133 protein-coding genes, 3 tRNA genes and 1 pseudogene (1 of these 137 cut by a window edge) are annotated in these 115343 nt (G+C 30.9%); 14 read left to right on the top strand and 123 right to left on the bottom strand.

Annotated elements, in window-relative coordinates:
• Positions 1–241: 241 nt before the first annotated feature.
• From CLCY_RS13920 to CLCY_RS10060, 38 genes are all read right to left on the bottom strand, one after another.
• Positions 242–379, bottom strand: a complete 138-nt coding sequence (locus CLCY_RS13920) for a hypothetical protein (protein ID WP_200899974.1) — start codon at positions 377–379, stop codon at positions 242–244.
• Positions 380–667: a hypothetical protein gene (locus CLCY_RS10235; protein WP_048571027.1), complete on the bottom strand. Its 288-nt coding sequence runs from the start codon at positions 665–667 to the stop codon at positions 380–382.
• A gap of 16 nt (positions 668–683) precedes the next feature.
• Positions 684–1079, bottom strand: a complete 396-nt coding sequence (locus CLCY_RS10230; RefSeq protein ID WP_048571026.1) for a gp53-like domain-containing protein — start codon at positions 1077–1079, stop codon at positions 684–686.
• Between the two features lie 12 nt (positions 1080–1091).
• Positions 1092–2393 (bottom strand): siphovirus ReqiPepy6 Gp37-like family protein, encoded by a 1302-nt coding sequence (locus CLCY_RS10225; RefSeq protein ID WP_048571025.1) that lies wholly within the window; start codon positions 2391–2393, stop codon positions 1092–1094.
• Positions 2375–2998 (bottom strand): hypothetical protein, encoded by a 624-nt coding sequence (locus CLCY_RS10220; RefSeq protein WP_048571024.1) that lies wholly within the window; start codon positions 2996–2998, stop codon positions 2375–2377. The genes CLCY_RS10225 and CLCY_RS10220 overlap by 19 nt, the downstream gene beginning before the upstream one ends.
• 11 nt (positions 2999–3009) lie before the next feature.
• Positions 3010–3897 carry a phage distal tail protein gene (locus tag CLCY_RS10215; RefSeq protein WP_048571023.1) on the bottom strand — a complete coding sequence of 296 codons (888 nt, stop codon included), beginning with the start codon at positions 3895–3897 and terminating at the stop codon, positions 3010–3012.
• A gap of 17 nt (positions 3898–3914) precedes the next feature.
• Entirely contained in the window at positions 3915–5873 is a 1959-nt protein-coding gene (locus CLCY_RS10210; RefSeq protein WP_048571022.1) for a phage tail tape measure protein, read from the bottom strand.
• Positions 5874–5876: 3 nt separating this feature from the next.
• On the bottom strand, positions 5877–6182 hold the full coding sequence (locus CLCY_RS10205) for a hypothetical protein (RefSeq protein ID WP_242844968.1): 306 nt from the start codon (positions 6180–6182) through the stop codon (positions 5877–5879).
• Between the two features lie 2 nt (positions 6183–6184).
• Positions 6185–6472, bottom strand: a complete 288-nt coding sequence (locus CLCY_RS10200; protein ID WP_048571021.1) for a hypothetical protein — start codon at positions 6470–6472, stop codon at positions 6185–6187.
• A 10-nt stretch (positions 6473–6482) separates the two neighbouring features.
• Positions 6483–7025 (bottom strand): hypothetical protein, encoded by a 543-nt coding sequence (locus CLCY_RS10195; RefSeq protein ID WP_242844967.1) that lies wholly within the window; start codon positions 7023–7025, stop codon positions 6483–6485.
• Positions 7025–7387, bottom strand: coding sequence for a hypothetical protein (locus tag CLCY_RS10190; protein ID WP_048571019.1), 363 nt, complete (start codon positions 7385–7387; stop codon positions 7025–7027). Before CLCY_RS10190 ends, CLCY_RS10195 begins: the two co-directional genes overlap by 1 nt.
• A 2-nt stretch (positions 7388–7389) precedes the next feature.
• Complete coding sequence (locus tag CLCY_RS10185) at positions 7390–7800, bottom strand: HK97-gp10 family putative phage morphogenesis protein (RefSeq protein ID WP_048571018.1); 411 nt, start codon at positions 7798–7800, stop codon at positions 7390–7392.
• The gene (locus tag CLCY_RS10180; protein ID WP_048571017.1) at positions 7793–8107 is read right to left on the bottom strand and encodes a hypothetical protein; all 315 of its coding nucleotides are present in this window, start codon (positions 8105–8107) and stop codon (positions 7793–7795) included. The genes CLCY_RS10185 and CLCY_RS10180 overlap by 8 nt, the downstream gene beginning before the upstream one ends.
• A gap of 1 nt (position 8108) precedes the next feature.
• Entirely contained in the window at positions 8109–8429 is a 321-nt protein-coding gene (locus tag CLCY_RS10175; protein WP_048571016.1) for a phage head-tail connector protein, read from the bottom strand.
• Positions 8430–8504: 75 nt separating this feature from the next.
• On the bottom strand, positions 8505–8729 hold the full coding sequence (locus CLCY_RS10170; protein ID WP_048571015.1) for a helix-turn-helix transcriptional regulator: 225 nt from the start codon (positions 8727–8729) through the stop codon (positions 8505–8507).
• Positions 8722–9135: a hypothetical protein gene (locus tag CLCY_RS10165; RefSeq protein ID WP_048571014.1), complete on the bottom strand. Its 414-nt coding sequence runs from the start codon at positions 9133–9135 to the stop codon at positions 8722–8724. The genes CLCY_RS10170 and CLCY_RS10165 overlap by 8 nt, the downstream gene beginning before the upstream one ends.
• A 633-nt stretch (positions 9136–9768) precedes the next feature.
• Positions 9769–9948, bottom strand: a complete 180-nt coding sequence (locus CLCY_RS10160; protein WP_048571013.1) for a hypothetical protein — start codon at positions 9946–9948, stop codon at positions 9769–9771.
• Between the two features lie 164 nt (positions 9949–10112).
• Positions 10113–10310 carry a hypothetical protein gene (locus CLCY_RS10155; RefSeq protein WP_048571012.1) on the bottom strand — a complete coding sequence of 66 codons (198 nt, stop codon included), beginning with the start codon at positions 10308–10310 and terminating at the stop codon, positions 10113–10115.
• Positions 10311–10527: 217 nt separating this feature from the next.
• Positions 10528–10932, bottom strand: coding sequence for a hypothetical protein (locus tag CLCY_RS10150; protein WP_048571011.1), 405 nt, complete (start codon positions 10930–10932; stop codon positions 10528–10530).
• 62 nt (positions 10933–10994) lie between these two features.
• On the bottom strand, positions 10995–11882 hold the full coding sequence (locus tag CLCY_RS10145; protein WP_048571010.1) for a phage capsid protein: 888 nt from the start codon (positions 11880–11882) through the stop codon (positions 10995–10997).
• Between the two features lie 17 nt (positions 11883–11899).
• Entirely contained in the window at positions 11900–12508 is a 609-nt protein-coding gene (locus tag CLCY_RS10140; protein ID WP_048571009.1) for a phage scaffolding protein, read from the bottom strand.
• Between the two features lie 128 nt (positions 12509–12636).
• The gene (locus tag CLCY_RS10135; RefSeq protein ID WP_048571008.1) at positions 12637–13404 is read right to left on the bottom strand and encodes a minor capsid protein; all 768 of its coding nucleotides are present in this window, start codon (positions 13402–13404) and stop codon (positions 12637–12639) included.
• Complete coding sequence (locus CLCY_RS10130; protein WP_053083309.1) at positions 13397–14860, bottom strand: phage portal protein; 1464 nt, start codon at positions 14858–14860, stop codon at positions 13397–13399. The genes CLCY_RS10135 and CLCY_RS10130 overlap by 8 nt, the downstream gene beginning before the upstream one ends.
• A gap of 32 nt (positions 14861–14892) precedes the next feature.
• Entirely contained in the window at positions 14893–16128 is a 1236-nt protein-coding gene (locus CLCY_RS10125; protein WP_242844966.1) for a PBSX family phage terminase large subunit, read from the bottom strand.
• Positions 16112–16552, bottom strand: a complete 441-nt coding sequence (locus CLCY_RS10120; protein WP_048571006.1) for a terminase small subunit — start codon at positions 16550–16552, stop codon at positions 16112–16114. The genes CLCY_RS10125 and CLCY_RS10120 overlap by 17 nt, the downstream gene beginning before the upstream one ends.
• Before the next feature lie 64 nt (positions 16553–16616).
• The gene (locus CLCY_RS10115; protein ID WP_152668150.1) at positions 16617–17309 is read right to left on the bottom strand and encodes a hypothetical protein; all 693 of its coding nucleotides are present in this window, start codon (positions 17307–17309) and stop codon (positions 16617–16619) included.
• Between the two features lie 226 nt (positions 17310–17535).
• Positions 17536–18306, bottom strand: coding sequence for a GIY-YIG nuclease family protein (locus CLCY_RS10110; RefSeq protein ID WP_048571004.1), 771 nt, complete (start codon positions 18304–18306; stop codon positions 17536–17538).
• Between the two features lie 274 nt (positions 18307–18580).
• Positions 18581–19090, bottom strand: coding sequence for a hypothetical protein (locus CLCY_RS10105; RefSeq protein WP_048571003.1), 510 nt, complete (start codon positions 19088–19090; stop codon positions 18581–18583).
• Positions 19091–19176: 86 nt separating this feature from the next.
• Positions 19177–19368: a hypothetical protein gene (locus CLCY_RS10100; protein ID WP_048571002.1), complete on the bottom strand. Its 192-nt coding sequence runs from the start codon at positions 19366–19368 to the stop codon at positions 19177–19179.
• Between the two features lie 228 nt (positions 19369–19596).
• On the bottom strand, positions 19597–19746 hold the full coding sequence (locus CLCY_RS13800; protein ID WP_161797123.1) for a hypothetical protein: 150 nt from the start codon (positions 19744–19746) through the stop codon (positions 19597–19599).
• A gap of 14 nt (positions 19747–19760) precedes the next feature.
• Positions 19761–20258 carry a Holliday junction resolvase RecU gene (locus CLCY_RS10095; protein WP_048571001.1) on the bottom strand — a complete coding sequence of 166 codons (498 nt, stop codon included), beginning with the start codon at positions 20256–20258 and terminating at the stop codon, positions 19761–19763.
• 20 nt (positions 20259–20278) lie between these two features.
• The gene (locus tag CLCY_RS13375) at positions 20279–21052 is read right to left on the bottom strand and encodes a hypothetical protein (protein WP_053083307.1); all 774 of its coding nucleotides are present in this window, start codon (positions 21050–21052) and stop codon (positions 20279–20281) included.
• 10 nt (positions 21053–21062) lie between these two features.
• Positions 21063–21980 (bottom strand): recombinase RecT, encoded by a 918-nt coding sequence (locus CLCY_RS10085; protein ID WP_048571000.1) that lies wholly within the window; start codon positions 21978–21980, stop codon positions 21063–21065.
• Positions 21980–22930, bottom strand: coding sequence for a YqaJ viral recombinase family nuclease (locus tag CLCY_RS10080; protein WP_048570999.1), 951 nt, complete (start codon positions 22928–22930; stop codon positions 21980–21982). Before CLCY_RS10080 ends, CLCY_RS10085 begins: the two co-directional genes overlap by 1 nt.
• On the bottom strand, positions 22930–23130 hold the full coding sequence (locus CLCY_RS10075; RefSeq protein WP_048570998.1) for a hypothetical protein: 201 nt from the start codon (positions 23128–23130) through the stop codon (positions 22930–22932). The genes CLCY_RS10080 and CLCY_RS10075 overlap by 1 nt, the downstream gene beginning before the upstream one ends.
• Positions 23131–23206: 76 nt before the next feature.
• On the bottom strand, positions 23207–23431 hold the full coding sequence (locus CLCY_RS10070; RefSeq protein ID WP_048570997.1) for a hypothetical protein: 225 nt from the start codon (positions 23429–23431) through the stop codon (positions 23207–23209).
• A gap of 38 nt (positions 23432–23469) precedes the next feature.
• Positions 23470–23754 (bottom strand): helix-turn-helix domain-containing protein, encoded by a 285-nt coding sequence (locus CLCY_RS10065; RefSeq protein WP_048570996.1) that lies wholly within the window; start codon positions 23752–23754, stop codon positions 23470–23472.
• Positions 23755–23766: 12 nt separating this feature from the next.
• Positions 23767–23967 carry a helix-turn-helix transcriptional regulator gene (locus CLCY_RS10060; protein ID WP_048570995.1) on the bottom strand — a complete coding sequence of 67 codons (201 nt, stop codon included), beginning with the start codon at positions 23965–23967 and terminating at the stop codon, positions 23767–23769.
• 212 nt (positions 23968–24179) lie between these two features.
• On the opposite strand from CLCY_RS10060, the gene CLCY_RS13370 reads away from it, so the two are divergent.
• From CLCY_RS13370 to CLCY_RS14165, 4 genes and pseudogenes are all read left to right on the top strand, one after another.
• Positions 24180–24605: a helix-turn-helix domain-containing protein gene (locus CLCY_RS13370; protein WP_053083305.1), complete on the top strand. Its 426-nt coding sequence runs from the start codon at positions 24180–24182 to the stop codon at positions 24603–24605.
• Positions 24606–24633: 28 nt separating this feature from the next.
• Entirely contained in the window at positions 24634–25068 is a 435-nt protein-coding gene (locus CLCY_RS10050; RefSeq protein ID WP_048570994.1) for an ImmA/IrrE family metallo-endopeptidase, read from the top strand.
• A gap of 55 nt (positions 25069–25123) precedes the next feature.
• Positions 25124–25471, top strand: a pseudogene (locus CLCY_RS14170) (Arm DNA-binding domain-containing protein); the annotation flags it as partial.
• A 66-nt stretch (positions 25472–25537) separates the two neighbouring features.
• Positions 25538–26245, top strand: a complete 708-nt coding sequence (locus tag CLCY_RS14165; RefSeq protein WP_242844965.1) for a site-specific integrase — start codon at positions 25538–25540, stop codon at positions 26243–26245.
• Positions 26246–26376: 131 nt separating this feature from the next.
• On the opposite strand, the gene CLCY_RS13645 is transcribed toward CLCY_RS14165, so the two are convergent.
• The 5 genes from CLCY_RS13645 to CLCY_RS10025 all read right to left on the bottom strand — a co-directional run bounded on the left by CLCY_RS13645 (position 26377) and on the right by CLCY_RS10025 (position 31690).
• Positions 26377–26473, bottom strand: a tRNA-Sec gene (locus CLCY_RS13645).
• Positions 26474–26541: 68 nt separating this feature from the next.
• A complete protein-coding gene (gene selB, locus CLCY_RS10040; protein WP_048570992.1) occupies positions 26542–28449 on the bottom strand; it encodes a selenocysteine-specific translation elongation factor in 1908 nt (635 codons plus the stop codon).
• 9 nt (positions 28450–28458) lie between these two features.
• On the bottom strand, positions 28459–29847 hold the full coding sequence (selA, locus tag CLCY_RS10035) for an L-seryl-tRNA(Sec) selenium transferase (protein WP_048570991.1): 1389 nt from the start codon (positions 29845–29847) through the stop codon (positions 28459–28461).
• Positions 29848–29862: 15 nt separating this feature from the next.
• Entirely contained in the window at positions 29863–30900 is a 1038-nt protein-coding gene (gene selD, locus CLCY_RS10030; protein ID WP_082141790.1) for a selenide, water dikinase SelD, read from the bottom strand.
• 103 nt (positions 30901–31003) lie between these two features.
• Positions 31004–31690 (bottom strand): ComEA family DNA-binding protein, encoded by a 687-nt coding sequence (locus CLCY_RS10025; RefSeq protein WP_048570989.1) that lies wholly within the window; start codon positions 31688–31690, stop codon positions 31004–31006.
• 104 nt (positions 31691–31794) lie between these two features.
• On the opposite strand from CLCY_RS10025, the gene CLCY_RS10020 reads away from it, so the two are divergent.
• Entirely contained in the window at positions 31795–33030 is a 1236-nt protein-coding gene (locus tag CLCY_RS10020; protein ID WP_048570988.1) for a D-alanyl-D-alanine carboxypeptidase family protein, read from the top strand.
• Positions 33031–33088: 58 nt separating this feature from the next.
• On the opposite strand, the gene CLCY_RS10015 is transcribed toward CLCY_RS10020, so the two are convergent.
• The 31 genes from CLCY_RS10015 to CLCY_RS09865 form a co-directional block, all read right to left on the bottom strand.
• Complete coding sequence (locus CLCY_RS10015) at positions 33089–33304, bottom strand: heavy-metal-associated domain-containing protein (protein ID WP_048570987.1); 216 nt, start codon at positions 33302–33304, stop codon at positions 33089–33091.
• Between the two features lie 217 nt (positions 33305–33521).
• Positions 33522–33905, bottom strand: coding sequence for a RidA family protein (locus CLCY_RS10010; RefSeq protein ID WP_048570986.1), 384 nt, complete (start codon positions 33903–33905; stop codon positions 33522–33524).
• A 132-nt stretch (positions 33906–34037) separates the two neighbouring features.
• Positions 34038–34379: a ribosome silencing factor gene (gene rsfS, locus CLCY_RS10005; RefSeq protein ID WP_479723119.1), complete on the bottom strand. Its 342-nt coding sequence runs from the start codon at positions 34377–34379 to the stop codon at positions 34038–34040.
• A gap of 35 nt (positions 34380–34414) precedes the next feature.
• Positions 34415–36010, bottom strand: a complete 1596-nt coding sequence (locus CLCY_RS10000; RefSeq protein ID WP_048570985.1) for an LCP family protein — start codon at positions 36008–36010, stop codon at positions 34415–34417.
• Positions 36003–36581, bottom strand: coding sequence for a bis(5'-nucleosyl)-tetraphosphatase (symmetrical) YqeK (gene yqeK, locus CLCY_RS09995; protein ID WP_048570984.1), 579 nt, complete (start codon positions 36579–36581; stop codon positions 36003–36005). Before yqeK ends, CLCY_RS10000 begins: the two co-directional genes overlap by 8 nt.
• Positions 36581–37192 (bottom strand): nicotinate-nucleotide adenylyltransferase, encoded by a 612-nt coding sequence (gene nadD, locus CLCY_RS09990; RefSeq protein WP_048570983.1) that lies wholly within the window; start codon positions 37190–37192, stop codon positions 36581–36583. The genes yqeK and nadD overlap by 1 nt, the downstream gene beginning before the upstream one ends.
• Positions 37193–37327: 135 nt before the next feature.
• Positions 37328–37642: a ribosome assembly RNA-binding protein YhbY gene (gene yhbY / locus CLCY_RS09985; protein WP_048570982.1), complete on the bottom strand. Its 315-nt coding sequence runs from the start codon at positions 37640–37642 to the stop codon at positions 37328–37330.
• A gap of 14 nt (positions 37643–37656) precedes the next feature.
• On the bottom strand, positions 37657–38928 hold the full coding sequence (obgE, locus tag CLCY_RS09980) for a GTPase ObgE (protein ID WP_048570981.1): 1272 nt from the start codon (positions 38926–38928) through the stop codon (positions 37657–37659).
• A gap of 135 nt (positions 38929–39063) precedes the next feature.
• Positions 39064–39327: a 50S ribosomal protein L27 gene (gene rpmA, locus CLCY_RS09975; protein ID WP_048570980.1), complete on the bottom strand. Its 264-nt coding sequence runs from the start codon at positions 39325–39327 to the stop codon at positions 39064–39066.
• A gap of 41 nt (positions 39328–39368) precedes the next feature.
• Positions 39369–39680, bottom strand: a complete 312-nt coding sequence (gene rplU / locus CLCY_RS09970) for a 50S ribosomal protein L21 (RefSeq protein WP_048570979.1) — start codon at positions 39678–39680, stop codon at positions 39369–39371.
• A 155-nt stretch (positions 39681–39835) separates the two neighbouring features.
• A complete protein-coding gene (locus CLCY_RS09965) occupies positions 39836–41317 on the bottom strand; it encodes a ribonuclease E/G (protein WP_048570978.1) in 1482 nt (493 codons plus the stop codon).
• Between the two features lie 12 nt (positions 41318–41329).
• Entirely contained in the window at positions 41330–42028 is a 699-nt protein-coding gene (locus CLCY_RS09960; protein ID WP_048570977.1) for a TIGR03936 family radical SAM-associated protein, read from the bottom strand.
• On the bottom strand, positions 42000–43868 hold the full coding sequence (locus CLCY_RS09955) for a TIGR03960 family B12-binding radical SAM protein (RefSeq protein WP_048570976.1): 1869 nt from the start codon (positions 43866–43868) through the stop codon (positions 42000–42002). The genes CLCY_RS09960 and CLCY_RS09955 overlap by 29 nt, the downstream gene beginning before the upstream one ends.
• Positions 43869–43884: 16 nt before the next feature.
• The gene (locus CLCY_RS13640; protein WP_152668149.1) at positions 43885–44385 is read right to left on the bottom strand and encodes a zinc metalloprotease; all 501 of its coding nucleotides are present in this window, start codon (positions 44383–44385) and stop codon (positions 43885–43887) included.
• 340 nt (positions 44386–44725) lie between these two features.
• Positions 44726–45010, bottom strand: a complete 285-nt coding sequence (locus tag CLCY_RS09945; RefSeq protein WP_048570974.1) for a hypothetical protein — start codon at positions 45008–45010, stop codon at positions 44726–44728.
• Positions 45011–45137: 127 nt separating this feature from the next.
• Positions 45138–46247 (bottom strand): rod shape-determining protein RodA, encoded by a 1110-nt coding sequence (gene rodA / locus CLCY_RS09940; protein ID WP_048570973.1) that lies wholly within the window; start codon positions 46245–46247, stop codon positions 45138–45140.
• Positions 46248–46360: 113 nt separating this feature from the next.
• Positions 46361–46633: a cell division topological specificity factor MinE gene (minE, locus tag CLCY_RS09935; protein WP_048570972.1), complete on the bottom strand. Its 273-nt coding sequence runs from the start codon at positions 46631–46633 to the stop codon at positions 46361–46363.
• A 12-nt stretch (positions 46634–46645) separates the two neighbouring features.
• The gene (minD, locus tag CLCY_RS09930) at positions 46646–47443 is read right to left on the bottom strand and encodes a septum site-determining protein MinD (protein ID WP_048570971.1); all 798 of its coding nucleotides are present in this window, start codon (positions 47441–47443) and stop codon (positions 46646–46648) included.
• A gap of 28 nt (positions 47444–47471) precedes the next feature.
• Positions 47472–48101: a septum site-determining protein MinC gene (gene minC / locus CLCY_RS09925; protein WP_048570970.1), complete on the bottom strand. Its 630-nt coding sequence runs from the start codon at positions 48099–48101 to the stop codon at positions 47472–47474.
• Between the two features lie 254 nt (positions 48102–48355).
• Positions 48356–50872 (bottom strand): penicillin-binding transpeptidase domain-containing protein, encoded by a 2517-nt coding sequence (locus CLCY_RS09920; protein WP_048570969.1) that lies wholly within the window; start codon positions 50870–50872, stop codon positions 48356–48358.
• Positions 50873–51097: 225 nt separating this feature from the next.
• Entirely contained in the window at positions 51098–53656 is a 2559-nt protein-coding gene (locus CLCY_RS09915) for a penicillin-binding transpeptidase domain-containing protein (protein WP_048570968.1), read from the bottom strand.
• Between the two features lie 29 nt (positions 53657–53685).
• Entirely contained in the window at positions 53686–54195 is a 510-nt protein-coding gene (gene mreD, locus CLCY_RS09910; RefSeq protein WP_048570967.1) for a rod shape-determining protein MreD, read from the bottom strand.
• Positions 54196–54210: 15 nt separating this feature from the next.
• Positions 54211–55044 carry a rod shape-determining protein MreC gene (gene mreC, locus CLCY_RS09905; RefSeq protein ID WP_048570966.1) on the bottom strand — a complete coding sequence of 278 codons (834 nt, stop codon included), beginning with the start codon at positions 55042–55044 and terminating at the stop codon, positions 54211–54213.
• Between the two features lie 31 nt (positions 55045–55075).
• Positions 55076–56077, bottom strand: a complete 1002-nt coding sequence (locus CLCY_RS09900; protein ID WP_048570965.1) for a rod shape-determining protein — start codon at positions 56075–56077, stop codon at positions 55076–55078.
• 46 nt (positions 56078–56123) lie between these two features.
• A complete protein-coding gene (gene radC / locus CLCY_RS09895; RefSeq protein ID WP_048570964.1) occupies positions 56124–56813 on the bottom strand; it encodes a RadC family protein in 690 nt (229 codons plus the stop codon).
• 1 nt (position 56814) lies between these two features.
• Complete coding sequence (locus CLCY_RS09890) at positions 56815–57396, bottom strand: Maf family protein (protein WP_048570963.1); 582 nt, start codon at positions 57394–57396, stop codon at positions 56815–56817.
• A gap of 4 nt (positions 57397–57400) precedes the next feature.
• Positions 57401–57667 (bottom strand): DUF4321 domain-containing protein, encoded by a 267-nt coding sequence (locus CLCY_RS09885; RefSeq protein ID WP_048570962.1) that lies wholly within the window; start codon positions 57665–57667, stop codon positions 57401–57403.
• 182 nt (positions 57668–57849) lie between these two features.
• Positions 57850–58509, bottom strand: coding sequence for a hypothetical protein (locus CLCY_RS09880; RefSeq protein ID WP_048570961.1), 660 nt, complete (start codon positions 58507–58509; stop codon positions 57850–57852).
• A 99-nt stretch (positions 58510–58608) separates the two neighbouring features.
• Positions 58609–59250, bottom strand: coding sequence for a lactate utilization protein (locus tag CLCY_RS09875; RefSeq protein ID WP_048570960.1), 642 nt, complete (start codon positions 59248–59250; stop codon positions 58609–58611).
• Complete coding sequence (locus CLCY_RS09870; RefSeq protein WP_082141789.1) at positions 59234–59773, bottom strand: GNAT family N-acetyltransferase; 540 nt, start codon at positions 59771–59773, stop codon at positions 59234–59236. Before CLCY_RS09870 ends, CLCY_RS09875 begins: the two co-directional genes overlap by 17 nt.
• A 142-nt stretch (positions 59774–59915) precedes the next feature.
• Positions 59916–60095 carry a MarR family transcriptional regulator gene (locus tag CLCY_RS09865; protein ID WP_048570958.1) on the bottom strand — a complete coding sequence of 60 codons (180 nt, stop codon included), beginning with the start codon at positions 60093–60095 and terminating at the stop codon, positions 59916–59918.
• 188 nt (positions 60096–60283) lie between these two features.
• Here CLCY_RS09865 and CLCY_RS09860 point away from each other — a divergent pair, with 188 nt between their 5' ends.
• Positions 60284–60838 (top strand): biotin transporter BioY, encoded by a 555-nt coding sequence (locus CLCY_RS09860; RefSeq protein ID WP_048570957.1) that lies wholly within the window; start codon positions 60284–60286, stop codon positions 60836–60838.
• A gap of 70 nt (positions 60839–60908) precedes the next feature.
• Here CLCY_RS09860 and CLCY_RS09855 read toward each other — a convergent pair.
• The 4 genes from CLCY_RS09855 to polA form a co-directional block, all read right to left on the bottom strand.
• A tRNA-Leu gene (locus CLCY_RS09855) sits at positions 60909–60993 on the bottom strand.
• 48 nt (positions 60994–61041) lie between these two features.
• Positions 61042–61590, bottom strand: a complete 549-nt coding sequence (locus CLCY_RS09850) for a lytic transglycosylase domain-containing protein (protein WP_048570956.1) — start codon at positions 61588–61590, stop codon at positions 61042–61044.
• Position 61591: 1 nt separating this feature from the next.
• Positions 61592–62188, bottom strand: a complete 597-nt coding sequence (gene coaE, locus CLCY_RS09845) for a dephospho-CoA kinase (protein ID WP_048570955.1) — start codon at positions 62186–62188, stop codon at positions 61592–61594.
• 8 nt (positions 62189–62196) lie between these two features.
• A complete protein-coding gene (polA, locus tag CLCY_RS09840; protein WP_048570954.1) occupies positions 62197–64764 on the bottom strand; it encodes a DNA polymerase I in 2568 nt (855 codons plus the stop codon).
• A 157-nt stretch (positions 64765–64921) separates the two neighbouring features.
• Here polA and CLCY_RS09835 point away from each other — a divergent pair, with 157 nt between their 5' ends.
• Positions 64922–65248 carry a hypothetical protein gene (locus CLCY_RS09835; protein WP_048570953.1) on the top strand — a complete coding sequence of 109 codons (327 nt, stop codon included), beginning with the start codon at positions 64922–64924 and terminating at the stop codon, positions 65246–65248.
• 49 nt (positions 65249–65297) lie between these two features.
• Here CLCY_RS09835 and CLCY_RS09830 read toward each other — a convergent pair whose 3' ends face one another.
• From CLCY_RS09830 to CLCY_RS09820, 3 genes are all read right to left on the bottom strand, one after another.
• A complete protein-coding gene (locus CLCY_RS09830; protein WP_048570952.1) occupies positions 65298–66062 on the bottom strand; it encodes an exodeoxyribonuclease III in 765 nt (254 codons plus the stop codon).
• 146 nt (positions 66063–66208) lie between these two features.
• Positions 66209–68134: an aconitate hydratase gene (locus CLCY_RS09825; RefSeq protein ID WP_048570951.1), complete on the bottom strand. Its 1926-nt coding sequence runs from the start codon at positions 68132–68134 to the stop codon at positions 66209–66211.
• Between the two features lie 25 nt (positions 68135–68159).
• Positions 68160–69596 (bottom strand): beta/alpha barrel domain-containing protein, encoded by a 1437-nt coding sequence (locus CLCY_RS09820; protein ID WP_242844971.1) that lies wholly within the window; start codon positions 69594–69596, stop codon positions 68160–68162.
• 365 nt (positions 69597–69961) lie between these two features.
• Between CLCY_RS09820 and proB the strand changes: the two genes are divergently transcribed.
• From proB to CLCY_RS09800, 4 genes are all read left to right on the top strand, one after another.
• On the top strand, positions 69962–71095 hold the full coding sequence (proB, locus tag CLCY_RS09815; RefSeq protein ID WP_048570950.1) for a glutamate 5-kinase: 1134 nt from the start codon (positions 69962–69964) through the stop codon (positions 71093–71095).
• Positions 71096–71122: 27 nt separating this feature from the next.
• On the top strand, positions 71123–72379 hold the full coding sequence (locus CLCY_RS09810; RefSeq protein ID WP_048570949.1) for a glutamate-5-semialdehyde dehydrogenase: 1257 nt from the start codon (positions 71123–71125) through the stop codon (positions 72377–72379).
• 250 nt (positions 72380–72629) lie between these two features.
• Positions 72630–73580, top strand: coding sequence for a tyrosine-type recombinase/integrase (locus tag CLCY_RS09805; protein WP_082141787.1), 951 nt, complete (start codon positions 72630–72632; stop codon positions 73578–73580).
• 1 nt (position 73581) lies between these two features.
• Complete coding sequence (locus tag CLCY_RS09800; protein WP_048570948.1) at positions 73582–74181, top strand: helix-turn-helix domain-containing protein; 600 nt, start codon at positions 73582–73584, stop codon at positions 74179–74181.
• A gap of 363 nt (positions 74182–74544) precedes the next feature.
• On the opposite strand, the gene CLCY_RS09795 is transcribed toward CLCY_RS09800, so the two are convergent.
• From CLCY_RS09795 to CLCY_RS09710, 19 genes are all read right to left on the bottom strand, one after another.
• On the bottom strand, positions 74545–75771 hold the full coding sequence (locus CLCY_RS09795; protein ID WP_048570947.1) for an Ig-like domain-containing protein: 1227 nt from the start codon (positions 75769–75771) through the stop codon (positions 74545–74547).
• A gap of 1 nt (position 75772) precedes the next feature.
• Positions 75773–76117 carry a hypothetical protein gene (locus tag CLCY_RS09790; RefSeq protein WP_048570946.1) on the bottom strand — a complete coding sequence of 115 codons (345 nt, stop codon included), beginning with the start codon at positions 76115–76117 and terminating at the stop codon, positions 75773–75775.
• Positions 76118–76243: 126 nt separating this feature from the next.
• The gene (locus CLCY_RS13915; RefSeq protein WP_048570945.1) at positions 76244–76957 is read right to left on the bottom strand and encodes a zinc ribbon domain-containing protein; all 714 of its coding nucleotides are present in this window, start codon (positions 76955–76957) and stop codon (positions 76244–76246) included.
• A gap of 12 nt (positions 76958–76969) precedes the next feature.
• Complete coding sequence (locus CLCY_RS09780; RefSeq protein ID WP_048570944.1) at positions 76970–77962, bottom strand: SHOCT domain-containing protein; 993 nt, start codon at positions 77960–77962, stop codon at positions 76970–76972.
• Positions 77963–78014: 52 nt separating this feature from the next.
• Positions 78015–78356: a hypothetical protein gene (locus tag CLCY_RS09775; RefSeq protein ID WP_048570943.1), complete on the bottom strand. Its 342-nt coding sequence runs from the start codon at positions 78354–78356 to the stop codon at positions 78015–78017.
• Between the two features lie 922 nt (positions 78357–79278).
• Positions 79279–80610 carry a phage portal protein gene (locus tag CLCY_RS09770; protein ID WP_048570942.1) on the bottom strand — a complete coding sequence of 444 codons (1332 nt, stop codon included), beginning with the start codon at positions 80608–80610 and terminating at the stop codon, positions 79279–79281.
• Positions 80611–80863: 253 nt separating this feature from the next.
• Positions 80864–81064 carry a BhlA/UviB family holin-like peptide gene (locus CLCY_RS09765; RefSeq protein WP_048570941.1) on the bottom strand — a complete coding sequence of 67 codons (201 nt, stop codon included), beginning with the start codon at positions 81062–81064 and terminating at the stop codon, positions 80864–80866.
• Positions 81065–81182: 118 nt separating this feature from the next.
• On the bottom strand, positions 81183–81668 hold the full coding sequence (locus CLCY_RS09760; RefSeq protein WP_048570940.1) for a hypothetical protein: 486 nt from the start codon (positions 81666–81668) through the stop codon (positions 81183–81185).
• A 107-nt stretch (positions 81669–81775) separates the two neighbouring features.
• Entirely contained in the window at positions 81776–83335 is a 1560-nt protein-coding gene (locus CLCY_RS09755) for a phage terminase large subunit family protein (RefSeq protein WP_048570939.1), read from the bottom strand.
• Between the two features lie 2 nt (positions 83336–83337).
• A complete protein-coding gene (locus CLCY_RS09750) occupies positions 83338–83718 on the bottom strand; it encodes a hypothetical protein (protein ID WP_048570938.1) in 381 nt (126 codons plus the stop codon).
• A gap of 1208 nt (positions 83719–84926) precedes the next feature.
• Positions 84927–85844 (bottom strand): hypothetical protein, encoded by a 918-nt coding sequence (locus tag CLCY_RS09745; RefSeq protein ID WP_048570937.1) that lies wholly within the window; start codon positions 85842–85844, stop codon positions 84927–84929.
• Between the two features lie 152 nt (positions 85845–85996).
• Positions 85997–86239: a hypothetical protein gene (locus CLCY_RS09740; RefSeq protein WP_048570936.1), complete on the bottom strand. Its 243-nt coding sequence runs from the start codon at positions 86237–86239 to the stop codon at positions 85997–85999.
• A gap of 43 nt (positions 86240–86282) precedes the next feature.
• Positions 86283–87143 (bottom strand): hypothetical protein, encoded by an 861-nt coding sequence (locus tag CLCY_RS09735; RefSeq protein ID WP_152668148.1) that lies wholly within the window; start codon positions 87141–87143, stop codon positions 86283–86285.
• Positions 87144–87438: 295 nt separating this feature from the next.
• Complete coding sequence (locus CLCY_RS13795; RefSeq protein ID WP_161797122.1) at positions 87439–87582, bottom strand: hypothetical protein; 144 nt, start codon at positions 87580–87582, stop codon at positions 87439–87441.
• 62 nt (positions 87583–87644) lie between these two features.
• Entirely contained in the window at positions 87645–87923 is a 279-nt protein-coding gene (locus tag CLCY_RS09730; RefSeq protein WP_048570934.1) for a helix-turn-helix domain-containing protein, read from the bottom strand.
• Between the two features lie 79 nt (positions 87924–88002).
• Complete coding sequence (locus tag CLCY_RS09725) at positions 88003–88851, bottom strand: major capsid protein (RefSeq protein WP_048570933.1); 849 nt, start codon at positions 88849–88851, stop codon at positions 88003–88005.
• Positions 88852–88928: 77 nt separating this feature from the next.
• Positions 88929–89510, bottom strand: a complete 582-nt coding sequence (locus CLCY_RS09720; protein ID WP_048570932.1) for a hypothetical protein — start codon at positions 89508–89510, stop codon at positions 88929–88931.
• A 576-nt stretch (positions 89511–90086) separates the two neighbouring features.
• Positions 90087–90866: a hypothetical protein gene (locus CLCY_RS09715; protein WP_048570931.1), complete on the bottom strand. Its 780-nt coding sequence runs from the start codon at positions 90864–90866 to the stop codon at positions 90087–90089.
• 85 nt (positions 90867–90951) lie between these two features.
• Complete coding sequence (locus tag CLCY_RS09710; protein ID WP_152668147.1) at positions 90952–92238, bottom strand: hypothetical protein; 1287 nt, start codon at positions 92236–92238, stop codon at positions 90952–90954.
• A 636-nt stretch (positions 92239–92874) separates the two neighbouring features.
• On the opposite strand from CLCY_RS09710, the gene CLCY_RS09705 reads away from it, so the two are divergent.
• Positions 92875–92956: transfer RNA gene (locus CLCY_RS09705), tRNA-Leu, on the top strand.
• A 120-nt stretch (positions 92957–93076) separates the two neighbouring features.
• On the opposite strand, the gene CLCY_RS09700 is transcribed toward CLCY_RS09705, so the two are convergent.
• The 3 genes from CLCY_RS09700 to CLCY_RS09690 all read right to left on the bottom strand — a co-directional run bounded on the left by CLCY_RS09700 (position 93077) and on the right by CLCY_RS09690 (position 97879).
• Entirely contained in the window at positions 93077–95734 is a 2658-nt protein-coding gene (locus CLCY_RS09700) for a helicase-related protein (protein ID WP_048570929.1), read from the bottom strand.
• Between the two features lie 196 nt (positions 95735–95930).
• A complete protein-coding gene (locus tag CLCY_RS13365) occupies positions 95931–96842 on the bottom strand; it encodes an N-acetylmuramoyl-L-alanine amidase (protein ID WP_053083303.1) in 912 nt (303 codons plus the stop codon).
• A 119-nt stretch (positions 96843–96961) separates the two neighbouring features.
• Positions 96962–97879: a hypothetical protein gene (locus CLCY_RS09690; protein ID WP_048570928.1), complete on the bottom strand. Its 918-nt coding sequence runs from the start codon at positions 97877–97879 to the stop codon at positions 96962–96964.
• Positions 97880–98069: 190 nt separating this feature from the next.
• Between CLCY_RS09690 and CLCY_RS13910 the strand changes: the two genes are divergently transcribed.
• Positions 98070–98741 carry a peptidoglycan-binding protein gene (locus CLCY_RS13910; protein ID WP_152668146.1) on the top strand — a complete coding sequence of 224 codons (672 nt, stop codon included), beginning with the start codon at positions 98070–98072 and terminating at the stop codon, positions 98739–98741.
• A gap of 15 nt (positions 98742–98756) precedes the next feature.
• Positions 98757–98990, top strand: coding sequence for a holin (locus CLCY_RS09680; protein WP_048570926.1), 234 nt, complete (start codon positions 98757–98759; stop codon positions 98988–98990).
• Positions 98991–99253: 263 nt separating this feature from the next.
• On the opposite strand, the gene CLCY_RS09675 is transcribed toward CLCY_RS09680, so the two are convergent.
• The 20 genes from CLCY_RS09675 to CLCY_RS09580 form a co-directional block, all read right to left on the bottom strand.
• Positions 99254–99610 carry a YraN family protein gene (locus tag CLCY_RS09675; protein ID WP_048570925.1) on the bottom strand — a complete coding sequence of 119 codons (357 nt, stop codon included), beginning with the start codon at positions 99608–99610 and terminating at the stop codon, positions 99254–99256.
• 2 nt (positions 99611–99612) lie between these two features.
• A complete protein-coding gene (locus tag CLCY_RS09670) occupies positions 99613–100380 on the bottom strand; it encodes a ribonuclease HII (RefSeq protein ID WP_048570924.1) in 768 nt (255 codons plus the stop codon).
• 2 nt (positions 100381–100382) lie between these two features.
• On the bottom strand, positions 100383–101249 hold the full coding sequence (gene ylqF, locus CLCY_RS09665; protein ID WP_048570923.1) for a ribosome biogenesis GTPase YlqF: 867 nt from the start codon (positions 101247–101249) through the stop codon (positions 100383–100385).
• A 76-nt stretch (positions 101250–101325) separates the two neighbouring features.
• On the bottom strand, positions 101326–101670 hold the full coding sequence (gene rplS, locus CLCY_RS09660) for a 50S ribosomal protein L19 (RefSeq protein WP_048570922.1): 345 nt from the start codon (positions 101668–101670) through the stop codon (positions 101326–101328).
• A gap of 104 nt (positions 101671–101774) precedes the next feature.
• Positions 101775–102506 carry a tRNA (guanosine(37)-N1)-methyltransferase TrmD gene (gene trmD / locus CLCY_RS09655; RefSeq protein WP_048570921.1) on the bottom strand — a complete coding sequence of 244 codons (732 nt, stop codon included), beginning with the start codon at positions 102504–102506 and terminating at the stop codon, positions 101775–101777.
• A gap of 1 nt (position 102507) precedes the next feature.
• On the bottom strand, positions 102508–103020 hold the full coding sequence (rimM, locus tag CLCY_RS09650) for a ribosome maturation factor RimM (RefSeq protein WP_048570920.1): 513 nt from the start codon (positions 103018–103020) through the stop codon (positions 102508–102510).
• A gap of 53 nt (positions 103021–103073) precedes the next feature.
• Positions 103074–103301, bottom strand: a complete 228-nt coding sequence (locus CLCY_RS09645; RefSeq protein ID WP_048570919.1) for a KH domain-containing protein — start codon at positions 103299–103301, stop codon at positions 103074–103076.
• Between the two features lie 16 nt (positions 103302–103317).
• Positions 103318–103563: a 30S ribosomal protein S16 gene (gene rpsP, locus CLCY_RS09640; protein ID WP_048570918.1), complete on the bottom strand. Its 246-nt coding sequence runs from the start codon at positions 103561–103563 to the stop codon at positions 103318–103320.
• Positions 103564–103594: 31 nt separating this feature from the next.
• On the bottom strand, positions 103595–104935 hold the full coding sequence (ffh, locus tag CLCY_RS09635; protein ID WP_048570917.1) for a signal recognition particle protein: 1341 nt from the start codon (positions 104933–104935) through the stop codon (positions 103595–103597).
• 12 nt (positions 104936–104947) lie between these two features.
• Positions 104948–105280: a YlxM family DNA-binding protein gene (ylxM, locus tag CLCY_RS09630; RefSeq protein WP_048570916.1), complete on the bottom strand. Its 333-nt coding sequence runs from the start codon at positions 105278–105280 to the stop codon at positions 104948–104950.
• Positions 105281–105367: 87 nt separating this feature from the next.
• Positions 105368–106276, bottom strand: coding sequence for a signal recognition particle-docking protein FtsY (ftsY, locus tag CLCY_RS09625; RefSeq protein WP_048570915.1), 909 nt, complete (start codon positions 106274–106276; stop codon positions 105368–105370).
• 1 nt (position 106277) lies between these two features.
• Complete coding sequence (smc, locus tag CLCY_RS09620) at positions 106278–109826, bottom strand: chromosome segregation protein SMC (RefSeq protein ID WP_048570914.1); 3549 nt, start codon at positions 109824–109826, stop codon at positions 106278–106280.
• Between the two features lie 157 nt (positions 109827–109983).
• Complete coding sequence (locus CLCY_RS09615; protein WP_048570913.1) at positions 109984–110244, bottom strand: stage V sporulation protein S; 261 nt, start codon at positions 110242–110244, stop codon at positions 109984–109986.
• 41 nt (positions 110245–110285) lie between these two features.
• Positions 110286–111386: an elongator complex protein 3 gene (locus tag CLCY_RS09610; RefSeq protein ID WP_048570912.1), complete on the bottom strand. Its 1101-nt coding sequence runs from the start codon at positions 111384–111386 to the stop codon at positions 110286–110288.
• Positions 111379–112098: a ribonuclease III gene (gene rnc, locus CLCY_RS09605; RefSeq protein ID WP_152668144.1), complete on the bottom strand. Its 720-nt coding sequence runs from the start codon at positions 112096–112098 to the stop codon at positions 111379–111381. Before rnc ends, CLCY_RS09610 begins: the two co-directional genes overlap by 8 nt.
• 100 nt (positions 112099–112198) lie before the next feature.
• On the bottom strand, positions 112199–112432 hold the full coding sequence (gene acpP / locus CLCY_RS09600; protein ID WP_048570911.1) for an acyl carrier protein: 234 nt from the start codon (positions 112430–112432) through the stop codon (positions 112199–112201).
• 151 nt (positions 112433–112583) lie between these two features.
• Positions 112584–113573, bottom strand: a complete 990-nt coding sequence (gene plsX, locus CLCY_RS09595) for a phosphate acyltransferase PlsX (protein WP_048570910.1) — start codon at positions 113571–113573, stop codon at positions 112584–112586.
• A gap of 163 nt (positions 113574–113736) precedes the next feature.
• Positions 113737–113913 (bottom strand): 50S ribosomal protein L32, encoded by a 177-nt coding sequence (gene rpmF, locus CLCY_RS09590; RefSeq protein ID WP_048570909.1) that lies wholly within the window; start codon positions 113911–113913, stop codon positions 113737–113739.
• A gap of 12 nt (positions 113914–113925) precedes the next feature.
• Positions 113926–114423 carry a YceD family protein gene (locus CLCY_RS09585; protein WP_048570908.1) on the bottom strand — a complete coding sequence of 166 codons (498 nt, stop codon included), beginning with the start codon at positions 114421–114423 and terminating at the stop codon, positions 113926–113928.
• A 119-nt stretch (positions 114424–114542) separates the two neighbouring features.
• Positions 114543–115343, bottom strand: the 3' portion of a protein-coding gene (locus tag CLCY_RS09580; RefSeq protein WP_048570907.1) for an acetate/propionate family kinase. 396 nt of this gene lie beyond the right edge of the window; the window shows 801 of its 1197 coding nt (coding positions 397–1197); the start codon falls outside the window, past its right edge; its stop codon occupies positions 114543–114545.

The following is a 115343-nucleotide window of genomic DNA, read 5'->3' as shown; positions in this document are numbered from 1 at the left end:
AACTTACATGATTATTATTATGTAAATTATACACGTATTAACAATAAATTACAAAATTTTTCTATTATAAAAAAGCATACTTTTAGATATCCCTAGTTACATTTTATAGTATATCCTAATTCCTTTTATAGTATATCCTAATTCCGAATATGTGCTAGAGATATCTTTCACCTCCCTGAATCCTATGTTTGTGTAAACATATCTTAAATTTAAGTAACATCTAACCTTACATCATCAACTCTTATAATCTCTTAATTACTTCATTCTTATATTCAGCTACTTTGATATCTTCAACTCTAAATGCTAACCCTGTAACTGGATTAATTTCCCCTATTTCGATTTTCCTAACTAGCATCTCTACAAGTGATTGTATTATCATCTATATCACTCCTTGTATTTGAAGTATTATATTTTCTAATGCTATTACTCTTTCCTCTATAGTATTTATACCATCAACTCTAGGTATCTCAGCTTTAACTTCTTCAAATATATCATTGAATGTACTTCCTAATTGTTTTTTTATCTTATATATTTTACCTATACACTGATTTTGAAAAAAAGTATTATATGTTTCATCAGTAATACTTATATCTGTAGGTAAAATTTCATTAATCCTATCATCTTTAAAATAATATTCTCTATCTGTTACAATACTTAAATATTTCATATCATTATTCCTCCTCCTAATACCCAACAGCTATCCAATTATAGTTCATATTTGCTCCTGTCCTACTTGTAAATTTAAAGCTAGCCCCAATTTCAGCATTACTATTATAACTATATGCTGCATTGAAACTAGCATATAGATTTAAAGGTGAACCAATTGCACATACCCTTTTATTAGGAAAAGCAATAGGAAATAATACATTAGATTCTGCTATATATGTTCCTCCTGAATTAATAAAATTAGCTGTAGCAGTACCCCATTGTATTATTAATCCACTAGGAAGTTTTCTATATCCTGTCGGACTTAAATCTTGTATTGCACCCGTTATGAGATCCTCTGTTGTTTCAAAATGTATAGTATCAAAATCAGTACCGTTACTAACCTTGTATATTGCTTTTTTAGTTGTTCCCATTCTTCACCCCTCCTATATAGTCTGTATCCACACATCACCACTTATAATTGATGTAGGTTCTGTGCTTTGTGTAAATATTTTTGTTCCTCCTTCACCTGCTGGCCCTTGTGGTCCTGTGTCTCCTTTAGGACCTTTAATATTCATACTTGTAGGCGTATCTGTCGCTAAGGAATATTTCCATGTTAGGTTTCCATTAACATCAACCACTGGCTTCCATACGTTAGGATTAACAGAACTAACTCCTCCAGTAGCCCCTACGCTAGTTCCTATATCATTTACCTTATTATTTATCTCATCTATAAGAGATGTTAGTATTGAACCTAAAGTTATATCTATCTTTCTATAACCCTCATAGACTTCTGTAACCTCTACAACTCTTAAGCTATCTATGCTTTTTTCTGTTTTTTTGATAACTATGTCACCTACATCCCAATCCTTTTCATATATAAAGTTATCATTTGCAATAGTTGATTCAGTAGATTCTATTCTCTCATACTCAGATAACTTTATCTTTGCCCTATCTTCTAGATCTTCATCTTCATTTATATCTCTAGCATCTATATATAGCTCTTTTCTATTTAATCCAGTGTCATTACTTTTAAAAACTTGCTTAATATTTCTGTCTACTCCTTCACCTTGTCCAGCTACATATGCCATAGACCTTTGATTTAATGTATTAACAGTAGTTATAGTGTTATATAAGTTATCAAAGTCACTTGAAAACATTACTCTATTGTTAACAGTAAGATCTTTCCCCTCATAAACATCAAATACAAACCTTTTATTAACTAAATCAAGCTCTATATTAAATCCTAATCCTGTGGCAGTTGCTATTGTTTCAGTTTCAACTAATAAATCCTTTAGCCTAGTTTGATAACTAATTATTTCTCCTCTATGTTTATTTTCAGCTATAACTAACTGATTAATATTTCTTTTAGGGTCAATGGCAGTTATGGCATTAGCATTTATATAATGCTTAATAACCGTTTCTGCATCTCCTTTAATATAATCATAATCAAGTCCAGTTGGTGGAATAGTAACCCTTCTATTAAGAATACTTTTTAGGTCCCTACCCTTTGCTGTAACTGTATTCTTTTCCTCATCAATAGTTACCTCCTCAATAAACCCTGCTTTTTTAGGATCAATGAATATAATATGTCCATTCTTCAATATATCCTGATATTTCATAGAAGCTACAAGTTGAAAATCCCTCGACTTGTTGTAATTCCTTCTATAAAAAAAAGAGATATAATCCTCTATATCTCCTAGAAACTCAAAGCTATCCGTTATAATTTTTATATTGTATTTATCCATATATCACCTATTACAGCTACAGGTTGTGTGTTTTGAATGTAAATTCCCCTTATACTCTTACCTTGAAGGCTATTAAACCACTGATCCCATACAGTATTTTTATCAGATATATTTTTATTAAATAAATTCCACATCTCCTGTATATCAACTATCCCTGTGAATCCCATAAAGCCACATACATTAACATCTGACCTTTCATCTATTATCGTAAAATCTAAGCCTGTTATATTAACTTTTGCTAATGATAACTCATATATACTATTGTTACGTTCAAGAGTTGGTGCAATTGTTTCTGATCCTTGCTTAACATGTATTTCTAATGTCCTATTAACTAAATCTAACCTTAATACTATCCTATCAATTCTAGTTATACCAGTACTTATACCTTTTATTAAAGTTGAATCATTAAGATACAAATACCCATTAATGACCGCTGAACCTGATGCTATTTCTATTTGTGTATTATTCTTCTTAAATACCTTTAATGAGTCCTTTGCACTACTTACTCCATTAGTAATAAAGCTTTTAAAGTACTTAGCAAAGTCCTCTGACTTATATTTTCTATCTCCATTAACACTGTTAAAGAATCCAGCAAACTCAGCCATAAAATCACCTCCTATAAACTCAAGTACTGATTCTTATATTTTATAAAAACATTTTGAGGCACACTGTTATCCTCTGTGCTATATGTTATTTTGTTATAACCTTCTTTTAAATTAAAAAAGCTACTAAAAATGTCTATGTAATTGTAGGCATTTTCAATAGCTCCATCTGCTTTAGTAATTTCTACTCGCTTATTTCCATAAGCAGTAGATATATAAAGCATTTCTTGATCTAATATGTTCTTATTCACTTTTATAAACTCATTATCACTAAGTGTAACTTTTGGATTTAAAGCTGGTCCTATAAATACTACTTCTAGTGCTGCATCAACATCTCCATTATTAATAAATTCTATTTCATTAGGTCCCTTTGTTCCAAACTCTATTCCAGCAGTGTCATCTAGCATAAAAGGAAACTCGAATTTATCTAACCATGTTCCTATATTGACTATAGTTTTTTCTGTATCCTGCCAAAATGGAGAATAACAATCAAAGGATACTTTAAATCCTAATAAACATTCACTATTTAGCTTATAGTTACTATCAAACATTGGCACTGATGAAGCTCTTGCCTGTATCTCCTTGTTTATATTATCATCTGTATACTTTATGACTATATCATCTAGTGGATTAAGTGTTGCAATTAAATCTCTTTTAATTATCTCTATTTCTTTTCTATTATTAGCAATTATAACTCCCTGCATATCAATGTCTCTATTACCTAAAGTTGTGGTAGTTATAGTTGTTCCATATTGATTAATTCCTTTAACTGTACTTACCTCACCTTTAAGTTGATTATCTTCAAAGGATGTTAATACAATACCTGTATCACCTTTAAGATATGTATTAATAGTCACATAATTTTTCTTAATTTCATTAATTATAGCTATAGTCGTGTACATTATGTATTAACCTCCTTCTATGCAAAATTTAATCCTACTAAACTTCTTCTAGTAGCTTTTGCTATTTCATAAGGGCTTTCTGTTTTTCCATAGAAATTATTGTATACTTCTATAGTAGAACCTCTACCAATTCCTTGTGAATACTCTCTATTTTCTGCTGCTGTTAAAACTCTTTCTCCTTTATGAAGCCTAGCTGTATAACCATCAAAGGGTACATAGGACAATCCATTATAATGTGAACCATTTACTTTGCTTGCAGCCATTTTATCTGATTCCTTATCCCAAAACTTAACCTTATCAACTAGCCAATTTACTTTGTCTGATACCCAGTTTTTAATGCTTGTCCATATTGATTTTATACCGTCCCATAGATGGTTAAATAAATCTTTCCCTGCACTATACATACTGCTACCTATACTTTTAATAGTCCCTATAGGATCTTTTATAGCTTTACTAAACCATTCTTTAATTTTACTCCATATAAAACTAAAACCTTCTTTGATTCTATTAAAAGTAGTCTTAGCCGCTGCATATAAACTAACTCCTATACTTAATAGCGTATCTACAATAAGATTTAGAAATATGGCGAAAAGTTTCTTTATACCTTCCCAAATTATAGAAGATACATTTTTAATACTTTCCCATGCACCTTTCCAATCTCCCTTAAAGATCTTAACAAATATATCAAAATACCCTTTTATCACATTAAATGCGGTAGAAAATACTACTTTAATAGCTTCCCAAATACCCGTAATAAATGTCTTGATACCCATAAAGTCAGTATTCCATATATACATTATTCTTTCTAATATCGTTTTTATTATAGTCATAATTGAACTCATAACAGATGATATAGTTTCCCTTATTCCACAAAAATCAGTCATAACCGCAGCCACTAATAGTCCAATGACACCAATAGCTATACCTATGGGATTAGAAAGTAATGCAATAGCACCACCGGCACTTGTTACAACAGTACTTACTGCGGTAAAGCCTGTAATAATTGCACCTATATTTGTAATGAGAGAACCTAAAATTGTAATTATAGGTCCTACTATTAGTAATATTCCACTTAAAGCAGTAACAATGGTTAATATTGTCCTAACCACCTCTGGATTCTTATCTGCCCATTCACTAAACCTTTCTACCATTTCTTTTAACTTTACTAAAAAAGGCTCTAGCACTGGTAATAAAGTTTCTCCAAGTTTTCCAAGTAGTTCTGAAATCTGCTGTTTTACAAGCTTTAATTGCATACCAAATCCACCTGCTTCTTGTGCAGCAAGTCCAGTAGCACTTGACCCTTGTCTTTGGATTTCATTGTAAACCGCCATCATTTTTTCATTCTCTGAAAGTTGGTTCCAAGTCTTGCCTAATGACTTAACATATTTACTATTCTCAAGCATATTGGCGGATATATTTATACTAAAGGCATCTAAGGCCTCATAGTTGCCCATTAACCCTGACTTAAATCTTCCCATAGCCTCATCAAAGGGCATATCGGTAACTGCTGCAAGGTCTGCTACTAGATTCATAGTTTCTCCTGATAGTTTTGAAGTTTCTTTAGCAGTAAACCCCATATTAGTATAGTATGTAGCCATAGTTGTAGCTGCATCTTTATATTGTTGCTCTGTTAAAGCTATTGTTTCTGCATTTGCCATATTGCTTTTTATTGTTTGTTGAACCGATTTATCAAGGTTTTTATAAAGAAACTCTGTTCCTGCAACCTGTGCATTCCATTCAGCTCCTTTTTTAACAAGTCCAGCAATGGCAGTAACTCCTGCTGCTCCCATTATAGTAAGCTTAGTTCCTACAGACTGTAGTCTTTCACCACTATTTTGTAGCCCCTGAAACTTTTTTTGCATTTCTTCTACCTTTGTATTTGCAATTGCTTTGGCCTTATCCATTTCTGATTTAAAGCTATTTAGTTTAACTTTTATTTCTGTTAACAAAGGTGCTAATGTTATTCCTCCTACCACATCCTACCCCCTCCTTTCATTAAATTTTCTTATAGCGTTTATATCAGCTTTGGTTTGTCTTAACCTATATAAAGTTTTAAGAAATTCTTGTCCATTTTCACTTTGCTTTAAGTTGAATACCCAAGCGTCTTTTTTAAAGAGTAAGTATTCTACATAAGTTAAGGACTCAATCTCCTTAAAATTGAGTCCTGTGTAATCACTAATAGCCTTTAATTCACCTGTACTACAAAATATGTTATTTTCCCATTCCTCTGATGGAAAGTACTTTTCTAAAATAGCCTCTCCAGCTATTCCTTTAGGAATGGGCAATACTAGTTTGGGTTGTTATCTGCTTCTTTGATGTTGTTTGTAATAGCTTCAAGTATTGCCATGAGTGCAGGCTGATTTAATTCCTCTATATCAGATTTTTCTAGCTTTATATTAGAAGAATTGTTATTCAATATTTCTGTTATAACCTCTATTTGTTTATCTATATCTGCATCTTTTTCTATTGCAGCGAACTTCTTTATCATCTTTAATGTAGGTTGTTGAACCCTAATAAGCTTACCTTTTAAGGTAAAGTCAATTGTTTTTTCCATTAGAACATCTAAGTTTATCATGTTTTACCTCCTAAATTACTGGTGTTACTTCTTCTTCGATTTCTGCTAAAAAGTTCTTAATATATTGAATTGCTGTTAATTCTGCATCAACAACAGTTTCCTTTTCACCTGAAAAATCCATTGTAAATCCATTACCTGCTGTTGCAATCATAGTAAGTCTTATTTTCTTACCATCATCTTTAGTATGAACAAATCTAACAAGAATGTTTTTAAGTGATCCTCCACCTTTGAATGTTAGCTTTTTTAAATTCTTAGTTGAGTCTGTAGTTAACTCTGCTGTACTAAGAAGTTTTATCTTTTCTAAATCCCAAGTTAGTATTCCACTCTTAAATGTACATTCTTCCTTTGTAATAACTGACTTTACAGCATTACCGTAACTATTTATTACATCATACTTTTCAGGCTTATATTCAAAACTAGCACCACCTGATGTATGCCCAACATTGTTTACATCTGTTTCTATAGTTGCATGATCAGGTATTGTATCTCCACTAAATTCCTGTAAATAAAGCTCACCAGCTCCCATTACAATTTCATTTACATCCTTAGCCACTATATGCACCTCCATCTAATTATGAAGTACAGCGTATCCTCATACATCTGTAAATCATCTCTAAATAAAATACCTCCACCACTTAGGCTACTTCTAAAATAAGTAGATCCATAAGTAATAGAGGCTTCATCTTCTTCTATATCTAAAATATCTATTATTTGCTTTTCTATAATCTTAACTTCATCATAATCAAGTCCAATTATCTTAAATTCTAGTTGAGTTTCCTTTATATGTCCTCCACTTAATGGTTTAAAAGAAAATACCCCTGTTGTCTTATCAGCTTCAACTGTGAACAAAGGATATAGATTGTCTTTTAAACTAGGTACACAGGATTCTATATACTCAATAATATCTATTTCCACAGCTATTTACCTCCTAATAACTTTAAGATCTTATCCCTATTCTTATCTCTAGCTTTTTCTAAGAAAGGATTGGGCTTTTGCCCTACAGTAAAATGATATCCTTTATATTTACCTGACTTAACAACATAACCCCAAGGTGTTTTTCTACCTGTTCCATCTTTAGCATATATACCTGTTCCATTATGAACATATGGTGCATAACTAGAATTGTTAGTTATAAACCCTATTAGTTCATTGCTTTCTATCTTCACGTTTGAAAACATTGAAGCTCTCAAATAACCCATATCTACAGGACAGTTTTTCTTTGCATCTGCTTCAACAAGAAGGCATGCTTTTCTTAAATTTTTACTAACCTCTTGAATTATTTTAAAAGTTGCATTGTCTATGCTTTGATTAAATTCTTTATTAGACATCTGTATCTACCACCTTCAAAAGTAATGTAGTTAACCTTCCTCTTGTTTTACATGAAAGTATGGTATATATTACTTCTCCTTTTCTTATCCTATTTCTACCCTCTTTAATCTCCTTATAATTAGTAAGTCCTGTATGGGTACTACTATTGAACCTAACGCTTTGAGTATTGATCCTATCATCATTTTCATATATAGCAACGTCAATAGATTTAATCTCTATCCAAACCTCTTTTAAAAATTTACTAGGTGTTCTATACGTTACCTTTTCTTCAAGTATATAAGGCTGCATATCTCTTATAATAGCCATATCAATAACCTCTAGGAAGCTTCCTATATCTATTAAGTCTTCTTTTAATGTCCTTTGGAATATCATCTAAATAACTCTGGCTTATTCCACCATAACTTTCACTTTGTAATCCCTCAGAGCCCTGTTTATTATACTTAATAACTACTAAGTCTTTTACTATACTTTCACATCCTAAAGGCATTAAATCTCCTTCTGAAAAGTTTATATACTCTTTGACTTCCTCAACAGTATCTTTAATTAGATCATTAATTAAGGATTCATTTATGTTATTTATTCTTAATCTTAAAGATTCTAAAATTCTTTGTTCTATGTTAATCACCACCTAAAAAATAAAAAACCAACAATATACTTGCTGGTTTTTGAATATATTATTAAAAACGTATTAAAATATGGTCGTTTACTTAGATTCTAAATTATCCTCTTCATAAAATTCAAATAATTTTTCAATCGTAACTCCAAATACTTTGGCAATATCATATGCAAGTTTTAGAGATGGATTATATAGTCCCTTTTCTAATCGTGATATAGTTTCACGTCGAACACCTACTAGCTCTGCCAATTCATCCTGTTGCATATTTTTTTCTTTTCGATATACAGATATATATGTTCTTAATTTACTCATAATCATCCACCAACTGCTTTTTTTCATAGTGTTCAAAAAATATATATTCAAATATCTGAAATAAACCCAATCCAATAAATGCTACTCCAGAATTAACTGTTAAAGAAAAGCTTCTTCCAAACACAAGATAAATTACCATGAGAACAAAAATTGTATCATATATCAAAGATTTTGCTTTTAATTTATTTAAAGTAGCCAACTCATCTTCTGGTTCAACTTTTTCCTTTCTTCTAAAAAAACTTATTGCTATTACTATTATAAACATAATCCAACATACAATATTTATAATAGTTTCTATTGTTGAATTTGTAGTTTGATTCATTATAATCTTTGCTATCCCAGTAATTATAAACAAAATACCCCATAATACCTTGGTCAATAAATATCTACTTTTCAAACTTATCATTGTAAATCCTCCTTGTGATATATTTATAACTTATGTGATAAATATATCACTTATATGCAAACTAGTCAAGGTATTTGTGATAAATACATCACTTTTTATTTGCCTATGAGCATTCATAACCTTTAATTTTATTACACAATTCTAAGAGAAATAAAAAAGGAGCATTTCTATTCCTAGTATTTCAAAATATAAAAATGTACCGCTATAACATCCTTATTTTATGACATAAAAAATACCCTAAAATTCAAACCTGAATAATACGGTATTTTTACAAAGCATTCACTTTATCTTTAAGTCGTAAAATAAACATATTGCGTAGTACTTAGTTATTATCTTTTTTTAAAAATGTAACATCAAAAAAAGAGATGCCAAAAGCTAAAGCCAACGCTCTAGAAAGTTCTTCAAATAAATTTATTTTTGACGGTCTTAGTACATAGTCACAAATATAATTTAAAAAGCTAAACAAAATAAATAAAATTATTAGCTTTAACTGTCTATATCTTTATAAACAATAAAAAGTGAAATTATAGCTACAATTATAAATATTCCATAAAGAATTCTTGTAAAGAATAATTGCTTGTTTTGTTTTATTTCAATACCTCTTTCATTTAAAGTACCAGCCTTATATAGATTTTATTTTAAAAGTCTTGATACCAATACAATTAAAAGTCCTATAATAATACCAACATCCTTTGAAATATTTCTATCACTTTTACTCTTTTTAATTATAGTTACTATTTTCCCTACTATAACTAAAGTAAGTGCTGTACTAATAATTAATTTACTCCAAAATGAACTGAAGGTAATTTCCATAGCTAAAACTATGAATATAGAGATGAAAATCAATAATCCAGAAATTGTATATAAGATGAAGCTAAATCTGTTAGTTTTAATATTAAGTCCCCCTTTATAGTAGTTAGTAGTTACCTATGAGTTTCTGTTAATACGTAATCTACAACTGTTATGTTATAACATCCTTATTTTACGAACACCCTTATTATTTGTTCTTTATAATCCAATTGAACAAATTCTACAATTTTGCTCATAAACATATTTCCAACTTTTATATGGTCGCCTTTTCTCGGTACAACAGATATTCCGCTATGAAATTCTTGCTGACCCAAAACTTCATAATTACCATATCCTGCACCTTGTACTATCATAGTTATAAACATATTTAGAATATTTCCCCTTTCACAATATAAAACTACTACGATATGAATCTTTGAATATAGCATACCACCTTTCCAAAACATGTCCAAATAAATTCATAAATTTTAAGAACATATTATAAAAAGTTCTGCTATTAAATGAAACAATATCTATATTAGGCTATTCTCATACTAAAACATACCTAGCAATTTAATTATCTAAAATGCTAGGCATACTTTTTTATATCCTTTTTCTCATTAAGTTATATATGTATACTATTACTGCAAGGCTTATACTTATTAAGGTTACATAGAATCCATAATGTGTATTTTCAATACTAATTCTTAAATTCATACTTCCTGTAATTGTTTCTACATGCCATGTGAGGAATTCATATATGCATGATATTATTATTAAAATCATACATAGAAAGTTTAACATTTCTATGTCTACTGAACCCTTTTTCATAAATATCATGGCACTTGATACTAATGATCCTACATATCCAATTATCATACAAATATTCATCCATGACCATCCATTACTGTAATCTTCCGTTCTACTAAAGAAAAACCACGGTAAAAATAGTCCTACAATACTTATTATTAAAAGTATTGTAATTGCTATTCTTGAGGGTAGCCTCATAATTTTATCTATCAACTCCTTTAATAATAATTACCAATATTATACTATAGCACTTACATTAATTAAACTCCTGTTACTTCTTTAGTGTTTACTGGGTTTGATGTTGTATTAGTTATTTCAACCTTAGTTGCTGGAATATCATCAATAGTCCCTACAGTATAGTGTAAAACAGCTATAGCTTCTTCTCTTAGAACCTTAGACCCATACATACAAAGTCCTCTTATCCCATCTGCAAAAGCTGATTGTAATCTCATAGCTTCTACCTCATCTATTTGCTTTGCAGCTCCTATAGCTGACTTATGATGAGCAACGATTTTATTTACTGGTAGTTCCTGAGATTGAACAACTTGCATTCCATTTATTCTTTGACCTTCTACTACACCATTTTCGAGCACATTTGGATTAGATGTAAATCTAGGGTCCTTTGATAGGAGTCCTAATACATCAGCTGATACAGTTACAAACCTATCTTTTGAAGGAACTTTGTTATTCGCAAGCACTGTTCCAAGGTCTACAATGTAATCATACGCATTTCTTGGTGTCAGTTGCTTTTTATTTGAGGTTGAACCTATTGAATTACCCGCTTTAACTCCTGCTATTAATGTTGTAAAGAAATCTGTATCATAGGTCTCCGCTAAAACTGCTGCATGTTCTGCAGTAGTAACTGCCATTACATCTGCTTTAAGTTGTACCTTATCACAATCATCAAGTGAAAAAGCAAAGTACTTCTTCTTATCAAATGTCATTTCTATTGGTGTTGTAGCTATACTGTCCCATGATATAGTTCCTGTATAATCTTTTACTTGCCCTGCTCCAACTCTATTAAATGTTACCGTTTTTCCCTTTATATCACTTGGTTTAGTTGAAAGAGCATCTGCTTTTGATACTGAATGAAAGTTTGCAATTAATGCTCCTTCCCATAATGTTGGTTTAAAATTATCCACTGCCACTTATATTACCTTCTTTCCTATTTATTTAATTTACTAAATTGTTCTGCCACTTCCTCAGCTGTCATATTATCAGCATTGTTTAATAATGCTTCATATGTGTTATTACTAAATCCACTTGTATCTGGATTAGCTGGCTTTTTACCGCCTAAAGATACCTGGAATAAATCCTTATATGTTTCTTTCATACCTTTAAACTGCTCCTCTAAGCCTTCTATTGAACCATCTTCTTTTATAACTAACTTATCTCTATCAAACTTACCTAAAAGTAAATCTGAATGTTTAGCATTGTTTTTCAGAAGTAAATTATTAATAGCACTATCTAAAGTTATATTTCTTATTTTAGCTTCGCTATCTTTTTTAAGTGTTTCAATAGTAGCTTCATGATCTTTTATTGTCTTTTGTAAAGCTTCATTATCAGCATTATTCTTTTTAAGTTCTTTAATAGTTGAATTCGCTGTATCTAATTGACCTTGTATGTCTTCCTTTTGTCCTTTCAGCTTTTGGTATCTTTCATCTGCATTTTCTAGAGATGTAGTATAAATTTTGTTATACTTCATATCTCTCAAAACACCTGTAATCTGCTCATCTGAAAGACCTTGAGCCTTTAATAGTTCTTCAAATTTCATGCTTCTATCCTCCTATATTTACGATTTTTACGAGTTCTCTTCTCAAATATAGTTACTATAGTTGTTCTTTTACGTCTGCTCCTATAGAAAAAAGACAAAACTAAAAGCACCTACTTCTAAGTAAGTGCTTAGTCTACAATTGGTATATATGTACACCTGCAATTTGAATGTAAAGGTAGAATAGGAGACTTATCTACAAAATATATTTTTCCATGTTTCTTACCACACACTTTGCAAGTTCTTTCATCCTTAGCAGCCCATACCTGCACCTTTTCTATTCCTGCGTCTTCATATGCTCTATGGCTACTTTGATTTAAATAATGCATTGCCTCTGTTCTAACTAGCCTATGGGTAACATTAAATCCTTGCTGCATTAAATTACCTAACCCTATACTTATTTCAGCTATTGTTTTACCTTGTATAAGTCCTTGAGTTAAAAACTCATTTAAGTTACTGGCCAGTATAGATGTGTTTTTCCAAAGCCTTTTACTAAAGAAACTACCTTGCCAAGGCTTTTCTAGTAACTCTTCCATTAAAGCTTGATTTACTTCTGCAAAATCTCCAAGATCAAGTGATTTCATTATATTCTTGTAGTTATCAGAAAATGCTTTGAACATAGCCTCCTTTGTTAAGCTCTCTACATTATCTACTAATTCTTCTATAATGTCCTCAAACTTTTTCTTAAGTAGTGATAATCTATTATGTTTATGCATATCTGTAAGATTAGGTTTTCCTCCATTTATTTTCTCAGCAACCCTATATAACTCCTCTGATAAGTGATAGTACGCTTCCTGATACATTTCAAGAATAGCTTTATTTTTTTCTTCTAAGCTGTTGTATATACTCCAAGTATTATTAGCAATTCTACTTTCCCAGTACTTACTATTTTTACTCATCAACCTCACCAACTTCTGCTAATGGCACCTTATCCTTAAATGGTAGACTCTCTTGTTTTTGACTTTCAAGCTCTTTCTTTTCTAACTCTATGTCTTTAACCCAAGGGTGATTAGCGAGAATAGTTTTATCTGAAATAACTCCTTTAGACTTTTGACAATTATCTATTGTCTCACTTTCATTTATCTCAATATCCCTATTAAAAATAATATCTACATCAATGTTCTCATATGTACCTTCGCCTATTTCACTTAGATAAATATTTATAAAATACAATAACATTTCAAATCCCATTTTAAACTGTGTTTCAAGTGCATTACATTTAAGGTCCAATCCACTATACATAAACTTTAATGCTACTCCTGAAGGTGCTGATCCAAATTTATCTAAGTCCTTATTAACACTTTGTCCATCTTCAATAATATCTCTTTTAAGTTGTTCATAGTGTTCTTTAAGTGCTGTAATGTCCATAGTTGGAGTTAATGTATCTACACCACCCTCTTGAGGATCATCTACTAATACAGCCCTATATTCATTAAGCTTTCTCATAAAATCATCTATATCTTCTCCACCATATCCTTTTAAGACAAATATAAGATTCTTAACTTCTTCAACATAGTTTGCAGCTTCACTTCTAGATAAATCATAGCTATCAAGTAAGGTCTTCACAAACTTTATATCTGGCATCTCAATGTGATTGTTTTTGAAAGGAATAAAGGGTACTTTTCCCCAAGCATACCACTCATTATCCTTATTAAAATGTGATACTTTTGTATTCTCATAGTTATTATTGTTGTAGTCATAAACAAGGTAATTATTATCAAGGATATAATATGTAACATCTTCAGGTGTCCAGTATTCAACGTGTATAATTATTTTGGCTTTGCTATATTCCCATACTTCTTCGTCATATACCCTTATTAAAGCTTTTAACTCTGTATGTGTCTTATCTTCCCATATAGGGATGCATTGCTCACTAGGTATTACTATAGTCTTAAATTTGTTATCCTCTAAATAAAAATGAAGCCATGCTATTCCTTTATTGCTGGCTTCATAACCTAATTCACTAAGGTTATAGTGAAAATGTTTACCTAATATGCTCTTGATCTTGTTAATATAATCAGTATTATTACATTTTAGGGAATAGTCCCTTGCTAATAAATAGTTAATCTTTTCATCTACCAAATTCTTATACTTTGCATGTGCTATCCTATTATTTGCCTTGTATGTTTCTTCAACTCTTTTACCATTTACAACTTTAAATAGCCTCCTGCTTTTTATGTCATTTTCAACTTTATAGTATCTATCACCTTTTAGCATAAGATCAACCTTTTGTGAGCTTCTATGAGCATTAATAGTACTTATAAGGTATTCATTATTAATTTTATTTTCCTTCATTGCAATAACACCAGCCCTAACCCCTCTCCTTAATTTATTCCATATATCTTTTAACCCCACTGTATCACCTCTTTTAGGCATAAAAATAAGACCTAGAATGTTCTAAGTCCTTTCTTATCAATATCTTCAGTTGCATATCTTAATGCATCCATTAAGTGATTGTATTCATCAATAGGCTTATTACTAACTTGTCCTTCCTTAGTACTCCAAACATAGTTACTTAGCTCTATTAATGTATTTTCACACCTAGGATGTACATATATTTTATAGTTTTGTATCCTTTGAATTCCAAATAAGATACTATCCTTACCTTTTCTTGCAGCCTTAATCCTTCTTATACCAAAGTGCCTTATTTCATCTATTGATTTAGGTTCTGCACAGTCAGCTTTAATTCTTTCTTTACCATAACCTTTATACTTGATCATATCAGCTATATCCTTATTAGTCATAGCCTTTTGGTAAAACTCATCAAAAATATAGATTTCACTATTTTTCTTATCAACTAATGCTGCTATAAAAGCTGTAGGATCATTGGTATAGCCAAAGTCTAGTCCAAAAACTGATACTGTATCTGGTCTTTTACTTATATCAGATACATCAAAATCCATAGACTCAAAGTTATTAAATACAAGCCCCTCAGCTATTCCCCATTCCCCAAGGCCCTCTATCTTAAATCTTCTTGGATTCTTTACTTTCATTTCATTAAATATAGCTATATCATCTTCTCCAAGAAACTCATTACACATATAATTAGTAGTAAGTGCTAATACATTATTACTTTTACAATCAAAGAACCTCATTTTAAGCCAATGTTTTTCACTCCAAGGATTAAATGTAAGTGTTAATTGCTTAAAATATCCCTGTGGAAGCTCTCCTCTTATTGACATATCTATCTTGTTAAAGTCATCTTCATTCATAACTTGGAAAGCTTCTTCAAACCAACACCAACAAAGATGTCCAACTTCAACAGTTATAGAGGTTATGCTCATAGGATCATCAAGACCTCTAAATAATATCTTTTGTCCTGTAGGTATATATGTAGCTTCTAAAGGAGACTTACTAAAATGCCATAAATGGCTTACACATAAGTTATTACAAGCCCATTTTAGCTGGGTATATGTGCTATCTTTGTGAGTATTAAATACTCTTCTAATAACTAAAGTGTTTGCCAATGGATATTTCATCATGTTGTAAATTATCCATTGAGCTGTGGTAGTAGACTTCTTACTCCCTCTCCCACCTTTAACTACCCTATATCTACCTTTATAGTTCCAAAAGGTCCTATAACCTTTCCCTATCTTTTCAGATATATTAATCTTCAAGCTCATCTTCACCTTCAAATATAACTGTTTGATTAACATCTGCTTCAACTTTATCTACGAATAGTCTATATCTTTTTCCTAAAAGCTCAGCAGCTTTATTTCTATCTTTGGCTCCTACTTGCTTTTTTACTATTCTAGCTTCACTCATAGAGTCTCCAATGTTCTCTATAACAACTACTTCCTCAGTTTCTTCTCCTCTCATAACCTTAGTTAGATACTTAAGGACTTCCTCTTGCCTTGCTATAGCCTTTTCATCTAGCTCTCTCATTCTTTGGTCTATGTAACTTTTTATATTAGGTTTTATTAAGTTTTCAGCTCCTATTACTGTAGCTGTTTTTTTACTATATCCTGCTTTAACAGCAGCTTCAGTGGCATTGCCTAACTCAATATAATAGTCAGCAAATGCCTTCTGTTTTGGTGTTAATTTCACAATGCCACCTCCTCTATAAAAAGAAAAAGAACTCTTACATAGAGTTCCAAGATAAATTATTAAGTTATTCCTTTAAAAAATTTTTAAGCTTCTCATCTAGTGAAGTCATTTTTATGTATTCTTTTTCAGTAAGCTGATTAATATCCTTATTCCTACTTAATATATAGAATAAAGAATATAAATCTATAACTTCTTCTACAATGTTTAATTCATAGTATTTAATTAATTCATACTTTATTTTATTATAATCGTAAAATTTTAACTCCTCATTAAAGTTATATCCATATTGTGTACCATAACCTTTATCTAAGTACTGAAAAAAATGAGTATTATATATTAAAATTGCATTATGTTGAACTTCTTCTTTTATAAGCTTAGCTATAGTGTTTGTTAAAACCTTTTTATTTTTTTCTTCTATCTTTTCTTGGTTTTCTTTTTCAACTTGAAATTGTCTTTCCATATTTTCTGTTGCTTTATTTCCTCCATATACAGCACCAAAATAAACAGCTATGAATCCTATGATAGCTGTGATGAGTGCTGAAAATGATGTAGAAAACAAATTATAGATGACCTCTTTCTCATTAGGAAAATATTTAGGAACAATCCATATCATAAACTTGCCAAATGATATAACTAAAAAAATAAAGTAAGTAAACATAAATAAAACTACAGCTATTTTAGTAATATCCTTATATACACTTTTTATTGTAAATAAAATAATATCTATAGTTAACATTAATATTAATGTTAAACTCATGAAAACACCTACATAATAATTTATAAAATTCTGTACTAATAAACTTATAAAAAATAATAATGATAATATAATAGTAATTTTCTTAAAATTTATTTTATCGAGCAATTTTTTAATTTTATTTTTCATTTTACATAGCTCCTTTAAAATATTAAACAAAATATATTCTAAATTACTTTTTAACCTTCTACATAAATTCAATCTTATTTTAAATATTAATATTACTTATTTACAATACTAACTTCTTCTCAAAATAATTAACATTAATCATTTCACCATATGTATTTAAAATATCAGCTTTACTATAAAACTTAAACGCTTTATCGAAACTTATTCCAGTATTTAAAACCATCATCCTAACTGCATGTAAATCATTTTCATATCTCTCATATGTAGGATTTTGTGATAACTCTCTTAGTGTACACCTAGAAACAATCGGATTTAATCCAAAATCGTTAAAAGCCTTGATAATACTATAATTTCCTATAGTAGCTACACTCTGCCCATCTAAAGATCCTCCTATAATATTCCATTTAGGATAACTACCATTTACTTTTCTATATGACTCTATCAGAATACCTTCCACTTCTTTTATATGTTGTTGTCCCAACTGTCCAACATAGTCCTCTCTTGAAAAATTTTCACCTAATATCTTTCTATAACTTCTTTCATTTCTGTGTACAATTGGTTGTGATAACACTGATTGTACAAATATTGAATAGCCTAACTTTTCTTTATTACTAAAATACTTTTCAATTTGTTTCAACTTACAAGAATTGTCATCTACTTTTATAATACCATTATGTTGTTTAAATCTCTCGCATAAATCTACAGCCAACCCAATATACAGTACTTCCTTTGTATAATAATCCCAAAAACAATATACTCCTGCTGATGCCCACCCATAATAATCATTTGGAGAACACAAGTCTTCTAAAGCATATGCTATTTCATTTGCTTCATCTTTTTTATATGCATCAATAATTACAGTCCCAAACATAAAATCCCCTCCATTACCAAATACAATTTTATGTAAAATAATCACAAGAGTTATTTCTATATTTTAGGACAATTTTCCTCCTTTTCCACGAAAATTATGAAAATAATAACATTTTTTCTGCGTATAAAAGCACCTATGAAACTAATCATAGATGCTTTAACTCGTAACCCCTGTTGTATCCCTTACAAGGATCTTCATAGTATTATAATAACACTTTTAATATACTGCTATCTCCCAAATTTATACCAAAACTGTACCATTTTTGTACCTCAAATTAACACCATTGAGCTATATCTGATATAAGCTCTTCTCGCTTTCTATAAGCTGTTGTTCTTCCCATATTCAACATATCTGCTATTTCAGGAATACTTCTTTTATCCCCATACTTAAGTTCTATAAATCTTTTATTCTCTTCACTTAGCATTTCTATATTATTTTTCAGAGTTAGTATGGATCTTTCTATCTCCCTTATCTTTTCATGTTTCTTAATTAACTTTCTTCTAACATATCTCCATTCATTTTCAAGCCTTGTGATAGCTGCTATTAGCTCCCTATCCATGTAACTATCACCATTATGTGATGTTTGAACATTAATAGAGCTATAATCTATTCCTAAATACATTTCAGCTTCTATACTTATATTAGATCTCTTTATATCCTTCATTATCATATCAGCATGCTCTTGAAGACTTTCACATTCTCTCTTTAGACAGTTTATCATCTTTATTTTCTTATACATATCATAAAGTCTAGCTTCTACCTTTCTAAATAATTCATTATTCATAAGTTACACCCCCTATGGTATAATCAAAATGTAATAGATTCATTTTAGGGAGTATAACTATTAGGGTTATTCTCCTATTTTTATATCTAATACTTTAACCTAGCTTTCCTTTTATCCTCTAATAATTCCATCATCTGAGCCTTCGTAAATCTAGTTAATACAAAATCATTTTCATCTTTAACCTCATACTTAAAACCTGTACTTGTAAAAAGACAGCCTCTTTCACAAAAATAAAGTCTATTATATCTATCCGCATATACTTTTCCATCGATAAACATAAATTCTCCCCCATTTACACTAGTTCTTATTAATCATTCAGTAAGGCTTCTTTTGCTTTTATAATTAGTTCCTTAAAATTAAAACCTTTATGATAAAGCCCTTCTATATACTCCGAACATATTAATGCTATCTCTTTATTCATATAACACACCTTCCCAAAACAATGATTATCAATTGATAATAGCATGATGCATAAGTTCACTATTTGCTGAATCCTAGCTATACTATCAAACTCTAATTACTGGTTTTATTTCAACTTCTATAGGCCTAATATCCCCCTTTTTTATTTTCTTTAGCTTTTCAGCATCTACTATATTTCTAAACCCTCTTTCCTTAACTCCACCATCTTCTTTATAACTAACTACATATACCTTCATATAATCTTTCCTTTCTAAATTAAATAATCTAATACAGCTCCTCTACCACTAGTGACTTCCTTACAGTTATTAATAAAATACTCATATGGTATGCTACACATTCCTTTTATTCCTGGATTAGATTTATATAGTTTCCAGTATGGTTGTATTTGCTGGAACTCTATTTTAAATACTTTTCCATGTGCCTTAAAGTTTACTAATAGAAATGCTATTCCTCCATGTTTTTCCCATTCACTCATAAAATCTATTTGATGCTCTTTAATGTTCTTAAGAGGTAAGTTATTTTTATTGCTCGTTTCTTTAGCATCGAATGCTATAGCTTGTCCATTGCATGTACCAATGTAGTCAAGTGTACTCTTCTCCTCATAATAAGCTCCTATAATCTTTGATCCTGCCCTTTTAGGCTTCATTGGTGTAGCTATCTTTTGAACTATAGCAATACCTTTATTTTTATATACTTTATTAGAATGATTAATTATCTCTTCAAATATGTCACCTCTATGTACTCCCAATCTTCTAACCTCTCCTACGCTTAATTTATTCCTAACAGTTGTTTTCTGATCTCCTTCATATCATATGCATACTCATCTTTAGGTCTAGGTCCTAACTCTAGTTTAGAGATTTCTTTATCCTTATCTTCTTTAATCCATCTTTGAATAGTTGCATAATGACTTTTGTATCTTTTGCCTTCACTCTCCATGTAAAGACTTAATTTTTCTATATACTTATCTGTAATAGCTCTAGTGTGTGTGCTTATTAACTTTTCATATTCCTCTTCTTTTAATAAAACATTCTTAAATTCTCCTAAACACACTACATTATTCTCATTGTTATCATTATTTACATTATTATCATTATTGTTTGTTTCCGTTTGTGTTCTGCCCATGTACTGATTATGTTCCGCTTGTGTTCTGTTTATGTTCCGGGAACCTTCTGCACCTCTTGATATATCTATCTTAGAAGCGTTCCGATTTTGATACTGCTCATAGCTTACTATTGTAATTGTTGTTTTCTTTTTATCAGCTTCAAATATAATCATTCCATCACTTTGTAAAAGCTTCAAAAACTCTCTTGTTTTCCCTGCTCCCCACCCCCACCTTTCCATAAGCTTTCTTTGAGATGTTATAAAGCTACCTTTTTTTACTTCAATCAATTCATTACCTAAAAGAAATTTATTATCTTGATGATTGGCTAACAAGAGAAGGTCTATCCATGCTCTAGCTTTATCAAAAGGCTTCTCCTGCCATAACCAGTGGTCCTGTATACTTCTATATAAGCTTATCCAGCCTTTACCTTCTCCTGCCATTGCCTACCTCCTATTCTTCAAAAGGTGTCCCTTCAAAACTGACTTGCTCTTCTACAACTTCATTACCCTCTATCTCGTCATCAACTTCTTCAGAGTCCGATACTACAAACTCAGGCTCTATAAAACTATCTCCAAACCCTATGCTATCCTTTGGCGTTTTAATTGTCATTGTTGTATTATCTCTTTGAAATCCTTCTAATATTGTTTGATTTTCATGCTGTTCAATTGATATTGGCATATACTTAATAAGTTTTAGAATTACTGTTTTAAGTCCCATACTTACGTAATGATCTTTCCAAGGTCCGGTTATTTGCCCTTTGAATTTTGACTTTGTGAACTTATCTCTATGTTTGTCCATTTGTTGCTTACTCATTACAACAAACCCATTCCCCCCATCTTTTAGCTTATAACATGCATAAAAGTGGGTTATCTTATCTTCACTATCTTCTCCACATGGTATATGCACCAACCTCTCATCAAGTCCGTATGCATACTCAAATTTATCTCCTTCATAAACCTCATGGGCTGATATGGTACTTACTGCTCCAGTTCTTCTAACTAAATCAAGTGCTCCTTTGTAGCCAATCTGAAACTGAGCCTCCATTCTGCCAGTCTTATTATTTTTAAAAGGAACTATATATGCATGCCCTAATAAATTAGGTTCTAATCCTAAAGATGCACAGTTTACTATACTTCCTATGATTGTTTCAGGTGTACAGTTCATTAGCTGAGGATTTCTACTTACTGCATTAAGACCTATTCTGCAAAGCCTTTCAGGCGTTACATGTTTTGGCACTAAGCTTTGTATAGCTTTAAACTGTGTACTTAACTGTGAGGTTAGTACACCTTGAAAACTCTCAATAGGAGATACAGCCTTTTTCTCTTGTTGCTTTACCAATTTATTTTTTACACTTTCATTTGTAGCCATTACTTTGCCTCCTTAACTTTATTTATGAACAATCTTCTTGTACTGCCTTGTTTTAAATATTGCTTGTATAGATTTGGGCAATTCTCTTTAAATGATTTTGAATCAAATCTACTTGTTATACTATTGCTCCATGTCACCCTAAAATCTCCTGCTATAGCTTTAGAATGTTCTCCCATTGAACTCTTAATTTGGTTGTCTATTTCATTAATCTTCTCTTTTATATGTTCCTCTTGCTCTTTCAGCTCAATCCTTTTATTAATAAGTTTACTAATATCCTTATCTAATACTATTTCTTCATCACTTTTAGCTTCAGGATATAGCATACTAATAACCTTACTTGATGCCTCAGAGCCATCTATTTTAGGTGGCTCTCTCTTTTCCACATGATTAACCCAAAATTCCTTCTCCATTTCTATTAGGTACTCAATGATTTCATTATCTCTTTCTATTGTTTTATGTATAAATTTCTGTCCTCCAATCAAGCACGCTATGTATGCTGTTTTATATCCTGTAACTGCTAAATAATGTTGAACTTGCAATATGTATGCAGCAGGTACTTCCTCTCCATCCCATTCCTTTGCTAAAAATGAATTAGCAGTTTTACACTCTAAAATTGCTCTTTCTCCAACTACTACCCTATCTAGGTTAGCTAGCATCCAGGGGTAATCTTTATGTTGTAAAATAACATTTCTACTTCTTACTTTTTTGCCTGTCCTTTTGGTGAATTCTTTAGCAACTATTTCTTCAAGCCTGTTACCCCAATAAGCAGCTTCACTTTGTTCCTGCCCTTGAACTTCTCTCTCAACTTTCTCTAAATAAACCCCTATAGGCGATTTGTATTTATTTAGTCCACATATAGCACTTACATCTGAACCACCTATGCCATTTTTTCTAGCCTTTAACCATTCTATGTGTTCCATATTTAAAGTCCTAGCTAACACTAACGTCATTAGCACTCACCCCTTATTAAATAACGCTTTGAAGCAAATTCTATTAAACAATCCTCACAAACTGTAAATCCTTCTATTTCATAATGATCCTCATATATGTAAATTTCATTTCCACATTCATAACAAATAGCTTCTATTCTCGGATATTCCTTATCATCTTCTAGCCATTCATCATGAAGTCTATCTAAAATAGCTTCCATTAAAAATCTCTCCTTTGATTTTTATTCAAAACTCATATAAAATGAAAATAGTAATTAATTTAATTTATTTTTTTCTTTATACAGTCTTAGGACTGTCTTTTTTTATTTCTTCACATAACATTCTCTCAACTATTGAAACACTTTCGATAAGCTTAACCATTACATAATCAATCTTTGTTACCCTTGATAAAAAATCAATACTATGAAATTTAATATCCTGTGTAGTCATATCTGATGCTAGCTTGAAAGTTTCTTTATCAACCTTTCTTCCTATAGCATCCTCTAACATTTCTCTAAGCATGATTCTCCATTCCTTTCCTTAGTGGCTAACTATTCATCTTAAAATATGCCTAGTGTTAAATCTTCCTTAAACCTATCTATTGCCAAGGTAATAATTCTTATTTTTTCTTTTAGCTGTTTATTTTCTTTTTCTAGTTGCACTTCATATTCTGTCTTAAAATTATTTTTAACTAGCTTCATGTAATCTGCTAAAGCTTCCTCTGAAATTCTCCATTCTGATCCTACTTTAAAAGCTCTTAATCTTCCCCTTTCAATTTCTCTTTTTATAGTTTGATGATCAGCATCTAGCATTGCAGCTGCTGCTTTAACTTTATAAGCTCTCACTTCTCTAACCTCCTATTTACATTTATTATTTGGAAAAATATCATCAACTGAAACACCTAATGAAACTGCTATTTTTCTAGCATTAATTAAACTAGGTACTGAATTACCATTCATTATTTCATAAAAAGATGACCTAGAAATTCCGCTTTTCTCTATAACATACGATGTCTTTATTCCCTTTTCATTAATTGTCTTCTTGATGTTGTTCTCCATTCTTTCACCTCCTTCGAAAACTATAATTTAATTTTACAATCGAAATTCCGGATATTCAAATTATATTATCCGGAATTTCGATGATTATAATTGATATCCTCCTATAACCTTTTACTTCCTCCGTTTTTCTGAATTTTTTTATTTACTTTACCGGATACATATGATATTATTATCCTGTAAACCGGATTGTAAGATAAAGGAGTTAAATTGATATGAACATTGGTGAGAAATTGAAACATGCACGAGAAGAAAAAAAGTTAACACTTAAATCTTTAGCAGATATAAGTGGTGTAGGCCAAAGTACTATTTCAGATATAGAAAATGGTTTATCTAAAAATCCAAGAAGGGATACATTAAATAAACTTGCTAATGCTTTAGATGTTTCAATAAGTGACTTATTCAGCGATACTACATCTAATAAAAATGAAGATACAAGTTCAAAAAAGGCTTATTTAAATATAGATATAGTACCTGAAGAATTCACCGATGCAAATCTTGCTAGGCAATATGTTAACAAACATCAAATTTTTGGGTCACATGGTTTTGATCCTGATAAACTTGACGACTCTGAAATACTAGAGTTTGCTAATGAACTTTTAAAACAAATGGAAATGGTTAGTTTCAAATACAGAAAATAAACAAATTTAGCATTGTAGGTGATTTTATTTGAAATGGATTGACACAATAGTAACAGGATTAAGTGAATTATATGGATCAACTGATCCTTATGATTTATGTGATGCTCTAAATATAAAAATCATTAGAATAAATAAAACCTCATTCATTTTAAGAAATGAAGCCGCAATATACATAAGAGATTTTAATAACAACGAAACCATATTTTTAAGGGATGATTTATCCTATAAAGAAGAATCTTTTTACTTGGCACATGAAATTGGTCACGCAGTACTTCATCCTGAGATAAGAAATTCTTTTAATAAAAATTTGATTAATACTGATAAGCTTGAAAAGCAAGCTGACTACTTTGCTTTAAAGCTTATCAATATAACAATAGATGAAATAGAGATGTATGGAATGACTATATCTCAAATAGCTTGCTCTTTAGAGCTCCCAGAGAGAGCTTTAAAACAACTTATTTGATTTATATATTTTTTAACTACCAAAAGAACATAAGTTCTAAAAGGAGGTATGACTTATTAAAGGATCAGTTGAAAAAAGAAATAATTCTTGGCGCTTTAGAGTTGATATCGGTGTTGATCCCGAGACAGGAAAGAGAAAGCAAAAATCCAAATCAGGATTTAAAACCAAAAAAGAAGCTCAAATTGCACTTGCAGAGTTTATATCTAAGTATGAAAATGGTGAATACTTTGAGTCTCAAAAACTAAGCTTAAGAGAATACTTAAAGTATTGGCTTGAAACATATGCTAAATCAAATGTTTCTGCCTCTTCTTATATTAGATATAAGCAGTTTGCTACACAAATAACATCTAAACTTGGTGGACTTGAAATAGCTAATATAAAACCAATGCATATTCAAAAATTTTATAGTGACTTACAAAAGACTAATTTATCTAACTCAACAATATTAAAGGTTCATAGAATGTTATCTATGGCTTTGAAACATGCTGTTGGATGGCAGATGTTAAATTATAATCCTGCAAGTGCTGTTAAGCCTCCAAGACCTGAGCATATTGAAATGAATATATGGGACTCTGATACTATAAATGAAGTTCTTAAAGAATTAAAAGAAAGTAATAGTAATCTTTATATTCCTATTCTTATAGGTGTGACTACTGGAATGAGACAAGGTGAAATAGCAGCTTTAAGGTGGAGAAATATCGATTTTACAAATGGGTTTATTTCTGTAACCCATAACTTTCAAAAGATAGACAATAGCAATAACTATGCTCTTACTTCGCCTAAAACTAATAAATCAAATAGAAGTATTGCTATGATGGATTTAACTATAAAGGAACTTAAAGCTCATAAAAAGAAACAAAATGAATTAATTATGTTAAATAGAGATTTTTATAATAATCAAGACTTTGTATGTGCTTTTGAAGACGGTTCTCCATTCAAGCCTGTTTATATAGGTGAGCTTTTTAGAAAATTTATTAGAAGATCTAATTATCCTAAGATAAGGTTCCATGATCTAAGACATAGTCATGCAACTTTACTATTAAAGCAAGGGGTTAACCCTAAAATAGTATCAGAAAGACTAGGACATGCAAACATATCAATAACACTTGATACTTACTCTCACGTTTTACCTAATATGCAAAAGGAAGCTATATCAAAGCTAAATGAAATGTTTTAATGAGTATATTTTTATATGTATGTGTACACTTTGAAACATTCGTGACCAAATTGTGACCAAACTGGCTTTTAATATATATTTATCTCAAAATATAAAAAAGGGCTACATCTCTGTAACCCTGTGTTATCAATTGGCGGGAATGTGTGAGAATCGAACTCACCCATGACGCTACTAACGCCACAAGCCGGTTTTGAAGACCGGTAGACACACCAGCACCTATCCACTCCCTTGAGTAATTACAATCTTAGCATAGTATTATTTTTTTTTCAATAATCAATGATTAACATAGATATAATCTATAGCAATATTCTCCTATCTTCAACTCTCTTGGTAACTTTTTCTCCATCAAAATATTCAAGTATAGGTACTGCATATTTTCTACTTGCTGAAATCAAATCTCTAAATTGTGCAGCTGTAATTTCACCATTTTCCTTTAAGAAATCAACTATTTTCTCTCTAGCTAAATCTAAGTATTCTTTATACAAATATATATCATCTGCTACTTTTACTAAAACATTAGACTCAACTAAAGAGTCAAATACTATTTTCCCTGTCCTTTCTTCTTTACCGTAGGACTTCAATAAATCAGCTATCTTAGGTGGCTGATACATTGATTCTTTCATTTCCTTTAGAATTTGGGTTCTTATTTCTTCTTGTCTTTTATCAAGCTTTATTTCAAAGTCTTTTTTAGCAACAAATGCTGTTCCTAACTTTAGTGTACCCTCTTCTAAAATTTTTATAATCTCATCATATAATCTTTGTTTTATTTTTTTTCCTACAAGTTTGTTTTTAAATTCTTCCTTAGACATACCTGCTTTAAGGGGATTTAGCTTATGATACTCACCTAGTATTTCATTTGACTTTTCTATAAGAGAAAATATATATGAAACATGAAGATAAACATCACCATCAGTTTGAGGAAGTCTTCGAACTCTACCTTTTTCAACTAATGCTTCTACTATAGAATCAAGACCTGCTATTCCTTTTCCTGCTGATTTTATAAGATCATCTACTTTTGGATATAAATTACTAGTTGCTTTTATTGCTTGTTCAACTATCTCTTCAGGGGATCCCTTTTCCTTAAGCTCTAATTCTGCAATAACATTTTTGTCTCCTGATTTATGCTTTTTAGGATTAGGATCTAATATAGTTCCTCCTCCGATAGTTATCATAGGTGAATAGCTTCTTATTACATATTTGTCACCTCTTCTAACAGCAATTTTATCCTCAAGTCTTATTTGTATAAAGGCACTTTCTGAAGGTTCTACTGTTTCTTTATCAAGTATTACTACTCTTCCTAAAACCTCAGTAGTTCCATGGTAAACCCTTACTCTATCTCTATTTTTTAATGGTCTTGCTGCATCTTTAAGGTATTTAAGTCTACAATCTATCATCATCGTATTCTCCATGATACCTACCTTGCCTATGCAGTCCCCTCTTTTAACTTCTGTCTTCTTTATATTAGCAAGATTTATTGCAACTCTTTGACCTGCAAATGCTTCCTTTACGCTACTTTCATGTACTTGTATACCTCTAACCCTTGTTTCAAACCCCTCTGGGTAAACTGTACATTCATCTCCCTCTTTTATAGTTCCAGAAATAAGTGTACCTGTAACAACTGTTCCAAATCCACTAACTGAAAATACTCTATCAACTGGCAATCTAAATTCTGTATGTAAATCCTTATCCTCTACTTCATCAGTCATCTTATCTATAAGTTCTATAAGGTCATTAATACCTTCCTTCATAATTGATGAAACATCGACTATAGGAGCATCCTTTAAGAAAGTTGATGATACTTCCTCCTTAATATCCGCTTTTATCATTTCAAGCCACTCTTCATCAACCATATCTTTTTTTGTTAAAACAACTATACCTTTTTTAATGTCTAATAATTCTAATATATTAAGATGCTCTCTTGTTTGAGGCATTATACCTTCATCAGCTGCGATAACTAGTAAGACTATATCTATTCCGCTAATACCAGCTAGCATATTTTTAATGAATTTTTCATGTCCTGGAACATCAACAATACCTGCCCTTTTGCCACTTTTAAAATCAAAATAAGTAAATCCAAGATTTATAGAAATACCTCTTTCCTTTTCTTCAGATAGAGTATCTGTATTTCTTCCTGTTAAAGCTTTTATTAGGCTTGTTTTGCCGTGATCAATGTGTCCTGCTGTTCCTACTATGATGTGTTGCATATTTTCCTCCTAAATTATATTAGATAATGTTTCTGATATAATTTTGTAATCATCTTTAAATAAAGTTCTAACATCTATAATTATGGTATCTTTATAAAGTCTAGTAACAATCGGTATATCTGCTTGTCTCAGTTCTTTCTCAACTTCCTGTGGCTTTTTAAATCTTGGGCTTATTGCTACAACATAAGTATCTATACTTTCAAGTGGCATAGCCCCTCCACCTACTTGTGAATGGTCCTCACAAATCTTAACCTCTGCTCTATCCTTTACCTTACTTCTTATACTTTTAGAAAGTCTAAGTGCATCTTTCTTTAAAATATCCTTGCTTTTAGTAAGCATGTTAAGGCAAGGTATTTCTCTTAATGCAACTTCCTCATCTAAATATAGCCTAAGTGTAGCTTCAAGTGCCGCAAGTGTCATTTTATCTATTCTAAGTGCCCTGGTTAACTGGTTTTTTTTCATTTTTTCAATGTATTCTTTTTTACCAGCTATAATCCCAGCCTGTGGTCCTCCTAGAATTTTATCTCCACTAAATGTTACTATATCTACACCTTTTCTAATACTTTCTTGAACTGTTGGCTCATAGGTTAACCCATATTTTGAAATGTCTATAAATATCCCACTGCCTATATCTTCAATTATAGGTATACCTGTTTTTTTACCAATAGCTACAAAATCCCCTACTTCAAGTTCTTCTGTGAAGCCAAGGATTTTATAATTACTTTGATGTACTTTAAGAATACAACCTGTATTATCATTAATTGCATTTTCATAATCGTATACGTGGGTTCTATTTGTAGCTCCAACTTCAACAAGTTTAGCTCCACTTTGTTCCATTACAGAAGGAATTCTAAAGGACCCTCCTACTTCAACCAATTGCCCTCTAGAAACTATTGCTTCTTTTCCATTGCAAAGAGTTGAAAGTACAAGCATAACAGCCGCAGCATTATTATTAACAACAAGTGCAGCTTCAGCTCCTGTTATCTTACACACAATATCCTCAACATGACTATATCTAGAACCTCTTATTCCTTCATCAAGGTCATATTCTAAGTTATTATATCCCCTTGAAATATTAAGAACAGCATTTACTGCACTTTCAGCAATTACAGCTCTTCCAAGGTTTGTATGTAATACAGTTCCAGTAGCATTTATTACCCTTTTCAAATGCATTGAGGATTTCTTTTGGATTAAAGACATAATATATTTAAAAATATCTTCTGTATTATATTCTTTAATTCTTTCTTCTAATATATTATTTCTATAAACATCTATACCTTCTCTAAGTGACTCTAATATAATACTTCTTGGTACACCTTCTATAGACTTTATTTCTTCTCTTTCAAGTAATACATCAATTTTAGGAAGAGACTTTAAAAGTTCTTTTTTTTCAGCCATTTCTTATCCCCCTGATTATTTTATATATACATACTTTTCTTTTTTCTCCTCAACGAAGCCTATAATATTCGCGATAATATTGTTTTCCTTTAATTCATCTGCTAATTTAATTGCTTCTTCTTCTTTAAGTGTATATAATAGTCCTCCTGATGTTTGAGGGTCAAACATTAAATCTTCTATGTATGCATCTTTGACTAAAGACTCATAGTTTTTACCTACATGGTTCCTATTATTATATGTTCCTGCAGGTATCATTGCCATTTTCGCATATTCCTCAGCACCATTCATAAATGGGACCTTATCACTTTCTATAGTAATAGATAAATTTCCTCCTTTAGCCATTTCATATACGTGGCCTGCAAGTCCAAATCCTGTTATATCAGTACAAGAACTAATGTTATATTTTCTTGCTATATCAGATGCATATTTATTAAGAGTTGACATATACTTCATAGCCTCATCAATATGCTCTTTTGAAGCAATTTCCCCTTTTATAGCAGTATTTATAACTCCAGTTCCTATAGGCTTTGTTATAATTAATACTTCACCTGGCTTTGCATTTGAATTAGCAAATACTTTCTCAGGATGAACAAGTCCCATAACTGAAAGACCGTACTTTGGTTCATTATCACTTACTGTATGTCCACCAACTATAATAGCTCCAGCTTCTTTAACTTTATCCGCTCCACCTCTTAATATTTCTCCTAGTATTTCTATATCTAAACAATTTGGAAAACAAACTATATTAAGCGCAAGTGTTGGAGTCCCACCCATTGCATATATATCACTTAGTGAATTAGTTGCGGCAATTTGACCAAACATATATGGGTCATCTACTATAGGGGTAAAAAAGTCTAAGGTTTGTATCACAGCTGTTTCATCATTTATTTTATAAACAGCAGCATCATCTGATGTATCTATTCCTACTAATAAATTTTCATCACTTACTTTTGGTAATTTACACAAAACTTGTGCAAGGACATCTGGTCCAATTTTAGCAGCTCATCCTGCTGATTCTGTCATATGTGTTAACTTAACATCCTTTATTGACATAAACTCATCCTCCTAACACCCAAAATATAATATATATATACATAATTCGAGCTTTACAATAATATACACTTATTGTATATCATATAACAAAGAATATTCAACACTATTCTACTGTTATTTTATCTTTAAGGTTTTCAAACATTTTATCGCCAATTCCACCAACTTCTTTTATATCCTCAATAGTCTTAAAACCACCTTCTGTTTCTCTAAAGTCAATAATTCTTTGAGATAATGCATCTCCAATCCTTGGAAGATTCTTAAGTTCTTCCTTAGATGCCTTATTAATATTAATTTTTTCACTATCTTCTTTTTGCTTACTATTACTATCTCCACTTTTAGTAGTTCCTACTCCCAACCCTTGGCTATCTACCTGCTGTTCTACTGCTTTATCTTTAGTTTCCTTTGCACTTAATATTTTAAAATAATCCTGATCTTTTATTTCATATGCAAGATTTATACCCTCGGGATCAGCTTCTTTAGTAAATCCACCAGCAAGTTTAACTAAATCATCTAGCCTATCTCCTTCTTTTAATGCATAAACCCCAGGATTTACTACATATCCACATATATATGCTTTTATCGACTTGAAAGTTGAAGAAGTATATTCCTTATTTTGCTTTACTGTTTCATCTTTATCCTTCATTTCTTCTACCAAGACTCGATTCTTTTTTATTTCATCCTTAGGAATAGATGTTTTATTCTTAATATAGATAAATGAAGTTATTCCAAATATTATAAATAAAAACACTATTATTCCTACTCTTTGTTTTTTAGTAATTTTAATATCCATTTAAATCACCTCTATATAAATCATTTCCATTTTTCTTCAATTTAGTCTGTATTTATTGCATTTTTCTGTTATAATATAGAAAGCTTTTATTTTAGGAGGACATTATGATAAAAAAAACATTATTGAGTATAACTTTAATGTTAGGCTTTTTACTGAGTTTTCCCTACGGTGTTAAAGCAAAAGCACCTATTCCAAATAACATAACTTCAGAAGGATATGTTTTAATGGATATGGACTCAGGGAAAATTCTAGCTTCTAAAAATGAAAATACTAAATATGAACCTGCTAGTATAACTAAAATTCTTACAGCTTTAATAGTTATAGAAAAAGGAAATTTAAAAGATAAAATTACTATTAAACATTCCCCTACCTTAGAGGAAGGAAGTAGTCTATATCTAAAAGAGGGAGAAGTTGTAACTGTAGAACAGCTTCTATATGGATTGATGTTAAAATCCGGTAATGATGCTGCCACTGCCCTTGCAGAGTATATCTCAGGCTCTAAGGAAAACTTTGCTAAAGAAATGAATAAAAGAGCAAAGGAATTAGGTGCTGTAAATTCTCACTTTAGTAATCCACATGGTCTAAATGATAATAATCATTATACTACTCCAAGGGATTATTCGCTTATAGCTAAAGGTGCAATGAACAATCCTACTTTTAGAAAGATAGTTGGTACTGCAACCTATACAATAGCTCCAACGCCTCAATTTCCTCAAGCTAGACTCCTTGTTAATCATAACAAGCTTATATCATCTCAAAAATACAAATATGATGGTGCAAACGGTGTGAAAACAGGGTTTACCAAAAGGTCTTTACATACATTTGTCGGATCTGCTACAAAGGGACATACTAATCTATTAGTTGTATGTATGAAAAATTCAACTCAGTGTTATGTTGATACTAAGACTCTTTTTGATTATGGCTTTACAAACTATGAAAGTAAAAAGATTACTGAAAAAGGCAAAGTTATAGGCAATATGGCTGCAAAGAACAAAAAAGATATTAACCTTATAGTATCACAAGATACTTCTTATCCATTTGATAAAAGTAATCCTGAGAAAGTATCAACTGATATTAAATACTTAGATATTAAAAAGTTCCATGCTGGCGACGTAGTGGCAAAGCTTGAAATTAAAATAAATGGAGCACCTTATAAAACAGTAGATTTAAAGGCTTCAAAGGAGTACATTCCTAAAATTGATAAAACTTTAGAAAAATACGGAATAACTGATTCAAATAAAAATATAATCGCTTTTTCTGCCTCTTTAATTACACTATTTGCATTATTAATAGTATTTAATATACGTGTAAAAAGAAACAGAAACAATATTTTTAAATAAAAAAGTGCTTTTAAAGTAGAAATCTTATCTACTTTAAAAGCACTTTTATTTAAATAATTTACATTTCCTCAATAGATACAACACTATATCCTAATCTATATATCTTATCTATAATAGATTCATTATCTATTTTACTACTTGCATGTATTATAGCTGACTTTTCCTCAAGGTCTATCTCCGAAAACATTACTGAATCAAACTCTTCTAGTGCTTCTTTTACATGCATAGAGCATTTATTACAGGTCATCCCCTCAATAAATATTTTCTTTTTCAATACTTATCTCTCCTTATAGATGTATTTTCTACAAACTCTTTTATATTTACCATAACCTTATCGGATAATGTTAGTATTCCTTTAAATTTTATATTTTAACTTACCTACTTCATAATTATCTAATCTTTTATAGTTTTATCAAAGGAAAATGCTCCCTACAACAAATGGTATATATAACCATATTCTAAGGAGCATTAAATCTTAGTTTATGTAAAAATTATTCAGCAAGTGCAATAGCTTCTATTTCAACAAATGAATCCTTTGGAAGCTTAGCTACTTGAACCGCTGATCTCGCTGGCATTTTTACTGTAAAGTATTCAGCATATATTTCGTTAACAGCTACAAAATCATCCATATTCTTTAGGAATACTGTTGTTTTGATTACATTTTCAAGACTACTTCCGCCTGCTTCTAGAACAGCTTTAAGATTATCTAAAACTCTTCTTGTAGCCTCCTCAATATTTGAGTTTATTAAATCTCCTGTAGCAGGATCTAGTGGTATTTGTCCTGAAGTAAATAGCATATTTCCAACCTTAATAGCTTGTGAGTATGGACCTATTGCTGCAGGTGCATTACTAGTATTTATTATTTCTTTTGACATTAAACTGCCCCCTTTATTAAACTATAAAATATAATGATATAGTATCATAATTATTATAAAAAAACATTAATTTTTTTAAGAATTCTTTTTATAAAAAAGAGGACAAATTGTCCTCTTTAAAATCTTTAGGCTTTAGAAAACTATTTCCTGTGCATCTGCCCAAAGTCTCTCTATTCCATAAAATTCTCTTTCTTCCTCATAAAATATATGAGCTATAACATTGCCATAATCTAAAAGAATCCATTTTCCAAACTGATGTCCCTCTTTATGTGTAACTTGTATACCCTCTTCTTCCATTTTATGTTCTATTTCCTCTGCAATCGCTTTAACTTGTACGTCAGATCCTCCTGAACAAACAACAAAGTAATCTGCTATAGATGAAAGTCCATCTACGTTTAATATTCTTATATCTTTTGCCTTTTTATCTGCAGCTGCATTAGCTACAAGATAGGCCATATTTGATGATGTTTTCAAATCTACACCTCCTAAAGTGCTTAGTTTAATATATTTTAGTCTATAACATCTGCTCCTAAAACTACGATTATATCTGCTGATTTGTCATTAGAACTAATTATTTTACCAGTTCCAAGACCACTTGCTACCTCTGTTGCAAAGTTATTATCATCTTTATATCTTATTTCTGTTTGACGCAGTTCACCATTATAATTCCCTATTTCCACAACTTTATATCCCTGTCTTTCTAGCTTTTCTTTATACCTTGCAGCAAGACCAGATTTAGGTGTAGAATTTAGAATCTTAATACTTTTAGATTTTTTTATTGATTCATCACTTTTTGATTCAGTAAAAATATCCGAGGATGTAGAAGAACCTACTAGTATTCCGCCATTTAAGGCATCATTACCTAGAATAATCTTTATGTCTTTTATATTATCTCCATTATCCTTTATGTAGTTTACATCATTAAGATAATTCTTAAGACCACTTATAGTGTAATCTTCTCCATTATATCTTACTTCAGTCTTTTTCTTCTTTGTGCTTTGTGTGCTTATATTAGTAATATTAAATCCAAGACTTTCTAACCTCTCTTTGTATTGTGCAGCAAGGCCTGAAACACCTGTAGAGTTAATAATGCTAATGTTTAAGTTTTCATTATTTAATGGAGTACTATCATTTCCTGCTGAGGATGCACCACTTGCATCTCTAAAATTTGAAAGGTATGGTTCTGCCTTAACCTTATCATATAGATAGTACCAGGTTCCAACTTCATTATCATGATAAGCCTCCCCAGCTAAAACCTCTTTTTGAACTGAGGATGGGTCAACATTCATTAGTTCTTTTCCATACTCCATTATTGTTGACATGTCCATATTAGTGTCAGCGTAATTTGTAACCGTATTAAGAAGTGGTATCAGTTTAGATATACCCTCAGGAGACTTTAGTTTTTCAAGGAAATTAACCATAAACACTTGTTGTGTTTCTGCTCTTCCTACATCTCCAGTAGGATATCCGCCTCCATTATTATTTTTTCTCCATCTAACAAACTGTTCAGCTTTTTCACCATTCAGAAGAACTGTTTCACCTTTTTTGAAATTTATTTTTATATCACTTGCCTTATAGTGCATGTCACGTGGAACAACTACCTTAACGCCACCAATAGCATCTACACAGGCTTTAAATCCTTCATAGTTGATTCTACCATAATAATTAACATCTACATTAAGTAAATCTTCTACTGTCTTTATGGTTAGATCTGGTCCTCCAATAGCATGTGCTGCATTTATCTTCTGGGTTTTACCATTAATCTTAACTTTAGTGTCTCTAGGTATTGATAACATATAAATCTTATCAGTTTTTGGAATATACCTTACGAGCATCATTGTATCAGACCTTTGGTGCTCCTCTTTACCGTTATAATCACCTGCATCTACTCCAAGAAGAAGAAAATTCATAGGTTCACCTTTTTCTACCTTCTTAGCCTCAGATTGAGATTTACTTGTAACTTTATCTCCTAATGACTTTAGATAGTATGCAAATACTCCACCAGAACCAATAAATAAAATTAATAGAGTTATAAGAAAAATTTTTAAAGGACTACGCTTTTTCTTTTTTACTTTTCTTCTCCCCTGTCTTGTTTCATTACTCACACTTATTACCTCCAGATAGAATTAAACTATTTCTAAGCTCTACCGTAGATGGATGTATAATTTGGCCCTTTAACATTACATAAGACATAGTAGTATTACACCCCATAATTAGTGCCTTGTCAAGGTTTTTAAATGCCTCTTTTCTTATTTCCTCAACACCTTTAAAGTCTCTTCCTTCTTCAATAAGGTCAGCTATGTATATTATTTTCTCAAGGGTAGACATACCCTTTCTACCTGTTGTATGGTATGCTATTGAATTTAGTATATCCTCATCATTTATGTTAAATTTCTCCTTTAACCTTAATGCTCCAACAGGACCATGTAAAAGATAAGGAACATTCATTTGTATTTCATCTATACACTCATTATGCTTTTTCATATATGATAGCATTTTATCACCTGAAAAAAATTTTGCACAATCATGAGCTATAGCAGCTATTTTCGTTTTTTCTTCATCTATTCCATATACCTTTGAAAGTTTTATTGCCATTTTCTCAACCCTTACACAATGGTTAAACTTTTTTTCATTTAGAGATTCCCTTGTAAAGGCTCTTATTTTGTCATAAAGCATTATATTAAATCACCTCTGTATAGATTATTCTCTACAATATAGTCATGTACAGGCTTTGTTACCATATAAGTAGCATTTTTCCCCTTTGCTATCCTCTTTCTAACTTCTGTGGATGATATATCTATGTTAGGAATGTTTAATATACCAATATTCCCTCCATAGTTTAACTTAAAACTCTCTAAATATTTAAGAATAACGCTATTTTCTGAGTTTCTATTAACCACAACAAAATTAGCTAAGATCATCACTTCTTGTAGATTATGCCAATTTTTCATATCTAAAAGAGTATCATATCCAACAATAAAGTTAATCTCTACATCTTCATAAGTATTATGTATTTCAGTTAATGTATCATAGGTATAGGTAATTCCCTGTCTTTTAATTTCCATATCACTAAAGGTAAAGTCCTTATTATACCCTATAGCCTTCTTTATCATATTTAATCTATGAGTACCACTTTCTATACTCTTCAAACTCTTATGTGGAGGATTCCCCGTTGGAATAAAAATTACTCTATCAAGTTCTAATTCCTCTAAAACATATTGTGCAATTATAAGATGTCCTACATGAATCGGGTTAAATGTTCCACCTAGTACTCCTAATCTTAACATATATTTCACCTTTTATTTCTCTTAATATTTAAAGATATATTTTTATAACTATACTATTATATCAAATTTTTTGTAATTCTAATAGTTATATACTAAATTATTTATATTTAGGTTTATATAAAAAAAGATGCCTATTTAGGCATCTCTTCTTTTCTTTGCTTTTGGTAGTTCTATTTTTGACTTTTCTTTAGACTTTCTATATATAACAAATTTACTTCCTATAACTTGAACAGGATCTGCTCCTATCGCATCACATATTTCATGGCAAGCTTCCCTAGCATCCATTAAACAGTTTTTAAGAACTGAAATCTTAATAAGTTCTCTAGCCTCTAGCGCATCTGAGATTTCTTTAAGGTTATCTTCATGTACACCTTCTTTTCCTACTTGAAATATCGGATCTAGTGTATTTGCAAGTGATCTTAAAAAGCTTCTTTCTTTACTTGTTAGCATTATCTCACCCCTTATTAGTCTAAGAATTCAAACTCAAAGTCATCCATTCTTACTAAATCATTATCTTGTATTCCCATTTCCTTAAGTTTCGCAATAATCCCTCTTCTTTCAAGAGTTCTATGGAAGTACTTAATTGATTCACTATCATAAATATTAACTTGAAGAAGTAATCTATCAACAAGAGAACCTGAAACGACATATACTCCCTCTTCATCTATTTCTACGTCGTAAGTAAACTTTCTTTCCTCTGGAACGAACATTTCATCCTCTGTATACTCTTCTTCCACCTCAATTGTATTAAGTATACTTCCTACATATAGCATAAGTTCACGAAGCCCTGTATTAGTAGCTGCAGAAATTTTGAATATTTTCATACCCTTTTCTTCAACGTACTCTTTAAGCTTTTCATAGTTTTCTTCATTTTCTGCTATATCAGTTTTATTAGCAACAACTATTTGAGGTTTCTTTGAAAGCTTTTCGTTATATAGCTTAAGTTCGTCATTTATCTTTTCAAAGTCATCAATCGGATCTCTTCCTTCAACTCCAGATACATCTATAACATGTATAAGAAGTCTTGTTCTTTCTACATGTCTTAAAAAGTCTATCCCAAGTCCAACTCCTTCATGTGCACCTTCTATAAGTCCTGGAATATCTGCTAAAACAAAACTCTCTATCCCCTTAATATCTACAACTCCAAGGTTAGGTGTTAATGTAGTAAAGTGGTAGTTTGCTATTTTAGGTTTTGCTCCTGTAACCATTGATAGCATAGTAGACTTACCAACATTAGGGAATCCTACAAGTCCAACATCCGCTAAAAGTTTAAGTTCAAGGACTACATTTCTCTCTTCACCTGGAAGTCCTGGTTGAGCAAAATTAGGTGCCTGTCTTGTGGAAGTTGCAAACTTCGCATTTCCCTTTCCACCTCTTCCACCTCTTGCAACAACTGCCTGTTCTCCATCTTCCTTCAAGTCAGCTATTATCTTTCCTGATTCAGCTTCCTTAATTACTGTTCCAGGTGGAACCTTTATAACAAGGTCTTTTCCAGCTCTACCATACATCTTTTGAGATGCTCCATCTTCTCCTCTTTCAGCAACATGCTTTCTTTTATACTTAAAGTCTAGAAGTGTTCTAAGGCCTGGATCTACCTTAAAAATTACACTTCCTCCATCACCACCATCTCCACCGTCTGGTCCTCCTAGTGGCACATACTTCTCTCTTCTAAATGATGCAGAACCGTGTCCTCCATCTCCTGCTTTTATGTATATCTTGGCTATATCTATAAACATAGCATCACCTCATTCACAAATTTGATTACTTATATATCTTTGGCAAGAAGTTCTTATTTTATAACCCTTATTACTTACATTTTAAGGAAGTGTCATATAAAAAATATAAAAAGCACCCTTTTGGGTGCCTTTTTACTATTGAGCTGCTCTTGGATATATACTTACTTTTTTCTTGTCTCTTCCAAGTCTTTCGAATCTAACGATTCCGTCGATAGTAGCAAATAAAGTATCGTCCTTGCCCTTACCAACGTTTGTACCTGGGTGAATCTTAGTTCCTCTTTGTCTTACAAGAATGTTTCCAGCAAGAACAAATTGTCCGTCTGCTCTCTTCGCGCCTAGACGTTTGGATTCACTATCTCTACCGTTCTTGGAGCTACCCACACCTTTCTTATGTGCCATGTATGCCACCTCCTTAATAAGGGATTTTATATTTCAATTAATTAAGCTTCGATTTTTTCGATCTTAATTTGAGTGTATGGTTGTCTGTGTCCTTGTTTCTTTCTATAGTCCTTCTTTCTCTTGAACTTGAAAACAATAACCTTCTTAGCTTTTCCATGTTTTACAACACTAGCTACAACCTTAGCACCCTCAACTTTTGGTGATCCAACAGTTAGCTTACCGTCCTTTGAAACAGCAAGTACTTCTGTTAATTCAACGTTTGAATCAACATCAGCAACTAGCTTTTCAACGAATAGCGTATCGCCTTCTTGAACTCTATATTGCTTACCACCAGTTTGAATGATTGCGTACATCTGACATACACCTCCTCTTGCCAGTCTCGCCTAATGCAAGGCAGATTAAGAAAATCTTTAAAGCCTGCTTCGTGCGGTTCACGACTTAAATTGTAACATACATAAATATTACTGTCAACAAAAGAAAGCCTAAGTAAAAATTACTTGGTATAATTCTATTTTTTCTTAATTACCTTAATAGAAAAAGATGTATCATCCTCGTTAAAACTTTCAATTTTTCCAACTAAAGTTCTTTTTCCATAGCTTATTCTGGCGAAATCAACATCAAGATTTTCTCCTATATAATAACCATTAAAGTCTCTAATTTTTTTAGTCTCAATTTTAACAGAATATACTTTTTTCATAACATCTATAAAATCTACTATATTTATAGCTTCATAAATATCCTCAGATACAAAAACGTTAAATGATGTCTTTGAATTTTTATAAATCATATTTAAAATATCATTTTCTAAATTCTTTACACTATAAAAGGGATTTAGAAAATTCGGATTATCTTTTCTATAAACAACATCTCTTAAAACCCTAGATTTTTTCGCTTTAGATACTTCAAGTAGACCAAGCTTTGTAAATCCATGAATTTTAGCTTTTAAACCATACTTTTTAAAGCACCTTTCAACTTCACCCTCTAGTACTTTCTTAGATTCCTCTTTCTTCATATTAATAAAATCTATTAATATGATTCCAGAACTACTTTTTAGAGATATTACTTGCGAAATCTTCTCAACAGCTTTTATGTTAGCATCAAGTAAACACTTCTCAAGGTCTTTACTTTTATTAGTAGATGCAAAATTAACATCAATTATAGTTAAAGCCTCTGTTTCATCAATTACAATATTAACTTCATCGCTAGCATCAAAATTTCTTTTTACAGAATACTCTATGTAGCCTTTTAAAAGATTTAGCTTATCTATGCTTTCCTCAATTGATAATACTTTAGCCTCAAAACTATTTTCCTTAACAAATCTTTTAATTTCATCACTTTCATCTTCTCTATTAATATATATTTTTTCAATAGATGAAGTTATATATTCTCTCTTAATATAATCTATAAAATTATTAGCCTCAAATAAAAGACTTTCCCCTTTTATATACTTCCATGATGAATTTATCTTATCCCATGTTTTCTTGGTATAAAGATATTCATTTATAATTTCTTCATCATGAATATTAATACAAGAGGTTCTAAATATAATCCCTAAAGCCTCTTCACCTTTAGTTAGCCTTTTTCCAAGACTCAACAACTCACTTCTTCTTTTAGAATCAGTAATATTTCTCGAAATATTTATATCATTACAATCCACAAGTAAAACTGAATTCTTAGATGGTAAAGTAAGTTTCATAGAAAGGCGAGCCCCCTTATTACCTGAGGGCTCTCTTATTACCTGCACTAATAACTCTTCACCTTTTTTTATAGTATGAGTACACTCATCAAAATGAAGCATTCCTGTTTTGCTTTCTCCAATATTTACAAATGCACAACCAAGTGACTCAGTTATATTTTCAACTCTTCCCTTATATATATTTCCTGAAATATTCTTTGATGAATAGTCTTCTGTATAAATACTTACAGGCTTTTCTTTCCTAAGAAGTAGTGCACGACTTTGTGCTATTCCAATATCTATAATAAGATTCAAATTAATCACTTCCTACTTATAAAATGTAAGAAGGTCAACCCATTTATCTGATACCTTTGTATAAATATTACGTCTCTTAGAAGCCGGGAATCCAGATATAGTTCCATTAGAGAAATCCTTCAAAATACCCCATAATAAATCCATTGATAAACTTCCATTGCTACCTGCCATTACAAAGGCTTCTATCTCTACTTCTTCTTCATTAAATTCGCTTACAGAAAGGTCAATAATTAAAGGTCTAACATTCACTTCCTTTAATCCCTTTTTTGTCTTCTTTTCTTTTAATATTTCATCAGATTCTAATATATTTTCAATGTATTTTTCACACTCTGATCTACTAGTAGCACTATGAGTCATTCTTAAGGTATACTTTGCACCTTGTACAGCTGCCATTGCAGCAGGCTTTTTATCTTTTATATATACAACATTTAAAACTCTCATTCCAAGTGGAAGATTTTCATTAAGCTCTTCTTTTACTATTTTTTCATCTACAAAGCTATCAAAATCCACATCAATATACTCACCTATACTTGATATGCCAAGTGATAAAGGTGCTGCAACTGATATTGATGGATGTGGATTAAACCCCTTTGAGTAAGATACAGGAAGGCCAGCTCTTCTTAATGCTCTGTGAAAAGTCCTCATAGTGTCAAGGTGAGATATAAATTTAGTTTCATCATTTTTAGTTATTTTGATTAAAAGTCGCTCCATTAAAACATTTCCCTCCCTTTAAGAATGTCGTCATTCCACAGCCTGTGCATCCTAATCTACAATCCTGTGTTAAAGTTGCTTCCTTAGCCTTTTTAAGTTCATTAATTAAATAAGCTTTTGTTACACCTATGTCAATAAAATCCCATGGAAGAACTTCATCTAGTTCTCTTCTTCTATTTGCATAAAAATGTGGGTCTACATTGCAATCTTCAAAAGCCTTCATCCACTTATCATAGTCAAAGCATTCACCCCAACCGTCAAATCTACATCCAAGTTCAAATGCTCTAATAATAACCTCTGATATTCTTCTATCACCTCTTGCTACAACTCCTTCTAGGAAGCTTACAGGTGAGTCATGCCAATTATAACTTATATTTCTATTTCTAATTTTACTCTTTAGGAAGTTTTGCTTTTCTACAAGCTCTTCTCTTCTATTTTGTGGTTCCCATTGGAAAGGAGTAAAAGGCTTTGGTACAAGGGATGATGTACTTACAGTAACAGTAAGTCTTCCCTTCTTTCTCTTCTCCTTTGGAACTGAATAATATGCATCAACAACCTTTAAAGCAAGATCTGCAATTCCTTCAATATCCTCCATCTCTTCAAATGGAAGACCTATCATAAAGTATAACTTAATAGTACTCCAACCAAGTTCAAAAGCACTTGTTACAGATTCTATAAGATCATTCTCTGTTACACCTTTATTTATAATGTCCCTCATTCTTTGGCTTCCCGCCTCAGGTGCAAATGTTAATCCTGTTTTTCTAACCTTTTGAATCTCATTAATTAGGTCCACAGAAAATGAATCTATTCTAAGAGATGGAAGTGAAACTCCAACCTTTTCATCCTTATATTTATCAACAAGTTTCATAACAAGATTCTTTATATCTGAATAATCACAAATACTTAATGATGTTAAAGATAATTCATCATATCCTGTCCCCTTAATAAGCTTATCAGCAAGTTCTATTAATGTATCTGTCTTTCTTTCTCTAACCGGTCTATATATCATACCTGCTTGGCAGAACCTACAACCTCTAGTACACCCTCTAAAAGTCTCAAGCATTACTCTATCATGAACAATTTCTGTTAAAGGTACTATCATCTTATCAGGATATATTGTCTCATCTAAGTTCTCCATGATTCTCTTTGTAATCTTTTTAGGATAAATATCTTTTTTAGGGATCATTTCCTTTATAGTACCGTCTTCCTTATATGTTACATCATAAAATGCAGGAACATATATCCCTTGGATCTTAGAAATTTCTTCTAGATATTCAAGTTTTGTCTTTCCCTCTTCCTTAAACTTAACATAAATGTCTAGAATGTCATTCATCATCTCTTCACCTTCTCCAAGTTGGAAAAAGTCAGCAACCAAAGCTAAAGGCTCTGGATTATATGCACATGGACCACCACAAACAATAAGAGGATACTCTTCTCCTCTATCCTCAGCTCTTACAGGTATTCCTGATAAATCAAGCATATTTAGTATGTTTGTATAACTCATTTCATATTGAAGAGTAAAGCCTAGAAAATCAAAATTCTTTAAAGGCTCTTTCATTTCTAATGAATACAAAGGAATTTCCTTTTCCCTCATTATCTTCTCCATATCTATCCATGGAGCGAAGGCTCTCTCACAGTAGCTATCTTCTCTTTGGTTTATTACATGATAAAGTATTTTAAGCCCTAAATGTGACATTCCAACTTCATATACATCTGGAAAGCACATTGCAAATCTAGCTTTAACTTTTTCTAGATTTTTTCTTACCATGTTTACTTCTCCACCTGTATATCTTGCAGGCTTTTCAACACTTAAAAGCAATTCATCTTTTATATTCAACATGTGTATTCCTCCTATGTTAATCAAAACATTCTCTAAGGGTAATATTTCCCTTAGTAAAATAAAATTTTATTATTTCCTTATCACTAATGGTATTTTCCTTATTCTTATCAATTCCTATTACATAGTTTATATTAAAACTAAAATTTTTCATTATGTCAAAAATCTTAGTATCTTCACTATAGAATTTTACTTTTTCTTTATTATTGAGGAAATTTTTATTAAATTTCTTATAAAGAGCTTCTTGAATTATACTCATTTTAATCCATTTAATTTGAAGAATAGAATTTGCTATAAGGCTTAGTGATATTAATATAAGAATTATACTATTAATTGCCCACCCCATATAGATGGGTAACATTAATATTATACAACCAAATATAATTCCATTCAAATTTATAATAAGATTAGCTAGATAAAAGCTAATAAACATCGATAAAACTTCCTTCAAAATTCTTCCACCATCTAAAAATCCTACTGGAATAATATTAAAAACAAAAAGAACAATATTTATATTCATTAAACCTACTATAATATTTGATGATGAGATAAAAGAAATAATATAGAAAAGCACAAAAAAAATAAGGTTAGTTAATGGTCCAAAGAGAGATATTATAATATTATCTCTAGGCTTTATAAAAACCTCTTTAAAGCATAAACTAAACCCAAAGGGTAATAGAGAAAGTTTCTTGATCTTATATCCAAGAATAACACCACATATTAAATGTCCTAATTCATGTAATGCGATAAAAATAAAATATAAATAACTTTTAGATATAAGAAAAATTAAAATTAACCCGTAAATCGCCCTAACAAAAAATTCTGTTTTACTATTATGTCCCATATACTCTCCTTAAAAATTACTTCTCTACATTTTTTACAAAAGTTTCAACAACTTCTTTAACTTCTGGAGAGTACTTTTCAAATGCCTTAGTAGCCACTGTACTATAGTCTTTATAGAAATTATTCTTTACAAACTGATTAACATTTTCACCTATTCCTGTTTTTGTATACTTAAAAAGCATTAGCACGAGTATTATGACTAGTACTCCTGTTAGTTGCCTTGAGAGTTTACCTATGTAGCTAACCTCTTTTTTATTAGGGGGATTACCTAGCCCACTTCCTATCCTTGGTCCATAATTCATTTATATTCCTCCTAAAAATACTTCCAATTAATATATATTCTTTAGGACTACATATAGTACTTTAAATATAAAATAAAAACAGGATAAGCCTAAATGAATTAGACTTATCCTGTTTTATATTTAAACTTTAAAAATTTATCTTTTTCTTTCTTATTCCGACATTTACAACTAAAGCTAAGGATATTATTGTTGTCATAAGTGAACTTCCACCATAGCTCATGAAAGGTAGTGGAATTCCTGTTATAGGCATAAGCCCTAAGTCCATCCCTATATTTTGTAGTATTTGGAATGTTAACATTGATAGTACTCCAACTACTATGTATGTCCCAAATTTATCCTTAGAGTCCCTGGCAATCTTTATCCCTCTCCAAATAATATTAAAATAAAGTGCCAAAAGAACCATTGCACCGAGGAATCCCCATTCCTCTGCAAACACACTAAATATGAAATCCGTATGAAGCTCTGGAATAAAATTACCCTCAGTCATTGCCCCACCATAAAGGCCTGAACCAAAAAACTGCCCTGCACCGATTGCAGTCTTTGCTATATGTGCATTATAACCTGAACCTGACATATCAAGCTCTGGGTTTAAAAATACAAGTACCCTTCTTTTTTGATAGTCTGCTAGTACATCAAGAAACCACACTGCAAGTACTCCAACTACTGCTGTTCCAAATCCAGTATAAATAATCCTTTTATCAAGACCTGCATAAAATATCATACCAAATATAGTAACCGCAAAGATAAGATTTGTTCCCGTATCCGGTTGAAGCTGGATAAGAATCATTGGTAAAAGAACAACTCCGGCAATCTTCCCTAAGTTCTTAATGGTATTAATATTATCCATTTCCTCTAAAACCTTAGCAACAACTATAATCATGATAACTTTGAATAATTCAGCTGGCTGTATACCCATAGGTCCTACTCCTAGCCATGCCTTGGCCCCATTTACTGTTTTCCCAAATAATAATACTGCAAGTAGGCCTAGTACTCCACATACATAAAAGATTTTATAGTAACCACCTATTGTATTATAATCTATGCTAATTATAAAAATTGCAATTATTAGGGATACAACTGTAAAGGCAATCTGCATCAATAGATTTTTCATACTTCCACCATCACTAAATGCATGAGTTGCACTACTAATAGTCATAAGTCCTGTTAGTATAAGTGCAAAAGCACTAAAAACTATTCCATAATCAATATGTTTTAGAATTCTATTTTTATCAAACATTTCCAAGCACCTCTAAGTTTGTATTATCTCCATTAACATTAATGATTATACCATACTTAAATTAATTTTTACATTAAAAAAGATAGGAATATCATTCCTATCTTTTTATGTATTTATCTACCTATATCTTTCATTTTCTTTATTGGTATATTCGCAACAAGGGCAGGTGAATCTGCTGAATCTGCATCTGTTCTAGTAAGTTTAATCTCTAGCCCTTTTTCATCTATTTCAGCGTAGTCAGATATTACTTTTATAATATCTCCCTTAACCATCTCTAAAAATTGTGGTGAAACATTAGCTCTATCATGTATTAATATTAGCTTTAATCTCTCCTTGGCTACATCTTTAGAAGGTTTTTCTCTTCCGAAAATCTTAAACAAATCCATTTATACCCCTCCTTATCTTTTTCCAAATAACCTTTTTACTGCTGTAAAGAAGCCTACATGTTCCTCTTCAAGATTTAAAAGTGGTACTTCTTCTCCAGTTATTCTCTTTGCAATGTTTCTATAAGCTTGCCCTGCTCTAGAATCATTATCCATTACAGTAGGTTCTCCCCTGTTAGTAGACATTACTATCTTTTCATCATCAGGAACTATCCCTAGAAGCTTAATAGCTAGTATATCTGTCATATCATCTATATTAAGCATTTCACCTTTAAGTGTCATTTCGTGTTTTATTCTATTTACTATTAGCTCATGATTTTCTAGTCCCTTAGCTTCAAGTTTTCCTATTATTCTATCAGCATCTCTTACAGCTGATACTTCTGGAGTAGTTACTATAATTGCTCTATCAGCGCCTGCAACTGCATTTTCAAATCCATGCTCTATCCCAGCTGGACAGTCAATAATTACATAATCATACTCTTCCTTTAATCCATTAACAAGCTTTTGCATTTGACTAGGATTTACTGCGGTTTTATCCTTTGTTTGAGCAGTTGGAAGTAAGAACATATTATCAAATCTTTTATCTTTAATTAATGCTTGCTTTAATCTACAGGTTCCTTCAACTACGTCTACAAGATTATATACTATTCTATTTTCAAGTCCTAAAAGCAGGTCAAGATTTCTAAGCCCTATATCTGCATCTATAACTACGACTTTTTTACCCATCATAGCTAGTGCTGTTCCAATATTAGCTGTAGTTGTAGTTTTACCTACTCCACCTTTTCCTGAAGTTATAACTATGGCAACTCCCATTTTAATATCCCTCCACATCGATTCTTAGTTAAAAATACTTATTTGGTAAATAAGGTTCTATTATTATTATATCATCTTTAATTTTTGCTACTTCTGGAATGTTAGTTTTAGAATACTTCTCATCATCTGGCGCTCTTGTAATAAGACTTGCAATCCTAAGCTGGGTTGGCTTTAATGAATATGCAGCAACAATAGCCTTTTTATTTCCTGTCGCCCCTGCATGTGCTATCCCCCTTAAAACTCCAAGCACAATAATATTACCAGCAGCCATAACCTCTGCTCCTGAATTAACATCCCCTATAATAATAATATTCCCATCGTAATTTACCTTTTGACCGGACCTAATAGTACTTTTATAGAACTTTGTTCTACCTTCATATATCCCTTGGAAAATTTTTTCTTCTGGCTCTTCTACCTTGGACTCTTTTTTTATATCAGCATTAATATTATACTGCTCTTTCAAGCTATCTCTAATGCTTCTCAAATCCTCATAGGATAAATTTGCCTCACCATTTGTAATCCATATTTCAGAACCTATGAAGAAATTTTTTCCTCGTTCAATTTTCTCTATTATATCCTGTTTTACAAGTTGAAAATCATTAGAGTTAATGTAAATAATTATTCCATTTTTACTCCCTTTAATAGTTACATTACTCATGTAGCTAACCTCCAGATGCCCTATATTATTTTTATTCTTCAAAAAGCACGGCTTTCCTTCTTTATTTTGAACAAATATGTATTTATTTTAACATACAAATAATGATATAAAAATACATTTAAACCTTATCTATAAGGAAATCTACTCTACATCAATTATTAAACTATTACATATATATATTAGGTATTACAAAAACACTCATAAATATACAGCATAACCTGTAGTTTCTAGACACATTTTATATAGAATATTTTTTAATTTTCTCCACTATTATTAGATGAATTTTCTCCATTTCCCACTTTTCTTTCTGCTCCTCTATAGGCAGCTTCACTTTCATTTAATGGAGTTTCTTTATTATTATTTTTATTTAATTCAAAATACTGCTCATATATATCCTTTGCAACAGGAGCTACAAAACTCCCACTTCCTGCATCATATATTACTACTACAACAGATATTTTGGGATTGTCATATGGTGCAAAGCCAAGAAACCATCCATAGGCATCTCTTCCCTTTGCTTTTAGAGGCTTTGGAACAGATGCACTACCAGTCTTTCCACCCGTATCTATGCTAAACCCTTTAAAAGTTGATGCAGCGGTACCATGGTCACCTGAGGTAACCTTAGACATACCCTTTAATATGGCTTCTTTATTTTCAGGAGATATTTTAAACTCTTCAAGAACTTCTGGTATAATTTCTCTTTTTACTGTTCCATCTAGGTTAAGAACGGCTTTAACAAGATGAGTAGAATATCTTTTGCCATCATTTAATAGAGTATTTAATGCCCCTATCATTTGTAGTGGCGTAAGTACCGTTGATCCTTGTCCTATAGATACATTTAAAAGTTCTCCAACCCTATTAGCTTTCTTTTTAAATTCTGAAACCTTTAAATTAATATATCTTTGAGACTTAGGGTTAGTTATTCCTATTGCCTCAAGTTTAGATTTGTCATATTGGCCCTTATCCAGCATATCTTGAATTGCTCTATATTCATCTGTTCCCTTAGTTATCGTATAACCACCATACTCAATTCCAGAAATTTTATCGGTTATGTTATTTAAATATATAGCAATGTTGGTTTTCTTAAATCTAATGTTACTTCCAACTTCTCCAGGTAATTCTTCTATCTCTATTCCTGACTTTGGCTTTTCTCCTGTTATAGGATCCGATGCAAAACCAAACTTAGCTGCCCATTTCGAGAATCTTTCATAGCCTAGGAGCCTTCCTACTTCAAAAAAGTAGATGTTACAAGATACCTCTAGAGCCTGTGATACATTTAGGGCCCCATGACTTCCTCTTTTTGTGTTCCAAATCCAACAAGCTCCTTCAAAGCCCTTTACCTTATCAAAATGCCCACCTTTATCTAAAACAGTTATACTAGGAGTAACTACACCTTCCTCAAGACCCGCAATACCTACAAAAGGTTTAAGTATGGATCCTGGAGGTATCGCTCCCTTAGTTGCATAATTAAACATAGGAGCTGGTATGACATCTGCTTTATCGCCTTGATTCTTTTCCGGTACAAAATACTTTTTATAAATTTCAGGATCTGCAATTGCACCTGTTTGTGCAAAAACATTAGGATCAAATCCTGGTCTGCTAGCTAAAGCTAGAACTGCCCCTGTTTTAACCTCAGTTACAATAGCTACTCCTCTTTTAGCATTACCTCCATTTGACTTCCCTCTAATATTTTCCATAGTTCTATCAAGTGACTCTTCAGCTACTTTTTGAAGGTTGATATCTATTGTTGTTTTTACAGTATCTCCAGGAATTGGGTCAAGAGTTGCTGTTTCCTTTGTTATTTGACCAAACTTATCTACGTTTACATATCTAACTCCAGGCTCTCCTCTTAAATTTATTCCAAGGTCTCTGTTGTTTTCTAAGGACTTTTCAAGACCTAATTTTCCAATTAGTTCTCTATTTATATCATATCCAAGATTTTTATACTCCTCAGATGATTCTTCACTTATTTTACCTAAGTACCCCAGAAAGGCCGAACCTACTTCTTTATATGGATACCTACGTATTGGAGATACATCACTTAAAATTCCTGGAAGTTCCGAACCTTTATGCATAATCGCAAAGGCTGTTTCTTTTTTTACATTCTTTGCAATATAAACTGTTTTATACTGTGAATAAGAAACATCACTTATAGCCGCCCTTATTGATACTAGCTGTAGAAATTCTACATTAGAAACCTCATAGATGTATTGATTACTCCCTTCATCTATTAGTCCATATTTTATTCCAAGCTCTTTTACAACACCCTTTGCATCTAACTTAGTTTTTCTATCATCTTCTATTTCATCAAGCTCATATGCCTTTTTAAGGTTTTTTTCAAGCTTAGCACGAAGAGTATTGCTTGTTGCTGTAAAATTATATACATAATTATTTCCCTCAAGTACTATAGGAAGAGAAGATAGATTTAACTTATCTGAATCCGAGTTCTTTGTAATTATTCTTATGGTTTCAATTAATGCTTTGTTAATTCTTTTATTTGTTATATCTTTCTTCTCCTTACCTTTTTTTACGTAGTTTGAAAAAGTTATATTAAATCCTTGCTCATTAATTGCTATTTTCTTGCCATTTTTATCATGGATTTCACCTCTAGGTGCAGGTCTAATAATTTCTTTTTCACCTTTTTCTTCTGCAAGACTTTTATAATAATATCCCTTTACTACTTGAACATAAAAAAGTCTAGCTATTAGTATTGAAAATATCATAATAACTACTACCGAAAAAGATGTAATTCTTGTTATTTCTTTTTTCATGTTATATCACCTTTACTTTATACTTTTTATTAGAACCTTCATTCTCCTTGTATAAATTCAAGTGCATTTTCTTCACTTAGAATACTTAAAGCCTTAGTCGCTTAAATAGGCATTCTTTGCATAAACGTTATACAATCTAAGCTTTTGTAATGTATACAAATACTATATACTATGTAGCATTTTTTTACAATAATAGAAAAAAAGGACAGAGTAAACTGTCCTTTTTTATCTATTGTTAATATTTCCTGTGTCTTGCTTTTTTGTAGAGCCGTTTTGTACATTCCCTTGGGTTTGTACACCTTGATATGCAGCTTCACTTTCATTTAAAGGAGCTGTTTTATTAACCTCTCCATTATCACTCTTTTTGTCATCCTTTTTATTAAGTCCAAAATATTGTTCATATATATCCCTTGCAACAGGTGCAGAAAAACTACCACTTCCTGCATCATAAATTACAACAACGACAGATATTTGTGGATCCTCATATGGTGCAAAACCAAGGAACCATCCGTATGCATCTCTTCCTTTTTCTTTCTGTGAAGGTGGAACAGATGCACTACCTGTTTTTCCTCCTGTTGGAATATTAAATCCTCTAAATGTTGATGCCGCTGTACCATGCTCACCTGAAGTAACCTTAGACATCCCCTTAAGAATTGCATCTTTATTTTCAGGGGATATTTTAAATTCTTCTAGAAGCTCTGGAGCTATTTCTCTTTTTACTGTTCCATCTGGATTAAGAACTTCTTTAACAAGATGAGTAGAATATCTTTTACCATCATTTAAAAGAGTATTTAGTGCACCAATCATTTGTAGTGGAGTAAGTAGTGTTGACCCTTGCCCTATTGATACACTTAGAAGCTGTCCAACATTATTAGCATTACTCTTAAATTCTGCAATCTTTTGCTTAATATATCTTTGTGCCTTAAGATTTGTAACTCCTATTGACTCAAGTTTTGTTTTATCGTACTGCCCCTTATCAATCATATCTTGAATGGCCTTATACTCATCAGTTCCCTTTGTTATAGTATATCCACCATACTCAATACCTGAAATCTTATCTGATATATCATTTAAGAATATTGAAAGATTAGTCTTCTTATACTTCACATCACTTCCAACTTCTCCTGGAGACTCTTCAATCTCTATACCTGACTTTGGCTTTTCTCCTGTTTTAGGATCCGATGCAAAACCAAATTTAGCTGCCCATTTAGAGAATCTCTCATATCCTAAAAGTCTTCCTACTTCAAAGAAGTATATATTACATGAAACCTCTAGTGCCTGAGATACATTTACAGGTCCATGACTTCCTCTTTTCGTGTTCCAAATCCAACAAGCACCTTTAAATCCTTTTATCTTATCGAAAGGTCCACCTTTATCCACAACAATTGTACTTGGATTTACTACTCCTTCTTCAAGGCCTGCAATCCCTACAAATGGCTTAAGTATTGACCCCGGTGGTATAGCTCCCTTAGTTGCATAATTAAACATAGGTGCAGGAATAAGATCCGCCTTATCCCCCTCATTTTTCTCAGGTACAAAATACTTTTTGTATATTTCAGGATCTGCAATTGCACCTGTTTGTGCAAACACATTAGGATCAAACCCTGGTCTACTAGCTAGCGCAAGAATTTCTCCTGTTTTAACATCTGTTACAATAGCTGCTCCTCTTTTAGCATTTCCACCCTTTGACTTTCCTCTAATGCTTTCCATTGTTTTATCAAGTGATTCTTCTGCTACCTTTTGAAGATTAATATCTATTGTAGTTTTTACAGTATCACCTGGAATTGGATCAAGAGTTGCCGTTTCCTTTGTTATTTGACCGAACTTATCTACATTTACGTATCTAACTCCAGGCTCCCCTCTTAAGTTTATTCCAAGGTCTCTATTGTTTTCCAATGACTTTTCAAGGCCTAATCTTCCAATTAACTCTCTATTTATATCATATCCAAGATTTTTATATTCCTCAGCGGAATCCTCACTAATCTTCCCAAGATACCCTAAGAAAGCTGACCCTACTTCACCATTTGGATACTCCCTGATTGGAGCCACCTCATTTGAGATACCTGGAAGTTCTGAGCCTTTATACATAATAGCAAATGCAGTCTCTTTTTTAACATTTTTTGCAATATAAACTGTTTTATATTGAGAAAAGGAAACGCTACTAATAGCTGCTCTTAATGATACTAACTGCAAAAGCTCGATTTGAGAAACCTTGTAAATATTTTCACCGGTGTTTTCATCTAACAGTCCATACTTCTTTCCAAGTTCTCTTATAACACCCTTTGCATCAAGTTTTATATTTGACTTCTCTTCTATTTTATCAAGATCATAAGCCTTCTTAAGATTTTTCTCTAGTTTTGCACGTAAAGTATTACTAGTTGCAGTAAAGTTGTATACATAATTATTCCCTTCAATTGCTATAGGAATAGCAGAAAGGTTCAACTTATCTAGATCTGCATTTTTAGTAATAATTTGAAGAGTTTCAACTAATGCTTTATTTATTCTTTCATTATAAACCTCTTTTTTTTCTTTACCTTTTTTTTGATAGTTTGAGAATGTTATATTAAACCCTTGTTTACTAGTTGCTATTTTTTCTCCGTTCCTGTCAACAATTTCTCCTCTAGGTGCAGGTCTAATAATTTCCTTTTCACCCTTTTCCTCTGCAAGACTTTTATAATAATCCCCTTTAAATAACTGTACGTAAAAAAGCCTTGCTATAAGTATGGAAAAGATCATAATAATTACTACTGTAAAGGATGTTATTCTTGTTATTTCTTTTTTCATATTATATCACCTTTATTTGTACTCTAATATTAGAATTTCCACTCCTGTTGCATAAACTTAATTGTGTCTATTTTTGTTACAAATCTAAATACAATTATACTTATAATAGAATTTAATATAGCTTCAATAGGTACCACATACATAAAATGTGATACAAACTCAAATTGTATTGAGGCTGTATACAAATATGCATAATATAGAATACCCTTTAAAACCGTAAACACAAAGGCTGATAGCATAGGTATAAGAAGTGCATCTTTATAAATTTTTCTCTCAATTTGACAAAGAATATATGCTGTGACTAAATAAACTATAGTATTTAACCCAAATATACCTGGAAAAAAGCTATCCCTAATAAGACCACATAAAAGTGCTACCATAACACACTCAACATCTTCTCTAATTAGGGAGTAACAAATAATAAATGTAAGCACAATATCCATATTTATAGCAAAGATCTTAATGTTCGAGAATATAGTTTGTTGTAGTATGTTTACTAGAATGGATAGAAAAACTATCAATCCAATTTTTTTATACATTTGCACACCCACCACCTACTTTACAATAACCATTACATTTTCAAGAGTTGAAAAATTAACTACTGGTTTAACGTATGCAAGCTTAATAAAATTAGACTCTTCTTCTTCTACTTTAGTTACTGTACCAACTATTATATTTTCTTGAGGTAATTCATTATCATTCGCAACTACATTGGATGTAAGTATTTTATCCCCTACCTTTACCTTTGAGTCCGGTGGAATATATCTAACCTTTGCTTTCTTATCATTTGATGATGATAAAGCCCCTGATATTACACCTTGCTCATCTGTTGATGATATCTTCACTGGAATATTTGCTTTTTCATCTATAAAAGTCATCACCTTTGAAGTATTTCCTGAAACCTCTTTAACCTTACCTACATACCCTGTTCCAGTAATAACACATTGTCCTTTTTTTACTCCATCATTACTTCCTCTGTCAATAATAATAGTACTAAACCAGTTATCTCCAACTTTTCCAATCACCTTAGCACCTAATAAATTATGACTAGGATTAGAATTTTTAAAGTTAATCATAGCCTTAAGATCTTCATTTTGTCTTTTGTATTGATCATATTCAACTAATTTTTTATTTAATGCATCAACTTCTTTTTTAAGGTCTTCATTTTCCCCTCTAATAGTTCCTAATGATGTAACATAATGAAACATACTACTTATTCTCTGTCCAGCTGTATATACATATTTTTGTATAGGTCCTACTACTGTTGTAACAACTTCTTGAAATATTCCTGTGTTTTCTCCCTTATTAGCAGATATTCCAATAAAGATAGTAAATGCAAGACAAAGAACAAGTACTATGGTTAGCAACTTGTTCTTTAAAAAATTCATGTAACTCCCTCTTTCTAAATGCTTTTAAGTTTTACTTTCCAAACTCTATAGTATCAAGAGCCATACCAGCACCTAAAGCTACACAATCAATTGGGTTTTCTGCTATGTGAACTGGCATATGAGTTTCTGTCTTTATAAGTTGATCAAGACCTCTTAAGAAAGCACCTCCACCAGTTAGCATGATACCTTTTTCCATAATATCTGCTGCAAGTTCAGGTGGTGTCTTCTCAAGAGTAGATTTTATTGACTCTACTATAGCTAATACAGGTTCTTGAAGAGCACTTCTAACTTCACTAGATGAAATTGTTATTAGCTTTGGTAGCCCAGTTACAAGGTCTCTACCTTTTATATCCATCTTTTGTTCTTCTTCTAATCCATATGCTGATCCTATTTCAAACTTAATATGTTCAGCTGTTCTTTCACCTATCATAAGGTTATATTCTTTTTTAATGTAGTTTACAATTGCGCTATCAAATTCATCCCCAGCAACTCTTAGAGATTTACTTGTTACTATTCCTCCAAGAGAAATAATTGCAACTTCAGTAGTTCCTCCACCGATATCTACAATCATGCTACCTGTTGGCTCATTAACTGGAAGTCCAGCTCCAATAGCTGCTGCCATAGGTTCTTCTAGTAGATATACTTCTCTTGCTCCAGCTTGTCTTGTAGCCTCTTCAATAGCTCTTTTCTCAACAGTTGTAACTCCTGATGGATAACATACAACTATTCTTGGTCTTACGAATGAGCTATTTTTAGTAACTTTTTTTATAAACATTCTAAGCATTGTTTGCGTAACATCAAAATCCGCTATAACCCCATCTCTAAGTGGTCTTATAGCAACAATGTTTCCTGGTGTTCTACCAATCATATCCTTAGCCTGATCACCAACTGCTAATACCTTTGGAGTAGTATCATTCTTTATTGCCACTACTGAAGGCTCATTAAGAATTATTCCTTTCCCCTTCATATAAATAAGTGTATTTGCTGTTCCTAAATCAATTCCCATATCTTTTGTAATTCCGAAGAAAGCCATGTAAAATTCCCCTTTCTGTTATACACATTTTGCTGTTTATTATGTCTTAAATTAAACCTTTTTCTTTGAAACTAACATATACTCCATCACCTATAACAAGATGATCTAATAATTCAATCCCAATTATTTTTCCTACTTCACTTAAACGATTTGTAACATTTATATCTTCACTACTAGGAGTAGGATCTCCTGATGGATGATTGTGACATATTACTATAGAATAAGCGGTTTTTTTAATAGCATCATAGAATACTTCCCTTGGATGCACTACAGATGAATTTAATGTTCCAATAGATAAATCACTAACATCAAGAACTATATTTTTAGTATTGAGAAATACTACCCTAAAATGTTCCTTTTTTAAATACCTCATATCCTCCATTAGCATATTAGCCATATCCTTTGGTGAGGTAATTTTAATCTTTTCATCTGTTCTAAAGTTCCTTAGCCTCCTGCCAAGTTCAATAGAAGCTTTTATAATTGCTGCTTTAGCACTTCCTATCCCACTTATACTCGAAAGTTCTTGAACAGAAGCACTACATAAAAACTTTAGTCCTTCTTTAGAACTTAATATATTTTGTGCAAGTGAAATAGCATTTAAATTTCTTGTTCCAGTTCTAAGTATTACTGCTAAAAGCTCAGAATTAGACAAAACTTCAGCACCATACTTAAGTAATCTCTCTCTTGGTCTATCGTTTTGAGGTATTTCTTTTATTGATAGGTTGTTTGATTTCAACTTAAAACTTCCTTTCTAAAAGATTTACCCCAATCCTCCCTAATAAACTATAAACTTTACTTGTAGGAAGTCCTACAACATTAAAATAACATCCTTCTATTTTTTCTACAAATGCACTAGCCATGCCTTGTATTCCATATGATCCTGCTTTATCTAGTGGATCCCCAGTTTCTATGTATGATAAAATTTCGTCATCAGAAAGATTCTTAAAATATACCTTTGTAACTTCATGATCCTTCATAGATATATTTTTATCCTTACAAATAAGAGACACACCAGTTATAACAAAATGTTCTCTTCCACTTAAGGACTTTAGCATTTTAAATGCTTCATCCTTTGATTTTGGTTTTCCAAGTATGGTGCCATTTGAATATACAATGGTATCTGCACCAATTACCAGAGAATTAGGCTTATTATATGAAATATTCATTGCTTTATCATATGCCAATTTTTCTACTAATTCGTATGGATCGTCTATGCTAATGCTCTCATCTATGTTAGATGGTTCAACCTTAAAGTCTAAATTAAACATCTTTAGAATATCTCGTCTTCTTGATGACGCCGAAGCTAAAATAATATCCATATTATCACCACATTTTTCTATAAAGTGTATATCCCAATATCATACCACCTATCGATAGTATATTAAATGTAAAATTAATTCCAAATGTAAAACTTAAAAGTCCTAGGTTAACTTCAAAAGGTTTCGTCATTCCTAAAGTATATCCAGTACCTAAGAATTCTAAAAATTGAAAGTTCTGTCCAAGGGCATCACCAAGAGCCCCTCCTGCGAGTCCAAAAATAATAATTAGTGTAAAAAGGTATATGTAGCCTTTTCCTGATCGTACACTCATATATTAACCACCTTAACATTCATTTTATAGTTAAGAAGCTAAAACTTTAAACTGCAAAAAAACCAAAATCTTTCTACTTAAGTTTATCATTTTAAATATTATTAAACAAGTAATTTAAATCCTTTCACAAAAAGTTTTAATTTCTTAATCTTTTCTTAATAACTATAAACAAAACACATTGGCTATACTAATTCACTATAATTTACCACTACTTCTAATATGTTCTTAAGAGAATTCTCATCAACATCTTTTGAATAACTCTCTAAATGATTCTTTATAAATGAATTAATCTTCTTTTGTGATTTGCCACTTTCTCCTGTTAAAGTTTTATATTTTGTGATTGAATTATAACTTGATTTCATTACAGATTCTTTTCCATCAAGTGCCGCTAATATATACTCTTTTACAAATGATGCATATTCTTTTATATTCCCATCTTTTGACTTTTCTACACCCTCTATAGAAAAATCTTTTATATAGCAGGTAACTTCTTTTCCTTCTAAATATCTTTTTCTCTCTTCTAACTTTTTAGGACTTGAAGCCATTGCTGAAATTACCTTAAAATACTTTCCATCTTTAAGTAGCAGTGCATCTATATTTTTATTCTTAAGAGCAGCAATTTTATTTCTAGCCCCATCTTCCTTTTCGAATACACCTAATTGAAGAAAGTATACACTTTTAAAATCATTTAACCTAACTGCAATACTTGTAGCTTCGTTTTGAGAATAATTTATTAAAACCTTCCCAAGTATTAATGATATAATTGGAAGAAGTATCGTAAAACAGATTATGACCTTATACTTATTAAGTGTGCTTTTTATTTCAACTCTCGTGTATCTCATCTTTATACCTCCATTTTGTTACATATTTTTACATTATCACTAAAAAACATAGCCACTGAAAAATCAGCGGCTTTAAATCCTTTATCATTAGTATAGCTATTAATACCCAATCTCCTCCTTAACAAGTACTACAATCCCTCTTCCCTTTGTGTTTTGTCTAAATGTAACTACTAAGTGATTGCATATCCTATTCTCACTAGAGCAATTTACACATTCTGAAACTTTAACACAGGGATTGTCCATATTTAATCTTTTACAGTTAATTGGAGCTACATATTTCCTAACTCTTTCATATGCACTATCTATGTCTCTTACTATCTTATTTTCTCCCACCACTACAATAACCTTTTTAGGTCCGTAAATCATTGCAGCTACTCTATTTCCAAGACCATCTAAATTTACTAACTCCCCGCTTTCAGTTATAGCATTACTACTAGTCAAATAGTAATCGCTAAAAAATGCTTCTTTGTGAACTTCTTTAACCTCACTAGGTGTTAATCCTTCTTTATATCTGTCTAAAAAATTATAGTCACCTTCTCTAAGAGAGTTTAAAATATCACACTGTAGTAGTGTTTGGCTTCCTCCTACACCTACAGTACTTTTTGCCTCTATTAAAGAAATAACCTTCTTTTTTGCTTCACTTTTATCTTTAACAATGTATACATCATATCCCTTAGACTCTAAAGATTTTTTTGTTTTTTCTAAAACTTTATCTTTAAACCATCTAGTGTTTAAGTCCATTTTTATCCTCCGTTTTCTCTAGTATAACAACTGCTCCTGTTTTGGATGGATGCTTTATATTAGTTCGTCTTAGTAGTTTGTAATTATTTTTATTCCAAAATTCCATAGCATTGGAATTATCCTCATATGCTAATACACAAAATCTATATATTGAATAATATTCCCCAAACCACTCTTCTACCCCACTTAATATTTTACTTCCAAATCCACGTTTTCTGTATCTCTCACTTAAAACATATGTTAAAAACCAAACTTCTGTACAAGACCTATTTTCAAACCTTCCCTTTAAAATTCCAATTATCTCTTCCTTTAAATAGACTCCTAGAAAAAAATCTGAAACACTTGAGAGTGACTCTAAATATCTCTCCTTAATTTCTTCAAATTGAAAGCTTTCTTTTTTACCTAGAAGTGCTTTTGTCTCATCTGACTCATTTAACAACCTGTGTATTTGAGGAAGTTCCTCATAAATTATGTCACGAACCGTAATTTCACCTATTATTATATTGACTGGTATCAAACTCATCACCTTTTCCTCTATTTGATAATAGGAAGGACTAGGCCTTTACTGTTATATTCAACAATTCTTATTAAAAATCCTTTACAAGTTTATAATTTATTTTATACAAAATAAGAGGAGTATATTGCATACTCCTCTTATTTATAAATTATTCATTTATTTGATAATAACATCTTTTAGGTGATATAACTTCCTCGTCTTTTTTTAGAAGTTTAATAACCTTATCAACTTCAGATTTTTCTTCACCTATAATTTCAGCTATTTCCCCAGCCTTAAGTGGTGATTCTGCCTCTCTTAATGCATGTAAAACTTTTTCCTTTATTTCCATATTAGCTACCTCCCTATATCTATTTTCTTGTAAATAATTATTATCTATTATAAATTATTATTTTGTAATTGTAAATATTGTACCATATTTATTACTGAAAAAAAATTTGACATATATTTATCTTTTATTTATAATCATTGTTAACGATATTTTAAGTACAGGTTAACAAATCATCAGGAGGTTAAAACATGAAAAAATTCTTAACAACTAAAGAGCTAATACTTTGTGCACTTTTTGCTTCATTAACAGCAATATGCAGTCAAATAGCTATACCACTTGGATTTACACCAATACCTTTCACACTACAATTATTCTCTGTATTTATTTCTGCAATTATACTTGGTCCAAAGCTTGGTTCTATTTCCCAAGTTACTTATGTTCTTGTAGGTACAGTTGGTTTTCCTGTGTTCGCACAATTCTCCGGAGGAATAAATAAGGTTTTAGGACCTACAGGAGGATATATAATTAGTTTTCCAATAGCCGCTTTTATTGTAGGTTATCTGGCACTTAAACCTAATATTTTTATAAACGCTTTAGGAATAATACTCGGACTTATATGTATATATGGGATAGGAACAGTTCAGCTTTCACTTATCACAAATATGAGCTTTAATAAAGCTTTGCTGGCAGGTGTTATTCCATTTGTACCATTTGATTTAGTTAAAATCTTTCTATCACTTGTAATTGGAATGCAAATAAGAAAAGCACTTATAAAAAGTTCTTTATTTTCTACGAACTATTAAATTTAACTTAAATAAAATCGAGCCTAGGATAATTCCTAGGCTCATTATTTTTTTAAATATATACTCAAATTGGTGCAGATGGCGGGATTTGAACCCGCACGCCCTGTGGACACTACCCCCTCAAGATAGCGTGTCTGCCGTTCCACCACATCTGCTAAGTCTGATGAGGATATTTTATCATATTGCATTTTTGAAATCAAATACTATTTACTTATATAAAGATAGCGATAAATATTATAATCTCTTTTTATAGATTTAATGTAGTTCCTTGTTTGCTTAAATGGAATTTTATCTTCATAAAGTTCATTACCATTTTCAGTCATCCACTTTCTAACGTTACCTTCCCCACCATTATAAGCTGCAAGTATAGCCTCTACATCTCCATTAAAATCCTTAGAAAGCTTAGCTAGATAATATGTACCATAGTTAATATTTTTTTCAGCATCATATAGGTCATTTATCTTAAAATTCTTTTCTCCTAAAAGACCTGATATATACTTCCCTGTATCTGGCATTATCTGCATCAATCCCATTGCTCCTTTTTTCGAAACAGCAAGGGGATCATACTTGCTTTCCTTCTTTATAAGAGCATAAACAAGCTCCCTATCAATTTTATAATTATCTGCATACTTATCGATGGTTTCTTTATATTCTAATTTATAAACCTGCTTTAACATTGGTTTATGAAAAGCTCCTAATAATGTAGCAAAACAAATTATTACTAGAGCTATCTTTGCCAATTTTTTAAACATTCTATGCCTCCAAATCCAATAATGTTTTTATAACATTTTCTACTTTTTCTCTTAGTTCATCTATTCCTTCATTGTTTTCTATAATGTATTTGCAGTATTTTTTCTTCTCGTCTAAAGGCATTTGTGATTTTATTACATCCTTTATATATTCATACGAATGTCCATCTCTTTCATTTACCCTTTTTAATTGGAGCTCTTCACTTGAAGAAATAAGAATTATATCATCTACTAAATCACAGAACCCTGCTTCTATTAAAATAGCACCATCTACTATGCAAAGCTTTTCTGTTTTTGCATATACCTTTATATAATTCTTAATTCTAATTTTCATAATAGGATGTAATATAGAGTTAAGTTTATTTAAATTTTCTTTGCTTTTGAATACTATTTTTCCAAGTTGCTTCCTATCAAGTTCATTACTTGAAGTTATAACTTTATTTCCAAAGGTTTCTTCTAACAGGTTCAAAACTTCCTTATCCTTAACTACTTCTCTTGATACTATATCACAATCTATTACTTTAATATTTAGGCTTTTTATTATAGAGGAAGCTGTACTTTTACCAGTGCCAATCCCTCCTGTTAATCCAATTACCCTCATATCTTCTCCTATTTTGCCTCATACCAATTTTCACCGAAGTTCATACTAATTTCTAATGGTACACTTAACTTAAGAGTATTTTTCATCTCCTCTTCAACTAATAACTTCATTTTTTCTAGCTCATCTTTATGAACTTCTAGTATTAGTTCATCATGTACCTGTAGGATAAGTTTCGACCTAAATTTCTCATTTTTTAGTCTTGCATATACATTGACCATTGCTATTTTTATAATATCTGCAGCTGTTCCTTGTATCGGTGTATTCATAGCAAGTCTTTCCCCATACATTCGAACATTTCTATTTGATGAGGATATCTCTGGAATATATCTAACTCTATTTATTAATGTTTTAACATACCCCTGTGTTTTAGCAGTTTCTATAGTATTATCTAGATATGTCTTTACCCCTTGATATCTTGCAAAGTAGTTATCTATATACTGCTTCGCTTCTTTTCTTGTTATTTTAAGATCTTTAGATAGCCCAAAATCGCTTAATCCATATACTATACCAAAGTTAACTGCCTTAGCATTACTTCTTTGGATATTTGTAACCTCTTCCATAGGTACAGAAAATACCTCTGAAGCTGTTCTTGTATGTATATCTTGATTATTATTAAAGGCATATATAAGATTTTCATCCTCTGATATATGTGCAAGTATTCTAAGCTCTATTTGGGAATAGTCCGCAGCCATAATTACATAATCACTATCACTTGGAACAAATGCCTTTCTTATTTGTCTTCCCATTTCAAGCTTTATCGGAATATTTTGTAGGTTTGGTTCTGTACTTGATATTCTACCTGTTGTTGTAATTGTTTGATTAAAACTAGAGTGTATTTTTTCATCATCTTGTATACATGATTTAAGTCCCTCTATATATGTAGAGTTTAACTTCGAAAGTTGTCTAAACTGTATTATTTTAGATATTATTTCATGCTTGCCTGAAAGCTCATCTAAAACCTCTGCATCTGTTGAATATCCAGTTTTTGTTTTTTTGATAACAGGCAAATCCATTTTCTCAAATAATATAACGCCTAATTGCTTTGGAGAATTTATATTAAACTCTTCACCTACCATAGAGTATATATCCTTTGTTAATTTCTCAATATCAGAAACTATTACCTTTCCTAGCTCATCTAACTTCTCCTTATTAACCTTAAAGCCTAAATATTCCATACTAGCTAAGGTTTCTACTAAAGGCATTTCAACTTCCTCAAACAAAATTTCCATACCCTTTGACTTAATTTCCTCTAGCATGTTTTCCTTAATGCCCTTAAGATTCTCTATAAGTGAAACTAGGACTTCCTCAGAATCATCTTCATACCTAGATAGTCCACTAACATTTGCATATCTATTAATTATGCTCTTTATGTCATACTTGCTTTCCGATGGATTAATTAGATATGCTGCAATTTCTGCATCAAACTTAAGGGAATTCATAGAAATTCCAAGTTTTAAAATATAAGTATATACCTCTTTTCCTCCATATGTATACTTAGATATATTAGTATCCTCAAATACATCTTTAAGCTTATATATATCACCACTTGGTATAAAATAACCTTCATTTATTATAATACCAAGTATTTCTCCCTTTGATTTCTTAGGAACAACACTTAGAAATCCACTACTTTTAACTGATTCTATTACATCATCTATAGAAGTGTATGTTTTAATTCCAGATAAAACTACTTCATCTTCATATGTACTCTCTATTTTCTGGGAAATCTTTCCCAGTAAACTTTTAAATTCTAATTCTATAAAAATTTTTTCAACTTTATCTGAATTATAACCTTTAAAATCCATATCTTCTAAGTTAAATTCTAATGGTACATTACAATCTATCTCTGAAAGTTTTTTACTTAAAAATGCATCTTCTCTATGATTAATAAGGTTTTCCTTTAGCTTTTTACCTGAAACAGCCTCTATATTCTCATAAACACCTTCTATGGTTTTATATTGATGCAAAAGTTTTAATGCTGTCTTTTCTCCCACACCTGGAACACCTGGTATGTTATCAGATTTATCGCCCATAAGACCCTTTAATTCAATAAATCCTTTAGCATCTAAATCAAACTTTTCCTTTAAATAGTTAATGTCACATACCTCAATATCTGTTGTTCCCTTTTTAGTAAGATATATATTGGTATTCTCACTTATCAACTGAAGAGAATCCTTATCTCCTGTTATTATTATTACTTTTAACTCTTCTCCTTCAAACTTTCTAGCTATTGTTCCTATTATATCGTCTGCCTCATAGCCATCTATTTCATATATCCCTATATTAAATGCCTCTAAAAGCTTTTTTGCTGGCTCCATTTGAACCCTAAGCTCATCCGGCATCTTCTTTCTTCCAGCTTTATATTCCTTATATTCAATATGTCTAAATGTAGGTGCTTTTCTATCAAAGGCAGCTGCTATATAATTTGGCTTAATATCATTTACTATTTTAAAAAGCATGTTTGTAAATCCATATACGGCTCCTGTTGGTATTGCCTTTGAGTTTGTCATAGCTGGTAGAGCATAAAAAGCTCTATTTATAATACTATTTCCATCTAATACTACTAATGTTTTCATATTAAGCTACCTCTCTCTCATAATTCTTCCTATGCTATTATCTTATATTATAACAAACTATATAGTATTAAAACACTATCTATTTCATATAAGCAATTATGTGCACATAGGCATAAAATTTTGCTATAATGTATTTATATTGAGAGGAGGATTAAAAATGGCATTACTTACACAGTTTCTCATAACACTTATAATTGCAATTGTAGCCTTAGTTGCTTACAATTTTCTAAAGCCTTTTATATTTAAGAAAGCTATCCCTAACAAGTGGGTTATTCTTTCTTTACTTATCATAGCCTTCTTTACACCACTACTTTTACCAATGCTTTATTCTAATATTATTGGTTCATCTATTTTCTTTATTTTAATAACACTACTAGCACTAACCTTTGTCGATGTATTAAGAATAGAAAAAGCAGAAAAGAACAAGCCAATCGTTGGAAAGCCTAAAGCAAAGCCAAATAGATCTAACAAAAACCCAAGATAGTATACATAAAAAATCTCTACTGAAATTACTCAGTAGAGATTTTTATTCACTAAAAACTTAATTTTACTCTTATTGGACAATGGTCTGAGCCATAAACTTCATTTAATATATCTGCCCCTTCAACATTATCCATCATATTGTTAGATACAAAGTGGTAATCTATTCTCCATCCTGTATTTCTCTCTCTTGCCTTAAATCTATAACTCCACCAAGAGTACTTTATTTCCTCTTTATGTAGGCTTCTAAACACGTCTGTATAACCATTTTCTATAAACTTATCTATCCATGCTCTTTCAATTGGTAAAAATCCAGATGTTTTTTCATTTGCTTTTGCATTTTTAATATCTATCTCTTTATGTGCGGTGTTGTAATCTCCACATATTAGAAGTTTTTTCCCCTTATCTACTTCACTATTGCAATAATCTAAAATTGCATCATAAAACTTTAGCTTATAATTCAGTCTTTCCTCGTCCTTTTGTCCATTAGGAAAATATATATTTAGCAGCGTAAAAGTTTCAAACTCTGTAATTAAAATTCTTCCCTCATTATCAAATTCTTCTATCCCTATCCCCTGCTTAACAGAAATTGGTTTTATCTTAGTATATGTAGCAACTCCACTATAGCCTTTTTTCTCAGCGTGGGAAAAATAAGAATAATAATCCTTAATATTTCTAGTCTCCTCAGTTAAGTTTCCCTCTTGTAGTTTAGTTTCTTGTATACATAATATATCTGGATTATATTCTTCTATATAATCTAAAAATCCTTTTCCCATAATAGCCCTAAGACCGTTAACATTCCATGAATGTATATTCAAAAATATCACCTCTTAATAATCTTTTCATAATAAAAGATTACCACAAAGTGTAATTTATAGATATAGTCATGTATTTAATTGAATATATAAAAAGGCTGTTAGCAAGCATTTGCTAACAGCCTAAAAATTCTTAACGACTACTTATCTTACTTAGAAGCATTCTTTGTAAGATTTAAAAGTCCTCCGAACTTAATCATATCTTTTTGTCTATCTGTAACACTTAGAATCATAGTATATGATTCTCCCTTTGTCTTGTTTTCAACAACTATCTTACCTGTTTCAACTTGCGCTAAAGCTCCATTTACTTCTAGAACATCACCTTCTGATATTCTATCGTAATCAGCTTCATTTTCAAATACAAGAGGCATGATACCGTTATTAATAAGGTTTGCCATATGTATTCTAGCAAATGACTTTGCAAGAACTCCCTTAACACCTAGGTATAGTGGAACTAAAGCAGCATGCTCTCTACTTGAACCTTGTCCATAGTTTGATCCACCAACTATGAATCCTCCACCATTTTCCTTAGCCTTCTTTGGGAAGTCCTTATCACAAGGAACTAGACAGTGGTCTGAAAGGAAAGGAATGTTTGATCTAAATGGTAGAAGTTTAGCGTTAGAAGGCATAATGTGGTCAGTTGTAATGTTATCACCAACAATTGTTAATACCTTTCCTTCTACCTTATCTGCTAGTGGCTTAGCCTTAGGGAATTCCTTAATGTTAGGTCCTCTAACAACCTCAACATCATTTCCTTCCTCTGCAGGAGCAACCACAAGATTATCATTTATTACAAATTCTTTTGGCATTTCAACTCCAGCTTCTACATCTACGCTTCTTGGATCTTCAATATATCCTGTTATAGCTGATGCAGCTGCAAGCTCTGGGCTTACGATATAAATTCCAGCTGAAACTGTTCCACTTCTTCCTTCGAAGTTTCTATTGAAAGTTCTAAGTGAAACTGCATCTGTAGCAGGTGATTGTCCCATACCTATACATGGTCCACAAGCACTTTCAAGTATTCTAGCACCTGCTGCAACAAGTTTAGTTAATGCTCCATTTTGTGAAAGCATTGTAAGAACTTGCTTAGATCCTGGTGCAATTGCAAGTGATACGTGTTCTGCAACTGTTTTTCCTTCTAGGATTTTAGCAACCTTCATAAGATCAAGGTATGATGAGTTTGTACAGCTACCAATAAGGATTTGATTAACCTTTGTTCCCTTAAGCTCTGTAACATTCTTTATATTATCAGGGCTATGTGGACATGCAGCTAGAGGTTCTAAAGCTGAAAGATCAATTTCAACTACTTCATCATATACAGCATCTGCGTCAGCTTCAAGACGAACAAAATCCTCTTCTCTTCCCTGTGCTTTAAGGAATTCTAGGGTTTTATCATCACTTGGGAATATTGATGTTGTTGCACCAAGTTCTGCTCCCATGTTAGTTATTGTTGATCTTTCTGGTACTGTAAGAGTACTAACTCCTTCTCCACAGTATTCAAATATTCTTCCAACTCCACCCTTTACAGTAAGTCTTCTTAAAAGCTCAAGAATAATGTCCTTTGAAGCTACCCAATCATTTAGCTTACCCTTTAGTTCTACCTTAACTATCTTTGGCATAGTGATGTAGTATGCACCACCACCCATAGCAACTGCAACATCAAGTCCACCTGCTCCGATAGCTATCATACCAATTCCTCCACCTGTTGGAGTGTGGCTATCTGAACCTAAAAGTGTATATCCTGGTATACCAAATCTTTCTAATTGAACTTGGTGACAAATACCATTCCCTGGCTTTGAGAAGTAAATACCATGCTTTTTAGCAACACTTTGAATATAAAGATGATCATCTGCATTTTCAGGTCCTGTTTGTAGTGTGTTGTGATCTATATATGCTACTGATCTTTTAGTTTTTACTCTATCAACGCCCATAGCTTCAAATTGAAGATAAGCCATTGTTCCTGTTGAATCTTGAGTTAGTGTTTGATCTATCTTTATAGATATTTCTTGTCCTGGAACCATTTCTCCTGAAACTAGGTGATTCTTAATTATTTTTTGCGCTAATGTTAATCCCATGTGTTTTCCTCCTAAACTTTCGAACTTACCTTTTAGATGTTTCTAAATTTTTGTCTTGAACACTTCTAAAAGTACCTCTTTTGCTTTTACAAACTTTATAGTCTATAACTTCAACTTTTTTATCATCAGAAAGCTCTTCAAATGTAAGCTTTACTATTTTTTCAAGTTCATCATTTCCAATAACTGATGTTCTACCATCTGCATATTGTTCATCTACCCATTCCTTAACAGTTATAACTCTTGGATCTCTTTTATTTATTTTTTTGTCATCAGTTAGTCTAAAGAATGTATTTATCCAAGCTGCTATTCCAGCAAGTCCAGAGTACTCATTTACAGCAACAACTACTGGTCTATTTAAAATCTTTCCAGTATCAAAGATATTGTATATTTCTTCATCCTTTAATATTCCATCAGCATGTATTCCCGCTTTAGTAACATTAAAGTCACTTCCTACAAACGGAGTTTTATGAGGAATTTGATATCCTAAATCCTTTTCAAAAAGCGTTGCTATATCAGTTAAAACAGTAAGGTCCATATTTTTAATACTTCCCTTTAACTGTCCATACTCAACTATCATAGCCTCAAGTGGACAATTCCCTGTTCTTTCTCCTATTCCTAAGAGAGTTGAACTTATTCCCGCGCAGCCATATAACCATGCTGTAGTAGAATTTGGAACAACACTATAAAAATCATTGTGTCCATGCCATTCAATCCACTCTGATGGAACATTGCAGTAATGTGTAAATCCGTGCATTATTTGCTTTACACTTCTAGGAAGAGCTGCCCCATCATGACATACTCCAAGTCCTAGGGTATCACATGCCCTAATCTTTACCGGCATATTAGCCTTTGCTGAAAGTTCCATAAGACGTCTTACAAGTGGCACTACAAAACCAAAATAATCTGCTCTTGTAATGTCTTCTAAGTGACATCTTGGAATTATTCCGTTAGCAAGTGCTTCTTCTGCTATCTCTAGGTATTTTTCCATAGCTTGTTGTCTAGTTAGATTTAGTTTTTTAAATATATGATAATCAGAACATGACATTAGGATACCAGTTTCTTTAATGTTCATGTTTTTTACTAATTTAAAGTCTTCCTTATTTGCTCTAATCCAAGCAGTTATCTGAGGAAATTCATATCCTCTTTCAATACACTTTTCAACAGCCTCTCTGTCTTTTTCAGTATATAGGAAGAATTCACTTTGTCTTATTATTCCTGAACCATTATCTAATTTATGAAGATAATCAAATATCGTTAATATTTGTTCTACTGTAAAGGGAGACATTGACTGTTGACCATCTCTAAAGGTAGTATCAGTAATCCATACATCCTTTGGCATATTCATCGGAATATTTTTATTGTCGAATACTACCTTAGGAATTTCTGTATAAGGAAATATATCTCTATATAGATTAGCCTCAGCTACATTTTCAACTTCATTATCACATTTATATGAATGCATTACGTTAGTTTTTTCGTTTAGTTGTATATTGTTCATACTACATTCTCCCCCTTACCATAATTGTATACAAATATACTTGAGCGTATAAATCTATTATATAATACTTACACTATTGTATGCAAGAATTTTTTTAGTTTTTGTGTTAATTTTTCTTAACTCCCAGTTTACCATTGTTTTTCTCTAATTTATTCTTATTTACTTAAATTATCTATATAACTTATTACTTTACAAAATAACTTTTTTATATTCACTGCCATATGCTTCCTTTATAATCCACTATACCTTGCTATATTTTGTTAATGCAACTTTCATTTGAACATGATATATATTGATGATACAATATTCTGTATATAAGGAGGGAATTTATGTTAGGCAACAGAGAAGAACATATAAAAAATGTAAAAAGAATAGTAGTCAAGGTTGGGTCCTCTACTTTAACATACGAAAACGGTAGAATCAATATATCACAAATAGAACTTATAACAAGGCAATTAGCAGATTTACATAATAAGGGGTACGAAGTTATTCTTGTAAGCTCTGGAGCTATTGGTGCAGGAATCGGAAAACTTGGAATGAAAAAAAGACCTTCCACAATTCCTGAAAAACAAGCTGCCGCTGCTGTAGGCCAGGGATTACTTCTTCATATGTATGAAAAGCTATTTTCTGAGTATGGACAAACAATAGCACAAATTCTTCTAACTAGAGAGGATATGACAGATAGAGTAAGATTCTTAAATTCTAGAAATGCCCTATTTTCTCTTTTAGAAATGGGTGTTATTCCTATTATAAATGAAAACGATGCTGTTATTGTTGATGAAATTAAATTTGGTGATAATGATACCTTATCAGCACTAGTTGCTAGCCTTGTTGAAGCAGACCTTCTTATACTATTATCTGATATAGACGGTCTATATAACGATAATCCTCGTAAAAATCCAGATGCAAAGCTTTTTAGCTGGATAGATGAAATAACAGATGAAATCGAAAAATGTGCAGGTGGTGCTGGAAGTAGTCTTGGTACAGGTGGAATGGTAACCAAGATTCGTGCAGCCAAAATTGCGGTTTCATCAGGAAGTGTTATGGTTATAGGAAATGGTTCAAATCCTTCAATTATAAGAGATATTGTAGAAGGTAAAGAAGTTGGAACTTGGTTCAAACCCACTGATGTCCCTCTACAAGCTAGAAAAAGATGGATCGCTTTTAGTAAAAAACCTATGGGTACAATTAAGGTTGATGAAGGTGCTTCCCCTGCTATTTGCAAAGAAAATAAAAGTCTTTTACCTAGCGGGGTTCTTGGTGTAAGCGGTTCTTTTGATGAAGGAGATCTTGTCACGATACTTGATAATAATGATGTAGAGATTGCAAGGGGACTTGTAAACTATCCATCACATGAAATAGAAATAATAAAGGGTCTTAATTCTTGTGAAATTGAATTAAAGCTAGGTCATAAAAACTATGATGTTGTAGTTCACAGAGATAACCTAGTTTGTTTAAAATAATATAATTTACTATAGGGGGTATCAACAATGAACATTAGAGAATCTATAATTTCTAAAACTAGTGTTTCTAAGGAAGCTGCCAGAAAGCTTTCTTCTATTTCTACTGACATTAAAAACAACGCTCTTTTAAATATGGCTAAAGGACTTCGTGAAAATGCAGAAAAGATAGTTTCAGCTAACTCAAAGGACTTAAAAAATGGTGAGGCTAAGGGACTTTCTCCAGCTCTACTTGATAGACTAATGCTAGATGAAAATCGTATAAATGATATGGCAATTGGTCTAGAACAGCTAGTAGCCTTAAAGGATCCAATTGGAGAAGTTTTAGGAATGCAATTAAATGCAGATGGACTTCAAATAGGAAGAGTAAGAGTTCCACTTGGAGTTATAGGAATAATATATGAAGCAAGACCAAACGTTACAGTTGATGCAGCTGGGCTTTGCTTAAAGTCAGGCAATGCTGTTGTTTTAAGAGGTGGCTCTGAGGCTATAAACTCTAACATAGCTATAATTGAAGTTATATCAAAATATGCATATGAAGCTGGAATTCCAAATGGTGCAATTCAATTTATTGATGTAACTGATAGAGAAGCAGTAAATGTAATGCTTAAACTTAATGACTATCTAGATGTGATTATACCTCGTGGTGGAGCTGGTCTTATAAAGACAGTTGTTGAAAATTCAACCGTTCCAGTAATAGAAACAGGTACTGGTAACTGCCACGTTTATGTGGATTCTTCTGCTGATTTAGAAATGGCAAAGAAAATCGTTATAAATGGTAAGACACATAGACCTGGAGTATGTAATGCAACTGAATCACTACTTGTTCATAAGGATGTTGCAAATGAACTTTTACCAGCTGTATGCAAGGATCTTCAAGACCTTGGAGTTGAAATCAGAGGATGCGATGTCACTCTAAATCTTGTTAATGGTGCAATTCCTGCAACTGATGAAGATTATGGAACCGAATTCCTAGACTTTATTATTTCTGTAAAGGTAGTTGACTCTATTGATGAAGCAATTGAACATATATATAAATATGGAACAAAACACTCTGAGGTAATAGTAACTGAAAACTATAATAATAGTAGAAAGTTCCAATCCGAGGTTGATGCTGCTGCTGTTTATGTAAACGCTTCAAGCAGATTTACCGATGGATTCCAATTTGGATTTGGTGCTGAAATAGGAATAAGTACACAAAAGCTTCATGCAAGAGGCCCTATGGGACTTACCGAACTTACTACTACTAAATATATTATTAATGGTAGCGGTCAAATAAGAAAATAAGTTATATTGACTCATATGGTTAATTATGATAACATATTCTAGTAGTGCCACTGTGGCGGAACGGCAGACGCATTCGACTCAAAATTATATATTTAATAATCTAAGTATATAATCTATCGCCACCGTTGATTTATCAATGATTACAACAAAATAAATTAAGAGTATTAACTCATGTACGATTTTGATTTTAACTATCAAAACTTGTATATGAGTTTTTTTATGCTCTTTTTTACTTAGGAGGTGTAACTATATGAAGAAGAAAATAAAAATAACTCCACCTAAAGATATTACACTTGATAGAGGTGCAGATGAGTTTATAACTTATTGTGAATTTAAAAACCTTCGTCCTGCTACAATTAAATTTTATAATGCAACTTTAGAAGGTTACATCTATAAGGTTTTAGACCCAAAATTTCCAATAAGTGAGATAACTCCTTCTATAATAGAGGATTTAATACTTTATTGTAAAGAAAGAAACTTAAAAGATGTAAGTATAAACTCTATGCTCCGAGGGGTTCGTGCTATATTCAACTACTTTATGAAATTAGATTATATGGATAAGTTTGAAATAACACTTCCAAAACAAGATACCCCAATTATTGAAACTTACACAGATGCAGAAATTGAAATCCTACTAAAAGAACCTGATAAGAGAAAATGTACTTTTAGTGATTATAGAGATTGGGCTATGTGCAATTTTCTACTTGCAACTGGATGTAGATTCAAAACAATAATAAATGTAAAAATCAGAGATGTTGATTTTGATAATAACCTTATAACTTATCGCTATACCAAAAATAGGAAAAGGCAAATTGTTCCACTATCCTCTACCCTAAAACACGTTTTATATAAGTATTTAAAAGTAAGGGATGGTAAAGATGATGATTACCTATTTTGTGGTATTTATGGTGATATGCTTGACGAAGGTTCAGTATCACAACACCTAAGATTTTATAACAGAAAAAGAGGGGTTATGAAAACTGGAATACATAGATGGCGACATACATTCGCTAAAAAGTGGATTTTAGAAGGGGGCGATGTATTCTCATTACAAACCATGCTTGGTCATTCATCTATGGAAATGGTAAGAAGATATGTAAATATGTTTTCAACCGATTTAAGTAAAACTTTTAGTATATATAATCCATTGGATAACATGGATGTATATAAAGAAAAAATAACAATGAGGGGGCGTAAATAAAATGTCAGGAATCACATATACCAAATTCCCTAATTATGTTTGGGAATCAAAAGAATTAACAGTACAAGAAAAGTCTACACTATTTACATTGTTTCTAAGATTACACAATGGGAAAATGACTTGTTTTCCAAAACTTGAAACCATAGGGGCTTGTATCCAAAGAAGTCCTAGAAGTGTAAGTAGATATTTAAAATCTCTTGCAGAAAAGGGATTTATAAAAATCCAAAATAGAGGTCATAAAAGTAATTTATACACTATTCTTTGTGGCATAATATGGGATGATAATACTGATAGTATGGTTGAACTTAATGAATCCAACTGTGCAGAAAATAAAGATCCTGAAATTGAACAAAGTGCCATTAAAACTATGGAGAAGGTAAACTCTGTAGTTGAAAGAAACACTTCACCTGCTACCACTAATAAATCATACCCAAAATATAAGAAGAAAAATACAAGCGACTGGAATCCTACAACTAAACCAAAAGATGAATATGCTTATGATATGAGCAAGATTAAACAACAACTAAGAGATAATGCTAGACAAGCATACGAAGAAATTAAAGATAATGGAAAAAGGACTCTAACAACTGGTAATTGTTAAAGCCCTACAAATAAATATCTTCCCAAATATTTATATCTTACATATTATTGTATCAGATTTTTTTAAAATTACAAGTATGTAAGGTTTATTCCTTATACACTTTTTTAGAAATTACCTAATTAAGTGTTTTTGTTATGTCCAAAATTATTATATGGTAATTTACTACATATTACCCCTTCTAACTAATGATTAAAAGGACTATTTCTTTACCTAAATGCTGTATAGATAACTTATACTACTGAGTATAACAGGACAACACTGCCAATTCATCAAGACAAGGTGTTCAACTTACAATATGACATGGGTATTTGCCTAATATAATAAGTTAATATGGTTTATTTAATAAATATATATAACTAACCCCTAATAAATTGGTTTTAAGGTAATTACGATAGATGCAACGTTTGTAGTATCTAATTCTGTTGCTGTTAGTGTAAAAGTACCAACGTCAGTTAAACTTCTTAACTTAATATAATCATATGTTATTTCTTTAAATTCAATATTACTTTGTGCTACATTTCCAAAATCAATACCGAATATCCATTTCACTCCTGTTTGTTCAATTCCACCGACGATTTTATGAGGTGTATATGTTACGATGCTACCCTTTTTCAAATTAGCAACTCCTGCTGTAGAATTACTTGTAAAATTAAGTACCATTGATGTTGATGGTGGTTCAGGTTCAACTGGTGGTTCTGTAGGTGGTGTAACTACAACTTCATTTATAGTAGTTGCAATAGTTTGAGTGTATGTCTTAAAATCCTTACCGACAAATGAAACTGTAATATTTGCCGTTCCAACTCCTACACCTGAAACTAGTCCATTTGCATCAACTGTAGCAACTGCTGTATTATTTGAAGCATATGTTATAGTAGGACTTGTTAATACTGTTCCATTTTCAGTAACACCTGCTGTAATTTGTTGAGTTACTCCATTATCTATGCTTATTGATGTTGGTGCTACATTTAAGGAATATGTATATACAACTGATATAGATTCATAAAGCCATCTATCTGCTACCTCTGTTTGCCAATCGTCATTAGTATTCGATGTACTTGCCTTGCAATGAAGAATGATTAATCCTTCCTTGGTTTCGTCAATTCCTTCAACCTTCCATGCTCTCCTAAACTTTAAAATCTTTTGGTCTATTTTAACTTTCTTAGTAGTTTCATTACTTTTAAGTATTATAAGCATCTCATTAGCAACTGTATTAAAATAACTAGTAGTATCTAATCCAATAGTTTTGGCTTCAAACAAACATGACTCTTGCCTTACATCTAAGGTAGATACTTTAGTTATTGCATCTGTTGTACTAAAATTAAATTTAATATGGTCTATACACCTTCTAATAGTATATAGGTTGTAAATACCATGAGATAAATCTTCCTTGTTCAATATGAAGTAATTTATATTATTATAGGTAAATATATCACCTTGCTTTAATGGGTAATCAGTAATAAAATGCTTATCATCCTTATTATTTGTATTATCTTTTATCTCCTTGAATACGCCCCTAAATTGGGTTGTATTAATAGTACATAGTCGACCGCTGCGTTTTATCATGGTATCATATAAATTTTTAATAGTCATATTACCACTTCCTTACGATAAAAGGTTTTATAATAGATGATTGCTCTTTTACTTCCATATCAAGTATTCTATCCTTAATCTTATCTATTCTTTGTTCAAGATACTTACTAGCAGAATCAATACTAAATCCTGTTGTATCATCAGCAACCCTTCTCATAAGATCTATATCGTTTGAAACGGCTTCAAGAATTGATACTATAGATAATAATAGTTGCTTTTCCATTGTAGTTTTATTGTATATAGCCGTTGCATTTAGTCCATTTTCTTCAAGATACATAGTATATACTGCATCTGTAAAATAATCTTTGTTTGATAATTCTATTTTTAATCTTTCTAATACGTTCATTGTTGTTCCTCCTTTATTAAATAGCGATTCGTTATTGAGTTTTGGGACATAAAAAAGGACTCGTAATTTAAATACGAATCCTTAAAGTTTATAGTTGTTATTAAACTTTCTATATCTTATAAGTAATTATAAATCATTACTTAATCCTTGTGCTTTTGTTTCTACTGTTTCCTCAAGACCTTTTAAGATATCTGGTTTGATTACTTTTAACTTATCAAGAGTAGATGTAAATTCCATCTTTTTATTTGATATATCTTGGTTATAAGTCAGTAATGAACCTGTTGGGCTTATAGACTGTTCATATATTCTACCATAAGAAGAATATAACTCTGTTAATAATTTATATGCTTCTTGATTAGCAGATGATGGTTTATTTAAATCTGTCATTAGGTTATCTATATTTTTCTTAGATGTTTTAATCTTATCATACATACCTCTTTCAGTAAATTTCTCTTGTAAATTCTTTATTGATCTATTAAAATCAGCGTTATATGCTGTACTACTTATTGCAGAACTCCATGAAGATGATATTGTATTACAAATGACTTCTACAATTTGGAGTTCCGATGCAATTTCTATTGTTGCAGTATGAAATTTATCTTCATATTGTTTTTCTGCATGAACCCTAGTATAACTAGTATAAGATGTTATACCTATAACCATTAATACAAAACATGCAACTGATACCATTATCATTTTCTTATTTAACTTCTTCTTTTTTAATGTTAAATTTTCATCTCTGACTATTGGATTAAAACTTCCTTCTAGTAAACTTTCACCACAATTACCACAGAACTTACTACCTTCAAGATTTTCTATACCACACTTTTCACAATTCATTTAAACATCCCCCTATATCCTTTTTAACAATTCTTGTTTTTTTTCATTAAATTCTTCTTCAGTAATTATGCCTTGGTCTTTAAGTTCTGCTAATTTCTTTATTTCATCATAAACATTATTACTTGAATTAGTATTATTACTTTCAATTCTATGTTTATTAAAATTGATTTCTTTCTCTGGTATCAGTTTCAGTAGAATTTTATAAGCATTATTATCTAAAAATATGTAACTTAGTTTATCTTCATTATTATAAAATTCTAATATAGTTTCTCTATTATCAACTATATTTGTTTCAGATGTTATTGGCGTACCTTCTATTTTCTTTCTACTTCCAACTACTGCACCAACTCCACCTGCAAGAACTGCTCCTGCTACAGCACCACCTATTGAAGAACCTCCACCTTTGATTTCTCCACCCGATATATTGGTTTCAGTATACATGTCACCTTGTATTTGGAATGTAGTTATTTGATCAATAGGAATTTCTACTTTAGGTACATCATAGTTAATATATTTTTCAAAAACAAAATGTAACTTATCACATTCTTTCCACATGATATACCTACATTTTTCTTTCAATTCGTTAACATCAGATTGCTTAACTATTACAGTATTTATCTTCTTGTTTTTAGGAATTTTATGAAAACTATAATATTTTTCTATTTCATCTTGTATTTTTTTAATTTTAGTTGCTTTTTCTTTTTCGAAAACATCTCTTTCTTTTCTTAAATATTCATTATGTTTTGGATGCAAATATTTTCTATCCCATAAGTATCCTATTATTGGTGGTAAAATAAGCATTCCAATTACAAACTTCTTCCACCCTATATAATAGTCTATAGAAAAAACAAAACTGGATTTAAATAATAAATCCTGAAAAATTATTATAAATATAGGAATTAAAAATCCTAATAATATCCCTCTATTTTTTGGTGGTCTAAGTATCTTCATTTGACTGGTTATTTCACCTTTTCTGATTTCATCAATTTCTTTCATTTCTTTCATTTAAACACCCCCATTGCCATGACTATACACTTGCCCTATATTACAAAAATCACTAAATCATATTGAACTTTTCTTCCGTTTCTTCTGGCATAACCCCTTTATTCTCTATAACAAAGCAATCATGGCTTTTGATTTCTTCTATAGCCTTTTCTACTGTTCTATAAGTCCCTTGCTTATGATATTTAAACTTTTCTTTATTTCTTATATCTCTTTTATTTTTGTGTAATAAAACTACTACCATCAATCCATTATTATTTTGTTCTTTAATTCTCCAATCATCAAATACACTCTCTAGTAATATTTCATCAAATATCCACTCGATTCTATATTGCATTTTTGCTACATCTTTATTTATTTCATCTTTACTTGTTTTTATTAGTTTTTCATTAAACATTTAAACACCCCCCTATTACCATGATTATACATTTTTTCAAAATGTTATTCAAACATAATTAAGGAGATTAAAATTATTTAAAGCACCTAAAATTTTTTATGGGGGAGAAAGGTATACTAACCCCTTTTCTCAGAATAAAAAAGGGAGTTTAGGATTCTATGATGTAATGAATTGTTACTTCATCAATTAATACATAAAAAAGGACGTAGTTTTAACCTACACCCTTATAATATTATGTAACCTTTCGCTAAACAAAACCTTAGCGAATAGTTTTATTCATTTTTAAGGCATTTTCATGTTATTTAGGTACTTTTATATGTATTGATATATAATAAGACCTTATTTTTGATGAGTCCATGACTCACGAACACTATCTATAACCTCATTTTATCTAACACAAGATAATACATATTATCTAGTATAAATGCTACAACCATTGGTATTCGTACATTCTAGTCAACTTGTATTAACGATATTATTATATACATTGGAATTATACATACAATACGTCAATATACATAGTTTATACACCGTTTATATACTGTAGTTTTAAAATCTCCAACTGATAGTATGAATTGACCTGTCACGTTGAATTGACGTGTCCTGCCCACTATTGGGAATTTAATATCATAGATACTTCCTATAGTTATAATATTTATTTTAAATAAAAATTTTTCAAGGTCGATTTTTCGGCTATGAGAATTCAAATTTGATTTTTCAGAATAGATATTTAGGTAACATGGCGTGGTTTTGTGAATAATTATTTCTCATATCATTTCCCAACTATTAACCACTATATTATCATTACATTACCACTACCACATCACCTATATAACCACACACCATAAACCCATATAAATAACACCTAATACGAACATTATTCGTATCAGGTCATCATACTAAATTATACACTTTAACCCACTTAAACTACTTCCTCTACACCATCATTTTCCTCTTTAACTTCAACTTTAGCATCCTTCTTTTTGTTCTCTAACTCTAATCTCTCTAGTTCTTGACTTGTATCGGAAATAATTGTTGATTTTTCAATAATACTAGTCAGAGATATTGCTCCCATTTCCCATTGCTTCTTTAAGTTATCAAGTAATTCACTATTATTGATTGGCTTACTATAAACAAATTCAATATCACAATAATCATCACTATTAAACTTTACACCTTGCATCTCTAATAGTTTCCTTATTACTTCATATCTTTGCAGCATACCCTCACGCACAAACTGTTCATTAAGCATCGCTTTAACACTACTTAAACTATACAATATTCCAAGTGACGTTTCGCTCACATTTGATATATTACTAGAACCAACAATACTTGGAATACCTGCAATAGTATTTAGTTTTTTATGTAATGTATCAAGTAATAGTTTAATACTGTTATAGTCCATCTCTGAATTTGCGAATGAGAATGTACTTCCCATTTCAAGATTAATACAACTTCCTACCATTCCTGCATCTAGTGTTGAATTAAGTTCTTGCCCTGTCAAAACTGGGATTGAATTTATACTTAGTTTGTAAATCGCATCTGTAAGTTTGGAGATTATTTCTTCAACAAGATCAAGTATAGGTACTATATCATCTAATTCACTTCTTCCATAAGTTTCATTGAGTTGTGCATTACTATAATGAATCGGTAGACCTGTAATATTCTTTGCACTATTAACTAATCTTAATTGACCATCTTCATCATTATAACTTTCTACCTTGTTCATAGTATATACATTATAGTGACTTATGTCCTCATCCTTCCAATGCTCCACAAATTCTGTGTAGATGCCTTGTCTATCTATTACTGGGTAACTGTCCTGACTAGGTATTATCTTACTTACAATCTTACCGTCTTTAAAGTAAACATATTCAAAGGCATCCCCATATTTAAGAACATCTGATAGTATATTAAAGTCCACTCTATGATAATTGGAATCCCTATACACCTTATTTAATTCCCTAACCATATTCTCACTTCCGATAATTGATGGCTTATTACCTAATAGGTATGTAGTGTGAAAGTTTAGTATTGTCTTTGCTTCCTGTAACACTACCTTACAACTCTTAAATGTTTCACCCTTCCATTGCTCATCAGGTTTTGATAATATCTTATGCTTACCTTCGATGTATGCCTTATTACTTAAAACTTTAGCAACTCTATTAGTATGTATTGCTTTCTTTACTTCTTCCTCAAACCAATAACCATTATCTTGTTTATTATTATCATTCTTCTTTCTATTAAAAAACATCTATGTACCTCCTTCAAAATAAAAAGGCATCTATATATAATAGACACCTAATTGTAATTTGTTTGTTAAATTATTTAATTATGGACTAAATCAGTAACATTTCATAAATCTATTGCATACACTACAAGTAGTTGCTACGTAGGTAGGGCTATGTAGTACTATGAAGTGGTGCATTGACATATCTATTGCCATTTTCCAATTAGTTGTCTTTTGTCACCAATTGCCACCAATGGATACATTGTATCCGTATATTTCACTTTAACTTCTCTTTAATTTCTTCAACATCTTGTTTAACATCTTCAACAATATTAAACTTCTCTGTTAGCCTAGATATAAGTTCCTGCAATCTGTTTTCTCTTTCACCACTTGTTTTAAGTACATATACAGTAAGACATACTGCACATATAGTCCATATACCTTGTCCTTCTATTGCTGTTATTAAAACATTTTCCATTACCTTTCCTCCTTAAATTTAAACATAAAAATAAGGATATACACTAAGTAATCCTCTAAGTTTTAAACATATATACTCTTCTTTCTAAAATCAATAAGCCAGTGTATTTAGAATTGACTTACATTAAATCTATAAATCTTTTTTTAATGATTTTAAGTCTAACCTTTTCTTCCTTAAAAATAAACTTTGCACCATAATTCATCAAGTCTACATCTATCAAATCTTTAAAAGGTATGGGTGTAAGACTATAAGTTGACTCTACTTTATTTATTGAATCGAAATCTACTAATTCTTGTCTTAAATCTATAAAAACATAAGTTTCGAAAATACCTTTTTCCACTTCTTTATCTTTTAAATATATATCAGGATATCCAATGCCTTTGTCTATGGACTTTTCTTTATTCTTACACCTTATAAAAACTTCAAGTTCAATTTTATGTTTATAAAGTTCTTCATATATAATCTCTATTGATTCAATTAAATCCTTCTTAGCATTAATTGAACTTTGCATCTTTTTCATTTCCCTAACTATAGATAGTTCATCTCTATTTCTAAAACCACAGCGTTTATCTGGAATTTTAATATATCTTAATCTGTTTTTCATATTGTACCTCTCTTTATAAATAATTATAGAATAATTATCTATAAAATTTTTCAACAAGTCTACAACCTTATTATCCCTTAATAAACTTAATATTCCTAGATAACTAATTACATCTTATAATGTGATTTATGAAGCATTGAAACGATACTTAATGAAGTCGCCATTACCATATCATCGTGTCCACGACCACTGGCACACATTCTTCCATTATCTCTGATTTCAAATTGCTTCATTTCTTGGAGTAACCTTCTACTATTAATTTTCAATTGACCTTTCTCAAATAACTCAACCATATCATTTATAATCAAACTCTTTGTTTTCGAATTAGTATCAAAACCGTATTCAAACTTCGGTCTATTTAACTTGTCATACGAGCGATATTTCGTCATATTATAGTATTTATGCTCCATACGTAACCTCATAATCACACTATGTCCTGCACTCTGCTTTTCTATAGTTAATAAAGCATTATTGTAGTATCGTCCAAGACTATTTACTATATCTGCAAATAGATAGGGTTTGACATTGTTGTCATAGTATTCTGCTACCAATTCCCCTTGGCTATCTAGTACAATAATTACAGAGTAATCTCCGTTGACACCTTCTGAGCAATCAATCCCAAATGCGAATCTCTCACCTTTAACCACATCTTTATAAATAAATAAGGACTTACCATAACATCTCTTTAAATCAGTTGGTAAATCCTTTAATTTATCTTTACTTATATGTTTAGTTTTATTTATTAATAGTGCCTTTTCTGCATCAGTAACCCTTTTAGCATCAAATACCGAATTACCACTTGAAATGAAAGCATCTATATCGGTAAGGGGATATTCCTGATTAAATTGCTCTATACCTGCATTACTTATCTTCAACCTTCTCCAACAAAGAATATCAAGTGTCATGCCTTCAATTTTTAACAGTTCTTTTTCTTCATCTGTTAAATCATCTTCACTAAAATCATGATTATTAATATTCTTAAATAACTTTTTACACTTCTTGAATTCATCTTTGAACATACTTGCAGTATCTATGTAATTGAAGAAGAAACTCTTATAAGCATTTTCTTTTTTCTTTGATTTAAAATATAGGTCATGAAAGAAGTTCAAAGAATTTGCAGTTGACTCAATACAAAGTACCCCATCAGGTCTAAGGGCTTGTTCCAATGATAGTAATTGCTTCTCTGCAACCTCACTATTTACAAAGGCATATTCGGATATGTGAATAAATTTTAAGGTTGATCCTCTTCCAACATCCTTATTACCCATGGTTTGACAAGTAATAACACTTCCGTTACTAAAAGCAAGTTCTGCTCTATTATTTCTAAGCAATTGTGGTTTTAACACTTCAGGAATAGTATTGTATAGTTGCTTTAATTTATTGAATATTGCCCTTGTAGATTCTTCTCTATGACTAAGCATTAAACAATGTGAATTAGGTTCTGTGATAGCATAATATAGAGATTGTGCAGCCAATGAGGTACTCATGCCCCCCTGCCTTGCTTTAAGTATTATGTTGTAGTTACTCATATTATTTAAAAATTCCCTCTGCATAGGGTTCAATATAAAGGGAATTTCTTTCCCAACCTTATTACTCACCTTCATAAAGTTTTGTATGAAGAGGATTGGATTATTCCATACCTTTAAAAACCTTTCATCCCTGTTCATGCTTACACCTCATTTACATTAAGGTTTTTAAGTATTTTATCTATTTCTGATACTTCTTCACTTCCAAAGAATCCTGACTTATCAACAAAATCCATAATCCATTTTGCTGAAGCAACATCACCTTCTAGTGCTTTTTCTTTCATAGCATTATATATATTGATAATGTCTATATTCTTCTTACATTTCAAATACTCTTTAATTGCTTGTTGAACCTCATCTTCCAATAACCATGTATTTATTGCCGTTTCATATTCCACAACTGTTAAATGTTTAATTTCTTTATCATAAGATTCTTTAGTTCTATTACTATCTATGTACCATCTTACAAATGGTCTTTTCTTGTTGGCATTTTTGCTCAGACAATCTTCCCATGTTTTAGCCATTTATATGACCTCCTTTAAATTAAATTTGAACATGAAAAAGGGACTTCCATATTAGAAATCCCTTTAACAATTAATGTTTTTACTTGTAATAATTACATCATATTTACCTATCTTAAACATGAATAAAATATTTTTTCCAGTTGTTGGTCGTGAACCGTTTTTCGCCCTTTTACTCGCTCCCCCATTACTTCCTCCCCTCGTTTATATGTCAGTTTTAAGAATATAGGATTATCAATACTTACAAGTACCTAAACTCTATAACCTATACTAATATACTATCTCCCATTTTTCCTACTATACGGTGTATATACTACCTGTCATACTATATAATATTAGGTGGCTTTCTAAACTATATTTACTCTTATACTTACTCATATACTACGAAAGTGTATTAATGTTTTATAGTATATACTCCAAGGACTAGGTGTTTCACCAACCCTTAAACCTGTTGTCGTGATTTACGACACCTGTATGTACTATTATTCCACTCAATCCTAAATTGGGATTAACCTTATTCTCCCCATATGGGGATTTAAAGTCAGTCAATTTGAGTGACCGAGATTTTCCGTTGAGTGTTTTTGCTATCCCACAAAGTGATAACGGATTTTTCCGTAACCAAATTTATAATTTATTTTTGAAAAAGTTGTATTAAATTTTGACCACTCAAAAACCCTTTAATTATCAAATATATATGAGGTTGGTTCTTGCCTCCAAAATCACTTTATGACCAAAGGGAATAAAGGGGTTGGAAAGAACAATACATCTTATAACTATTAAGCATTTAAATATCCATTATTATATATGTCTACCGACGGTTACTAGCCACATGAAACACAAGGTTTCATTGTGTCGGCTCAACTTTTAATTTAATCTGCAAAAGTCCTTGTTCCTTCCAGTCCAAGTCCTTTCTTGTTTAAATTAAAACTTTTCGCTAGGTAATTAATTTATTTTGATTTTTCTTTTATTATATTTACCAATTGACTACGTCGTTTTTACTATTTATTGAATAATTTATTGTTAGTCTGCGACGCTTTAATTGATTTCCTAATGAGGGGTTAGTGGTGGATTGAAACTGTGTGTTGTAATAATCGATAGGGGGCAAGTTATGCAAAACCCTGACTAACCCACTGATACCAATGGATTACAGAGTTTTTCAATAGGGGTATTCCTGACTAGATTTAAGAAAAAAGAGGGGTATTCCTGACTAACTATTTAAAAAGTGCTAGTAATACATTTACTTCTTCTATGTTATCACCTTTGTAATATAGTCTAGGATTTACTATAACCATACTCCCTAAATAACCTTCGTGTCCTTCAACTGACTTAAATATATATCCTGCTGAGGTTTTAATTGAATAGAAATCTTTTTTAAATCTTGTTACATTAGTTTTATCATATCCTAGTAAATCCATAACATCTCCTACTGTTATTGGATCTATTTCATCTTTATCTAATTCATTTGGATTTTTGCATAGAATGTTAAACTTACTATTCACATAAGGTAATAATTTATAAATTATATTCAGATTCTTTTTCTTTCTATTATCTGTGCTTTCATAAAGTTCCCTAGTTGTATTTATATATAATCTTGTAAAATCATCGTCAAAGCCCTCAACTGCACCTGTAAATTTCTTATATTCACTTTCACTACCTCTATAAAAGTATGCAAAATTAATCATAATCCCTTCATTTGTTTCGGTTATTAAATCTCTTTCAACTAACTTTTTATAATACTTGTTAAAAACCTTATTATCTGCAATTTGTAATAACTTTCTCATTTGCTTTTTATCAATTATAGTTTTATTGTTGTCCAGTTTTAGGATTCCATCATATTTAACATATGTACCTAAATATATGTACCTTACAAGTTCTACATCTGTTAGTATTTCACTTAGCAAATCCATATTCTTGTATATGAAAAATACAAAATTCCCTAGATACTCATTGTTAAAGTCCTTGAATTTCTCATTTACTACTTTCTTCTTAGCAAATTTATCTCTTTTCTTTTTCTTTTCAAGTGTATCAGGAATTATACCAGTCCTTATTTTTTGGTTAGTTCTTTCATTAACTAACATATATGTATCTGTCTTTCTATTCTCTATGCTTTCTGCATTTATCATTATCATATTTTAATTTCTCCTTTTACTTTTAAATATTTTTGTTTTTAGACATAACAAAAAGGCGTTACAACTTGTAACACCTATCTCCAAACTTACTTATTAAATTATTTGTACCCTACAATATTAAAGTAAGGTACAAACTAATGTACCCTACAACATTAATCTAACTTTAATACATCAAATTGTAATTTACATACTAACTTAAACCAAAATAGAAAGTCCTTTTCTCTCCAACATTCTATATATTGCATTAAATAATCCCAATCTCCATATATAACTCTTTCATGTATCTGCACCATATACTCTTGTTTATTAATTACCTTTCCTGTTTCATCTCTGTGACTTTCACCCTTGTATATATAGTTTCTTCCACTTCTTCTTTTTAGTATTTTAATATACATCCTTTATTCTCCTATCTCAAACTTACTTATTTTTATTTAGTTCTTATTTGTATGTATAAGATATACTGTTTCTAAAAGTCACTGCTAAACTTATAATCTTCTTAGCATTTGTTTTATCTACAATATCCTTGCTACTCTTTATATTGTTTATGTCCATGTATCTTGTATTGTATTGTTTATATGGTTTAAATTCATTTTTAGGCAATAAAAAAGGCACATTAAATAACTTACTTAAACCTTCAAGGTCTATATTAGTATTCAGCGTACCAAAATCTAAATTAATTTTACCTTTTAATTTGTATTTATCTATTATTCTTTTAAATATATCTTCTCCATACTTGTCCATATAATAGACTATAAATTCTCCTAGATGTTCTTGCTCTAGTTGTTTTAAATAATTCTCCTGAGTGCTTTTAAACCTTGCATATTTAGTTGTGAAAGGTAGAAAGAAACTATCAATACAACTTAAAACAAGTTTTTGTTCATCTGTCCACTTCTCAACATCAACATTATATAAAGATAATATTTGCATTAGTGTATTACCACTGAACTTATCTGTATAGTTTCTAGCACTTACATTATTGATTACATTTAAGTTTGCTGTATTACTTCTTATGTCATTTGTAGATATTTGTGTTACGTGATTTCCAAAGCATTTCATATTATTAGCAAAATCAATATCAACACCTATAAGGTTAGTATTTTCGCTACCATTTTTTAAAAATTCTTCTTTGAAGTTTATCGCTTTGAAATCATAAAATCCCTCAATTTTACAACCAAATAATTGGTCTAACACTATGCAACTGAATAAACTATCTAAATCATCGCTTAAAATTAGATTACACCCTCCCATTTGTTCTGCTGATGCCCATGATGGCATTAAATCCTTTACTTCTTTTAACAATTAAGTGTAACTTTTTTTAAACATTTATAAAGCAACTAATAATTTTTAAACATATCTTTGTTACTTATCATCTGCCTTTCTTATTATTAATTTAGTTGCTATTTGTAATTAATTTATTAATAAATTTGAATATAAAAAAACAGGTAGTATATTTACACCTGTTTTAAGTTTCATGTATTAAATTGTAGACCTTATAGGGCAATTTAAGAGTAGTTTTTCATTCTATAGGGTTTAACCTTTCATTCATAAAAGTGTCTTAAATGCCCTCTAGCGACCTTGTAGGGGTATTGCGGAGTTAAATTCTGTCTAGTTTATCAAGTATGCTAGATAGTTTGTTTTCAACTCTTTCTGCTGTATTATCAAACCTATTTATTGATTCCTTAGTTTCCTTTATTGTTTGTTCTGTTCTTTCAATTACTTCCTTGATTTCCTTACTCATTTTTGCATTTCTCCTTTATTTAATATAAATTTATCAATTATGATAATGTTGATTATGATTAACTACTTCTTAGTGGTTTTCTTTGTAGTTGTTTTTTTCTTAGTCATTTCTTCTTTAACTGCTTCAATATTTTCTTCTACATCTTCTTGCTTTGAATTCTTCTTTCTATGTGCTGCGTATATTGCATCTACAAGTTTATGATATTGTTCTTCTGATAAAGATACCTTTCTATTTTCTATCATTGAGATGTAATTTTTACTTACTCCCATTTCATCTCCTACGTTTTGTAGCGTTACCCCATGTACCAATCTAAGCATTTTTAATTTTTCTGGACTTAACATTATTTATTCCTCCTATATACTTAACTTTGTAACTTTTAAAAAAGGATGGGATATACATTCCCACCCTTAATTGTTATAGTTATGGTGTTACTACAGTACCCTTCTTTAGTACAATTACTCCACCATCATTAATTAACGCCGTACTGTAAACAAAATCACCTACGATGTTAGTTCTCTTGTAACTTGCTTGCCTTTCTAGTTCTATATTAATGTCCCTTTTTGGTATATATGCTAATGCCCCATTTTTAACTATTAGGGTAATTGCTGTACTATTTACTGAATCGTAGGTCTTGTGGTCTGCCACGTACACTCCTATCCCTCTAAAGCATCCTATGCAGCCCTTCTTTTGAACACCGTTTCCATCTGTATTAAATGTCTTAGAGCCATCAATAAATTCAGGCATTTTTAGGAATGAAGGAATTAATAGTGAATTAATTACTATGTTTATATCCTCTATATCTGCTTCATCTCCGAATAATAGTAGACCCTTGTTTAGTTCATCTGCTGTAATAGAATTTCCTAATGCTGTATCAACTTTTAGGGGGCTTTGGAGACAGCAGTCAACAAGATCAGCATCAAGTTTTCTTGCAAATTTAAGTGATTGCTGAGTAATTGCCTCCTCTACTGCATTTCCAAGTGCAGTCATATCATCAATATCATACACATGAACTCCCTTAGCAACCATTTTAATTTTTGCTTGACTTGATGTTTGTTCAAGTTCTTCACTTGTAATAGGTGTACCCTTTACAAAATCTTCAACGTCAGAAATTAGTTTGTAGCGAGGGAATGTCACCACTTCACCTATATTAGTGTTAGATAAGTAACCTAACTGTGTTGCAAGTTGTGCCACCTTTGTTCTACCTATCATTTTTTCTCTTACTAAATCCGCATATACCTCTGGTATTATAAGTTTTCCTGCTTGTGCCATATGTAAATCTCTCCTTTAATATTTATTATTTATTTTTATATATAAAAAAGCACTCCACAATTTTGTGAAATGCTTGATTACCTTTGTGATAATTTCTTATAAAGTTCTTCATTATCCTTAAATAAGTTCATTCTATCAATTGGACTCATTTTTGAGAATTGTTCCTTAGTTAGAACATCTACTGAAGAAGTCCTTCCATCAGGCTTAAAAGAGTCATTTAATTTATTTGCATTTAGTAATTCTGCTAATGTATTGATAGAAGTTTCTACATTGTCCCCTACTTTGATAATATCTGCCAGTTGACTAGGTAAACCCTTACTATTTAGTAGATTAACTAAATTTAAATGTTGCTCCTTTGCTTGAATTTCAAGTTCCTTTGCTTCAAGTTCTGCCAGTTTTTGTTCTGCCTTAATTTCTGCTTCTGATTTTTCTACTACTGGTTCTTCAACTGGTTTTAAAGATTCTATATATTGCTCTTTTAGTTTTATTTCTTCCTTTAGTTTTAGTACATCCTTATTGTACTTAGTTCTTATTTTATCACCTTCTGATTGAAGCATTTTGTCCACTTCTTCCTTTGTAAATGTTGTTATAGTATCTGTTGTAGTATCTACCCCAGTATCTACAGTTGTTTGAGTTTCTTGTACTTGATTGTTTTCCATATTGTTATTACCTCCTTAGTTGCCTGTACTGTCCCTAAATTAGTTACATATACAAACCCCTATTATTTATTTAAAGCCCTTAGAATGGCTTCTATGCGTTAATTTAATGGTTTTATGTATATATAAATTTGTATATAAAAAGTTTTCAAAAAAATAAGAAGATGTGCTTAAATAAACACATCCACTATGCACACTAGATAAAAATAAGTAAGTTTAAAGTATAATGGGGAGAAATCCATTTATACTTATATAAATCTTTATCATGTAGAAACTTTTATAAATATAAATTGTACTGTATTCAATATAACCGATTTCCCTGTGATGGCTACAATGTAGATGTATCAAGGGTTGTAGAAGATTTTCTATTTTATAATCACTCAAATTATTATTTCTATCCATTCTTTATAAATGGGGGTAAAACCTTGTAACCCTAGAGAAACAAGGGTTGTAGAGTTTAAGAATTTTTCGGATTTACTGTTTTCTATTGATTTCTTATTCTCTATCCCTTCTTTATATTTAGGGGTTCCACTCTTGTAATGTAGATGTATCAAGCATTAGAGGGGTGTTTCTATTTTCCTAGTTTTCATATTTATCTTTATTTTTGTGCCATGATTTTAAATTTTGTTTATTTTTAATTTCCTTTTTACATTCATCACAATATTTAGTCCTATTATTTTTCTGTCTCACTAACTGTCCACATTCTTTACATTTTATAACCTTGCATCCTACATATTTTTCATATAATAATACAAACTCTCTTATATCATCTAATTCAATAATCCCTTCCCCTTCTTCATCAATAAATAATACCTTATAATTACAAGCCGTTGACATATAAATAAATCCTTCATCTATAAGTCTTTTCATAATCTTAATTCTATCTTCTTGTTTTCCACTAACCTTTGCCAACTTAAATATATCTGATAATTTATCAAATACTAGATAATATTCCGACTCCTTATCTTGATGTTTGAAGTTATATACATAATTATTAAACTTACTTATAATTAGCATTATAAATGCCACTCTCTCATGTCTTATATTATTAAGTGTTTTAATTTTATCTAGTTCTTTTTGTGTTATATTTATTCCTTCAATATTAACAAAACCGTATTTCTTTGCCCCTTCAACTGCATTATTTATAATATTCCTACATTGAATTTCATCAAACTTATCCGAATCTTCCTTACAAAATTCAATTAGTTTTTCTCTTGTTTTTGGTCTGTTTAATCCTTCATTATATATATAATGTTTTGCTAGTATTCTTAACTCATAACTCATACTTCTCTTAAGTAGAAACTTCTTTTTTTCCAACATATACTGTGCATGTTTTTCTTCATTTAAAACCTTAATCAATGTTAACCACCTCAATTTTCGAATACTTCTTATTATAAAGTTTTCTCTTTCTTTTCACTTCTTTTCCACTCAACATATAATAACCTTATATAACCCCACTTTTTTTATTCAATCTATCCCAAATCCTCTTTATTTTATCAGTTGTCTTATTTCTTTTAACTTCTAACTTTTCACTAATATAAGTTACATTTATAGAAGGTAAATCCTCTTTAGTTATATTAATATAATTGTACTTGTCTTCACTTTTTATAACTGCTCCTATATCGGTTATAAATTTTACCTGACTCTTAGTTAATTTATCTATATCTAATATACTATAATTTTTTATATTGTCCTTATCACAATATCTTGCTATTAATAGTTGTAACACATCTAAACTATCATCAAGTTTTATATACCTATCTTCTCCACCTGTTTGTGTTCTTTTATAAGTATTCGATAATAATTCTCTCATTTTATAATTTTTTATAGAATTAAAAACATATGTATTTATATACTTAACTATTATCTTATAATCATCTTCCCCATATATGTTTCTTAATTTAGAAACCATATCTAGGTCTATATTATCAACGGCTTTTATAAAATGCTTTTTGTATATGTTTATATAGTCCTTATAATCCATTTCACATCTATATTTATTTCTTCTCTCTTTTATTTCATTGGCAATTCTCATATGATTTTCTACTAATTCAACTATATAATCAATATTTTCTCTTACCATTTCTTCTTTTTTAACCTTTAATATTTTTAACCTTCTATTATACTCATCTTTATAAACATCTTTATCTTGTTTGTATCTTAATTTTTTACTGCCTAAACCTTTTCTTATTTTATAATAATCCTCTCCCAGTTCAATATAAGTAAATTCTTCATCATCATAAAGTTTATAATCTTCAATGTTACTTATTTTTATATTTGCTTCTTCAAATTTCTCTTTTCCAATTTCATAATTTACTTCCTTGTATCCCCATCTAGTATAAGGATCTTTATCTGAATCATAACTATAATACCTATATTTATGTAAAAACTTTTTTAAATATAGCCTATTGTTTTGTACTTCTTTTCTATTAACTCTTATGCAATTAAAATACATGTTTTTAGCAGTTAAAATTAATTTAGTAAATCCTTGCTCCATACAACAATTAAAAATAAAATTATTTATATAGATACTTTTTAATCTATTCTCTAGGTATCTATATGTTAATATTTTATCTTCAACATCATAACAATCATTTTTAATAATATATTCGTTTTCTTTTTTAGTAAGTTTTGTTCTAAATACCTCATCATCTTTTCTATCTCTAAATGATTGCCTAGGAACATATACATATTCCTCAATTTTCTCAAATCTTTTAAAACAATTATACAATTTTTCAGTCGGGTCTATTTCATATAATAACTCCCTATCAACTTCAAAATACAATGATAATGGTTTATATATCCCTTTCTCTTCAACTGTATCTATAATCGGTTTTTTAGGTATTATATTTTCAAATATTTCATCTAAAAATTTTATATTATTAGTATTCTTATATTTTTTTATTATTTTAAATAAAAAACTACTATCTTTACAATTATTGTACGTTTCCTTGTTAGGATTTTCTATTGCTCTTTCTACGTTATCTATATATCCGTCTATATCTATTAATTTAAACCATTGTGCATCATCGTCCTTATTTTCTTCTATTTTTTTATAATCGTTTTTTAGTTTCTCTTGTTTTTTAATTAAAAATTTACTTAATTTATCTATAACCTTTCTCCTCCTTCTTTTTTATTTTATACCTAATTATACCATAAAAGTATAACTTTGTAAATTTTATACACTTGACAAATTACATATAATATATTAAAATCACTTGTAATTAAATATAGGTATCAATCGTACAATACATATATAAACAGTGGTTACTTACTACTACTAAATATATTATTAATGGTAGCGGTCAAATAAGAAAATAAGTTATATTGACTCATATGGTTAATTATGATAACATATTCTAGTAGTGCCACTGTGGCGGAACGGCAGACGCATTCGACTCAAAATCGAACGGGAAACCATGTGGGTTCGAGTCCCACCAGTGGTACCAATATTTTTGAATATTGAATTTATAACCTACGTTTTATTATTGATTTATATAATCAGTAATAAATGTAGGTTTTTTGTTCCCTATTTAAAAGGGATAACCTTTTATAGTTATCCCTTTTAATCAATACTTATAATAGTATCTAGTATTATAATGCCTATCATTGTAACATTCGCTACATATTTTGTGAGGATAATCCCAAGCTAATTTGTTTCCACATTTCTTACAACTTCTACTACTTTTGCCTAGGGAATTAATAAGTATCTCATTAATATTATTTGCAGTTTTAAGCTTTTCTTTACTTAACCAATCTAAATCAATGTATAAGTTAAAATTCTTAGAAAAGGAATAATACAAGTCTAAGCATTTATAATAATCCTCTAAATCCTCTAATTCCTTACCTTCGCAATCGGGCCTCTTTAGGTTAAGAACCTTTTTTGTATACATCTGACAATACTCTAGCCATAATTGTAGTACAGTACTTGATTTCTCACTAAAAGGAATAGAAATCATTCTTAGTAGGGTTTTGTTAGGCACATTTATCCTTGCCCTTTTTAATATTTGTATCAAGTTTAAATCTCTTTCTATATCTGTTTTGTGATAAAGACGAGATGTAGGCATATCTTCCCATACCTTTAGTATGTAGGATAAATCCTCTTCTATATCCAACAAAACTTCAGGGAATCCAGTAAATATCTCTTTTATTGGTTTTACTTCAGTATTTAATCCTTTTTCTATCAAGTTCCCATTTTGTGCTGATAGTACATATCCTACATCATAAATTCCCTTTCTCCCAGCACGACCAGATATTTGTTTAATTTCATGGTCTTTTAGTTTTCTTACATCTTCTCCATCAAATTTAGATGTTTCTAAGAAAATTATTCTTTTTATTGGTAAATTCAAACCCATGCCTATTGCATCAGTAGAAACAACCACATCTGTATCTCCATTTAAAAATCTTTGGAATTGACCTTTTCTTGTAGCATATGGAAGTGCACCATATATAACACTTGTTTTAATCCCTCTATTAAGAAGGTCAGATGCAACTGCTAATACCTTTTTCTTAGAAAATACAATTAAGGCATCTCCCTTCTCAATATCTCTTTTTAGGTTAAAATTTTTATCTACAAATACTAACTTTGTATTTCTTACATGTTCAACAACTTCATATTCATCATTACATTCCTTTATAAGCTTAATTAGTATATCTAAACCCTCTGGAGCAGTACAAAGATGTACTTCTTTAGCCAATACTCCTAATATCGCTCGTGTCCAGGCAAACCCTCTTTGGGTATCTCCTATCATTTGACATTCATCAATTACGCAAATATCATATATGCTACTTAGATCTACTTTTTCTACTGTAGAGGAAATGTGATTAGCATTAGAAATAATATTCTCTTCTTCACCTGTAGATAAACTACAAGGTATACCATCACTATTTAGCTTTTCCTGAACTTCTAAAGCAAGTAATCTTAGTGGAGATAGATAAACACCACTTCCTGATGATTTTAATTTTTCAAGGCTTGAATAAGTTTTTCCAGTGTTAGTTTCTCCAACATGGATAGTAAATTTTCTCTTCATTCTTCTAGCTTTAGGATATTCTTCTTTAGGGTTTAATGGAATTAATTTTGATATTTTTTCTTTAGTAGATTGTGTTACGTATAAGTTTTCAATTATGAAGATTATATTATTTGAGGTAAATTCATTTTGGCAATCCTTATATTTCATTAATTCCTTAATTGAAGGAACACCTTTATGTATTTTCTTATATTCCTCATAAATGTATGTTTCAACCATAGCTATTTTATTTATTAATTCTGGAAGCTTACTTTCAATATACGCATTAGGAAATTCTACATTATTATCTTTTCCCCTTTTAGCAAAATTCCCACAAGCCAAATATTCTAGTATGCACTCTTTAGCCATTGATATAAATAAAATCATACTTTTATTTGTAGTAGTCACTTCCCTATCTATTAATTTATCTATTTTCCCTTTTAGCTTATTTATCTTACTTGGTATATTTCTTGTTTTAACCCTAAAGCTAGGATTGTATATTTTTTCAGAAGTATACTTTTCTTTCAATATATTAACAAGTTCTTTTTCTACCTTTTTATTTACTGAAGATACCATATCTACAATGTAATCTGTATTTATACCTAATTCCTTGCAACCAAGTGTATATATATCATAAAATTCTTCTGTACTAATATCTTCTATTAATTCTTCTACATCCCAAAAGTTACTTGAGATATAGGATTCTATTTCCATTGAAAATATTTTAGAAAATTCAATATCTCTATACTCTTCCTCAGTTATATCTATAGGTTTTCTTTTGCTATTTTTCACTTTAATATAAAATTCCTGATAAATTAATTCCTCTTGAAAATCTATGGTTCCCAAGAATTCCTCAATAAAATTTGCTAAGTTACCATTCAACTCATCTGTAACAATCTTCCATAACTTATCTTTAATAGTTATATAACTATAATATTTACGTCTTCTGCGCCTCTCATGTTTAATTTCTCCTGTAGGCTCCCACATAAATTCATCACAGGTTTCGTATTCTTTTGGATTAAAAGAACCTATTTCTATCATTTTAATTTTAGATTTATTATCATCATAGTCGTATTTTTCTTCTTTTACCTTAAATCTCTTTTTATTTTTTATATATAAAACTATTTGTTTGGCGATTTCATTTCTAATTATATTATCTGTAAAACGATTGACTCTGTCCTCCATTTCATCCGATAAAACACACATAAACTTCTCTTGCATCCACTCACCTCATTTTTAAATTCTGTACACTATATATCATTTAACTTAAAGTATAAACTTATTACATATCTTTTTAAATATAATAAAATATCTAGATTACTTATCGTTTCTTATCTTCACAAATACTAGTCTTAGTTATAACTTTCCACGCATTTAAAGCCTGTAGTATTTACACCTACAGGCTCTTATTATTATATTAATATTCTAGAAGTTTTCTCCATGTAAGTTTATCCACTAATACATTACTGCTTGGAATTCCAACTTCTGATTTAAATCTATTTATGGCGTTTTTATTTGCAGGACCTATAACTCCAGTATCGCTACCTTTACTTAAAAACTTTTTCATTATTAATATTCTTTGCATTACTGTAACTACTCCTCTTGATTCTCCACCCTTAAGTTCTGGTAATTTATTAATAAGTTCCTCTCTAGCTATTCCATCTTGATTTAACTTAACTATATTTTGTAATATTTTTATCTCTTCTACCATAGATAGTGAAATAGGATTTTGACTACAAGCACTTAACCTAACTGTGTCCTGCGTCATCTCATCTTTCTCTCCTTTATTTATACTTCCTACAACTATGCCATCTGCTACTATTTTAGCAATTTTGTCTAAATTAGCTTTGTATAATGCAACATCCCTTGGATTGTCTACAAAACATACCTCAACAAGCATAGATATAGACTTTGTATTTCTTATCACATAAAGACCAGATCCATCTTTAATTCCCCTTGATAACTCACTTCTTGTTGAGCTTGTAAAACCAAGAGCATTTAAGTCTTTTAAAATTTTTACTGCTTGAGGTAATTCCTTAGCATTTGCAGTATATATTTCACTACCATACCCCCCACTAGACTGATTAAAATGTATACTTACAAATATATCCAAATGCTCCTCATTTGCCTTACTTACTCTTTTATTCAAGCTATCATTACTACTTATAGCATCATCTACAGTACAATTAACTACATTATGACCTAAATCTTCAAGGTATTTAATAACCTTTTTACCAAGCCTTCTTGTTTCCTCACTTTCTTTAATTATTCCAACAGCCCCAGAATTCGGACCCTCTAAGGTATGCCCCATATCTATTCCTATTCTCATTCTACTCATCCCCTTTCCTATGTTCAGTATCATATTATAAAAAACAAACAAAAAAGTGAGTATATTTACATAATTTAAGACCTATAGAAAATACTATAGGTCTTAATATATTTAAAGTTTTATTTTTTTAAGATCTTACCTGTAATACTATCATCCTCTATTATGATATTATCCTCTAAAATACTATCTAAAATCTTAGGAGCTCTTTTAATTCTTATTTCTTCACCTTTTAGTACTGATCTAAATATTTGTGATTCTTCTATGTTAAATCTACTTGATAAAGTTGAGTTTACAATTACTGACTGATCAGTTACCCCTTCACCTACTATCTTACTTAACAGTAGTTTTGAATCATTTTTAAAACTAAGAATATCTTTTTCATTTGTGCTGTATATTCTACATAATGTAGCCTTTGACTCTTCTAGAGATACATCTCCCTTTAAATGAGAATTGCTAACTCTTGATTTTAAAATAACAACTTTATTTTCTAGTGTAGATCTTTCAACATCTGATTCTATTATATTTATCTCCTCTTCAGCAATAATACTGTCATTAATAACCATAGAGTCCTTTATATAAACCTTCCCTTGGATATCACTGTCATATACTCTACTCTTACCAGATATTTTAATAACATTATCACCATTACCAATATATTCACCTTTTAAATTTGAAATTCCCATTATAATAACTTCACCATCTACAACTGTATTCTCAATCTGGGATACTCCTCTTACTTCAGTATTGCCTCTTAAAATAACATTGTTAACTAGAAGGGCTCTTTCCGAAACTACACTATTGTCAAAAACTTCACAGTTACCATCTACCCTTCCTAGCTTATAAACCACAGAATCATTGTGTATCCAAGATAATCCCTCCTGTGAAAGGTTATTTTCACATTCTATAAATCCTCCTAAATCTCCAGAATTAACCTCAATGCCTGTCTCTGTTATAAAGCTTTGTAGTGCTTTTATCCTATATACAGCTACATGATCATGATCTTTACTTTCCTTAGATAATTCATATTTTCTTCCCATTTCTATACCCCCTTAAAGCATGATATTTCATAAACAAATATCATCTAACTGGTAAAATAATATGCTAATTTCTAAGTTTTTATTTCTAAAATTGTGAACTTATATTTTAAATTATATTTTGTTTAAAACTTTGTAACCCTTAATAGATATTTACATAATTTATATTAGGCTAAAGAAGGATGTGATAATAGTGTCAAAAGACATCTCACTTTTAAACTCATATGTAAAAAGTCTTGCAGAAAAATTTTTATCTAAATGCAAAGAAGAAGGACTAGATGTAATAATTATTCAAACTTTAAGAAGTATTGATGAACAAGATACTTTATATTCACAGGGGAGAAGCAAACCCGGGAGTATTGTAACTAACGCTAAAGGTGGATATTCTATGCATAATTATGGACTAGCATTTGATATTGCAATTAAGAAAAATGGTTCAATAGTCTGGGAAGATGAAAAGTTATACTACAAGGCAGGAAAAATTGGAGAATCCCTTGGGCTTGAATGGGGTGGGTCATGGAAAAGCTTTAAAGATTATCCTCACTTTCAATGGACAGGAGGCCTTACAATACAAGATTTATTATCTGGAAAAAAGCCTAAAATTCCTATAACTCCTTCTACAACAAGGTCCTCTGAAAATGTTGAAACTCTTACAAGAAGCTTAAAACTTACCAATCCTTGTATGAAGGGTAATGATGTTCTTGCACTTCAAAAAAAACTTTCCTCTCTAGGATATAAAATTGAAAGTATCGATGGAGTATTCGGTGAGAAAACATCTAAAGCAGTTATAGCATTTCAAAAGTCTAAGAAACTTATCCAAGATGGAATTGTAGGTAAAAGTACTTGGAATGCATTATTCAAATAAGAAAGGAGCTTTTTTATGGATATTTCTAGATGGAAAAATTATGGTTTATGGGTTTCTATTGCTTCTTTTATTCCTCTTATTCTACAAGGTTTCGGGCTTAATATATTACCCGGAAACTATAGCGAAATTATTAATGCCCTTCTAGGTATATTAGTAATGGCTGGTATAATTAGCAATCCAACAACTGAATCTAAGTGGTTCAGTGATGACACATCAAAAACTTCAAATACCCTACCTAAAGAAGAATAAAACAAAAAGCGTCTAAAATAGACGCTTTTTTTATTTTCTTATGTCACTGTAAATTATTATTCACATAATATATATGAAAAATGAGGTAAGGTGATAATAATGAAGAAGAAAAAACTTATGTGGACTTTGCTTAAACACTTTTACGACTTTACACTAAAAAACAGAACTTCTTCGAATACAGAATACTATAAAGGTAAACGGGAAGGTATGTTAGAAATAATTGAAATGATTAATAACATTAATAATAAATAATTTCTCAAATGTTAAAATGCATTTTCAGTTATAGTTACTTTATAATTTCTATCTTCACTTAAGAATACCTCTATAACATCAAAGCGAACAGGGTATTCAAAAAGACTTTTAAGTCTTATATAGTCTAGGGCTACGGATTTTATTGTTTTAGCTTTTCTAAAATTTATAGCCTCAATAGGATATCCGTACCTTAGACTATTTCTTAATTTTACTTCTATAAAAATCAAAGTATTTTTTTGATATGCTATTATATCAATTTCACCTTTTTTAGTTCTATAATTGTTTTCGAGAATTTCATACCCTAGTTCTTTAATATATTCGGAAGCTATTTTTTCACCTTGTAAGCCTTTTTGTTTATTATTAAGCAATTTTACCTCTCTCCTAAAATATTCTTTATAAAGGTCCTTCTATGTATTTCACATGGTCCTATTGAACTAATTGCATCTATATGCTTTGCAGTTCCATACCCCTTATTACTCTCGAAATCATATTCAGGATATTTTATTGATATATCCTTCATATAATCATCCCTTGCAACTTTTGCAATTATTGATGCTGCTCCAATTGATATAGAATTATCATCACCTTTTATAATTGATGTTTGAGGCGTATTAACATTAAGGTTTATTGCATCTAAAAGTAAGTACTCAGGCTTTAGCTTTAAACCATTAATAGCTCTCTCCATTGCGAGTTTTGTAGCATTTAATATGTTAATTTCATCTATTTCCTTAGGAGTTGCTGAAGCAATGCAATAGTCTAATGCTGTTGATTTTATTTTCTCACTAAGCTCTAATCTTTGTTTCTCAGATAATTTTTTAGAATCTCTAACCCCTAAATAAGATGCCTTAGGATTAAGTATTACAACTGCAGCATACACAGGTCCCGCAAGAGGACCTCTACCAACTTCATCAAGTCCTGCAACTAAGGTATATCCTTTCTTAAATAGGTCTATTTCATATCTTTGCCTATATTTATACTCTTTAATCAACTTTTGAACTTTTTGAAAGTATTTTTCCTTTTTTTCTATTTCTTTAAGTACACCTTTTCTATTATCTTCTTTGAGTTGTAACTTGATAGCTTGAAACTCATCAAAACTAGCTTCTTTAATTTCTACAGATATTTCTTTTATGCTTTTCATATTTATTCCCCTAAATCATTTATAACCTCAGGTGTTTCAAGACTTATTCTACCTAGTTTTCCTGTTCTAAACTCATCTAGTATTAGATTTGATACACGTATTGTATCAACTCCTCCTCCTGATACTACACAGCCTCTTTTTCTTCCTATATTAATCATAGTTTCATATGGATCTTCCATATCCAAATCAACATTATATCTATCTTTTAATATACTAGGATTTGTTTCTTGAATATATTTTACAAAGAAGTATGCAAGCTCCTCAATATCTAGTATTTCATCCTTAATAGCTCTTGTAAATGCAAGTCTTTGGGCTACTTTGTTATCATCAAACTTAGGCCATAAAACACCTGGAGTATCTTGAAGTTCAAAATCCTTGTTAACCTTTATCCATTGCTTACTTCTTGTAACTCCTGGCTTATCACCTGTTCTTGCAGTAGACTTTCCACCTATTTTATTTATAAATGATGATTTACCTACATTTGGAATGCCTGTTACCATTGCTCTAAGCGGCCTACCTATTATTCCCTTCTTCTCTATTCTTTCTATTTTTTCACGCGCTGCTTCTTTACATATTGCGTATATCTTATTTAGTCCTTTTCCACTTATAGAGTCAATTGCCATTGCCTCTATACCTATTTCCTTGTAGTATTCAATCCATTGTCTAGTGATGGCATCATTTGCTAGGTCTGCTTTATTAAGCAGTACTACTTTTTCCTTACCCGCTATAATTTCATCTAAATCTGGATTTCTACTACTTAAAGGTATTCTTGCATCTAATAATTCTATTACTACATCTACTAATTTAAGATTTTCTTTAATTTCTCTTTTAGTTTTTGCCATATGTCCTGGATACCATTGTATATTCATTTAAATTCCTCCTTAATAAAAATATGTATATAAACAAAATGGGACTGCGTCTGCAGCCCCATTTTCAAGTAATCAATTACTTTATAAGTTCTCTAACCTTAGCAGCCTTACCTACTCTATCTCTTAGGTAGTATAGCTTAGCTCTTCTTACCTTACCTCTTCTTACTACTTCAATCTTAGCAAGTCTTGGTGAGTGGATTGGGAAAGTTCTTTCAACACCTACACCGTATGAAAGTCTTCTTACTGTAAATGTTTCTCTAAGGCCACCGTTTTGCTTCTTGATAACAGTTCCTTCGAAAATTTGGATTCTTTCTCTTGTTCCTTCTACAACCTTAACATGAAGTTTTACAGTATCCCCAATGTTAAATGCAGTAAGATCGCTTCTTAGTTGTTCAGCTTCAATAGCTCTTAAAATATCCATTAATTTTTCCTCCTTAAAGGTACATTCATACGAAACAAACGTCGCAGCGGAATGCCCGTAATTGACATAACGATTATATCATAAAGTCATATTTGTATCAACTTTTATTTAGACTTCTTGGAGATTGCCTTTATATACTCTATATCCTTTTTAGAAAGAGATGCACTCTTTAAAAGATCTGGTCTTCTTTCATAGGTTATCTTTAAAGACATTTCCCTTCTCCACTTATCTATTTTAGCATGATGTCCTGATAAAAGCACATCTGGTACACGCTTCCCTCTAAATTCCTCTGGTCTAGTATATTGAGGATACTCTAGTAATGAATCTGAAAATGACTCATCCTCATAGCTTTCATTTTTAGATAATACTCCATCAATAAGCCTTGAAACAGAATCTATTATAACCATTGTAGGGATTTCTCCACCTGTTAATACAAAGTCTCCTATAGACATCTGGTCATCAACAATGTCCATTACCCTTTCGTCGATTCCTTCATAGTGTCCACATAGGAAAAGGATATGATTCATGGTTGATAGTTCCTTAGCTACCTCTTGCTTAAATACTCTACCCCTTGGAGACAAATATATCGTATATGGCTTATATCCATATATAGACTTTAAATGGTCAATTGCATCATATATAGGTTGTGCTTGCATTACCATGCCAGCTCCACCTCCATATGGATAATCATCTACTTTACGATGCTTATTTGTTGTAAAATCCCTTATATCGTGAACCTTTATATCTACTATATTTTTATCTTTTGCCCTCTTTATTATACTAGATTCGAATACAGTAAACATTTCTGGAAAAAGTGTAAGTATATCAAACTTCATATTATATTAGCCCCTCAAGTATATGTACTTTCATTTCCCTGGCTTCTATATCGATTTCTAGTATAACATCTTTAATTGCTGGAAGAAGTATATTTTTCTTATGATTTGGACTCTTTACTTCATATACATCATTGCTTCCTGTTGGGAAAACTGAAACAACTTCTCCAAGGTGTTCTCCCTCATCTGTTATAACCTTCATACCTATAAGATCAGCAATAAAGTATGAATCTTTAGGAAGTTTTACTGCATTTTCTCTATCTACATATATATATATCTGTCTTAGCTTTTCAGCATCGTTTACAGTATCTATTCCCTTTAGCTTTAAGATAGGGAATTCCTTAACATACTTTACTGATTCAATTTCTATAGGTATATAGTTTACATCATCCTTAGTTGTATATACTTTCTTAAGTTTTGAGTATCTTTTAGAATTATCTGTAAGAGGATAAACCTTAACTTCCCCTTTTACTCCATGTGGTTTTAAGATCTGACCTACTTTTAAATACTCTCTCATAATTACCACCCTTTTTCTATATTAAAAAGAGTTAGGATATTCCCTAACTCTTCTTATATTATATCAACAACTACTTTTTTATTCTCTTTAGTAGCCGCCGCTTTTACAACAGTTCTTATCGCCTTAGCAATTCTACCCTGTTTTCCGATTACTTTACCCATGTCATCAGGATGAACACTAAGCTCTAAAGTTATAGCGTCTTCTCCCTCTACTTGTGTAATCTTAACGGCATCTGGATTGTCAACTAGAGCCTTTGCAATAGTTTTAACTAGTTCACTCACAGCATGCCACCTCCAATTATTCTACTATTCCAGCCTTCTTTAAAAGACCCTTAACAGTATCTGAAGGTTGTGCACCCTTTGATATCCAGCTCTTAGCCTTTTCACCATCTATCTTAATTTCTGATGGTTCCACAGTTGGATTGTAGTATCCAATTTCTTCTATGAACTTTCCATCTCTTGGTGATCTTGAGTCTGCTACAACTACTCTGTAGAAAGGAGCCTTCTTAGCACCCATTCTTCTTAATCTTATCTTTACTGCCATTTATTTCACCTCCTTGGTATTTTTAATCAATTTATTTAAAGAAAGGAAACTTAAACTTTCCTTTTTTCATGTTTTTTTGCATATCTCCAAACTGTTTCATAAGCTTCCTTGATTGCTCGAACTGAGTAAGAATCTTATTAACTTGTTGGATCGATGTTCCAGATCCTGTTGCAATTCTTCTTTTTCTGCTAGCGTTAATAATAGAAGGTTGTTGTCTTTCCTTTGTTGTCATTGAGCTTATAATAGCTTCAATTCTCAGAATTTCTCTCTCATCTACGTTAGCATCTTTAAGCTTTCCTGCATCCATTCCCGGCATCATACCTAGTATATCCTTAATTGATCCCAGTTTTTTCATTTGTCTTAACTGATCCAAAAAGTCTTCTAAAGTATACTGTTGAGACATCATCTTTTCATGAAGTTCTAGAGCCTTCTTTTCATCTATAGACTCTTGAGCCTTCTCTATAAGACTTAATACATCCCCCATACCTAGAATTCTAGAAGCCATTCTGTCTGGATGGAACACCTCAAAGTCTGAAAGCTTCTCACCAATACCTGCAAACTTAATAGGTTTCCCTGTTACAGCTTTAACTGATATTGCAGCTCCCCCTCTGGTATCACCGTCTAGCTTCGTAAGTACAACACCTGTTATATCTAAGGAATCATTAAAGTGTTCTGCTACATTAACAGCATCTTGACCTGTCATAGCATCAACCACCAAAAGTATTTCATTTGGATTTGTGACTTCTTTAACAGACTTTAATTCTTCCATAAGTGTTTCATCTATATGAAGTCTTCCTGCTGTATCTATGATTACATAATCACGGCCTAGCTTTATAGCATTTTCAATACCAGCCTTGGCAATATCAACAGGACTTACCTTATCTCCAAGTGAAAACACAGGAACTTCTATTCCGTTTCCTAGTACTTGAAGTTGTTTTATTGCTGCTGGTCTATAAACATCTCCAGCAACAAGAAGTGGTTTTTTATTGTGTTTTTTTAGATGTAGTGCAAGCTTTCCAGCCATAGTAGTTTTACCTGCACCTTGAAGTCCTACAAGCATTATTATAGTTGGTGGTTTAGAAGATGTATTTATCTTACTTTCTTCCTTACCCATAAGCTCTACAAGCTCTTCGTTAACTATTTTAACAACATGTTGTCCTGGAGTTAAACTTTCCATTACCTCAGAACCAACTGCTCTTTCGCTAACCTTCTTAACAAAGCTTTTTACAACTTTAAAATTAACATCTGCTTCTAAAAGGGCAAGTTTAACTTCCCTCATTGCGTCCTTTACATCTTTTTCAGTTAGCTTTCCTTTTCCTTTTAGCTTTTTAAAAGCGTCTTGAAGTTTTGAAGTTAGTCCCTCAAAAGCCATACAATGCCCTCCTTACATATTTATAAGCTCTTTAAGCATATCTAGAGCTTTAAAGGAGTTTTCATCGTTATTTCGTTTCAAAAGTATTTCGATTTCTATCATTTTTATTTTCTGATAGTTAAATCTTTCTACAAGTCCTAACTCCTTTTCATATCCTTTTAAGACTTTTTCACTTCTCTTAATAACATCGTGAACAGCTTGTCTTGATATATGAAGTTCTTCTGATATCTCACTTAATGACATATCCTGTTCATAATGATAAGACATTATAAGTCTTTGCTTGTCAGTTAGTAACCCCCCATAAAAATCCAAAAGGAGTATTACTTCGTTAAAGCTATCTACCATTCTTAACACATCCTTAATAGATAATAACAGATACCCTTATTATCTGTCAAGTAGTTTTACTTAACACATAATATTTTTTATTAAATTTTATTGAAATAGTGCCTCGGAAAATGCCTTTGGATTAAACTCCTGCAGGTCATCTATTCCCTCTCCTACGCCTATCATTTTAACAGGTACATTAAGTTCACTAGCTATAGCTACTACAACTCCACCCTTTGCTGTTCCATCAAGCTTTGTTAATATAAGGCCTGACACATCAGAAACCTCCATGAACTGCTTTGCTTGAATTAGAGCATTTTGGCCTGTTGTAGAATCAAGTACAAGAAAAGTCTCCTTTAAAGCTTCTGGATATTCTCTTTCTATTATTTTATTTATTTTTCTAAGTTCCTCCATAAGGTTCTTTTTGTTATGTAATCTTCCTGCTGTATCACATATAAGAACATCTAAGTTTTTTGCTTTAGCTGATTTTACTGCATCAAATATAACAGCAGCTGGATCTGAGCCTTCCTGATGCTTTATAACATCTACATTACATCTTTGTCCCCACACTTGTAGCTGGTCTATTGCAGCTGCTCTAAATGTATCTCCAGCAGCAAGACCTACCTTTAGTCCTTTTTCCTTTAAGTAGTTAGCCATTTTCCCTATTGATGTTGTTTTCCCAACTCCATTTACTCCAACTACTAAGTATATCGCCGGTGTTTTTTCTGGAATAACACTTTTAGTTTCTTCCCCTAATATATCGGATATTATTTCCTTTAGTAGGGAAGTTACTTCTGAGGATTCTGTAGCCTTAGATTTCTTAACCTTTTCCTTTAGCATCTCCATTACTTTCTCAGTAGTTTCGAATCCCATATCAGCCATTATTAGTACTTCTTCTAATTCTTCATAAAGATCATCATCTATTTTTGTATTAAATGATATAATTTCTTCAACTTTTTCTGTAATTCCTTTACTTGTTTTTAAAAGTCCCTCTTTTAATTTATCAAACCAACCCATTTTAAATTCCTCCTTCAAGCTTTAGTGATATAATTTTAGAGATTCCTTTTTCTTCCATAGTAACACCATATAAAGAATCTGCTACCGCCATTGACCCTTTTCTATGTGTTATTATAATGAACTGTGTATTCTTAGAATATTCCCTTAAAAACTTCGCATACCTATTTACGTTAGCATCATCTAGTGCTGCTTCAATTTCATCGAGAATACAAAATGGAGTAGGTTTCATTTTAAGTATTGCAAATACCAAAGCTATAGCTGAAAGTCCCTTTTCTCCACCTGATAAAAGAGTTAGATTTTGAAGCTTTTTCCCTGGAGGTTGAACTATTATATCTATACCTGAAGTTAAAGGATCATCCTCTTCCATTTTAAGATCAGCATATCCACCTCCGAATAACTCCTTAAATGTTTCATTGAAATTCTCTTTCATTATTTTGAACTTTTCACAAAACTGCTGCCTCATCTTAACTGTCATTTCTTCTATAACTTTCATCAAAGAGGCTTCAGCTTCTAATAAATCATCCTTTTGTCCAGTTAAAAATTCATATCTTTCGGTTACCTTTATATATTCTTCTATGGCATTAATATTAATATTTCCAAGAGCCTTTATAAGATTCTTAATACCCTGAACTTTTTTACTTTCCTCTTGTACAGAATTTATATCCCTTTTAATTTTTAATGCTTCAGGAATTGTCATTTCATACTCTTCCCATAGTCTCTTCTTTAGGGAATCAATCTCCATTTCCATTTTAGAATTTTGTATATCATACTTATGAATACTTTCAAAAATGTCTTTTATAGATTCTTCTACTTTCGAATATTCTTTTTCAAGATATTCACGTTTTTCATAACCTTCTTTTTTATAATTATCCATTTCATGAATTTTATTTTTCAAGTCTATAACATCCTTAGAAATCCTTTGTATCTCAACTATTATAATTTTTGTTTCTTCCTGAGTTTCAAAAGCTGTATTATCCATATCTATAATTTTACTTGAAAATATATTTATCCTTCTCTCATGTGAAGCCTTATCTTTTTTTAGTATGTTTATTCTATCGTCTATACTCTCTACTGATTTACTAATTCCAGTAAGTCTTATTTTAATTTTCGTAATTTGTTCTTGCATATCTTCCTTTAACTTACTTTCATCCTTAAACTTCAAAGTTATATTTTTTATCTCTTTTTCGATATGGTCTTGCTTTATTAATAGTTCATTTTTTTCATTTGAAGTATCTTTACTAAATTCATTATTATTACTTATTTCACATTCTATTTGTTCAAGTTCTATAAGTAAATCTGAAACATCCTCCTCTATCATTTTGAGGCTATTTTTTATAGAGCTTATATTTGCACTTTCACTATTAACCTTAGTAAGCATTTTTTGATACTCGTTAGTTTCTTTTTCTTCCTCTTGACTTTTAGATATTAACTGATTTTTCTTGGATTCAATAGATGATTCACAATCCTTTAGCTTTGTTTTATAACTTTCTATTTCTTCTTCTAACACCTTTATAGTATTTTTTCTAGATATTAGTCCACTATTTTTAAAGTTACTACTTCCCCCTGTATATGAACCACCTGAATTAATAACATCTCCATCTAAGGTTACTATTCTAAATGTGTAATCTGTTTTTTTAGCAATTTCTCTAGCATTAATTAGATTGTCACATATAATTACTCTTCCTAAAAGATTTGTTATTACATTTTTAAACTTATCCTCAAATCTTAAGATATCACTTGCAATACCTCTAAAGCCATTTATCTCCTTAACACTATTACTAATATTCCCATATCTGCCCTTTATAGTAGTAAGAGGATAAAAGGTTGCCCTACCTAAATTATTTTTCTTAAGATATTCTATTGCATCACTTGCTATATTTTCATCTTTAACTACGATATTTTGTAGCGAAGAAGAAAGGGCTGTTTCTATTGCTATCTCATATCCTCTTGGCACCTCTATAATTTCATTTATAGTCCCAAAGACTTCTTCTCTAGATGAGTATCTTTTTATAACTGACTTTACTGCACGGCTAAAGCCCTCCATATCTTTTTCCATAGCAGATAAAGTTAATGCCTTAGCCTCTCTTTGCTTTAATAAATCAAAAATCCTATTCCTATCCTTAGTCAGTAATGTTATTTCATTTTCATACTCTTGTATTTTCGACTTTATGACTTCTATTTTTGTTTTTATATCCTTAGTTAATAAATTTATTCTTTGAAGTTCACTCTCTGAACTATTAATTAAATTCATTAGCCCAAGCTTTCTATCTTCCTTGATTTTCTTTTCACCTAAAATTTGAGCTTTTCTATTTTCAAGATTTTTAATATTTAGTTTGCTTGTATTTTCTTTATTTGATATGCTACTTAAATCCTTTAATACCTGTATCGCATCAGCTTTCTTTGACTCGATTAAGCTTTCACTTTCTAGACATTTTTCATAAATACCTTTAAATCTAATTTCTTCATCTGCAAGTTCTTTTTTAACTTCTAAAAGCTTTTTTTCCTCTTCTGTTTTCTTATTAAATATGAGGGAAAGTTCCTCATCTATTTTATGTATAACTTTCTTTTCCTCGTCTATTTCTTCCTTGATACGACCTTTTTCTTTTATTATATTGTCATGTCTTTCATTTAATAGCTTTAGGTGTCCTTGCTTATTTTCAAAGGACTTTTCCATTTCTATCATATCTTTATTAGCTTTTGTAAATTTTTCTTCTATATCCTTTAAATTTTCCTTTAAAGCTTCACTTTCACCTTGAATCAAAGCTCTTTTATTCTCATATTCTAACTTGGTTTTCTTAAGTGTTATTTCTTCATTTTGAGATTTTGTTAGTCTTTCATTTAGTTCAGAGTAGTTATGAGCTGCAAGATTGATATCTATTTCCTTGAGTTCATCTCTATAGGATAAATATTTTCTAGCATTTTCAGACTGCATCTTCAAAGGCTCTATTTGAACTTCAAGCTCCTCTATAATATCGTCAATTCTCAAAAGATTTTGTTTAGTATTCTCAAGCTTTCTTTCAGCCTCATTTTTTCTCCACTTATATTTGACAATTCCAGCGGCTTCCTCAAACAAATGTCTTCTATCATCGGAACGTGTACTTAATATTTCATCTATCTTTCCCTGTCCTATAAGAGAATAGCCATCTTTACCAATACCTGTATCCATAAATACTTCTAGTATATCCTTTAACCTACATTGAGTACCATTTATTGAATACTCACTTTCTCCAGTTCTATATAGTCTTCTTTTAACAGTTATTTCACTATAATCAAAATCTATAAGGGAATCTGAATTATCTATAACTAGAGAAACCTCTGCATATCCTAAGGCTCCTCTTTTTTCTGTTCCTGCAAATATAACATCCTCCATTTTTGAACCACGAAGGCTTTTTGCACTTTGTTCTCCAAGTACCCACCTTATAGCATCTGAAATATTGCTTTTACCGCTACCATTTGGTCCTACAACAGCTGTAATGCCTGTTTCAAAATCTAACTCTATTTTATCTGCAAATGATTTGAATCCTTTAACTTCTATCTTTTTTAGGTACATTACAACACCTCTTACTTACTGTTTACTACTTTGCATAAAAAAGGGATTTACTACTGAGTAAATCCCTTTTAAGATTTATTTTAATTGTAAATTTAAAAATTAGCCTTGTCAACTAATGCAAATGTAAAAAAGGCTACTCTTTAGTAGCCTTACTTATCTATCTTGATTCAACTATAAACTTAATAGCTGTTCTTTCTTCTCCCTCGATACTAATTTCTGAAAATGCTGGTATTACAACAAGATCAATTCCGTTTGGTGCAACAAATCCCCTTGTAATTGCTATAGCTTTAACAGCTTGGTTAACTGCGCCTGCACCAACTGCTTGAACCTCCGCTGTTATTTTCTCTCTAAGAACTGCTGCTAGAGCCCCTGCTACTGCCTTTGGTTGTGATTGAGCTGATACCTTTAATATTTCCATTCTACATTTCCTCCTTCAAAATAGGTATATTACTTATAAAGTTATATTTCTTTAAAATAACTGTAATTCCTTCTTTCGGAAATGCATTTTATGTAATTATTTATTGACATTTTTCTTTGTTTTGTACCGTTATCAAAAATTAAAACAAGGTCATCGCCTATGTCTTTTTGTCGAATTTTAATCTTTTTAATAGAATCTTTAGATATATTGTTATTAAAAATTCTTTTTTTATCAGCATAAAGTTTTGATATATTTCTTGGTGATATATAAATATCCAAACTTTCACAGTCGCTATAATAGTTTTTTATAGCGTAGGAAATCATATCATTTAGAATCGAAGACTCTACCAGCTCCCTAAAGGCTGGATGAAATGGTCCCGCGACAATATCTTTTCCAGTATTTATTTGCTCCGTTGTTTGAAGACCTAACCTAATTATTGGAATATCCGCTTTTCTAAAAATCATATAAAGAATCTTACATACATTAGTTGCCTCTTCTATACTTAATGGAACATATTTATTTTCAAAATACATATGTTCCATTTGAGTATTTTTTATTGTTAATGCAGGATATATTCTTACGAAATCAGGACTGAGAGATACTATCTTTTGAGCAGTTAATATATCTTTTTCAAGAGTATCGCCTGGAAGTCCTACCATCATTTGAAGTCCTAAAGTAAATCCATATTCTTTAATAACTTTAGATGCATAATATACATCTTCTATGCTATGTCCTCTTTCAGCTATCTTAAGTACATCTTCATCAAGAGATTGAACCCCAAGTTCTATAACCCCAACATTATAATTTTGTAGATGATTAAGTATGTCTTTATTAATGTAGTCTGGACGAGTGGATAACCTTATATTATGTATTAGTCCTTTTTTTAGATACGTATATGCAACTTCTAACAACTCTTTTTGCATATCTATTGGTATACCTGTAAAACTACCACCAAAAAATGATACCTCTATGTAAGCATTTTCATTGCTTATAGTGGATAAATGAAGTTCTATTATTGATTCTACATCATTTGATGTTATATCTTTTTCACTCCCAGTTATTTTTTTTTGGTTACAAAATATACAATCATGGGGGCAACCTTTATGAGGAACAAAAATAGGTATTATATAATATTTATTCATTAAAAAATACTCCCATATTTCCTAATGCGTCCTTCGCAGCACCTTGTTCCGCTTCCTTTTTACTTTTTCCAACTCCACGACCACTTGACTTTTCTTCTAGAAAAACCTCTACCTCGAAGGTCTTATCATGAGGAGGACCATATTCTTTAACTACAGAGTATCTTATAGGAACCAAAAGGCTTTTTTGTACATATTCTTGGAGCCTTGATTTAAAGTCTCGATAATTATAGTTCTCTCCTATACTTTCAACTTTAGGCTCTAGATTTTTAAGTATAAATTTTCTAGCCTCCTCAATACCGCGGTCAAGGTATATAGCTGCAATTATTGCTTCACAGGCATCCGCCAAAAGTGAGTCCTTTTCACGTCCTCCTGAGAGTTCTTCACCTTTACCTATTCTAATATACTTATTTACTTTAAGACTTCTAGATATATCTGCAAGTGAAGGTTCACACACAACTGCCGCTCTAATTCTTGTAAGCTTTCCTTCTTGTTTGTTTTTATATTTTTTGTATAGATACTCACTAACAACCATACTAAGTATAGAATCACCAAGAAATTCCAACCTCTCATTATGTTCATCATATTTTAGTCCAAATTGATTTGCAAATGAGCTATGTGTTAAAGCTTTATCTAAAAAATCTATATTTTGAAACTTTACTCCGATTATATTTTGAAATTCGTTAATTTCGGATATTCTATTTCCTTTTGGCATATTTTAGTTTACCTCCGTTACTAAAATCAAAGGTATCATCTCTAATTCTCAAAAATTTACGATAATATTTTAAAAAGTCCCGAATTAATCGGGACTATCCTTAGATGTTTGCGTTTTCCTTTATGTACTCTACAACATCACTAACTGACTTAATCTTTGCAACTTCCTCATCTGGAATTTGAATTTCAAACTCTTCTTCAAGAGCCATTACTAGTTCAACTAGATCAATTGAATCTGCACCAAGATCATCTATAAATGTAGATTCCATAGTAACATCGTCAGCCTCAACACCAAGAACCTCTGATATTTTTTCCTTTATCTTATCAAATAGCATTCTAGTTCACCTCCCTTCAGCTGTTCACATATATAATATTACAAATAGCTTTCCCACGTCAATATTAATTAGAACAAATGCATAAATTATTATATATTTATATTATAATAAAGTTTATAAATTCCTTCTAAATCTAAAAAATATTTTATTATTAATTTTCTTCTAATTCATTTTTTATTGACTCTATAATTTTTCCATCTACGCACTTTATAGCTTGTCTTATAGCATTTTTTATTGCCTTAGCATTAGAACTTCCATGTGCTTTTATTACTGGTCCATTTAAACCTATAAGTATAGCTCCTCCATGCTCTGTATAGTCAAACTTTTTCTTAAAAAGAGTAAATGCCCCTTTAGATAAAAATGCACCTATTTTTGTAATAAATGACCTCATTAATTCTATCTTAAGTTCTTTCAAAATTGTCATAGCAGTTCCTTCAAATACCTTTAGTACAACATTCCCAGTAAATCCATCTGCGACAACAACCTGCACTTTTCCCTCTAATATATCTCTACCTTCTATATTTCCTACAAAGCTTTTGTTACTTTCTTTAAGTGCTTTATAACATTCCTTAGTAAATTCTGTACCCTTTTCTTCCTCTACACCAATATTTATAAGTCCAACCCTTGGAAATTCATATTTCATAACATTTTTAAAATATATTTCACCCATCATAGCAAACTGAGTTATATTTCTAACCTTACATTCTGCATTAGCACCAGCATCAACTAACATAACAGGTCCACATCTACCTGGGAGTATTGGTGCAAGGGCAGGTCTATCTATACCCTTTATTCTTCCTACTACAAATAATCCTCCTGCAAGTAGCGCCCCTGTATTTCCCGCGGAAACGAATGCATCAATTTCCCCGTTCTTTAGCATTTTCATACCGACTACCATAGAGGAATCTTTTTTAGTTCTAATAGCTATTGTAGGTGAATCTTCATTTTCTATTATTTCAGTGGCATTTACTATATGAATCCTTGGATTATTAAAGGCCTTAGCATCTAGTATTTTTTCTATTTCTTCACTTTTGCCTACCAAATAAATATCTATTAAATACTCATCTGCAGCCTCAACTGCTCCCTTAACTATTTCTAAAGGAGCATTATCTCCTCCCATAACATCTATTGCTATTTTCATATGCTCACCTCTTTGTTTAATAGAATAAGTTCTTAATAAAGTTTTATCTTTAGTGTTTACTATAATTTATTTTTTATATTTTATCAACTTTTTAAGAAGAAAACTCAAAACTTCGCGTACAAAAAAAGAAAGTCTTTTTAGACTTTCTTTTTAAAATCAATGATTAGTTTTCAACTACAGTTCTATTCTTGTAGAATCCACAGTTTCCGCATACTCTGTGAGCAAGCTTAGCTTCATGGCATTGTGGGCATTCTACCACTCCTGGAGCTTCTAGTTTCCAAGTGTTTGCTCTTCTTTTATCTCTTCTAGCCTTTGATTGCTTTCTAGCTGGATTTCCCATTGTAACACCTCCTTAGTCACCTTTAAAAAGGTTCTTTAGTACCTCAAGTCTTGGATCTACATCCTCTAAAGTACAACTACACAAACCTTTATTTAAATTTTTGCCGCATTTAGGGCATAAACCTTTGCAATTCTCATCACAATTTACTTTAACAGGTAAATGTAATATCATATTATCCGTTACCATATTCGTTAAGTCAATTGTTTCTTCCTCAGATATTAAATATCTATCTTCACTAAAGTCAAATTTCGAAAATTCATCTTCAAATTCTATAGACATATGATAATCTAATTCCGTTAAACATCTAGAACATTGCATTTTTAGAATGGTAGTAATAGTTCCAACAAGTGTAACCACTTCCCCATCGAAATACGCATTACCCTTAACGTTTAATGGCGAATTTAAGGATATTTTAAGTTCGTCTCTGTCTATGGTAGATAGCTGAGAAGTAACTTCAAAAGGAAGCGTTTGCACTTTTTTTCTAAATAATTTAGATACATCAATTTTCATAGTATCACCTCTAATTAAGTGCCAAGCATAATTATATAAACTCGCAAGGCAAAAGTCAAGATTAAATTAAAATAATACTCTAGTATATACTAGAGTATTATTTTAGTTTTTGTCTCTAATTATCCACAAACAATTTCTTTAGTATCTCTAGCAATCATCAATTCTTCATTTGTAGGTATAACAATAACTTTAACCTTAGAATCATCTGCTGATATAAATTCCGCCTTACCTCTAAAGTTATTTTTTGATTCATCAAATTTAACTCCAAGAAACTCTAATCCCTTGCAGATTTCGCATCTTGATTCAGGGGAGTTTTCTCCAAGCCCTGCAGTAAATACAATAGCATCTACTCCTCCCATAGCAGCAGCATATGATCCAATGTATTTTCTAACTCTATAGTGGAAAACATCGAGTGCAAGTTGTGCCCTCTTATCTCCCTTTTCAGCAGCTTCTTCAATGTCTCTAAAATCGCTACTAATTCCTGAAATACCAAGTACTCCTGACTTCTTATTTACAATATTATCAACTTCTTCATTTGATACTCCAAGTACTCTTTGGATATATGTAACTATTGCAGGGTCTATGTCTCCACATCTAGTCCCCATCACAAGACCTTCAAGTGGTGTAAAGCCCATACTTGTATCAACTGACTTTCCTCCATCTATTGCTGCAAGACTTGCACCATTTCCAAGATGACAAGTAATTAGCTTAAGTTCTTTTGCGTTCTTTCCAAGCATATTAGCAGCAGCTGCAGTAACAAATCTATGACTAGTACCATGGAATCCATAACGTCTTACTCCATGACTTTCATATAACTCATATGGAAGGGCATATGTAAATGCATAGTCAGGCATTGTTTGGTGAAATGCTGTATCAAACACTGCAACCATAGGGGTATTTCCCATAAGATCTTTACATGC

The sequence above is a fragment of the Clostridium cylindrosporum DSM 605 genome (assembly GCF_001047375.1).
GTDB lineage: Bacteria > Bacillota > Clostridia > Clostridiales > Caloramatoraceae > Clostridium_AB > Clostridium_AB cylindrosporum.
This window is presented reverse-complemented; position numbering and strand designations above follow the sequence as displayed.

Coding starts and splice junctions, on each gene's coding strand:
- CLCY_RS09890 (WP_048570963.1), bottom strand. CDS start 57,396: ATGGATATTATTTTAGCTTCGGCGTCATCAAGAAGACGAGATATTCTA.
- CLCY_RS10220 (WP_048571024.1), bottom strand. CDS start 2,998: ATGGCTGAGTTTGCTGGATTCTTTAACAGTGTTAATGGAGATAGAAAA.
- plsX (WP_048570910.1), bottom strand. CDS start 113,573: ATGAAAATAGCAATAGATGTTATGGGAGGAGATAATGCTCCTTTAGAA.
- CLCY_RS14165 (WP_242844965.1), top strand. CDS start 25,538: ATGGCTTTGAAACATGCTGTTGGATGGCAGATGTTAAATTATAATCCT.
- CLCY_RS10165 (WP_048571014.1), bottom strand. CDS start 9,135: ATGATAAGTTTGAAAAGTAGATATTTATTGACCAAGGTATTATGGGGT.
- CLCY_RS13365 (WP_053083303.1), bottom strand. CDS start 96,842: ATGAGAATAGGAATAGATATGGGGCATACCTTAGAGGGTCCGAATTCT.
- CLCY_RS10135 (WP_048571008.1), bottom strand. CDS start 13,404: ATGAGTAAAAATAGTAAGTACTGGGAAAGTAGAATTGCTAATAATACT.
- CLCY_RS09850 (WP_048570956.1), bottom strand. CDS start 61,590: ATGTTTAAAAAATTGGCAAAGATAGCTCTAGTAATAATTTGTTTTGCT.
- CLCY_RS09610 (WP_048570912.1), bottom strand. CDS start 111,386: ATGAATAAATATTATATAATACCTATTTTTGTTCCTCATAAAGGTTGC.
- yhbY (WP_048570982.1), bottom strand. CDS start 37,642: ATGCTAACAAGTAAAGAAAGAAGCTTTTTAAGATCACTTGCAAATACA.
- selB (WP_048570992.1), bottom strand. CDS start 28,449: ATGCAACACATCATAGTAGGAACAGCAGGACACATTGATCACGGCAAA.
- rodA (WP_048570973.1), bottom strand. CDS start 46,247: ATGTTTGATAAAAATAGAATTCTAAAACATATTGATTATGGAATAGTT.
- yqeK (WP_048570984.1), bottom strand. CDS start 36,581: ATGCTTTATGACAAAATAAGAGCCTTTACAAGGGAATCTCTAAATGAA.
- CLCY_RS09865 (WP_048570958.1), bottom strand. CDS start 60,095: ATGGAAATAAAGGAAAAAGTTTTACATGCATTAAGAGAGGCAGAATCA.
- CLCY_RS10010 (WP_048570986.1), bottom strand. CDS start 33,905: ATGTCAAAAGAAATAATAAATACTAGTAATGCACCTGCAGCAATAGGT.
- CLCY_RS10155 (WP_048571012.1), bottom strand. CDS start 10,310: ATGTTTATAACTATGATAGTACAAGGTGCAGGATATGGTAATTATGAA.
- ylxM (WP_048570916.1), bottom strand. CDS start 105,280: ATGGTAGATAGCTTTAACGAAGTAATACTCCTTTTGGATTTTTATGGG.
- CLCY_RS10185 (WP_048571018.1), bottom strand. CDS start 7,800: ATGTCTAATAAAGAATTTAATCAAAGCATAGACAATGCAACTTTTAAA.
- mreC (WP_048570966.1), bottom strand. CDS start 55,044: ATGAATTTTTTAAAGAACAAGTTGCTAACCATAGTACTTGTTCTTTGT.
- CLCY_RS09860 (WP_048570957.1), top strand. CDS start 60,284: ATGAAAAAATTCTTAACAACTAAAGAGCTAATACTTTGTGCACTTTTT.
- CLCY_RS10140 (WP_048571009.1), bottom strand. CDS start 12,508: ATGAAATTTGAAGAACTATTAAAGGCTCAAGGTCTTTCAGATGAGCAG.
- CLCY_RS09745 (WP_048570937.1), bottom strand. CDS start 85,844: ATGATAATGATAAATGCAGAAAGCATAGAGAATAGAAAGACAGATACA.
- CLCY_RS09960 (WP_048570977.1), bottom strand. CDS start 42,028: ATGGAGCGACTTTTAATCAAAATAACTAAAAATGATGAAACTAAATTT.
- CLCY_RS09805 (WP_082141787.1), top strand. CDS start 72,630: ATGAAGAAGAAAATAAAAATAACTCCACCTAAAGATATTACACTTGAT.
- CLCY_RS10070 (WP_048570997.1), bottom strand. CDS start 23,431: ATGCTTAGAGAAATGTTAGAGGATGCTATAGGAAGAAAGGTTGATAAA.
- CLCY_RS13375 (WP_053083307.1), bottom strand. CDS start 21,052: ATGGCAGGAGAAGGTAAAGGCTGGATAAGCTTATATAGAAGTATACAG.
- smc (WP_048570914.1), bottom strand. CDS start 109,826: ATGTACCTAAAAAAGATAGAAGTTAAAGGATTCAAATCATTTGCAGAT.
- CLCY_RS10085 (WP_048571000.1), bottom strand. CDS start 21,980: ATGGCTACAAATGAAAGTGTAAAAAATAAATTGGTAAAGCAACAAGAG.
- CLCY_RS09720 (WP_048570932.1), bottom strand. CDS start 89,510: ATGGAAAACAATCAAGTACAAGAAACTCAAACAACTGTAGATACTGGG.
- CLCY_RS09900 (WP_048570965.1), bottom strand. CDS start 56,077: ATGGCTTTCTTCGGAATTACAAAAGATATGGGAATTGATTTAGGAACA.
- trmD (WP_048570921.1), bottom strand. CDS start 102,506: ATGAAGTTTGATATACTTACACTTTTTCCAGAAATGTTTACTGTATTC.
- CLCY_RS09915 (WP_048570968.1), bottom strand. CDS start 53,656: ATGAAAAAAGAAATAACAAGAATAACATCCTTTACAGTAGTAATTATT.
- rpsP (WP_048570918.1), bottom strand. CDS start 103,563: ATGGCAGTAAAGATAAGATTAAGAAGAATGGGTGCTAAGAAGGCTCCT.
- CLCY_RS09730 (WP_048570934.1), bottom strand. CDS start 87,923: ATGTTAAGTCCAGAAAAATTAAAAATGCTTAGATTGGTACATGGGGTA.
- CLCY_RS09780 (WP_048570944.1), bottom strand. CDS start 77,962: ATGAAAGAAATGAAAGAAATTGATGAAATCAGAAAAGGTGAAATAACC.
- CLCY_RS10170 (WP_048571015.1), bottom strand. CDS start 8,729: ATGAGTAAATTAAGAACATATATATCTGTATATCGAAAAGAAAAAAAT.
- rplS (WP_048570922.1), bottom strand. CDS start 101,670: ATGGATATTTTAAGAGCTATTGAAGCTGAACAACTAAGAAGCGATCTT.
- ftsY (WP_048570915.1), bottom strand. CDS start 106,276: ATGGGTTGGTTTGATAAATTAAAAGAGGGACTTTTAAAAACAAGTAAA.
- CLCY_RS09825 (WP_048570951.1), bottom strand. CDS start 68,134: ATGGGATTAACATTAGCGCAAAAAATAATTAAGAATCACCTAGTTTCA.
- CLCY_RS09700 (WP_048570929.1), bottom strand. CDS start 95,734: ATGCAAGAGAAGTTTATGTGTGTTTTATCGGATGAAATGGAGGACAGA.
- CLCY_RS10200 (WP_048571021.1), bottom strand. CDS start 6,472: ATGATAAACTTAGATGTTCTAATGGAAAAAACAATTGACTTTACCTTA.
- CLCY_RS09755 (WP_048570939.1), bottom strand. CDS start 83,335: ATGAACAGGGATGAAAGGTTTTTAAAGGTATGGAATAATCCAATCCTC.
- CLCY_RS09670 (WP_048570924.1), bottom strand. CDS start 100,380: ATGAAAAGCATAAAAGAAATATCTGTAGAAATTAAAGAAGCTAGTTTT.
- CLCY_RS13915 (WP_048570945.1), bottom strand. CDS start 76,957: ATGAATTGTGAAAAGTGTGGTATAGAAAATCTTGAAGGTAGTAAGTTC.
- CLCY_RS10110 (WP_048571004.1), bottom strand. CDS start 18,306: ATGTTTGGGACTGTAATTATTGATGCATATAAAAAAGATGAAGCAAAT.
- CLCY_RS10020 (WP_048570988.1), top strand. CDS start 31,795: ATGATAAAAAAAACATTATTGAGTATAACTTTAATGTTAGGCTTTTTA.
- CLCY_RS10115 (WP_152668150.1), bottom strand. CDS start 17,309: ATGAGTTTAACATTAATATTAATGTTAACTATAGATATTATTTTATTT.
- CLCY_RS10150 (WP_048571011.1), bottom strand. CDS start 10,932: ATGAGGCTACCCTCAAGAATAGCAATTACAATACTTTTAATAATAAGT.
- CLCY_RS10060 (WP_048570995.1), bottom strand. CDS start 23,967: ATGGAGAACAACATCAAGAAGACAATTAATGAAAAGGGAATAAAGACA.
- CLCY_RS09955 (WP_048570976.1), bottom strand. CDS start 43,868: ATGTTGAATATAAAAGATGAATTGCTTTTAAGTGTTGAAAAGCCTGCA.
- rpmF (WP_048570909.1), bottom strand. CDS start 113,913: ATGGGAAATCCAGCTAGAAAGCAATCAAAGGCTAGAAGAGATAAAAGA.
- rplU (WP_048570979.1), bottom strand. CDS start 39,680: ATGTACGCAATCATTCAAACTGGTGGTAAGCAATATAGAGTTCAAGAA.
- coaE (WP_048570955.1), bottom strand. CDS start 62,188: ATGAGGGTAATTGGATTAACAGGAGGGATTGGCACTGGTAAAAGTACA.
- CLCY_RS10080 (WP_048570999.1), bottom strand. CDS start 22,930: ATGACGTTAGTGTTAGCTAGGACTTTAAATATGGAACACATAGAATGG.
- CLCY_RS09800 (WP_048570948.1), top strand. CDS start 73,582: ATGTCAGGAATCACATATACCAAATTCCCTAATTATGTTTGGGAATCA.
- CLCY_RS10215 (WP_048571023.1), bottom strand. CDS start 3,897: ATGTACACGACTATAGCTATAATTAATGAAATTAAGAAAAATTATGTG.
- CLCY_RS10025 (WP_048570989.1), bottom strand. CDS start 31,690: ATGGATATTAAAATTACTAAAAAACAAAGAGTAGGAATAATAGTGTTT.
- CLCY_RS09880 (WP_048570961.1), bottom strand. CDS start 58,509: ATGAGATACACGAGAGTTGAAATAAAAAGCACACTTAATAAGTATAAG.
- CLCY_RS10125 (WP_242844966.1), bottom strand. CDS start 16,128: ATGAGCTTGAAGATTAATATATCTGAAAAGATAGGGAAAGGTTATAGG.
- CLCY_RS09820 (WP_242844971.1), bottom strand. CDS start 69,596: ATGCATTCATATAAATGTGATAATGAAGTTGAAAATGTAGCTGAGGCT.
- CLCY_RS10100 (WP_048571002.1), bottom strand. CDS start 19,368: ATGTTTATCGATGGAAAAGTATATGCGGATAGATATAATAGACTTTAT.
- obgE (WP_048570981.1), bottom strand. CDS start 38,928: ATGTTTATAGATATAGCCAAGATATACATAAAAGCAGGAGATGGAGGA.
- CLCY_RS10230 (WP_048571026.1), bottom strand. CDS start 1,079: ATGGGAACAACTAAAAAAGCAATATACAAGGTTAGTAACGGTACTGAT.
- CLCY_RS09790 (WP_048570946.1), bottom strand. CDS start 76,117: ATGAACGTATTAGAAAGATTAAAAATAGAATTATCAAACAAAGATTAT.
- CLCY_RS09835 (WP_048570953.1), top strand. CDS start 64,922: ATGGCATTACTTACACAGTTTCTCATAACACTTATAATTGCAATTGTA.
- CLCY_RS13800 (WP_161797123.1), bottom strand. CDS start 19,746: ATGAAGGTATATGTAGTTAGTTATAAAGAAGATGGTGGAGTTAAGGAA.
- CLCY_RS10160 (WP_048571013.1), bottom strand. CDS start 9,948: ATGGAAATTACCTTCAGTTCATTTTGGAGTAAATTAATTATTAGTACA.
- selA (WP_048570991.1), bottom strand. CDS start 29,847: ATGGCTGAAAAAAAAGAACTTTTAAAGTCTCTTCCTAAAATTGATGTA.
- CLCY_RS09750 (WP_048570938.1), bottom strand. CDS start 83,718: ATGGCTAAAACATGGGAAGATTGTCTGAGCAAAAATGCCAACAAGAAA.
- nadD (WP_048570983.1), bottom strand. CDS start 37,192: ATGTTAAGATTAGGAGTACTAGGTGGAACATTTAACCCGATTCATGTA.
- CLCY_RS13920 (WP_200899974.1), bottom strand. CDS start 379: ATGATAATACAATCACTTGTAGAGATGCTAGTTAGGAAAATCGAAATA.
- CLCY_RS09725 (WP_048570933.1), bottom strand. CDS start 88,851: ATGGCACAAGCAGGAAAACTTATAATACCAGAGGTATATGCGGATTTA.
- CLCY_RS13795 (WP_161797122.1), bottom strand. CDS start 87,582: ATGAGTAAGGAAATCAAGGAAGTAATTGAAAGAACAGAACAAACAATA.
- CLCY_RS09770 (WP_048570942.1), bottom strand. CDS start 80,610: ATGTTTTTTAATAGAAAGAAGAATGATAATAATAAACAAGATAATGGT.
- CLCY_RS09870 (WP_082141789.1), bottom strand. CDS start 59,773: ATGAGTTTGATACCAGTCAATATAATAATAGGTGAAATTACGGTTCGT.
- minC (WP_048570970.1), bottom strand. CDS start 48,101: ATGAGTAATGTAACTATTAAAGGGAGTAAAAATGGAATAATTATTTAC.
- acpP (WP_048570911.1), bottom strand. CDS start 112,432: ATGCTATTTGATAAGATAAAGGAAAAAATATCAGAGGTTCTTGGTGTT.
- CLCY_RS09945 (WP_048570974.1), bottom strand. CDS start 45,010: ATGAATTATGGACCAAGGATAGGAAGTGGGCTAGGTAATCCCCCTAAT.
- CLCY_RS09875 (WP_048570960.1), bottom strand. CDS start 59,250: ATGGACTTAAACACTAGATGGTTTAAAGATAAAGTTTTAGAAAAAACA.
- CLCY_RS09795 (WP_048570947.1), bottom strand. CDS start 75,771: ATGACTATTAAAAATTTATATGATACCATGATAAAACGCAGCGGTCGA.
- rimM (WP_048570920.1), bottom strand. CDS start 103,020: ATGAGAGAGTATTTAAAAGTAGGTCAGATCTTAAAACCACATGGAGTA.
- rnc (WP_152668144.1), bottom strand. CDS start 112,098: ATGCCAAAAGGAAATAGAATATCCGAAATTAACGAATTTCAAAATATA.
- CLCY_RS10075 (WP_048570998.1), bottom strand. CDS start 23,130: ATGGAAGCTATTTTAGATAGACTTCATGATGAATGGCTAGAAGATGAT.
- CLCY_RS10225 (WP_048571025.1), bottom strand. CDS start 2,393: ATGGATAAATACAATATAAAAATTATAACGGATAGCTTTGAGTTTCTA.
- proB (WP_048570950.1), top strand. CDS start 69,962: ATGTTAGGCAACAGAGAAGAACATATAAAAAATGTAAAAAGAATAGTA.
- CLCY_RS10105 (WP_048571003.1), bottom strand. CDS start 19,090: ATGAATAATGAATTATTTAGAAAGGTAGAAGCTAGACTTTATGATATG.
- CLCY_RS09810 (WP_048570949.1), top strand. CDS start 71,123: ATGAACATTAGAGAATCTATAATTTCTAAAACTAGTGTTTCTAAGGAA.
- CLCY_RS09765 (WP_048570941.1), bottom strand. CDS start 81,064: ATGGAAAATGTTTTAATAACAGCAATAGAAGGACAAGGTATATGGACT.
- mreD (WP_048570967.1), bottom strand. CDS start 54,195: ATGTATAAAAAAATTGGATTGATAGTTTTTCTATCCATTCTAGTAAAC.
- CLCY_RS09680 (WP_048570926.1), top strand. CDS start 98,757: ATGGATATTTCTAGATGGAAAAATTATGGTTTATGGGTTTCTATTGCT.
- CLCY_RS09885 (WP_048570962.1), bottom strand. CDS start 57,667: ATGAGTGTACGATCAGGAAAAGGCTACATATACCTTTTTACACTAATT.
- ylqF (WP_048570923.1), bottom strand. CDS start 101,249: ATGAATATACAATGGTATCCAGGACATATGGCAAAAACTAAAAGAGAA.
- CLCY_RS10180 (WP_048571017.1), bottom strand. CDS start 8,107: ATGGCTATTATAAGAGATATGCAGCCTTATATACTTGAAGAAAAGGTA.
- polA (WP_048570954.1), bottom strand. CDS start 64,764: ATGAAAACATTAGTAGTATTAGATGGAAATAGTATTATAAATAGAGCT.
- CLCY_RS09585 (WP_048570908.1), bottom strand. CDS start 114,423: ATGAAAATTGATGTATCTAAATTATTTAGAAAAAAAGTGCAAACGCTT.
- CLCY_RS09740 (WP_048570936.1), bottom strand. CDS start 86,239: ATGTATATTAAAATACTAAAAAGAAGAAGTGGAAGAAACTATATATAC.
- CLCY_RS09920 (WP_048570969.1), bottom strand. CDS start 50,872: ATGAAAAAAGAAATAACAAGAATTACATCTTTTTCGGTAGTAGTTATT.
- CLCY_RS09775 (WP_048570943.1), bottom strand. CDS start 78,356: ATGTTTAATGAAAAACTAATAAAAACAAGTAAAGATGAAATAAATAAA.
- CLCY_RS09615 (WP_048570913.1), bottom strand. CDS start 110,244: ATGGAAATATTAAAGGTATCAGCTCAATCACAACCAAAGGCAGTAGCA.
- rpmA (WP_048570980.1), bottom strand. CDS start 39,327: ATGGCACATAAGAAAGGTGTGGGTAGCTCCAAGAACGGTAGAGATAGT.
- CLCY_RS13370 (WP_053083305.1), top strand. CDS start 24,180: ATGAACATTGGTGAGAAATTGAAACATGCACGAGAAGAAAAAAAGTTA.
- CLCY_RS09690 (WP_048570928.1), bottom strand. CDS start 97,879: ATGGGAAGAAAATATGAATTATCTAAGGAAAGTAAAGATCATGATCAT.
- minD (WP_048570971.1), bottom strand. CDS start 47,443: ATGGGAGTTGCCATAGTTATAACTTCAGGAAAAGGTGGAGTAGGTAAA.
- CLCY_RS13640 (WP_152668149.1), bottom strand. CDS start 44,385: ATGAATATAAATATTGTTCTTTTTGTTTTTAATATTATTCCAGTAGGA.
- minE (WP_048570972.1), bottom strand. CDS start 46,633: ATGGATTTGTTTAAGATTTTCGGAAGAGAAAAACCTTCTAAAGATGTA.
- ffh (WP_048570917.1), bottom strand. CDS start 104,935: ATGGCTTTTGAGGGACTAACTTCAAAACTTCAAGACGCTTTTAAAAAG.
- CLCY_RS09760 (WP_048570940.1), bottom strand. CDS start 81,668: ATGAAAAACAGATTAAGATATATTAAAATTCCAGATAAACGCTGTGGT.
- CLCY_RS10235 (WP_048571027.1), bottom strand. CDS start 667: ATGAAATATTTAAGTATTGTAACAGATAGAGAATATTATTTTAAAGAT.